This window comes from Chelatococcus albus (assembly GCF_030067675.1).
GTDB classification, from domain to species: Bacteria; Pseudomonadota; Alphaproteobacteria; order Rhizobiales; family Beijerinckiaceae; genus Chelatococcus_A; species Chelatococcus_A albus.
In genome coordinates this window covers 1-97,344 of record NZ_JASJEV010000012.1, presented here as the reverse complement: position 1 = coordinate 97,344, position 97,344 = coordinate 1, and the positions used below count along the sequence as shown (strand labels likewise).

The window sequence follows — 97,344 nt, the reverse complement described above, 5'->3', positions numbered from 1 at the left end:
ACTTCCCCCAGGCGCGCCTGGGGGAAGTGTCACCCATGTGTCCGGTACGTCCTGTCACCCATGTCTCGGACCGCTCAGGGAGAAACTGGTGCCGCGGAAGGGATTCGAACCCCCGACCCACGCATTACGAATGCGTTGCTCTACCAGCTGAGCTACCGCGGCACGCGGGCGCCCTCATAGCGGCAATGCGGGCGGCTGGCAAGAGATCACGAACGCCCGGCGGCGATTGTCCAGAGAGGCGATGCCGTTTCCTGCGACCGTTCCTCAGCCGAGGACGGTCAGGCGCTTCGGGCGTTCCTCGGCCAGCTCCTCCGCCTCCTGCGGCCCCGGGTCGTCCGGGGGCGCGGGCAGGGGGAAGATGACCGGGGTTGCGCTCCGCCGCGTCGCCGCCACGGTGTCCGGCGGACCGGGAGCAGGCGTCACCGGCTGCGGCACGGCCGCGGGCGGAGGTGGCGGCGCCGGCTGCTCCCGCGGGAGCGCGGGAATCGCCTGTGCGGGAGCTTCCGCAGTGGGAGCCGCGGGCTCGTCGGCATCGGCGAGCACGGCATCCGGCCCGCCGGCGCCACTCGGGGCCGCGATCCGCTCGACGGGCGTGCCCCAGACGAAGGCATCGATGCGCCCCGTCGTCGGCGACACCGGTGCCCAGCGGTCGCTGATGACACCGTCGGCGAGCCAGGCCGGATCGCGCGGGGCGCGCGAGGCCCGGGCAAGCCATTCGCGCACGGCCCCCGCGGCGGCGTGTTCGGCCTCCTCGATATCGGCCATGAGCAGGCACACGCGCACCGTCGGCCGCTCGTCGAGGAGCGGCGCCAGAGCCGCGCGCGCCCGCTTGAATTCGCGCGCCCCGAGGGCGGCTTCGGCCACCGCCAGCCGGCCTTCGGCATGCCCGGGCGCGAGGCGCATGAGCGTCTCGGCGCGGCCCAGCCTGTCGAGCGCCGAATCGCCGGGGCGCAAGTCGAGATAGGCAGCGGCAAGGTCGGGATGCGGCCCGCGCCGCCACGCCGCTTCCAGCACCTTGGCGGCCTTGCGCAGGTAGCCACCGCGGGCGAGCAGGCGGCCGGAGAGCGTCGCCGCCGGCACGAGGTCGGGCGCGAGCTTCGCGGCCTCCTTGGCCTGCGCAAGGGCCGCGGCTGGCTCACGGTCGACCCGCTCCAGCGCATCCGCCGTGAGAAGCACGGCGCGATGCCGGCGTGCGGTCGCCCTGTCGATAGTGCCGCGGCCGGCGCGCCGTTCGAGCGTCGCGAGTGCGCCGCGCCAGTCGCGCTCGGCGCACTGGAATTCCAGCACGGCCTCGTTCGCCCAGCCGACGCTCGGGGCGAGCTGTGCCGCCTTCGTCGCGTGGGCGCGCGCGGCAACGAGGTCGCCCTTGCGCCGCGCCTCGACGAAAAGCCCGCGCAGGCCGAGCACCCGCGTCTCGGGCTCGTCCAGCATCTCGCTGAAGGCGGCTTCCGCCCCTTCGCGGTCCCCCGCCATCTGGGCGGCTTGCGCCTTGAGGAGCAGGGTCAGCGGCTCGCGCCCCAGCCAGCGCTCGGCGTCGCCCGCATGGCGCCGCGCAGCCGCGGGATCGCCCGCTCCGACGGCGACCATGCCGCGCGACACGGCGGCGAAGCCCTTCGTGCGCCGCCGCGCGCGCGAGGCGAGCGTCACGAGGTCCGGCAGCCTGAAGACGAAACGCACCAGCGTCCACAGCAGGACGGCCAGCGCCGCGAAGGCGAAGACGGCGAGGATCACATAGGGCAGCGGCGGCTCGGCCCTGTAGCTGCCCCAGGTGATGACGATCTGCCCGGGCTGGTCGGCGAGCCAGGCGGCGCCGAGCGCGACGAGGGCGAGGACGGTGAGAAAGATAAGGACGCGGATCATGCTCTCTCTCCCGTCAGCGGCCGGCGGCGCCCAGAGCCTGCACCGCCTCGTTCTGCAAGGCCGCCGCCATCTCATCCACCGCGACGCGCGCCTCGAGCCGCCGCCCCCAGGCCTCCGAGGCGCGGCGGGCAGGCTCCGGCAGCATCCGCCAGGCGGTGAGAGCCGCCGCCGGGTCGCCCTTGGCGAGGGCCGATTCGATGCGCGCCACAAGCGCCGCGGGACCTTGCGCCCCCGGGCCCTGTCCCGAGCCATCGTCCACCGGGCGCACGCGGAAGGCGCGCGCGGCGCTCGCGACGAGGCGGTCCCACAGGCCGGCCCCGGCCGCCGGCGCCGGCTCGGCGGCGATCTGCGCCGCGAGCGGCGCGAAGTCGCGCGCCAGCCCCGCTGTCGTGGCGACGCCGGTGGCCGCTGTCGCCTTGAGTGACGCGAGCCTTGCCGGGTCGACCCCGAGGGCGGCAAGGCCGGCGAGCGGCGCGTCGAAGGGCTCCCCGCGTCGCGCCGCCTCGGCGAGGCGGCCGGCGACAAGCGCCCGCGCCGCCGCCTGCACGCGCCCGTCGCCGCGCTCGCGGGCAAGGACTGAAAGCCGCCGTTCGATCTCGTCGAGCCTGCCGTCTGTCGCCTTCCCCCTCTCGGCGAGCGCCGCCTCGACCTGCGCGAGGCGGGCGGCAGCGGCCGCCTGGCTCTCGCCCGACATCCCCGGCAGGGTGCCCGTGGCCTGAGCCTGCAGCGCCTCCTGCAGCTTGCGCTCGACCTCGCCCATGCGCTCGTTGAGGCGGTCGGCCATCGCCTTCGCGTCGGCGGCGACGGCGCCGAGGCGCTTGTCCAGGGCTTCGGTCTGGCCGCGGGAGGACAAGATGGCGACGCTGCGCTCGAGCACGGCGAGACGCGCGGCGGTCGTATCGGTGGGTGCGATCAGGGGCTGCAGCAGGAGGACCGCGACCGCTCCCGCGAGGCCGCCGAGGCCACCGGCGAGCGCCAGGGCGCGAACGCCGTAGCCGCTGAGCGCCGCCGTCCTCACAGCGGTGTCGCGAGAGGGCGCAGCCTCGCCGCCCGCCTCCCCGGCCTCCGGCGTTTCCCCGCCCTCCTCGACCGCGCGCCGCGCCTCCTCGCCGTCCGGCTGGCCGGCCGGCATGGCGGAAGGTGTTTCGGCAGCCTCCGAGGGCAGCGCCGGCTGCGGCCCGGCCCCTTGTGCCGCCGCGGCTGCGGCCGGACCCGGCTCGACCGAGACGGCGGAAGCCTCGAGGTCGATCGTCGGCGGCTCGCGCCGCGGCTTCGACCGCCCCGGTCCCTGCGCCTCGTCCCTGCCCGTCTCGTCGCTCATCCGCCGGCTTCTCCGCCATGTGCGTCCGGGACCGGCATCGCGCTGCGCCCCCGGACCAGTCTCTGCCCCTGTCCTTACCATCCTCCGGGCTGCGGTGGCGAGCCTGGAGCACCCGAGGTCCGAGCAGCGAGGCCGTCGAGCGCGGCGAGGAGGCAGTCCTCATCCGGGACGGCCGCGACGACGATGTGTTGCGCCCCGGCCCTGGCGAGGGGCTCCGCGACGTCCTGCGACAGGCAGACGTGGTCGCAAGCGAGAAATGGTTCCTCGAGGCGGGCCGCGCGGGCGAGCGCAAGACCGATCGCCGCACTGCGCCGCGAATAATGGAGCACGGCCTCGACGCGGCCCCCGGCGAGCGCGTGCCGCCCCGCCGCCGGCAAGGCCGGTGCCGCCTCCGCGGCATAGGCGATCCACGGCACGGGCGCAAAGCCGGCAGCGGTGAGCAGCGGCAGCGTGTCCTCCTTGTGATCACGTCCGAGAGCCATGAGCAGGCGCGAACCGGGGCGCAGCAATCCCGCCGCGAGGCGGGCGAGCGACAGCCGGTCTCCCTCGGCGCAATGCACCGGCGCGAAGCCGGCGTCCTGCGCCGCCTTCCCGGTGCGCCGGCCGACGGCGAGGACAGGCAGGCAGCGGTGAGCCTGCGGCAGGGCGTCGACGGCCACGAGCGCATTGGCACTCGTCAGCACGAGGGCATCGAACGGCCCGGACGGCGGTTCCGCTTCCGTGCGTCGCACCGCGAGAACCGGCGCACACACGGCCTCGTGTCCGCGCGCGGCAAGGCGCGCCGCCGTGCGCTCGGCGTCGGCGAGCGGGCGCAGCACGAGCACGCGCATGACCGTTCAGTGCCCGAGGAGCGCGGGCCGCGCCCGGGCGACGACCTCGCGGCCGGCGTCCTCGCCGAGCTCCGCCGCCTCGGTGGCGGCCCCCCGGCGCTCCACTGCCACCGCGTCACTGCCGTCGGGCGCCAGAACGAGCCCGCGGAAATGGACCTCGCCCGCCTCGACACGGGCATGGCCGGCGATGGGCGTGCGGCAGGAACCGTCGAGCACGCGCAGGAAGGCGCGCTCGGCGGCGAGCGCCACGCCCGTTTCCGGGTGGGTGATGCGCAGGAGCGCCTCGCGCGTCCGCACGTCCTGCTCGCGCGTGATGATGGCGATGGCGCCCTGGCCGATGGCGGGCAGGAAGGCGCCGGTATCGAGGATTGCGGCCGCCTTGTGGGCGAGCCCGAGGCGCTTGAGGCCGGCGAGCGCGAGCAGCGTCGCGTCGACCTCGCCGCTCTCGACCTTGGCGATACGCGTGCCGACGTTGCCGCGCAGCAGCGTGACCTTCAGGTCCGGCCGCTGGCGCAGCACCTGCGCCTGGCGGCGGAGCGAAGCCGTGCCGACGACTGCTCCCGACGGCAGCTCGCCGAGGCTCTTCGCCTTGATCGAGATGAGCGCATCGCGCACGTCCTCGCGCGGCAGGTAGCCGGCGATGACCAGTCCCTCCGGCAGGACGGTGGGCATGTCCTTGGCCGAATGCACGGCGAGATCGATGCGCCCGTCGAGCAGCGAGGCGTCGAGCTCCTTAGTGAAGAGCCCCTTGCCGCCCGCCTCGGCGAGCGCCCGGTCCTGGATCGTGTCGCCCGTCGTCTTGATGAGGCTCAGCGCGATGTGATCGAGCGCGACGCCAAGCGCGGCGGCGAGGCTTGCCTGCACCTCCCGCGCCTGCGCCAGCGCGAGCGGGCTGCCGCGCGTGCCGAGAACGAGGCTGTCGGGAAGGCTGATGCTCACGATGATCGCTCCGAATGGTCCTTCGCGCGGTCTTGCGCGGGGTCTTTCGCGCACGGCGGGCATTTGCGCCGCGCTCGGCGCGGACTATAGGGTGACGGGGCACGAATCCGAAGTGCGGCGTAACGACTGGTGACCATGCGCGTCCTTGGCCTCGAGACCACCTGCGACGAGACGGCGGCGGCCGTCGTCGAACTCGGCCCCGACGGCGGCGGGCGCATCCTGTCGAACGAGGTCTTCAGCCAGATTGCCGAGCATGCGGCCTACGGCGGCGTCGTGCCCGAGATCGCCGCCCGCGCCCATGTCGAAGTCCTCGACCGGCTGGTGGCGCGCGCGCTCGCCGACGCCAAGGTCGAGATGGCGGAGATCGACGGCATCGCCGCCGCCGCCGGTCCCGGCCTCATCGGCGGCGTCATCGTCGGCCTGACGACGGCGAAGGCGCTGGCGCTCGTCGCCGGCAAGCCGCTCATCGCCGTCAACCATCTCGAAGCGCATGCGCTGACCGCGCGCCTCACCGACGGGCTCGCCTTTCCCTACCTTCTGCTGCTCGCCTCCGGCGGCCACACCCAGCTCGTCGCCGTGCGCGGCGTCGGCGACTACGTCCGCCTCGGCACGACGATCGACGATGCCATCGGAGAGGCCTTCGACAAGACGGCCAAGATGCTCGGCCTGCCCTATCCCGGCGGCCCGGAGGTGGAGCGGCAGGCGGCGCACGGCAACCCCGACCGTTTCGCCCTGCCCCGCCCCATGATCGGACGGCCGAAACCGGACTTTTCCCTCTCCGGCCTCAAGACCGCGGTACGGCTCGAGGCCGAGCGCATCGCGCCCCTCTCGGCGACCGACGTCGCCGACCTCTGCGCCTCCTTCCAGGCGGCGATCGTCGACGTCGTCGTCGACCGCACGCGTGCGGCCCTGCGCAGCTTCCGCGACCGCGCCGGCCACCCGACGGCGCTCGTCGTCGCCGGCGGTGTCGCCGCCAACCAGGCGATCCGCCGCGGCCTGCAGCGCCTCGCCACCGAATCCGGCCTCAAGCTCGTGACGCCGCCGGCCGCCCTGTGCACCGACAATGGCGCCATGATCGCCTGGGCCGGGCTCGAGCGCCTGCGCCTCGGCCTCACCGACGATCTCACCGCCCCGGCCCGCGCGCGCTGGCCGCTCGACACGACGGCCGAGCCCGTCAATGGCCGGGCCTGAACCGATGGCGCGCGATCCCGTTGCCGTCGTCGGAGCCGGCGCCTGGGGCACCGCGCTCGCCAACGCCGCCGCCCTCGCCGGACGCAAGGTCGTGCTCTGGACGCGCGACCCCGAGCACGCGCGCCTCCTCTCCGAAACGCGGACGAATGCCCGCTTCCTGCCGGGCGTGCCGCTCGCGCCGGGCATGACGGTCACCGCCGCGCTCGGCGACCTCGCCGCGGCGCGCCTTGTGCTCCTCGTGGTCCCGGCCCAGGCGGTGCGCGAGGTCGCCGCCGCGCTCACGCCGGTGATCGCGCCCGGCACACCGGTCGTCGTCTGCGCCAAGGGAATCGAGAGGGGAAGCGGCCGCTTCATGACGGAGGTCGTGGCCGAGGTGATGCCGGCAGCGCTGCCCGCGGTCCTCTCCGGCCCGAGCTTCGCCGGCGACGTGGCGCGCGGCCTGCCGACGGCGGTGGTGCTGGCAGCCGCCGACGAGGCGCTTGCTGCCGAGCTCGCCGCCGCCCTGTCGAGCCCCACGTTCCGCATCTATCACGGCGGCGATCCGCGCGGCGTCGAGATCGGAGGCGCCGCCAAGAACGTGCTCGCCATCGCCTGCGGCATCGTCATGGGCCGGCGCCTCGGCGAGAGCGCCCGCGCCGCACTCGTCGCCCGCGGCTTTGCGGAACTGACGCGCTTCGCCCGCGCCTGGGGCGGGCGGCCCGAGACGCTGATGGGCCTGTCGGGCCTCGGTGACCTGGTGCTCACCTGCGGCTCGCCCAAGTCGCGCAACTTCGCCTTCGGCGACGCCCTCGGCCGCGGCGTGCCGGCGGCTGAGGCCGCGGGCGGCAGGCTGGCCGAGGGCGCCCTCACGGCTGCAGCGCTCGTCGCCATGGCCCGCGCCAGGGGCGTCGAGATGCCCGTGGCGGAGGCCGTCGATGCCGTGCTTTCGGGAGCGCTGACGGTGGGGGAGGCAATCGATTCCCTGCTCCACCGGCCGATCAGGGCCGAGGCGTGAGCGGGCCGAGACGTGTCGACGGTGGGCCACGGGGCGGCCGGCAGAGGAAAGAACGACGATGGCATACTGGCTGGTGAAATCCGAACCCTTCAAATGGTCCTGGGACGACCAGGTGAAGGCGGGGGCGAAGGGTACGCACTGGGATGGCGTGCGCAACCATCTCGCCAAGCTGAACCTGATGGCGATGCGGCTCGGCGAGCGCGCCTTCTTCTACCACTCCAACGAGGGCAAGGAGATCGTCGGCGTCGTCGAGGTGATCCGTGAGGCTTATCCCGATCCCGCCGCTGCTCCGGGCGAGCCCTGGGTGGTGGTGGATTTCAAGGCCGTCGAGCCTCTGCCACGGCCGGTGTCGCTCGCCGAAGTGAAGGCCGATCCGCGCCTGTCCAAGATGGCGCTTGTCACGTCAATGCGGCTCTCGGTGCAACCGGTGACCGAGGCGGAGTGGGATGTCGTCTGCGCCCTCGGCGGCCTCGGCGGCCTCGCCGGGAAACCCTGAGCACTCCCGCCCCTCGGGAGCGGCGGGCCGCGGCCTGCGGCCCCGGGAGCATCATCCGGGCCCGGGATGGCTCCTGCATCGATGGTCGCGCGACCAAAGTGCGAGGCGCGAGCGCCTTGTCGGCTGTCGCCACGGTTCGCATAATGCCCAAAAATGCGGGGGCAAGCCCACCCGCTTCCGGTTTTGCCGTGCCCGCCGATGGCCCGGCCGCGACGGAGGGGACAATCCGTTCACGGTCGCTTGCCAGGCAGGATGCGCGGATCGAAAGCCGAATCATCGGGAGGACGGCATGGAGGAGAAGGTTTACGAGGTGCCTGCCGACTGGGCGAAGCGCGCCTATGTGGACGACACCAAGTACCGCGCCATGTACGAGGCGTCGGTGCGCGACCCGGAGGCCTTCTGGGGCGAGCACGGCAAGCGCATCCACTGGTTCCATCCCTACCACAGGGTGAAGAACACCAGCTTCGCGCAGGGCAAGGTCTCGATCCGCTGGTTCGAGGACGGCACCACCAACGTCGCCTACAACTGCATCGACCGGCACCTGCCTGCCCGCGCCAAGCAGACGGCGATCATCTGGGAGGGGGACGACCCCGCCGAGTCGCGCCACGTCACCTACCAGGAGCTGCACGACGAGGTCTGCCGCTTTGCCAACGTGTTGCGCAACCGCGGCGTCGGCAAGGGAGATACCGTCACCATCTACATGCCGATGATCCCCGAGACGGCCTTCGCCATGCTCGCCTGCGCGCGGCTCGGCGCCATCCATTCGGTGGTCTTCGGCGGCTTCTCACCCGATTCGCTCGCGAGCCGCATCGCCGACTGCCGCTCGAAAGTGGTGATCACGGCCGACGAAGGCCTGCGCGGCGGCCGCAAGGTGCCGCTCAAGGCCAATACGGATGCAGCGCTCGAGCGCCTCGGCAACACGGTCGAGCATGTGGTCGTCGTGCGCCGCACCGGCGGAGCGGTCAACATGGAACCGGGCCGCGACGTCTGGTACCACGAGGCTGCCAAGATGGTGACGAGCGAATGCCCGGCGGTGGAGATGAACGCGGAGGATCCGCTGTTCATCCTCTACACCTCGGGCTCGACGGGCCAGCCCAAGGGCGTGCTGCACACGACCGGCGGCTACCTCGTCTATGCCGCCATGACGCATCAGTACGTCTTTGATTACCACGACGGCGACATCTACTGGTGCACGGCCGACGTCGGCTGGGTAACGGGCCACAGCTACATCGTCTACGGCCCGCTCGCCAACGGCGCCACGACGCTGATGTTCGAGGGCATCCCCACCTATCCCTCGATCTCGCGCTTCTGGGATGTCGTCGACAAGCACAAGGTCAACGTCTTCTATACGGCGCCGACCGCCATCCGCTCGCTGATGCAGGCGGGCGAGGAGCCGGTGACGAGAACATCCCGCGCCTCGCTGCGGCTCCTCGGCACGGTGGGCGAGCCCATCAATCCAGAAGCCTGGGAGTGGTACCACCGCGTCGTCGGCGAGGGACGCTGTCCCATCGTCGACACCTGGTGGCAGACCGAGACGGGCGGCATCCTCATCACGCCGCTGCCCGGCGCCACGCGGCTGAAGCCCGGCTCCGCCACGCGGCCCTTCTTCGGCGTCAAGCCCGAGATCGTGGATGCCGAGGGCAAGGTGCTCGAGGGTCCGGCCGAGGGCAATCTCGTCATCGCCGATTCCTGGCCCGGCCAGATGCGCACGGTCTACGGCGACCACAAGCGCTTCATGGATACCTACTTCTCCACCTATCCCGACAAGTACTTCACGGGCGACGGCTGCCGCAGGGACGCGGACGGCTATTACTGGATCACCGGCCGCGTCGACGATGTCATCAACGTCTCCGGCCACCGCATGGGCACGGCGGAGGTGGAGAGCGCCCTCGTCGCCCATCCCAAGGTCTCCGAAGCGGCCGTCGTCGGCTATCCGCACGACATCAAGGGCCAGGGCATCTACGCCTATGTCACGCTGATGGCCGGCGAGCAGCCGAGCGAGGACCTGCGCAAGGAGCTCGTCGCCTGGGTGCGCAAGGAGATCGGCCCCATCGCCTCACCCGATCTCATCCAGTTCGCGCCCGGTCTGCCGAAGACGCGCTCGGGCAAGATCATGCGCCGCATCCTGCGCAAGATCGCCGAGGACGAATTCGGCAATCTGGGCGACACCTCGACGCTGGCGGACCCCGCCGTCGTGGACGACCTGATCCACAACCGCCAGAACAAGCGCGCCCAAGCCTGAGCTGCCAAAGACGCCAACCGACGGGGCGCTTCGGCGCCCCGTTTCGTTTTCGACCGCATTCCCTTGTCCGGCCACCCGGTCGGCCTCCCCCCGGCAGCGCGAATCGCGGCGTGACGCAGCGAGAGAAGCACCGCGGGCAGCCAGCTCCCGAGCGCCTTCCTTCTGGACGCCACGCCCCTGTGTTGGCCGCGTCCGGACGGCCGCCCTTCCACCGCCACTGCTGACATACGGGGCCTCGACATTCCGAAACCCGGCCTCGGCACGCCCGCCGGGCGGCGCCGCACCGGCGCGTCGGAGCGGCTTGGCGAGCCGAATGGCCGGCGCGCGCGTCAAGCCGGCCGCCCCCTCCGTGATCCCCCTTCATGCTCCAACCATCGCCTGCCCTAGGCGTACGCAGCCCTGGGGAGCGCGCGAGGCCCCGCTTGACGGCCCGCAGGCCGTTAGGCTTTCGTTAAGCATGATCGCCGGGGCGTCCTGATTCTTTTCCGGCGGTCCATGGCGGGACCGAAGCGCCGGAGCCCAAGCCGTTCTGGGATTTGTTTTTTTAAAGTCCTGGCCGCGGGGCTGAATTGGTCGGTCTGACAGTCAGTCTGGATAAAAGATCTCGCCGTTCGGACAGTCTGTACAAATGATTGTATTGTTCATACAGACAGTCTGATCAAATCACAGCCAGCGCATGAGCCCTCGCCCCTACCGCCTCGGCAAGCGCAAGCCCGCCATCGACGAGACGCGGGCCCGCATCCTCGCCGCCGGCGCGGCCCTGCTGCTGTCGCGCGAGGGTGCGAGCCGCTTCTCCATCGACGCCGTGGCGAAGCGCGCGGGCGTCGCGCGCATGACGGTCTACTACCAGTTCGGATCGAAGCTCGGCCTTGTCGAGGCGCTGTTCGACGACGTGGCGGCCCGGGGCAAGCTCGCCGATCTCGCCGCCGTTTTCGCCGACCCCGACCCGCGCGGCGCGCTCGATTCCTTCATCGCGGTCTTCGTGCGTTTCTGGATGACGGACCGCGCCCTGCTGCGCCGCCTGAGCGCCCTCGCCGGGCTCGATCCGGCCCTCGCTGCGGCCCTCAACGAGCGCATCGGCTGGCGACGCCAGGGCCTGCGCGTCCTCGTCCAGCGCCTCGCCCCGACCGCAACGGCCGAGCGCCGCGACGCCATGATCGACACGCTTGCCATGCTCACGGGCTTCGAAACGCTCGATGCGCTGGCCGAGGGGCGCACCACCGCGCAAGCCGCGCGCATCATCCAGCATCTCGCCCGCGCCGCGGTGGAGAAGCCGGCTGCGCCCTGAGCCGGCGCGAGGGCCCGCGGGCATCCGCAATCCGTTAAGGCGGTCGCTAGAATGCAGCCGATCGCGGCGGCGAGGCCTTCAGGGCTTCGCGGGCAGACTGGAGGCCGATTGCCGGAGGTCAGACATGCGTCCCGCCCCTTCGCACCGTTCCCCGCGCGTCAGCCGGCGGAGGATATGCGCCTCGCTCGCCTTCGCCCTTGCCTGCGCGGCGCCCCCGATGGCCGAGGCCCGCGAGATCGTTCGCTTCGACGGGTTCTCGCCAGGTACGATCGTCGTGCGCACGAGGGAGCGGCGGCTCTATTTCGTTGCCGAGCCGGGGTTCGCGATCCGCTATCCCGTGGCCGTCGGCAAGCCCGGCAAGCAATGGCGGGGCACCGTCCGCATCGACGGCAAATACGTAAATCCCGCCTGGTCGCCGCCCGCCGAGGTGAAACGCGACAACCCGCGTCTTCCCGCCGTCATCCCGGGCGGCACCCCTGCCAATCCCATGGGCGCGCGGGCGCTCACCCTCTCGGGCGACGAATATGCCATCCACGGCACCAACCGGCCGGACTCCATCGGCCGCTTCGCCTCCTACGGCTGCATCCGCATGTTCAATGCCGACATCGTCGACCTGTACGAGCGCGTCAGGGTCGGCACGCCCGTGGTCGTCGAGCCCTGAGCCCGGGGGCCGGCGGGCCCGTCAGCGGTAGAGATCCGCGCGCGTCGGCGGCAGGCCGGAAGCGCCCCTCGCCCGCTTCGAGGCAAGCGTCTGGTAGATGCCGATGGAGCCACGCTCGAAGCCAAGCGACACGCCGGCGAGATAGAGGAGCCACAGCCGCGTCTTCGCCTCGCCCACCTCGCGCGCGGCCGCCTCCCTGTTGGCATAGAGGCGCTCGCACCACAGGCGCGTCGTGCGGGCGTAATGCTCGCGCCAGGCCTCGACGTCGTGCACCTCGAAGCCGTGCCGCTCGAGGCTGGTCACCGAGCCGCCGATGTGGTCGAGCTCGCTTCCCGGGAAGATGTAGTCGACGATCGCCGCATATTCCGGCCGCTTCTTGCGGAAGGCCCGTGCGCTCTTCTTCGCGGGGCGCGTGATGGCGTGGTTGAGGAGGAGGCCGCGCGGCCGCAGGAGGTCCCTGAGCTTGGTGAAATAGGCGCCATGATTGTCGAGCCCGACGTGCTCGAACATGCCGATCGAGGCGATCTTGTCGAAGGGGCCGTCGATCTCGCGATAGTCCTTGAGCTCCACCCTGACGCGGTCGCCGAGGCCGAGCCGGTCGATCTTCTCCCTGGCGAAGGCGAGCTGCGCCTCGCTCAGCGTCACGCCGTAGGCCTCGACGCCGTAGTGACGCGCCGCATGGCAGACGAGACCGCCCCAGCCGCAGCCGATGTCGAGGAAGCGCTCGCCCGGCTTCAGGCGCAGCTTGCGGCAGATCATGTCGAGCTTGGCAGTCTGCGCCTCCCCGAGGGACGCCTCCCAGTGCGGGAAATAGGCGCAGGAATATTGCATCTCGGGGTCGAGGAAGAGGCCGTAGAAGGCGTTCGACAGGTCGTAATGGAACTGCACGAGCGCCTTGTTGTCCCGCCCCGCCTCGTCGCGCGCCGTCTGCGCGCCCTGATAGGCGTGGCTCGCCGCCGAGGACGCGGAGGAGCCGAACAGGAACGGCAGGAGCGACGCCACGACGAGCTTCTTGTCGAGGCGCCTGGCGAGCCCCTTCGTATTGGCCTGGCCCCGGCGCGCCGCGACGTCGATGAGCGTGCCGCCTTCGATGGCGAGCTCGCCCGCCGCCGTGAGCTCGACGAGCGTGGCGAGCCGCGGCGAGCGCACGAGGCGCGTGACCGCCTGCGGCGAGCGGATGACGAGAGCGAGGTCGCCGGTCGCTCCGGGCCCGAGCGGCACCGTCTCGCCGGTCCACAGCCGCACGGCGAGATCGGCCTGGAGATGGTCCGCGACATGCTCGAGAAGCCGCCGCGCCGCCGCAACACGCCTGTCCCCGGCCGCTTCCCGATTGTCCATGCCGCGTCTCCGCTGCCCGCACGATGCGGCGGACACCGTAGGCGAGCCGGGGCCGGGGCGCTAGCCGCGAGCGCGGCGGCGGCCTCCCGCCGTGACCGCGCCGCGAGGGGCCCTTGCCGGGTTCTCAGAAGCGATAGGTGAGGCCGCCGCCGATGAGCCAGGGGTCGATCTTGACCTTGCCGGTGACCAGGCCAACGCCGGGAATGGTCGCCTTCACGTCGGGTTCGAGGAAGATCTTCTTGACGTCGAGGTTCACGCCCCAGTGCCGGTCGAGCATGATGTCGACGCCGGCCTGCAGGGCGAAGCCGAAGCTGTTCTCCACGTCGAGGCTCGAGAACACGCCCTTCGCCTTCGTGTTGTAGAAGAAGGTGTAGTTCACGCCCGCGCCGACATAGGGCTTGATGCGCTCGTTGATGTCGAAGTGGTACTGCAGCGTCAGCGTCGGCGGCAGGAGCCAGGTGCGGCCGATCGGGCCGAGGCCGGCGATCGAGCCGGCAGCACGGATGTTGTGCGGCGTCGTGCCGAGGATGAGCTCCACCGCGATGTTCTTCGTGAAGAAATAGGTGATGTCGAGCTCGGGCACGACCGTGTTGTTGATCGACACCTTGTCGCCGGCGATGGCTGTGCCGTTCAGCTCCAGCGAGGAGGATTCCTGCGGCACGACGCCGAGCGCGCGCACACGGAGCATCCACGGGCTCCAGCTGTCGACCGCCGGCGGGGGCGCAACCGGCGCATGACGGGCGGGAAGGTCCGCGGCCGAGACGCCGGCGGCGGCGCCGGCAAGCACGGTCGCGGACAGGAGAAGAGCGGTGAGCAAGCGTGACATGATGGATAAGGCCCCCAGAAATCCTCGTCGCGCGGATGCCGACAGCGGCCCCGCAAAGCGCCGGCACTGTGGTGAGAGCCCCGGTTCCCGGTTTTGATCTCGCTCAAAGTCGGAGGGCGCTGCAGCATTGTCGCCGGACGGCGTTGCATTGAGGCAACAGGTCGCTCTGATCAGCCGCACCAGCCCCGGCGGGCACGGCCGTCATAACGGCGCACATGGCCCTGCGCGACAAGCGTCGCCGCCGCGTCGCGTCCGCCCTCGTCGGCGAGCGAAGCCACCACGCGCCCGAAGTACTTGTCCGGCCCGACCGCCGAGAATGTCACGCGGCGGCCGGCCGCGAAGGCGGCAAGCGCCTCGCGGGCCGCGAGCGCCCGGGTCCGCTCTTCGGCACAGGCCGCGTTCAGCTCCGGCGCGTCGACGCCGCGCAGACGCACATGCGTGACGATCTGGTGGCCGAGCCAGACATTGACGCGCGCCTCGACCGTATCCCCGTCGATGACGCGCAGCACCTCGCCCGCGTAGGCGCCGAGGTCGCCGACCGATGCGGGATCCGCCGCCATGTCCGCTGCGTCCCCCGCGCGCGGCGCGCCGACCCGCACCAGGCCGCCTGCCGCGAAACCGGCAACGAAGACGACAGCGAAGGGAAGCGCTCGGCGGACCATCATGCCGCAAGGTTAGCAGGAGGCCGCGAGATTGTGAATATGTTCCTTTATAGGATCATAAGCCGACCATGCCCCTGCGCGGCCCTCAGAAGTCGCTGGCGATGCCGTTCACTTCCCAATCGTCGTAGCGCACCGGCTCGGGGCCCTTGCGGCCGTCGATCTCCTTGGTGCGGGCAATGGCGGCGGCCCGCGCGTCGATGGCGGCGCGGCGCCGGGCCGCTTCGGCGAGCGCACGCTCCGCCGCGGGCGGCAGGATCTTGCCCGGCGCGGCGCCGGCGGGAGTGGGTGCGACGGCGGCCTGGTGCTGGAGGTTCTCTGCGGGCTTCGTCATCGTCACGGCGACCTTCGGCGAACGGATCAAATCAGGACGGCGCGGCTTTCGCCCTTGCGGCAGGGCGGCCACTTCCCCCACATATAGCGCGAAACGGCGCCGCCTCGGGAGGGGTGCCGTTGCGGAGGACAGGATGAACTACGTCAAGACCGGCTTGCTGCTGGCGGCGCTCACAGCGCTTTTCGGCGTCGTCGGTTTTCTCATCGGCGGCGCAGGGGGCATGCTGATCGCCCTCGTCATCGCCGCTGGCATGAACCTCTTTGCCTACTGGAATTCGGACAAGATCGCGCTCGCCTCGCAGGGCGCGCAGGAGGTGGACGAGGCCACTGCGCCCGAGCTGGTGCGGCTCGTGCGCCAGCTTGCCGCGCGGGCCGAGCTGCCGATGCCCCGCGTCTACCTCATCGACAATCCCCAGCCCAATGCCTTCGCCACCGGCCGCAATCCCGAGAACGCGGCGGTGGCGGCCACGACCGGCATCCTGCATCTCCTGACGCGCGAAGAGCTCGCCGGTGTCATGGCGCATGAGCTCGCGCACGTGAAGAACCGCGACACGCTGACCATGACGGTCGCTGCCTCGATCGCCGGCGCCATCTCTTCGCTCGCCTCCATGGCCCAGTGGGGCGCCATCTTCGGCGGCAACCGCGAGAACAATCACGGCGGCTTCGTCGGCTCCCTGCTCATCGCCATCCTCGCGCCGATCGCGGCGATGATCATCCAGATGGCCATCAGCCGCTCGCGCGAATACGAGGCCGACCGCATCGGCGCCGCCATCTGCGGCAATCCGCTTTGGCTCTCCTCGGCACTCGCCAAGATCGCCAACGGCGTCGCCCATATCCCGAACGAGGACGCGGAGCGCCACCCCGCGACGGCGCCGCTCTTCATCATCAATCCGCTCTCCGGGCGGGGCATGGACAACCTGTTCTCGACCCACCCGGCCACCGAGAACCGCATCGCGGCTCTCGAGCAGCTCGCCGCCGAGATGGGCATCACCGGCTACGGCGCCATGCATCCCGATCAGTCCGGCTTCTTCGGCATTGCCGCCCGCGGACCCTGGGGCAACGTCGGGCGCGGCCCGCGCGGACCGTGGGGCTGATCCTGAACACGCAGCCACCTCCCCGGCGCGCACGGCCAAAGGCAGCGCGCCGCCCGGCCGATCCGCCGGGCCTTGTCGCGCGCCGCATCGCCGTCGAGGCGCTGGCTGCCGTGCTGCAGCGCCACGCCCCCCTCGACGAGACGCTCGACCATCTGCTCGCCGCGGCCACCGACTTGCCGGAGCGCGACAGGGCCCTGGCACGCGCCGTTGCCACCGCAGCCTGCCGGCATCTCGGCACGATCCGCGCCACACTCGCAGCGCGCCTCGCCAAGGGGCTGCCGCGCAATGCCGGTGCACTGGAGGCGATCCTCGTCGCCGGGGCGGCGCAGATCCTCCTCCTCGACGTGCCGGACCATGCCGCCGTCGATCTTTCCGTGCAGCTCGCCAAGGCCGATGCCCGCGCCTTCCCCTATGCCAAGCTCGTGAACGCCGTGCTGCGGCGCGTCGCCGACGATCCGACCGCGAGGGCCATGCCCGGCACGCCGGCGTCCGCCGCAGATACGCCCCGCTGGCTTTACGAACGCTGGGCCGCGGCCTATGGCGCGACGGCCGCACAGGCGATCGCCGCCGCCCATGCGTGCGAGCCCGCCGTCGACGTGACGGTGAAGGCCGATGCCTCCGCCTGGGCCGAGCGGCTCGGCGGCCTCCTCCTGCCGACCGGCTCGATCCGCCTGCGCGAGCGCCGGCCCATCCCGGAGCTGCCGGGCTACGCCGAAGGCGCCTGGTGGGTGCAGGACGCAGCCGCGGCCCTGCCAGTCCGCCTTCTTTCGCCGCGACCGGGCGAGAGGATTGCCGATCTCTGCGCCGCGCCCGGCGGCAAGACGGCGCAGCTCGCCGCCGCCGCCGCCCGCGTTCTCGCCGTCGACCGATCGCCCGAACGCCTCGCCCGGCTCGAGGCCAACATGCGGCGCCTGGGCCTGACGGTGGAGACGCTCGCCGCCGACCTGCTGGCGCTCGACGGCGAGCCCTTCGACGCCGTGCTCCTCGATGCACCCTGCTCAGCCACGGGCACCATCCGCCGCCACCCCGACGTCGCCTGGACGAAGCGGGAGGCCGACATCACAGCCCTCGCCACGCTTCAGGCAAAGCTCCTCGACAAGGCCGCAAGCCTCGTCAGGCCGGGCGGGCGTCTCGTCTACTGCACCTGTTCCCTCGAGCCGGAGGAAGGCGAGCGTCAGATCGAGAGCTTCCTCATGCGCACGCCCGCCTTCGAGCGCCAGGCCGTCACCGCCGCGGAGATCGGCGGGCTCGCGGAGGCGATCACGCTGCACGGCGAGTTGCGCACGCTTCCGTGCCACCTGCCCCACGCCGAGCCGCGGCTCGCCGGCCTCGACGGTTTCTTTGCCGCGCGCCTGCGCCGGGTTTGGTAAACAACCGGCACCGAAACCTTAACCATCTCGCGCTACAGCTGTCGTGGGGACGAGCGACGCAACGGGCGTGGCCATGAGCTTCGGGAGGACGGACGCAGTCGTGGGCGGGTTGGGCAATCGCTGGCGGCTCTACGGGCTGGCGCTGGGCGAAGGCGCGCGGCGCCTGCGCCGCCACGCGCTGCGCGCCGGGCGCGCTCTCCTGCCCTTCGGCTTCCAGCAGCCCGAACGCCTGCTCATCGCCCCGCAGGACCTGCGCACCAGCGACCCGACGGTCGCCGGCGACATCTATGCCGGCTATTTCGCCTTCGGCGGCCGCGTGGTGTCGAGCAAGGGACGCTCGCCCTTCCAGGCCGAACCGCCGTCGCGCGCCTGGGCCGAGGCGCTCAACGGCTTCGTCTGGCTGCGCCACCTGCGGGCCGCGGATTCGGCGCTCGCCCGCGCCAACGCCCGCGCACTGGTCGACGATTTCCTCGCCCAGGGCGCCGATCGCAAGGGCATCGCCGCCGAGCCGCGCATCGTCGCCCGGCGGCTCATCTCCTTCCTGAGCCAATCGCCCCTCGTCCTCGACGGGGCAGACCACGGCTTCTACAAGCGCTTCCTGCGCGCGCTCGGACGCGGCGTGGCACAGCTGCAGCGGGCGCTCGCCGGCGGCGCACGCGGCGAGGAGCGCCTCGCCGCCGCCATTGCGCTCGCCTATGCGGGACTCTGCCTCGACGGCTTCGGCCGCACGCTGAAGCTCGCGACGCGCGTCCTCGCCGAAGAACTGGCGCGCCAGATCCTGCCCGACGGCGGCCACATCGGCCGCAATCCGCGCCTCGTCGTCGATCTCCTCACCGACCTCCTGCCGCTGCGCCAGGCCTATGCCGCGCGGGGCGTGGAGCCGCCGGCCGCCCTCCTCGGCGCCATCGACCGGATGATGCCCATGCTGCGCCTGTTCCGCCACGGCGACGGGTCGCTCGCGCTCTTCAACGGCATGGGCGTGACGGCACCCGACCTCGTGGCGACGCTCCTCATCTACGACGACGTCCGCGCCCGGGCGCTCGAACATGCGCCCCATTCCGGCTACGAGCGCCTGCAGGCGGGCGACACCCTCGTCATCGCCGATGTCGGCCCGCCACCGCCGTCGGTGTTTTCCAGCGAGGCGCACGCCGGCTGCCTGTCCTTCGAGCTGTCGGCCGGGACGAGCCGAATCGTCGTCAACTGCGGCGCGCCACGCGCCGGCAGCGCGGCCTCGACGCTTGCCGCCCGCTCCACCGCCGCTCATTCCACGGTGACGATCGCCGATTCGTCCTCCTGCCACTTCGCCGGTGCGGGCGATGCGGTGTCCTTCGACGCGAAGCTCGGCCGCTTCATCGGCGCGCCGATCCTCTCCGGGCCGCGCAAAGTCGATACGGCGCGCGAGGCGGCGGAGGGCGTCGAGACGCTGCGTGGCCGGCACGATGGTTACGAGCCGCGCTTCGGCATCCTGCATGAGCGCTCGTGGCGGCTGGAACCAGGCGGCGAGCGGCTCGACGGCGAGGACGGCTTCGTCGTCGTCGGCACCGTGCCACCGGGGATTGCCGCCTGCGTACGTTTTCACCTGCATCCGTCGGTGAAGGCGAGCCGGCTGCAGAACGGCCATTCCGTCATGCTGCTGCTGCCCGACGGTGAGGCCTGGAGCTTCGAATCCGACGACGTGGCACCGACGCTCGAGGAGAGCGTCTTCTTCGCCGCTCCCGACGGCACCCGACACACCGAGCAGATCGTGCTGACGGTCGACCCGGCGACAACGCACACGGTGCGCTGGCGCTTCCGCCGTCTCGGCCGGCACGACACCCGCCCCGGGCGCAACCGTGACGAGACGGCGGACGATCATCTCCTGTTCTGAATGCGTGCGCTGCCGGCGCCCCGGCGTTTGTGCAGCGCAGCAGTTTCGTGCTATCGCGCGGGCCTTCCCGGACGCGACCCGCTCTCCTGCGGACGGGCCGCGGCAGCCGCAAGCCAAACACAGGGTTCCGTCGCGATGCCGAGCGACCTGAAACGCGTCAACCGCGCCCTTCTTTCCGTCTCCGACAAGACCGGCCTCATCGACTTCGCGCGGGCGCTCGTCGAGCGCGGCGTCAGCCTCGTCTCCACCGGCGGCACGCGCAAGGCGCTCGCCGACGCGGGCCTTCCCGTCCTCGACGTCTCGGAGGTCACGGGCTTTCCCGAGATGATGGACGGGCGGGTGAAGACCCTGCATCCGAAGGTGCACGGCGGCCTGCTCGCCGTGCGCGCCAACCCCGAGCATCAGGCAGCGATGCTCGCGCACGGAATCGAGGCGATCGACCTCCTCGTCGTCAGCCTCTACCCCTTCGAGGCGACGGTGGCGAAGGGCGCATCCTACGACGACTGCATCGAGAACATCGACATCGGCGGCCCGGCCATGATCCGCGCCGCGGCCAAGAACCATGCCGACGTCGCCGTGGTGGTCGAGCCCTCGGACTATGCAGCGGTCCTCGCCGACCTTGCCGGCAACGACGGCGCCACCACGCTCACCCTGCGCAAGCGCCTGGCGCAGAAGGCCTATGCCCGCACGGCAGCCTACGACGCAGCCATCTCCAACTGGTTCGCCGCGACCCTGTGCGAGACCGCGCCCGCCTTCCGCGCCCTCGGCGGGGTGCTCGCCGAGCCCATGCGCTACGGCGAGAACCCGCACCAGGCGGCCGCCTTCTACCGCACGCCCGAGAACCGGTTCGGCGTCGCGACTGCCCGCCAGCTTCAGGGCAAGCAGCTCTCCTACAACAACATCAACGACACCGACGCCGCCTTCGAATGCGTGGCGGAGTTCGACCCGGCGCGCACGGCAGCCGTCGTCATCGTCAAGCACGCCAATCCTTGCGGCGTCGCCGAGGGCGAAACGCTCGTCGAAGCCTATGAGAAGGCGCTCGCCTGCGACCCCGTCTCGGCCTTCGGCGGCATCGTCGCCCTCAACCGCACGCTCGACGCCGAGGCGGCGAAGAAGATCGTCGAGATCTTCACCGAGGTGATCATCGCCCCAGCCGCCACCGACGATGCGGCGGCGATCGTGGCGGCCAAGAAGAACCTGCGCCTGCTCGTCACCGGCGGTCTGCCCGACCCCCGTGCCCCCGGCCTGATGCTGCGCACAGTCGCTGGCGGTTTCCTTGCCCAAGGTCGCGACAATGCCGTCGTCGACGACATGGAGCTCAAGGTCGTCACGAGGCGCGCGCCGAGCGCGCAGGAACTCGCAGACCTCACATTCGCCTTCCGGGTCGCCAAGCACGTGAAGTCGAACGCCATCGTCTATGCCAAGGGCGGGGCGACGGTCGGCATTGGTGCTGGCCAGATGAGCCGCGTCGATTCCTCGCGCATCGCCGCCTGGAAGGCAGCCGAGGCTGCCAAGGCCGCGGGCCTCGCTCACTCCCTCGCCAAGGGCTCGGTCGTCGCTTCCGACGCCTTCTTTCCCTTCGCCGACGGGTTGCTCGCCGCGGCCGAGGCCGGGGCAACGGCCGTAATTCAGCCGGGCGGCTCCATGCGTGACGACGAGGTCATCAAGGCCGCCGACGAGGCCGGCCTCGCCATGGTCTTCACCGGCCACCGCCACTTCCGGCACTGAACGGGAGAGGCCGCTCAGCGGGCGCGGAGCCGTCGGCGCGTGTGCGGGCTTCCGGGCAGGTCGCCGCCCCCTCTCGCCCTCCTGTGCAAGGACCCGGCTACGGCTGCCGCACCCCGGCGAGCACGGCGCCACCCAGGGCGAAGAAGCCGATGAGCACGGCCAGCCCCGCGCTTTGCGAGCCGCTCGCCTGCGTCGCGACCGCCACCAGCGTCGGGCCGAGGAAGGACGTGACCTTCCCCGAGAGCGCGAAGAGGCCGAAGAACTGGCCGACCTGATCCTCCGGCGCGAGCCGCACGAGGAGGCTGCGCGACGCCGCCTGCAGGGGCCCGGCGACGAGGCCGATGATGAGCCCGAGCGCGAGGTAGATCTTCTCGGGCAGGCTTGCATAGAGCCCGTCGCCCGGCAGGGCAGGTGACGCCTCCAGGACGAAGAACACGCGGCCTGGCGCGAGCGACAGGATGCCGAAGCAGCACAGGATCAGCACCGCGAGCGCCCCCATGACGACGCGCTTGCCGCCGATCAGGTCGTCGAGCCGCCCGCCGGCGAAGGCGCCGATCGTCCCCGTGACGGTGAGGAGGATGCCGAAGATCCCGATCTCGACCGTGCCCCAGCCGAAGACGCCCGCGGCATAGATGCCGCCGAAGGCGAAGAGCGCGACGAGCCCGTCCTGATAGACCATGTTGGCGATCAGGAAGCGCGCGATCATGCCGTGCCGGCGGGCATGGGCCACCGTGTCGGCGAGCTGGGCCACGCCCGCCCGCGCCGCGGCGGCGAGCGGCACGCGCGAGCGCGGCACGTCCGGCACGAGAAGGAACATCGGCAGGACGAAGACGAGGAACCACAGCGCGGTCAGCGGCCCGCTGAAGCGGTCTCCCTCGCGGGCGGCGGCATCGAGGCCGAAGGCGGGCGAGAGTCCGAGGAGCGTCTTCCCCGTCGCGGGGTCGGCGGCGAGGAAGGCGAGCGTCAGCGCGAGCGACACGAGCCCGCCGACATAGCCCATGGCCCAGCCGGCCCCGGAAAGGCGCCCGATGCGCTCCGGCGGCACGAGCCGCGGCATCATGGCGTTGTTGAAGACGGTGGCGAACTCCGCCCCGATCGTGCCCACGGCGAAGGCGACGAGCGCGAGCGGCACCGCGTGCGGCCTGCCCGGCGCCGCCCACCAGAGGGCGGCCGAACCGACGACGAGCAGGGCACCGAAAGCGGCGATCCAGGGCTTCTTCGGTCCCGCCACGTCCGCGATCGCACCGAGCACGGGGGAGGCGACGGCGATGGTGAGCCCCGCGAGCCCCGTGGCGTAGCCCCACAGCGCCTGTCCTTCGGCCGGGTTCGGAGTGAGCGCCGCGGCGAAGAAGGGCGCAAAGATGAAGGTGGTGACCAGGGTGAAGAAGGGTTGCGCCGCCCAGTCGAAGAAGATCCATGCCACCACTGCGCGCCGCGGCGGATAGGTCTTCGCGCAAGCGGGATCGTGCAAGGGGGGCTCCTCCGCCGTCAGCGCCTGAAGAGGACGTCGTCGAGCGGCAGGCGATCCTGCCAGCCGTGCCGCACGAGCTCGGGATCGCGGTGCTCCTCGACAGGGCGGCCGAGGCACAGATAGGCGATGAACGACCACGCCGCGGGAACGGCGAGCGCGGTCTTCACATGCGCCGGATCGAGGATCGACACCCAGCCGATGCCGAGCCCCCGCGCGCGAGCGGACAGCCAGAGCGTGTGGATCGCCATGACGACCGAATAGCGCAGGGTTTCAGGCATGGTGCGGCGCCCGAGGCCGTGTCCCGCCGCCGGCGCCTCGTCGCAGAAGACGGCGAGATGGACAGGCGCCTCGCGCAGGCCCTCGAGCTTGAGGCGCGCGTAGGCGGCCGCCCGCTCGCCGTGGTAGGTCGCGAGCGCCTCGGCGTTGCAACGCTCGAATTCGGCAACGATCGCTGCCCGCCGCCCGGCATCCTCCACCGCGACGAAGCGCCAGGGCTGGCTGTTGCCGACGGAGGGCGACAGGATCGCAAGGTCGAGCAGGGCGCGAACCTCGCCCTTGTCGACGGGATCGCCGCTGAAGCGGCGCACATCGCGCCGCCAGGCGACAAGCTCGGCGAGCAAAGCGCGGAAAGCCGCATCGAACTGCGGTGCCCCGCCCCCATCGTTCGCCTGGCCGCTCGCCGTCACGTCGCCTCAGCCCCTTGCGAGATCGCCGAGAAGGCTCGCCGCCACGGTCAGCTTCGACAGGGTGAGGCCGGAGGCGGCGATGCCGTCGACGGTGGCGCGAATGCGCGCCACCTCCGCACCACGGCGGGCCGCCCAGGCCCCGACCGCCTCGGCCCCCTGGCCGCCGCTCGCGACGATCTCGGCAGTGAGCTTGCGGTGCGCCTCCGAGAGGCCGTCGACGGCCCTGTCGAGCGCCAGCCGGTCGTAGTGGTCGGTCACCGGAATGTCGCGCCCGGCGGCCGCCAGTGCCCCCAGTCTGAACGCGTCCTCGACGGCGAAATGCGTCGCCGCCACGTCCGCGACCGAGCGCCCCGTCACCTGCGCCGCCAGCACGATGTCGGGCGCCTCGGCGAGCGCGGGCAGGTGCGCGAGCTTGCGGGCGAGCTCGCCCGGCACGCCTTCGCCGACCAGCGCCTCCTCGCGCAGGCGAAGGCCCTCGCGCGCATCCGCGGTGAGGACCGTGTCGAGCACCGCCTCCACAGCGGTGATGCCCTCTCCATAGCGCGTCACGACCTCGTCCAGGCTGTGCCGGGTGAAGTCGACCTCGCGGATGAACCAGACGAGCTGATGCAGGAGGAGGTCCTGAAGCTCCGCGTAGAGCCTGAGCTGCGACTGCCCCCTGATCCGCCCGTCGAGCGCGTCGATCGCCGCATTGATATCGACGAGGCCGAAGGAATCGCGCGCCACGGCATAGGCCGCCGCAATGGTCGGCGCGTCCGTACCCGTCTGGTCGACGAGGCGCGTGACGACCGTCGGACCGCCGCGGTTGACGATGGCGTTGGCGAGCTGGGTGGCGATGATCTCGCGCCGCAGGCGATGCGTCTCGACTGCGTCGGGAAAGCGCTCGCGCACGGGCACCGGCATGTAGCGCGCGAGCTCGCGCGCAAGATAGGGCTCGTCCGGCACCGGGCTGTCGATGAGCGCGTCGTGCAGGGCGAGCTTGGCGTAGGCGAGGAGCACCGCGAGTTCCGGCCGCGTCAGCCCCTCGCCGCGCCGCTCCCGCGCGGAGAGTTCGATGTCGTCGGGGAGGAACTCCACCGCCCGGTCGAGCCGCCCCTCGGCCTCGAGCGCCTGCATGAGGCGCCTGGCGAAGCCGATGCCGCCCGCCCCCTGCCGCTCGGCGAGCGAGAGGGCGAGGGTCTGCAGGTAGTTGTTGCGCAGCACGAGGCGGCCAACCTCGTCCGTCATCTCGGCCAGGAGGGCGTTGCGGTCATCCTCCGAGAGACGCCCGTCCCGCTCCGGCGTCGACAGCGCGATCTTGATGTTGACCTCGACGTCGGATGTGTTGACGCCCGCCGAGTTGTCGATGGCGTCGGTGTTGAGACGAACGCCATGCTTGGCCGCCTCTATGCGGCCCTTCTGCGTCGCGCCGAGATTGGCGCCCTCGCCCACCACCTTGGCGCGTACCTCGCCGCCGGTGATGCGGATGGCGTCGTTGGCGCGGTCGCCGACCTGGTCATCGCTCTCGTCGGAGGCGCGGATATACGTGCCGATGCCGCCGAACCACAGGAGGTCGACGGGCGCCTTGAGGATGGCGTTCATCACCTCCTGGGGCGTCGCCTCGGCCTTGTCGAGCCCGAGGAGCGCCCGCACCGGCGCAGACAGCGGAATGGACTTCGCCGTGCGCGAGAAGACGCCGCCGCCCTCCGAGATGAGGCTCTTGTCATAGTCCTGCCAGCTCGAGCGGGCCAAGTCGAAGAGCCGCTTGCGCTCGGCCCAGGATGTCGCCGGATCGGGATCGGGGTCGAGGAAGATGTCACGATGGTCGAACGCGGCGACGAGCTTCAACGCCCGCGACAGCAGCATGCCGTTCCCGAAGACGTCGCCCGACATGTCGCCGACTCCCGCCACGGTCACCGGCGTCGACTGGATGTCGATGTCGATCTCGCGGAAATGGCGCTTCACCGCCTCCCAGGCCCCCCGGGCGGTGATACCCATGCCCTTGTGATCGTAGCCCTTGCTGCCGCCGGAGGCGAAGGCGTCACCGAGCCAGTGGTGGTGCGCGGCGGAGATGGAATTCGCGATGTCGGAAAAGGTCGCGGTGCCCTTGTCGGCCGCCACCACGAGGTAGGGATCGTCGCCGTCGTGGCGCACGGTCGCCGCCGGCGGCACGACGCGGTCGCCCTCCAGATTGTCGGTCAGGTCGAGGAGCGTCGAGACGAAGATCTTGTAGCTCTCCGTGCCTTCGGCCAGCCATGCCTGCCGGTCGCTCGGGCTTGGCAGGTGCTTCGGCACGAAGCCGCCCTTGGCTCCCACGGGCACGATGACGGCGTTCTTCACCTGCTGCGCCTTGACGAGGCCGAGCACCTCGGTGCGGAAGTCCTGCGGCCGGTCGGACCAGCGCAGGCCGCCGCGCGCCACCTTGCCGAAGCGCAGGTGCACACCCTCGACGCGGGGCGAATAGACGAAGATTTCATAGAGGGGGCGCGGCTTCGGCAGCCCCTCCACGCGCGCGCAGTCGAACTTGAAGGCGATGGTCTCGCGCGCGAGCCCGCTCGGCCCCACCTGGAAGAAGTTGGTGCGCACTGCCGCTTCGATCAGATTGACGAAGCGGCGCAGGATGCGGTCGTCGTCGAGGCTCGTGACCGCCTTGAGCGCCTCCTCGATCTCGGCGCGCACGGCCCGCTGGCGCGCATCGCGTTCGCGCTGGGCGACACGCGGATCGAAGCGGGCATAGAACAGCTCCACGATCTTCACCGCGATCGCGGGATGGCGCGCGAGGGTGGCGGCGAGATAGTCCTGGGCGTAGGGTACGCGCACCTGCTGCAGGTAGCGGCCAAAGGCCCGCATCATGGCGACGTCGCGCCATCCGAGGCCGGCTTCAAGCACGAGCGCATTGAAGCCGTCCGATTCGGCAAGCCCCCGGAACAGCGCCATCAACGCCGCTTCGATCGCCGGGTCGAGTCGCGCCACGTCGATCTCGCCGCCGGTGGCGCGCTCCAGCGCCATGTCGTGCAGCCAGACGCGTGCCTCCTCCGGCGCGCCGTGAGGCACGACGCGGTAGGTTCTCTCGCTGACGACGCGGAAGCCCAGTCGCTCCAGAAGCGGCACGCGCTCGGACAGCGGCATGGGCGCGCCGCGGGCGAAGACCTTGAGGCTCGCGCGCGTCGCCGCCTCGCCCTCGCGCCGGTAGAGGTCGACCGCGCGCGGACGCTCGTCCGACAGGGTTTCGAGGATGGCGATGTCGCCGATCACGGCCTCGCCCGAAAAGGCCTCGCGATAGGCGGCGCTGAAGGCCTCGCCGTAGCGGGCGGCGAGCAGGCGCGCCCGCGCGCCGCCGACGCCGCTCTCCAGCGCACTTTTCAGCGCATCGCTCCACGTGCGCACGATGGCCGTGATGCCGGCCTCGAGCTCCTGCTGGTCGACGACCGGCGTGCGGCCGTCGTCGCGGCCGATGATGAAGTGGGTGCGGGCGAGCGTGCCTTCCGGATAGGAGGGATAGGCCGCCGAGACACGGCCCTGGTAGGCGCGCGCCAGGAATTCGCCGACGCGCTGGCGCACGTGGGTGTCGTAGCGGTCCTTCGGGATGTAGACGAGCACCGAGACGAAGCGGTCGAACTCGTCGGCCCGGGCGAGGGCGCGCACGCGCGGGCGCTCGGTGAGCTGCAGGATGTCGAGCGAGAAGCGGTAGAGCGTGTCGATGTCGACCTGGAACAGCTCGTCGCGGGGATAGCCTTCGAGCACGTACAGGAGCGCGCGCCCCGAGTAGCTCGCCGGGTCGAAGCCGGCCCGCCGCACGACCTGCGCCACCTTGTGGCGGAGGTAGGGAATGGTGCTGGTCGAGCCCGTGTAGGCATTGGCCGTGAACAGGCCGACGACGCGCAGCTCGCCCTCGAGACGCCCGTCAGGCGAGAAGAGCTTGACGCCGATGTAGTCGAGATGGGCGCGCCGGTGGACGCGCGACTTGACGTTGGCCTTGGTGATGATGAGCGCCACCGGCCGGTCGAGGAAGGCGCGGATCTCCGGCGTCATGACCACGAGCTCGCGGCCGCGGCGCAGCACGCGCACGGAAGGGTCGCGCAGGATGCCGAGGCCCGTGCCCTCCACAGGATCGGCGGCGGTGTCGCCGCCGGCGAAGCGGTACTCGCGCGCGCCGAGGATGGTGAAGTTGTCGGCCGCGATCCACTCGAGGAAGCGCACCGCTTCCGTCACCTCGTCGGCGGGAAGCGGCGGCGGATTGATCTTGTAGGCCTCGGCGGCCTCGGCGAGGCGCGCGCGCATGGCCGCCCAGTCGCGCACGGCACGCTCGACGTCGACATAGACCTTGTCGAGGCCTTCGGCGAGGCGGGCCCGCGCCGCCTCGTCGTCGATGCGGTCGAGATGGACGTGGATGAAGCTCTCCCGCCGGGCCCCGAGCGGGGCGCCGGCGAGCGCCTCGCCGACGAGGCGCTTGAAGGCACCCGCCTCATCGCGCTCGACGGCGAGGATGGGATGCGCCACGAGGCGCGGCTCGTAGCCCTGGTCGACGATCTCGGCGAGCGTTGAATCGAGGAGGAACGGCATGTTGTCGTTCACGACCTCGACGACCGTGATCTCCCGCTTGCCGCCGTCCGCCTCGATCTCGTGATCGAGGAGGCGAATGTCGTGGCGCCCGCCCGGACGCACGTCGGACAGGTGCCGGAAGGCCGAATCGGCGATCCGTGCGAGCGATTCGGCCGGATAGGGCGCGAGATCCTCGAGCGCCGTACGCCCGAGCAGCGCCTCCACGAAGCCCGAAGGAGCGCCGCCCGCGCTCTCTCCTGCCAACACCGTTTCGACCTCGCCGATCAGGGCCTCGCGTTCCGCGGCCGCTTCCAGCGCCATCGCCTTCCTCCAGGCTCGTTGTCCCGCGGCGGGCTCACGATCCGCCCCCACCGCAGCATGCACATAGCACACGTGTTAAGGAACATTCTGCGGAAGCCGAACCATCGAATCGATTGAAGTTTGCGCCGTGAGGAGGATCCCAGGATGACGAAACCGGCAAAACCCGACGTCGGCGAGAAACCGCCGCAGCAGGATACCGACGGGCGGGTGACCGCCCTCGGCCTTGCGCGCGACATGCTGTCAGAGGCGATGCAGGCCTGTTTCGCCAAATGCGAGGAGAAGCTCGGCTTTGTGCCCAACGTGCTTGCGGCCTACGCCCACGACAACGCCAAGCTCGAAGCCTTCGCTGCGCTCTACAACGACCTGATGCTGGCCCCCTCCGGCCTGTCGAAGCTCGAGCGCGAGATGATCGCGGTCGCCGTTTCGAGCGTGAACCGCTGCTACTACTGCCTGACGGCGCACGACGCGGCGGTGCGCCAGCTTTCGGGCGATCCGCTGCTCGGCGAACTGATGGTCATGAACTACCGCGCGGCCGACCTGTCGCCGCGCCACCGCGCCATGCTCGACTTCGCGGTCAAGCTGTCGGAATGCCCGTGGGAAGTGGAGGAGGCGGGTCCCGCCGCCCTGCGCGCGGCGGGCTTCGACGACAAGGCGATCTGGGACATCGCGGCGGTCGCGGCCTTCTTCAACATGTCGAACCGCCTGGCGAGCGCCGTCGACATGCGCCCGAACCGCGACTACCACGCCCAGAGCCGCTGAGCCGGTGGCCGCCAGGGCCGTCCAAAAGGAAAGGCCGGCGCGAGCGCCGGCCGGAGATACAGGGTACTCTTACACGGAACCGAGTGGCCCGGCTGCCCCAAAACCCCGGGGGGCTGGGGGGCTGACGTGTCCGGAGGCTCCAGGGAGCCGGGCCGTCGAGGCAACGGTGAGGTTATCGCCGGGCAGTGGGGCCGTCGCTTGACGCCACTGGGGCGAAAATGTGGTCTTCTTGACGAAGCCGTGAGGGGTGGTACGCGGGCGCCCAAGCTCGCCGCCGCGCCGCGTCCTTGTGCCTTGCACCCGGCTCCGCCGGAGCCCATCATGACAAGGAAACGACACGACGAGCGAAGGGCCGGTTCGCGGTCCCGATCGCCCGCCGAACCTGTGACGACGGGAGGCGCGATGAGCGAGAACGAACTCTCGGAGACGCAACGGTTGCGGGGCACGGGTGGCGCCAGCGTCGTGCCCCTGAAGAGAGCGAAGCCGCACGGCGTGCCGGCGGGAGCATCGGCGCCGATCCAACTGGTGTCTTCCCACGTATCCTTCGACCATCGTGAACTGCGCGCAATCTTTGATCTCTACGGGCGCATGGTGGCGAAGGGGGAGTGGCGCGACTACGCCATCGACTTCCTGCGGGACAAGGCGGTCTTCTCGGTGTTCCGCCGCACGTCGGAAATGCCGCTCTACCGCATCGAGAAGGATCCGAAGCTCGCCCGCCGGCAGGGCCTCTATTCGGTGGTCGCCACTTCCGGCCTCGTCTTGAAGCGCGGCCACGAACTCCCCCGGGTGCTGCGCGTGCTGGACCGGTCGCTCCGCCTCGTCTCGGCCTGACGGGGCTCCCGAAGGCGAACGAGGGCCCGCGCCCGGCCGGGCGCGGGCGGCGGTTCAGGAAGCGGGCAATGCTTCACCCGGCGCCGTCGTGGCGCCCGCACCGAGAGCGCGCTGCATGAGCACGCTGTCGAGCCAGCGGCCATGCCTGCAGCCCACGGCTTCCAGGATGCCGACACGCCGGAAGCCGAGTGCTGCGTGCAGGCGGATGGAGCCTGTCGAGCCGCTGTCGCCGATCACCGCGATCATCTGGCGAAAACCCCGCAGTTCGCAGGCGCCAACGAGCGCCGTCAGCAGCGCACGGCCGACATCGCCGGCCTGTGCCTCCGGCGCGACATAGATCGAATCCTCGACAGTCGCCCGATAGGCTGGGCGCGGCCGATAGGGTCCAGCGTAGGCGTAGCCGACCACGCTGCCGAAGCTCTCGGCCACGAGATAGGGATAGTCGGCGGCGAGAAGGGCGGCGCGGCGCCTCGCCATTTCCGCCACGTCCAGCGGTTCGAGCTCGAAGGAAGCCGTGCCGTGCGTGACGGCATGGGCATAGATCGCGGTAATGGCGGGAAGTCTCCGTCCGCTGACGGCCGCACGATGAGCGTCAGAGGGTGCATGGAGCCGTCTTCCCCCAGCGAAGGCAAGCGGTGCGGCCGGCGACGACGCACCAAAGAAAAGGCCCCGGCAGAGCCGGGGCCGTCCGACGTTCCGTGAGCGCCGGAGCGCCGCCTATCACTCGTTCCGGTTGCCGAAGAGCGACAGCAGGAACTGGAACATGTTGATGAAGTCGAGATAGAGCGTCAGTGCGCCATAGACCGACACCTTCGCAGCCGTCTCGCCGTCATAGCCGCCGTAGATGTACATCTCCTTCAGGCGCTGCGTGTCCCACGCGGTCAGGCCGGCGAAGACGAGCACGCCGATGCACGAGATGGCGAAGGCGAGCGCGCTCGACGCCAGAAAGATGTTGACGAGCGAGGCGATGACCAGGCCGAAGAGGCCCATGACCAGGAACGACCCCATGCCCGACAGGCTCTTCCTGGTGGTGTAGCCCCACAGGCTGAGCGCACCGAAGGCCGCCGCCGTGATGAAGAACACCTGCAGGATCGATTCGCGCGTGAAAACGACGAAGATCGTCGACAGCGACAGGCCCATCACCGCCGCGAAGGCGAGGAAGAGGCCGCGCGCGCCCGAAGCGCTCATCCTCTCCGCCTTGAAGGAGAAGAGGAAGACGAAGGCGAGCGGCGCCAGCATCACGACCCACTTCAGCGGGCTGAGATAGATGGCCTGGCCGAAGGCGGTCAGCGCCGTCACCTTGCCGGTGGGGCTGGTGCCCGCGACGGCGAGCATGTAGGTGCCGAGCGCGGCGAGACCCGTGACCGCGAGCCCGAGCACCATGTTGTTGTAGACGCCGAGCATGAAGGCCCGCAGGCCCTGGTCGAGCTCTGCGGTCCCGGCCCGGGCGACGCCGCTGCCGAAGACAGAAGCGTTGCGGTTCAAGTCCGACATGGATTCCTCACGAAGCTGAAAGCATGTGCCGATTGCTCGGCATCGGTCGACAATATGGTCCGACAAGCGGTGCTGTACAAGAGGCGAGCGCCAAACGACACGCGAGCGGCAAGAACTTCCGCCGCCGCAAAGTTCATTGCGCGAACATTAAACATTGGAAAGGTTGCCTCACCCCCCCGAATCTCAGAGGTTCCTTAGGTAAAAAGCGGGTTTCTGCCCCAGAATACGCCAGGTACCGACAAGCCCCAAGGCGATCGTGACAAGCACCGCGAGGACGGCGGCGAGTATCGCGCCGGCCGGCTCGAAGAGGAAGTCGAGCCGCATGACGCGCGTTACGATGACGGCGGCAGCGACCGTGCCGGCGAGGAAGCCGAAGAGCGCGGTGGCGAGGCCCAGGGCGCCGTATTCGAGGGCGTAGGCGGTGAGCAGCCGGCCGCGCGTGGCCCCGAGCGTCTTCAGGATCACCGCGTCGTAGAGGCGGGCGCGATGGCCGGCGGCGAGCGCGCCGGCGAGCACCAGGAGGCTGGCGGCGAGCGCGATCGAACTGGCCGCCCGCAGGGCGACGGCAAGCTGGCCCACGATGTCGTTGACCGCGTCGAGGGCGTCCTTCACCCGCACGCTGGTCACGGTCGGGAAGGCGCGGGCGGTGGCCTTCAGGATCGCCGCCTCCTGCGCCGCGGCGCCGCCGTTCGGCAGGGTGAGCGTGGCAAGCTGCGTGTGCGGGGCGCCGGCGAAGGTCGCGGGCGAGAACACCATGACGAAATTGATGCCGAGCCTGCGCCATTCGACGACGCGCAGATTGGCGACGGTCGCCTCGAGGTTGCGGCCGAGCACGTTGACGACAATCTTGTCGCCCACGGAAAGCCCGAGATTCTGCGCAATCTCGCGGTCGAAGGAGACGAGCGGCGGCCCCTCGTAGTCCTTCGGCCACCACGCACCGGATGTGAGCGACGAGCCCTCGGGCGCCTCCGCCGCATGGGTGATGCCGCGATCCCCCTCCAGCACCCAGGCGACCTGCTCGGGCGCCTTGTAGTCTTCGACGCGGATGCCCTTCAGGCTCACGATCCGGCCGCGCATCATCGGCACCCGTTCGATCCGGGCCTCCGGCGCCTCGGCAGCCAGGAAGGCGGCGAATCGCTCGGCCTCGCCGTTCTGGATATCGAGGAAGAAGAAGCTCGGCGACTGCCCCGGCAGGGCGCGCGTCAGCTGGCTGCGCACGTTGGCGTCGACGAGCGCGAGCGCGACAAGCAGCGTGACCCCGAGGCCGAGCGACAGCACGAGCGAGGGGGTCAGCGCCCCGGGCCGGTGGATATTGGCGAGTGCGAGCCGGGGCGCCGCCCGGCGCGGGCGCGGCAGGCGCGCGGCGAGCGCCATGATCCCCTCGGCGACGAGCCTGAGCAGCACGAAGGCCCCGAGCGCCGCACCGATGAAGATCGCAGCGACATGGCGATCGAAGGCGAAGAAGACGGCCACGGCCATGAGCACCGCTAGCGCGAGGCCGAGCGCGGCGAGATAGCGCCGGCGCGGCAGGCGCCGCTCGGGGTCCACCTGGTCGCGGAACAGGGCCGACACCGGCACGTCGTGCGCCCGGCCGAGGGGCGCGAGCGCAAAGACGAGTGCGGTGAGGAGGCCGTAGAGCGCGGCGACCGCAAGCTCCCCCGGCGCAAGCGCCGGATCGAGCGGGATGGGAATGAGGGAGCGGGCGGCGCCCGCCAGCACGAAGGGCATCGCCGCCCCGAGCGCGAGGCCGATGCCGACGCCCACGACGGCGATGAGAAGCACCTGGGCGAGGTAAATGGCGACGACGCGCCCGCCCGGCGCCCCGAGGCTCTTCAGGGTCGCGATAGAATCGCGCTTGCGCTCGACGAAGCCGCGCACGGCATTGGCCACGCCGACGCCCCCCACCATCAGGGCAGTCAGCCCGACGAGCGTCAGGAACTGGGTGAAGCGCTCGATGTTGCGCGCGAACTGCGGAGCGGCGTTGACGCGCGAGCGGATGTCCCAGCCCGCGTCCGGCAGGGCGCGCTTCGTCTCCTCGGCGAAGTGGGCGAGCGCCGCATCGTCCGCCTGCGGCAGCGTGAGGCGATAGGTGAAACGCACGAGGCTGCCCGGCTGCACGAGACCGGAGGCTGCGAGCGCCTCCTGCGCCACGAGCAGGCGCGGGCCGAAGCCGACTCCGGCGGCGATCTTGTCCGGCTCGTTCCGCAGGCTCGCGCGGATCTCGATTTCCGCCCGGCCGAGCCTCACCCGGTCGCCGAGCTTCAGATCGAGCCGGGCAAGCAGCACCGGGTCGGCGACAGCGCCGAAGACCCCGTCCCCGCCCCCGAGCAGGGCCGCAAGCGGACGCTGCGGCTCGCTCTCCAGCGTGCCGACCGTTGGATAGGCCGCATCGACGGCCTTGAGCTCGACGAGGGCCGAGCCCTTCTCGCCCGCCACCACCATGGCGCGCAGCGTGGCGATGGCGGACAGCCGTCCCCTCGTCGCGAGATAGGCGCGCTCCGTCTCGCTCGCCTCGCGCTGCACCAGGCTCACCGCCACGTCTCCGCCGAGGATGCGCCGCCCTTCGTGCGCCAGGCCCTCGGTCAGGCTGCGCGACACGGAGCCGACGCCGGCGATCGCCATGACGCCGAGCGCGATGCAGGCGAGAAAGATACCGAAGCCGCGCAGGCCCCCGCGCAGCTCGCGCAGGGCAAGCCGCAGCACAAGGCGGGCGACGGTGCCGGGGGCGCGCTGTCGGTCGAATCCGCCGTGCATCGCGCCGTCCTCAGGCCGCCGCCGGGGCCGGCGTGGCCTCGATATGGCCGGAGCGCAGGCGCACGACCCGGTCACAGCGCGCCGCGAGCGAGGCATCGTGGGTGACAAGGACGAGCGTCGCTCCCCGGTCACGCTTCAGGGCGAAGAGCAGGTCGATGATGCTCTGACCCGTGCTCTCGTCGAGATTGCCGGTCGGCTCGTCGGCAACGAGGATTTCGGGGTTGGCGACGATGGCACGGGCGATCGCCACGCGCTGCTGCTCGCCGCCCGAGAGCTGGGCGGGATAGTGCTGCAACCGCTCGCCGAGCCCGACGAGGTCGAGTTCGGCGCGTGCCCGCAGATGCGCGTCGCGCTCGCCGGCCAGTTCCAGCGGCAGCGCCACATTCTCGAGCGCCGTCATGGTCGGCACGAGATGAAAGGACTGGAAGACGATGCCGATGTTGCGGCCGCGGAAGCGGGCAAGGTCGTCCTCGTCGAGGCCCGAAAGGTCCCGGCCGGCAACGGTCACGCTGCCGAAATCGGGGCGTTCGAGCCCGGCCATGGTCATGAGGAGTGTCGACTTGCCCGAGCCGGAGGGGCCCACGAGGCCGATGGCCTCGCCCCGTGCCACCGCGAGCGTGATCCCCTTGAGAATGTGCACGCGCGCTGCGCCGTGACCGAGGCTCAGGTGGACATCGGCGAGGCGGATCGCCATATCGCTCGGGGTTTCAGCTCCGCACCGCGCCTCGATGTCCATCGTTCCGCCTCGTCTCCAGGATCGCGAGAATGCGCCTGCGCCGCATGGGCGCCCGGTTATCCAGAAGGCCGCCAGGCGCGATGCCCCCTCATATGGGAGGCTCGCCATCCTGATCCAATCACGTCTCGTCGCGCTGGCACTCGTGCTCGCCGTGATGGTGTGGCCCCTGCCGGGCTCCGCCACCGACGGGCCGGTACGGATCGTGGCCCTCGGCGACAGCCTGACGGCCGGTTTCAACCTGCCGCAGGACGCGGCCTTCCCCGCCGTGCTCGAAAGGGCACTGAGGGACAGGGGCCATGCGGTCGAGATCTTGAACGCCGGCGTCTCGGGCGACACGAGCACCGCCGGCCTCGCGCGCGTCGACTGGTCCGTGCCCGAGGGCACGCGGGCGGTCATCCTCGAGCTCGGGGCCAATGACATGCTGCGCGGCGTCGACCCGGCGCGGACCGAGGAGGCGCTCGACGCCATCGTCGCCCGGCTCAGGGAGCGCGACATTGCCGTGCTTGTCGCCGGCATGCGCGCAGCCCCCAATCTCGGGACGGAATACCAGACCCGCTTCGACGCCATATTCCCGACGATTGCGCAGAAACATGGCCTCGTGTTCTATCCCTTCTTCCTCGACGGGGTGGCGGGCGATCCCAGCCTCAACCTCGCCGACGGAATGCACCCTACCGCCGAGGGCGTGAAGCGTATCGTCGAGCGCATGCTGCCGACGGTCGAGCGCTTCCTCGCCTCCCTCAAGACCAACGGCTGACGGCTTTCGCCGCAAGCCCTTCGCCGATCGAGCGCGCGGCGCGCCGCCGTGCGTGCCAAGGAGTGTCGCCATGCAATATCGCAAGCTCGGCCGCACCGGCCTCGATGTCAGCCTGATCTGCCTCGGCACCATGACATGGGGGCAGCAGAACACCGAGGCCGAGGGCCACGCACAGATGGACTACGCCCTCGACCACGGCGTCAATTTCTTCGACACGGCCGAACTCTATTCGATCCCGCCGATGGCCGAGACGACGGGCTCGACCGAGCGGATCATCGGCAACTGGTTCAAGGCGCGCAAGAACCGCGACAAGGTCATCCTCGCCACCAAGGTCGTCGGCCGCACCGACATGCACTGGTTCCGCGACAACGGCTCGGGCGCCGAGCTCAACCGCGCCAACATCGAGGAGGCGGTGAACAAGAGCCTGAAGCGCCTGCAGACGGACTACATCGACCTCTACCAGCTCCACTGGCCCGACCGCGCCATGCCCTGGGGCTCGAATCCCACGGTCTTCAAGTGGGAGAAGGGCCCGGAAAACCCGATCGAAGAGATCCTCGCCGTGCTGCAGGACCTCGTGCAGGCCGGCAAGATCCGTCACGTCGGCCTGTCGAACGAGAGTGCCTGGGGCACCATGACCTTCCTGCATCACGCCGAGACCAGGGGCCTGCCGCGCGTGCAGTCGGTGCAGAACGCCTACAATCTGCTCAACCGCACCTATGAGGTGGCGCTCGCCGAGATCACCATGCGCGAGGAGGTCGGCCTCCTTGCCTACTCGCCGCTGGCGCAGGGCTATCTCACCGGCAAATATCTCAATGGCGCCCGGCCGGCCGGCGCCCGCACCACCCTCTTCAATCGCGGCCAGCGTTACGAGAAGCCGGGAGCCGACACGGCCATCGAGAAATACGTGGCACTCGCCCGGGAGCTCGGGCTCGATCCCGCCGCGCTCGCCATCGCCTTCGTCAACTCGCGGCCCTTCGTCACGTCCAACATCATCGGCGCGACCTCCCTGGAGCAGCTGAAGACCGACATCGGCGCCGTCGACGTCGCCATCACGCCGGAGATCGAGGAGCGCATCAACGCCATCCATCAGCTCCACTCGAACCCCTGCCCCTGAGCGCGGCAGCCGCCGCGCCCACGGGCCGCCTCCGCCTTCCTTGAAAAGGCGGATGCGACCAACCATTTGAAAACAGGCCACTTTCACTGAGCGGACCGTTGTTCCCGTCGCACCGCGGCACCGCGCGGCGAAGGTGGCTCGCGTCGACGGGGCGGCCGCGACCGGCCGCAACGGCAGCATCTGGCCCGGCGGCGTCATCCTGCCGTCACGGCTCGCTGCTGGACAGGGCGGGCCGGCGGGGTGAACCTATGAATGCGGGGTGATTCGCGCCATTGCGGGACACCCCGATCATCGGCTCGCGTCGCCGCCCGAGGCCGGCGCGGGCCGGCCACGCGGCCCTTGAACATGCGGGAGACCCTCCATGCCCCGCCTCTTCACCGGCCTCGAGGTGCCTGCCGAGGTGGCCATGTCGCTGTCGATGTATCGCGGCGGCTTACCGGGCGCCCGCTGGATCGACCCCGAGAACTACCACATCACGCTGCGCTTCATCGGCGACATCGACGAGAAGACCGCGCACGACATCTACGTCTCCCTGGGCGAGGTGCATCGCCACCCGGTCACGGTGACCATCGACGAACTGGCGAGCTTCGGCGGCGGGCGGCCGCGGGCCGTCTTCGCGCGCGCCGTGCCGTCGACGGAGCTCATCGAGCTGCAGGCCGACCACGAGCGCAAGGTCCGTCGTGCCGGCCTGCCGCCGGAGACGCGCAAGTATACGCCGCACGTCACGCTGGCCCGCCTGCGCGATGCCTCGCCCATCGACGTCGCGGACTATCTGGCGACGCGCGGCGCCTTCCCGGCCATCCGCTTCACGGCGACGCGCTTCGTGCTCTTCTCGTCGCGCGCTTCGGTCGGTGGCGGGCCCTATGTGGTCGAGGCCGCCTATCCGCTGGGCTGACGGCCCGGGCGACGGGGGCAAGCCCCAGAGGAAGCATCAGCGAGCACCGCCGCAGCCGACAGGAACGAGGAGAAGACCACCATGGTGAGGCTCACGGACGAAGAGCGGCGGTCGGCGCTCGCGGGGCTCGCCGGCTGGACGGCCGTCGAGGGGCGCGACGCCATCGCCAAACGATATGTCTTCCGGAATTTCAACGAAGCCTTCGGCTTCATGGCGCGCGTCGCGCTCGTCGCCGAGAAGATGGACCACCATCCCGAGTGGGCGAATGTCTACAAGACGGTGGACGTGACCCTCACCACCCATGATGCTGGCGGGTTGACCCGGCGCGACGTGGAGCTCGCCCGGGCGATGGATCGCATCGCCGGGCAGTAGCGGGAGACAGGCGGGCCGCGCGCCGCTCCGACGGGACGGCGGCGCGCGGCAGGCGCGACGATCCCTATTTCGGCGAGAGGCGGATGGCGCCGTCGAGCCGGATGGCGGTTCCGTTGAGCATGTCGTTCTCGACGATGGACTTCACCAGCGCCGCATATTCCTCCGCCCGGCCGAGGCGGGAAGGGAACGGTACGCTCGCTTCGAGCGCCTGCCGATACTCGTCCGGCACCGACGCGAACATCGGCGTCTCGAAGATGCCGGGCATGATCGTCATGACGCGGATGCCGAAGGAGGAGAGGTCGCGCGCCACCGGCAGCGTCAGGCCAAGGATGCCGCCCTTCGACGCCGCGTAGGCCGCCTGGCCGATCTGCCCGTCGGTCGCCGCCACCGAGGCGGTGCAGACGATGACGCCGCGCCCGCCGTCCGCGGTCACCGGTTCGAGGCCGGCCATGGCCGCGGCGGCCTTGGCGATCATGGTGAAGGTGCCGGTGAGATTGACCGCCAGCGTCCTGGCGAAGGTCGCAGTGTCGTGCGGCACGAGTTCACCCGTGTCGCGTTTCTTTGACACCGTGCGCTTGCCGGGCGCGATGCCGGCACAGTTGACGAGGATGCGCGCCACGCCCTGCGCCTCGCGCGCCTTGGCAAGCGCCGCGTCGACGGAGGCCTCGTCGGTCACGTCGGTCTTGACAAAGAGACCGCCGATGTCGCGGGCCACCGCCTCGCCCCGCTCGGCGTTCATGTCGAGGAGCGCCACCTTGACACCGTGGCTCGCCAGGAGGCGCGCCGTCGCCTCCCCGAGCCCCGAGGCACCACCGGTGACGAGTGCCGCGAGCGAACCGTCGAGCTTCATGGGTTTCCTCCGCTATGATGGGTCGATGCGGTGTATCGCACGCGACCGGCGGCGCAAACTGTCCTTTGGTGCGAAAATCGGCCTGCTCTTGTGCAGGCCCGCCCCGCCGACCATCTTGCGGCCTCGGGGTGCGGACGGAGGTCGCCGCGCGTCCAGGAGGAGAGGATGATCGACCTGCTGGCACGTCCCTTGACGCGAGAGGAAATGGCGGCGATCCGCCGCGCCGTCCGCGACGAAGACAGCGTGACGCGCCACTTCTGGGCGGCACTGAGGCGCATCGCGCGCAATCTGCCCTTCGCCGAGGACCTTGTCGCCGCCTTCTACTGCGTCAAGGATCCGGCGACACCGCGCAAGGTGAAGCTCGTGCTCCTCGGCGCGCTCGGCTATTTCATCCTGCCGACGGACGCGGTGGCCGACTTCCTGCCGCTGCTGGGTTTCACTGACGACGTCGCCGTCCTCGGCGTCGCCATGGCGGCGGTCGCGGGCGCCGTCACCGACGAGCACCGCAGGAAGGCGCGCGCGGCGCTGGCGAAGCTTCAGGATCCCGCCTGACGGGCGGGGGCCGCCGCCTGCCCCGGCGGTCGGCCCGCCCTTAGCCGGGAGCGTTCGCGTTCAGGGCTTTACGATCACCTTTCCCCTGGCCTCGCGCCGCGCGATGACGTCGAGCGCCTCCGCCGTCCGTTCCAGCGGATAGACGGCATGGACGTGGGCGGAAAGCTTGCCCTCCGCCGCCCAGGCGACGAGCCGCGCCATATTCGCCCGATGGTGGGCGGGCTCGCGCTCGCGGAACGCGCCCCAGAAGACGCCGAGGACATCGCAGCCCTTGAGCAGCACGAGGTTGAGCGGAAGCTTCGGGATGTTGCCGCCGGCGAAGCCCACGACGAGGAAGCGCCCTTCCCAGGCCATGGCGCGCAGGGCGGCCTCGGTCAATGCACCGCCTACGGGATCGTAGATCACGTCGACGCCGCGCCCGCCGGTGAGGCGCCTGAGCCCGTCCTTGAGATCGGTCGCGCCATAGTCGAGTGTGTCGTCGGCGCCATGCGCGAGGGCGAGTTCGAGCTTGTCGGCCGACGAAGCGCAGGCGATGACGCGGGCGCCCATCAGGCGGCCCAGCTCGACGGCCGACAGGCCCGCGCCGCCGGCCGCGCCGAGCACGGCGAGCGTTTCGCCCGGTGCGAGCCGCGCGCGGTCCTGCAGCGCGTGGAGCGACGTGCCGTAGGTGACGGTGAGCCCCGCCGCGCGCTCGTCGGAGAGCGCCTCGGGCAGGCGGATCAGGTCCTGCACCTTGACGACGACACGCTCGCGGCCGGCGCCCCAGCCGACATAGGCCATGACGCGCTCGCCCACGGCCCAGTCGGTGACATCCGGTCCGAGCACCGCCACCGTGCCGGCGAGTTCGCCTCCGGGGGAGAAGGGCAGCTCCGGCCGGTATTGGTAGCGTCCCTGGATGATCAGCGTGTCGAAGAAGTTGAGCGCCGCGGCGCTCACGGCCACGACCACCTCCCCCGGGCCCGGTACGGGCTCGGGCAGATCCTCGACCACCAGGCTTTCGGGCGGCCCGAAGGCCTTGCACAGAATGGCTTTCATGGGCTTCCTTCCGCGAACTGCGAGGGCGGCTCCGGACGAGCGCGGGCCGGAGGTTCGCACAATGTGGCGGCTGGCGACATTGATCCTATCGTCGATCGAAATTTCGCCCCCTTCCTGCCCTTCCTAGTGCCGCGGGTCCCGGCGGCCGGTCCCCCGCCGCCGGCGGAACCCTGTCGGCACATGCCCGGTCCGCCTGGGGTGTTCCGCGCGTCCGGCTTTTCCCGCAGCCTCGGAGCAGTAAGATTGCGTCCATGATTCGACGGACCTCAGCTCGGCCCGCCCAGGGGCTTCCCACGCTTCCAGTCCTCGCCGCGGCGATGCTCCTCGGCATTGCGCCGGCAGCCGCGCAGCAGGTGAGGCCTGCGCAGCCTGCGAAGCCCGCGGCGAATGGTGCCGCCAAGCCGCAGGCAGGCGGCGCTGGGACCGCAGCCAAGCCGGCGGCGGCCAAGCCGAACGCCACAGGCAAGACGACCGCGGCGAGCGCGGCAGCCTCTGCCCCGGCGGCCGGCGGCAATCAGGCGCTGCTGCTCGCGACCTACGGCGACTGGGGCGCCTACGCCTCGCAGCAGGGCAAGTCGAAGGTCTGCTACGCCCTCACCCAGCCGAAGGACCGGCAGCCCAAGAACCTCAATCGCGATCCGGCCTATCTCTTCGTCTCGACACGGCCGGCCGAGAACGTGCGCAACGAGGTGAGCTTCGTGCTCGGATTCGCCGCTAAGGAGGGCGTCGATGCCGAGGTGCTCATCGGCGAGGCCAAGCACGCCGTGGTCACCAAGGGCTCGAACGGCTGGGTGAAGAACCCCGCCGAGGAGGCCCAGGTGCTCGCCGCCATGAGCAAGGGCGCCAAGCTGCAGCTCAAATCGACCTCGAAGCGCGGCAACAGCCTCACCGACGTCTATTCGCTGTCGGGCCTGAGCCAGGCGCTCGAGCGCGTGAAGAAGGAATGCCCCTGACCCGCGGTGACGCGGGCGCGGCCGATCCGAATGGCAAGGTCCTCGTGGCTCCTCGCCCTGAAGCCCGGGCGCGGGTCGCGGGCGACCGGTGAGGAACAGGGCCCCGGCGCCGACAGGATCCCCTGCGCTCGCCCTGATGTCCCGCCTTGTGCGCCCCGCAGCGCGGTGCGACGCTTTGCCGGCTGCGCCCGTGGCGGGCGCATGGCCTGCGCGGTGATGATGTGCTATAGGCCGCTCCTCTTCTGACGCGCATGGAATGGGATGGGAGATGCCGGCGGTTTCGCTCGACATCGCGAAGCACAATGCCAACGCGGTTCCGGTCGCGGTGAGCGACGCCGCGCGCAGCGACGGGGCGGCCCTCGCCGCCGCGGCGCAGGCCACGCCGGCCGCCTCCCCCGCAAAACCCTCGCTCGTCGGCCTGACGCGGGAGGAGATCCGCGCCGCGCTCGCCGCCGTCGGCGTGCCGGAGCATGAGCTGAAGATGCGCCTCGGCCAGCTCTGGCACTGGATCTACCTGCGTGGTGCCCGGGACTTCTCGGAGATGACGACGATCGGCAAGGGCCTTCGCGGCGCCCTCGCCGAGGCCTACACGCTCGCGCGGCCCGAGGTCGTGGCCGAGCAGGTCTCGCGCGACGGCACGCGCAAATGGCTCCTGCGCATGCCCTCCACCGGCCCCCTCGACAAGGGCGCCGAGATCGAGTGCGTCTACATCCCCGAGGTCGACCGCGCCACGCTGTGCATTTCGAGCCAGGTGGGCTGCACGCTGACCTGTTCCTTCTGCCACACCGGCACGCAGAAGCTCGTGCGCAACCTGACGGCCGCGGAGATCGTGGCGCAGCTCATGGTGGCGCGCGACCGGCTCGGCGACTGGCCGGGCCAGTCCCCGCCGGAAGGCGCCTTCGTGCCGACGGACGGCGGCCGCTTCGTCACCAACATCGTCCTCATGGGCATGGGCGAGCCGCTCTACAACTTCGACAACGTCAAGGCGGCGATGGACGTCGTCTGCGACGGCGAGGGCCTGTCCCTCGGCCGCCGGCGCATCACCCTGTCGACCTCGGGCGTCGTCCCGATGATCGCCCGCGCCGGGGCGGAGATCGGCTGCATGCTGGCGATCTCGCTGCATGCCGTGCGCGACGACCTGCGCAACGTGCTCGTGCCGCTCAACAAGAAATATCCGATCGCCGAGCTGCTCGAGGCCTGCCGCACCTATCCCGGCGCCTCCAACGCCCGCCGTATCACCTTCGAATATGTGATGCTGAAGGGGGTGAACGACACGGACGAGGACGCGCGCGCCCTCGTGCGGCTGCTCAGGGGCATCCCCGCCAAGATCAACCTGATCCCCTTCAATCCCTGGCCCGGCACGCAGTACGAATGCTCGGACTGGGACCGCATCGAGCGCTTCTCCGAGATCGTCTTCAGGGCCGGCTACGCGAGCCCGGTGCGCACGCCGCGCGGCCGTGACATCCTCGCCGCCTGCGGCCAGCTGAAGAGCGAGACGGAGAAGCTGCGCGCCCGCACCCGCATGATGCTCGAGAGCGGCATCGGGGCGGAAGGCGTCTACGCCGCCGCCGGCGAGTGAACCGTCCGGTGCGCTTCCTCGCGCGTCTCATCCTCGTGCCCTTCGGCCTGGGGCTCGCCGTCGCCGCCGGCCTTCTCTTCCTCATCATCGGCGGCATGAGCGAGCCGGCCGTGGCCGAGCTCGTTGCGGGCGTGAGCCTCGCCGGCCTCTTCGCCTTCCTCGACGAGGTCGCGGCCGGACGCGCCGATGCGGCGGCGGCCCTCCTTCTCGGTCTGTGGAGCCTGACGATCGGCGTGGTCGTGCTGCCGCCGCTCGTCGTCGCCGTCATCGGTGAAATCGCCGGCTGGCGCTCCTATGTCTGGTACGGCGGGGCGACTGGCGTCCTGACCGCCGCCGTGCCATGGGTGGCGCGAGGCGGCGCGGGCGCCGCCTCCGCGGGCGAGCTGCGCATCACGCTCGTGCTTTTCCTCACAGGCGTGGTTGCCGGTTTCGTCTATTGGCTCGTCGCCGGCCGCAATGCCGGGGCCGACCGTAAGGAAGCGGTCACCCCGTCCGCCTAGCGGGTCGGTGCGGCCGTTGCGGTCGTCCCGTGGCGAGAATCGACTCGCGAGGCCAAGGTGGCGCGCCTGCCCTTCGGGCCGGAGAGCGCAGCGGTCCGCCGGGATTGTCGACACCGGGGTTGTCGACACAAGGAGTTGCAGAATGGCACTTACCACCCGCAGGTCCGTCCTCGCCGCGGCCGCCGCCGTCGCCGTGGCCGCGGGCTGGCTCGCCGTCAGCGTCGACGACGTGCCGCGCAGGGCGGACCAGGCACATGCGGCGTGGAGCACCGTCGAGGCGGAATTCCGCCAGCGAGCCGAGCTGGTGCCGTCGATCATCGCCGTGGTCGAGGCCCTCAATCCCGCTCAGGCCGATCTCGTCGCCGAGCTCGCCCGCATGCACGCCGTGATCCGCGACCTGAAGGCCGATCCCGCCGCCACGACCGACCCGGCGCGCCTGGCCGCCTTCAAGAAGACCCAGGACGCGCTCTCCATGGCGCTCGGCCGCGTCATGGATCTTATCAACCTCTATCCTGACCGCCGCCGCGAGCCCCAGATCCGCGGCGTGCTCGAGAAGCTCGAGACGAGCGAGAACCGCATCGTCGTGGCACGCAGCGACTATGCCGCCGCGGCACGCCGCTACAACTCCGAGCTGACGGCGATGCCCGACCGCTTGATCGCCGCCGTCGCCCATCCCGACGCCCGGCCCATGATCGAGGGGTTCGACAAGGTGGCCGCCAACTGAAGGCTCCCGCTCAGCGGGCCTGCGTCGCGAGGATCTTGAGCGCGAAGGTGCCGAAGAGACCGGCGAAAGCATAGTCCATGCCGCGCAGGAGGCGTGGACGCGTCTTGAGGCCCGCGAGCACCCGGTCGGCGGCGAGGATCATGGCGATGCCGAGCGGAATCGAGAAGGCGACGAAATAGAGGCCGAGGAACAGGAGCTTGGCCGCGGCGTGCGGATCGCTCGTCGCGACGAACTGCGGCAGGAACGTCACGAAGAACAGAACGACCTTCGGGTTCGTCAGGTTGATGCCGACGCCGACCAGAAAGGTCCCGCCGAAGGAGACCTCCTCGCGCTTTCCCTGCCGCAGGTTGAGGGCCGAGCCGTGGCGCACCGCGTCCACCGCCAGCCAGAGCAGATAGAGCGCGCCCACCACCTTGAGCACGGTGAAGGCGGTGGCGGAGGCCGCGAGCAGGGCGGAGAGGCCGAGCGCGGCGAGCAGCGTGTGGATGCAGCAGCCCGCCATGGCGCCGAGCATGGCGGCGATACCGGCCTTGCGGCCGCCCGCGACGGTCTTGGCAAGGAACAGGCTCATGTCCGGCCCCGGTGTCGCGAACAGCACGAGGCAGGCGAGTGAATAGGTCAGCAAGACGGACAGATCGGGCAGGAAGGTCATCGCGGGGCACTGAAAAGGGGACGGAAGCGCCGCACCATGACTCGAACGCGCGCCGGGCGCCACCGCCTTCGGCGGTTCCGCGGCGCCGATCCTGTCCACCTCGCGTCGGCGCTCCGGACCGAATGCTGCTTCGCAGGGCCGTGCATCGGCCTTAGCATCCCCGCCATGCGCGCTGCGCGCCTTTCCGGAGGATGTCCATGGCCTCACGTCCGCCCCGCCTCCTCACCGCCATCCTCGCCGCGGGCCTCGCCCTTGCGCCCCTCGCAGTCCGCGCGCAGGGGGCCCCGCCCGGCATGCCCGCGGGAGGGCAAGCGATCCTCTCCGACACCGCCCGCCTGCTGCCTGTCGTCGCCAGGAACGGCATGGTGGTGTCGCAGGAGGCCGAGGCGACGCGTGTCGGCGTGGACATCCTGAGGCGCGGCGGCAATGCGGTCGATGCAGCGGTCGCGGTGGGCTTCGCCCTCGCCGTGACGCTGCCCCGCGCCGGCAATCTCGGCGGGGGCGGCTTCATGCTGGTGCATCGTGCCGGCAAGGACGGGCGGCCGGGCGAAACGATCGCCATCGACTACCGTGAGACCGCCCCCGCCGAGGCAACGCGGGACATGTTCCTCGACGCCAGCGGCGAGCCGGACCCGAAAAAGTCGCGCGATTCGGGGCTTGCCGTCGGCGTGCCCGGCACGGTGCGCGGCCTCGCGCTCGCTCTCGAGAAATACGGCTCCGGCAAGTTCACCCTCGCCGATCTCGTGGCGCCGGCCGAAAGGCTCGCCCGCGAAGGCATCGCGGTGGAGGAGGACCTCGCCGATTCGCTGCCGCACGCGACTGGGCGCCTCGGCCGCGATCCGGCCACCGCCGCGATCTTCCTCAAGGAGGGCCGCCCCTTTGCCCGGGGCGAGCGCCTCGTCCAGAGCGATCTCGCCGGAACCCTCGCCGCCATCGCAGCGAGGGGGCCAGACGCCTTCTACACCGGCCCTATCGCGGAGAAGATCGCGGCCTCCGTCAAGGCGGCCGGCGGCGTCATGACCGCGGCTGATCTTGCCGCCTACAGGCCGGTGCTGCGCCGCCCGGTCACGGGCAGATACCGAGGCTATGAGGTCGTTTCCATGCCGCCGCCAAGCTCGGGCGGCGTCCATCTCGTCGAAATCCTCAACATCCTCGAAGGCTTCGACATGAAGGCCCTCGGCGCGGGCTCCGCCGACGCGATGCACCTGCTCGCCGAGGCGATGAAGCCCGCCTATGCCGACCGCGCGGCCTGGCTCGGCGATCCCGAGCGCGTCAAGGTGCCCGCGAAGGGCCTGACCGCCAAGGCCTATGCCGAGACCCTGCGCGCCGCCATCGACATGAGGCGCGCCCGGCCGGCCGAGGAGATCAGGGCCGGCGATCCGCTGCCCTACGAGAGCGGCCAGACGACGCATTTCTCCGTCGTCGACGCCGAGGGCAATGCCGTCGCCAACACCTATACGCTCAACTTCTCCTACGGCGCCGCTTTCGTCGCCGCCGGCACGGGCGTGCTCCTCAACAACGAGATGGACGACTTCGCGGCAAAGACCGGAGCGCTCAACGCCCACGGCCTCGTCGGCGGCGAGACGAATTCCGTGGCGCCAGGCGCCCGCCCCCTGTCGTCGATGACGCCGACCTTCCTCTTCCGCGACGGCAGGCTTGCGCTCGTCACCGGCAGCCCGGGCGGCAGCCGCATCATTTCCACGGTGCTGCAGGTCATCGTCAACGTCGTCGACTTCGACATGAACCTCGCCGAGGCCGTGACCGCCCCGCGCCTGCACCACCAATGGCGCCCCGACACGCTCCTCGTGGAGACGGGCTTCTCGCCCGATGCGCTGCGGCTCCTGCGCGAGCGCGGCCACAAGGTGGTGGTCGGCTCGACCTCCGGCTCGGCGAGCTCGATCCTCGTCACACCGGAGGGGCTGATGGGCGCGGCCGACCCTCGCCAGCGCGGCACGCTCGCCGCCGGCCACTGACCGGGCGCGCGGGCGAGCCGTTTCTTGCGGCTCGCCCGGGACGTCGTCCTCGTCTAATCTCCGGCACCGTACAGATCTCGCCTCATTCCGCGTGCAGGGACGGGGCATCGTCCGCTCACAGCCAAGGGGGCCCTCATGCTGTTCTTCGCCCGCGCCCGCGCGGTCTTGCTCGCCGCCGGTCTCGGTCTTCTCGTCTCGGCCTGCGGGATCAACAACGTTCCCACCTACGAGGAAAAGGCGAAGGCTGCGTGGAGCGAAGTGCAGAATCAGTATCAGCGGCGCTCCGACCTCATTCCCAATCTCGTCGAGACGGTGAAGGGCTACGCCGCCCAGGAGCGCGAGGTTCTGACCCAGGTGACCGAGGCCCGCGCCAGGGCGAGCCAGGTGAAGGTCGACGCCTCCACCGTCACCGATCCGACCAGGTTCAAGGAATTCCAGGACGCACAGAACAGCCTGACCGGCGCCCTCGGGCGGCTGCTCGTCACGGTCGAGCGCTATCCCGACCTGAAGTCGAACCAGAACTTCCTCGCCCTGCAGTCGCAGCTCGAGGGCACCGAGAACCGCATTGCCGTGGCGCGGCGCGACTACATCGAGGCCGTGCGCATCTTCAACACGGAGCTGCGGACCATTCCGGGCCGCTGGATCGCGGCGGTCCTCTATCCCTCTGCGAGGCCCATGGAGACCTTCACGGCCCCACCCGATTCGCAGCGTCCGCCCCAGGTCAAGTTCTGAGCCCCGGGGAGAGCCTGATGCCCATGCGGATCGCAGGGCCGGTCATCCCCCGATCCGCTGCCTTCGAGCGGTTATTCGCGGCCCTCCGCCTGTTCGCCGCCTTCGCCTTCCTCGCCGCTGCCGCGGTTCCGGCCCTCCCGGCCGATCCGGCCTTTCCGCCGCTCACCGGCCGCGTCGTCGATGCCGCCAGCCTTCTCGCCGATGAGGCGCGCGCACGGATCGCGGCCAAGCTCGAGGCACACGAAGGCAAGACCAGCGACCAGATCGTCGTCGCCACCGTTCCGGGCCTCGGCGACCTCTCCGTCGAGGAGTATGCCAACCGCCTCTTCCGCCGCTGGGCGCTCGGCGCCAAGGACAAGAACAATGGCGTCCTGCTCCTCGTTGCGCCGCGAGAGCGGAAAGTGCGCATCGAGGTCGGCTACGGCCTCGAAGGCGCCCTCACGGACGCCCTGTCCAAGGTCATCATCACGACGGCGATCGCCCCGCGCTTCAAGCAGGGCGACTTTGCCGGCGGCATCGAAGCCGGCGTTGACGCCATCGCCGCCATCCTCACCGGCGACGCCGAGGAATGGCAGCGCCGGGCCACCGTGCGCACCGAGGAGTCGGGCGGCCTCGCCGATATCCTTGTTCTCGCGGCCCTGATCTTCGTCCTCGCCATCATTGTCGTGGTCATGCTGCGCACGACCTGGTCCGGGCGGCGCGCCGTGCGCTACCACCGCACCCGCGGCGGGCACTGGATCGCCCTGCCCGGGCCGACGGACCGGGGCGGATCATCGGGTGGCTGGTTGGGCGGAGGCTGGTCCGCCGGATCGTCGGGCGGGGGAGGCTTTTCCGGCGGCGGAGGTTCCTCCGGCGGGGGCGGCGCTTCGGGGGACTGGTGACATGCTCGATTCGGCCGACAGGGAGCGTATAGCCAGGGCGATCGCCGAGGCGGAGGCGCGAACCGCGGGCGAGATCGTCTGCGTCGTGGCGCGGGCGGCGGGCGACTATCGCACCGTGCCGCTCGTCTTCGCCCTGCTCGTCGGCCTCGCCCTGCCGCTGCCGCTCCTCTTTCTCACGGGCTTCAGCGCCCAGCGCATCCAGCTCGTCGCGCTCCTCGCCGCAGGCCTTTGCGCCCTCCTCTTCTCGCTCCCGGCGCTGCGCCTGCGCCTCGTGCCCCGCGCCGTCAGGCGGCGGCGCGCGCACGATGCCGCCTGCCGCGAGTTCCTCGCCCGCGGCCTGACGCGCACGCGCGACCGAACCGGCGTGCTCATCTTCGTCGCCGCGGCGGAACGCTATGCCGAGGTGATCGCCGACGAAGGCATCGCGTGCCGTGTGGAGGCTCGCGTCTGGCGCGAGGCGATCGAGGTCCTGGTCACAGCCCTCGCGGACGGACGCCCGGCCGACGGCCTCGTTGCCGCCGTCGGCATCGTCGGGCGTGTGCTCGCCGAACATGCGCCGCCGCGCACCGACGATGTCGACGAGATGCCGAGCCGGGTGTTTCTGATCTGATGCGGGCCGGCCTACAGGCCGGGCCCCTTGGCCGCCCCGAGGATCGGACCGACGGCCCCGCCGCCGTTCGACTGCAGGATGATGACGTAGCCTTCGGCCCAGGCCGGTCGCGCCATCGCGATGGGCATCTCGAAGGCCAGGGGCTCGCCCTTCCATTCGGCCATGCGGACAATGCGTCGCACGACATTCGTGTAGGTCACCCTGAGGTCCTTGTTCTCGCCCTCGTGGATGCTGACGGCGCGTTTCTTGACCACCGGCAGGAGCCAGAGGGTGCCGGACTTCTGCACCCCGTCCGGCGCCGCCCCGACCTCGACCTTGAGTGCGGTCGGCGTCTCGTCGAGCGTGATGGACACCGACAGGGCGCCGAGGCGCCCGCGCGTCGCAACCGCCGATTCCTCGATCGCATTGCGATCCGACCCGACGACGTGCGCCAGGCCGTTGACGACGATCTGCGGCGTATAGATCTGCCCATCGCCGCGGGCGGCGGCATAAGCGCGCTGGCGCGCGCTGAAGGCTGCCTCGGCGAGGGTGTCCTTCCAGCCGAGATAGTCCCAATAGGTGACGGGCAGGGTCAGCGCGACGACGGCGGGATCCTGCGCCAATTCGGCGAGCAGCGCATCGGCGGGCGGGGAGGCCGAGCAGCCCTGGCTGGTGAACAGCTCCACGACCGCCCGCGGCGTCTCGGCCGCGGCAACCGCGGTCGGCGCGACCAGCGCCAAGGCGAGAGTGAGAAAGGCGGCACGACGGGACATGGCGACGAGTGGCAGCGATCGAACCCGACCGACGGGGCGCGACTCAATCGCAAAGCCAGGTCAATCGGAAGTCACGTTGGCTTGAGCGGTGCATGATGCGCTGCCGGCAGCGGGCGGCACGCGCCAGCGCCGGTGCATCCACAGCCATTGTTCGGGATGCTCCCGCACCCAGCCCTCGACAACCGCGGTCATGGCACGCATGGCGCCTTCCACGTCGATCTCGCCATTCGCATCGCGCGGCAGCGCGATGGGCGGGGTGAGCTCCAGCCTGAAGCGCAGATTGGGCAGGCGCACGACCCGCACGCCGTGCACCGGGCAGTCGAAGCGGCGCGCGAACTTGGCGAGGATCGGGTTCGTCTTCGCCGGGCGGCCGAAGAAGGGCACGGTGACGCCCCGGGTGAAATGCTGGTCGATGAGCATGCCGAGATGGCCGCCCTTCTCCAGCACGCTCTGCATGGCGAAGGCGGCCCCCTGGCGCGCCGCCTCGAGCCCGCCCATGGTGCCGCTGCGCACCTCGTGCACGGCGCGCGCCACCGCGCGCGTGTTCGGCGCGCGGAAGACGGCCGTCGCATCGAGCCCGTAGCGCGCCGCGCAGATCGCCGGCAGCTCCCAGTTGGCGAGGTGGGAGGAGAAGATGATGCCGGGCTTGCCGTCGTCCTTCAGCGCGATGAAATGCTCGATCCCCTCGACCTCGACGCGCGCATCGGGCTGCGGGTTGAAATAGTCGTAGTCGAAAAGCGTGCCGAGATGGGCATATTCGGCGCCCGTGCGGCCGAGGTTTTCCCAGGCCCCGAGGGCAATCGCCCTCCGCTCCGCCTCGCTCTTTTCCGGGAAGGCCGCGCGCAGATTGTCGAGGGCGACGCGATGGACCGGCAGGAGCGGGCCGATGAAGCGTGCGAGCGCGCCGCCGAGATTGCTGGCGCGCTCCGGGCCGAGCGCCCGAAGGAGCGCGAAGACGCCCCGCACCACCCCCACCATCGCGATTTCCGCGACGCCGGATGCAACGCGCATCACGCCGTTGCGCAACGATGCGAAGCCTTTTGACGCCAAACGTTCCGCTCCCCGACGGGCGCGGTCCGTCCGCTCCGTCCCTTCCGAGTTCGTCGATCCGCTAAATCGGCAAAGTGCCGGTGAAGGTCAAGACCGGCGCGCTCAGAAGCGGACGACGACTTTGCCGAAGACCTTGCGGCCTTCGAGTCGCTCGAGCCCCTTCTCGAAGTCAACGAGCGGAAAGACCGAGTCGATCACCGGCGTCATGCCCGCCGCCATCTTGTCGAGCGACTGCGCGATGTTGCGCATGGAGCAGCCGAAGGAGCCGAAGATGCGGTACTGCTGCTGGAAAAGCTGCATCAGGTTCATGGTCGTCGACACGCCGGAGGTCGAGCCGCAGGTGACGAGCCGTCCGCCGCGCTTGAGGCACAGGAGGCTGCCGTTCCAGGTGTCGGCACCCACGTGTTCGAAGACCACGTCCACGCCCTTGCGCTTCGTCAGCTTGCGCACCTCACCCTCGAAGCGCTCGGTGCGGTAGTTGATGACGTGGTCGGCGCCCAGCGCCTTGGCCTTCGCCGCCTTCTCGTCGTCGCCCACCGTGGTGTAGACGGTGCAGCCCATGGCCTTGGCCATCTTGATCGCCGCAGTGCCGATGCCCGAACCGCCCGCGTGCACCAGGATCGATTCCCCGGGTTCCAGACGGGCGTTGTCGAACAGCATGTGCTGCACGGTGCCGAAGCCGATGGGCGCGCAGGCCGCGTCCTCGCAGGACACGCCCGCCGGCACCGGAATGACGAGCCGCTCCGGCCGGTTGATGAGCTCGCGCGCGAAACCGTCAACGTGGAAGCCCAGAATGCCGGCGACGTTCTCGCACAGATTGTCGCGCCCCTCGCGGCAGGCCCGGCAATGGCCGCAGGTCTCGGCGCCGTACATGGTGACGGGATCGCCGGCCTTGAAGCGCGTGACGCCAGGCCCCACGGCGACCACCTCGCCCGAGGCCTCGACACCCGCCACCTGCGGCATCTTGCGCTTGGCGAAGGCCATGCCGCGGAAGCCCCAGACGTCGAGGTAATTGAGGGCGATCGCTCTGACGCGGATCTGCACCTCGCCCTCGGCGGGCGGCGGCGGCGCCTCGATGTCCGTCAGGCGCAGGTCACGGTCGCCGAAGAGTTGCAGGGCTCGCATGGATCCTCGTCCCAGATGTCTGTGCGGTGCCGGTTGGCGAACGGCCGGCCCTTCGCCGAACCGGCCTCCGCTTCGGCGGCAGAAGCTTGAAAGGTCAGCGATGCACGCCGATCTGCGCCGTCAGGCCGCCGTCGATCGGCAGCACGGCGCCGGTCACGTAGGCCGCCGGCGGGCTCATGAGGAAGGCGACAAGGCCCGCGACCTCCGCCGGATCGGCGAAGCGCCCGGCCGGTATCTGCTTCTCCATCGCCGCACGATAGGCGGCATAGGGCGCCATCATGTCCGTGGCGATGAAGCCCGGCGCCACGTAGTTCACCGTGATGCCGCGCTTGCCGGTCTCGACCGCGAGCGTGCGGATATAGCTGAGCAGCGCCCCCTTGGAGGCGGCGTAGGCCGCGTTGCCGGGGTTGCCCTGCAGCGCCGCCACCGAGCCGATGACGACAATGCGACCCTCGCGCGCCCGCAGCATGTTGCGCATGAGGCTCTTGGCGAGACGCGTCAGCGACCAGAAGTTCACCTGCATGGCGGCTTCGGCCTTGTCCTGCGCCATCATGGCGGCGAGCGCGTCGTAGGGCTGCCCGGCGTTGTGCACGAGGCCGAAGTAGCTCTCAGCCTCGCGCCCGTCGCAGAAGGCGTCGAGTGCCACCTTGTCAGCGAGATCGAGCGACAGGGCGCGCACTGCCCGGCCGGCATGCGCGGCCTTCAGTTCGTCGACGAGCGCCCCGGCCGCCGCGGCCGAGGAGCGGTAGGTGAAGTCCACGTCGAAGCCGGCGGCGAGCAGGCTCCGGACGATCTCGGCGCCGACGCCCTTCGCCCCGCCGGTGACCAGGATGCGTTTCGCCTCGCTCATCAGACGGGCTCCGCCGTGAAGACGAGACAGGTGTTCTGCCCGCCGAAGCCGAAGGAATTGGACAGCACGCGACCGACCCGCGCATCCCGCGCCTTGTTGGGCACGACGTCGAGCGTGATGGCGGGATCCGGCACGTTGTAGTTGATCGTCGGCGGGATGCGCCCCTCGGCGATGGTGAGCAGCGAGAACACCGCCTCCACCGCACCCGCCGCCGTCAGCGTGTGGCCGATCATGGACTTGTTGGAGGAGATCGGCACGGAGGCCATGCGTTCGCCCATCACGGCCGCGCAGGAGAGCGATTCCATCTTGTCGTTCTCGGGCGTGCTCGTGCCGTGGGCGTTGATGTAGTCGATATCGTCCGGCGTGAGGCCGGCATCGGCGATGGCCTCGCGGATGGCGGCGATCGCGGGCGCTCCGTCCGGGCTCGAGCGCGTGCGATGGAAGCCGTCGCCCTTCTCGCCGCAGCCGAGGACGAAGCCGAGGATCGTGGCACCGCGCGCCAGCGCGTGCTCATAGTCCTCGAGCACGAGGGCGGCCGCGCCCTCGCCCATGACGAAGCCGTCGCGATTCTTGGAGAAGGGCTTCGCCGCTCCCTCCGGCGGGTCATTCTGGGTGGAGAGCGCCGAGAGAAGCGAGAAGCGGATGAGCGACTCGGGATTGACCGAACCGTCCGTGCCGATGGCGAGCGCCGCCCTCATCTCCCCGCGACGGATCGCCTCGACGCCGAGCTGGATCGCCGTGGCCCCGGAGGAGCAGGCGGTCGACAGCGAGATCGGCGAGCCCTTGGTGCCGAAGCGCTCGGCGATGTGGTCAGCCACGGTGCCGAAGAGGAAGAGCTCGTGCCACGCCTTGAAGCGGCCGGAGCCAGCCCCTCTCAGGAGTTCGGCGTAGGTCACATCGCCGTCCGTGCCGGCTGCGGCGGCCAGCGCCTCGCGCTGCGGCCATTCCATCTCCACCGGGGGCACGGCGATGAAGAGGGCGCCGGGAAAATCGCCCGCCGAGCCGATCGCCGCCTGGCCGACGGCCTCCTCCGCCGCCAGCGTCGCCATGCGTTCCGAGAGCGTCGGCGCGCAGAAGGGCTCGGCCGGCACGAAGTCCACGGTGCCGGCGATGGTCGTGCGCAGGCCGTCGGTGGCGAAGCGCTCGATGCGATGGATGCCCGAGCGGCCCGCGGTGATCGCCGCCCAGTTGTCGGCCTTGCCCTGGCCGAGAGAGGTGACGACGCCCATCCCCGTCACGGCGACGAGGGGGCGCCCAAGCTTGTCACGGTGCGGTGCCATGGTCCTCACCCCCTTCACGCCTTGCCGAGGAACGCGAGCCCCTCGCCGCGGACGTGGCCGACGCTGGTCACGACCGCCTCCGCGACCACGCTCCGCCCGAGCGCCGCGGCCGCGAGCGCGAGCCCCGCCGGGAACTGGGCCTCCAGCATATTGCCGAAGAGCTCGTTGGTGGCGTACACCGCGGCGTCCGGAGCGAGCGCCGCGAGCGCCGAACGCTCCTCTTCGGTGAGCCCGGCGACGCCGGACGCACCCGAGAAGACCGCCCCCGCTTCGTCGGAGAAACCGTCCGCGATGCTGCGCCAGAGCGCCGTGAGCGAGCGCTCCGTCGCGCCCGGGCCGCGGCGCACCTGGTCGGCGGCGACGCCGCGCAGCACGGCGATGGGCCTGGCGCCGCGCTTCTCGGCGTGGTCGCGCGCCTCGAAGACGAGGAAGGCGGCGCCGGAGCCGGGAATGAAGCCGCCTCCCGCCGCGGGCCGGTCCCACACGGGGACGAAGCCGTTCTTCCACAGGAAGCCACCCATCTCGTAGATGAGCAGCACGTCCGGCCGCTCGGCGTTGTAGGCGCCGCCGACGAGGAAGATGTCGCCCTGGTCCGCGGCGATGCGCTCAGCGGCGATGCGCACGGCGTCGACCCCGGCCTGCTCCTCGCCCATGAAGGTGCGCGAGGCGCCGGTGACGCCGTGGACGATGGAGATGTTGCCGGCGAGCAGGTTGGAGAGCTGGGCGAGGAAGAGCGTCGGCCTCAGGTCGCTCATCAGCCGCTCGTTGAGGAAGGCGCCCGGTGCCGGGCTCTTCGGCAGGCCGGAGAGGATCTGCCCGTCCACCGCATAGTCGCGCTCGCCGCCGCCGGCGGCGACGATGAGGTGCATGCGGCCGAGGAGTTCCCTGTCCTCCTTCACCCCGGCGTCGGCGAGCGCCAGCCCCGCCGCATAGACGCCGAGCCGCTGCCAGGGCTCCATCTGCCGCTGGTCGGCCTTCTTCGGGATCTGCCGGTCCCATTCCAGCGGCACGACCGGATGCACCGCGTAGGGGGCAAAGCTCTCGCTGTCCACCTTCGCCCGGGCCTCCCCGGCAAGCGCGGCGAGATGCGGCTCGATCCCCTCGCCCAGGTTGGACACGAGGCCGATGCCGGTGATCCAGACTTCACGCGTCGTCATCGTCAGGCAGCCTCCAGCATCAGGCCGAGGCTCTCGGCCTGTTCGCGCATGCGAGCCGACAGGCCGTCGGGGAAGGGCAGCATGCGGAACATGAGCTCCGCGTCGCAGATCGCCTTGCCGTCGCTGCGGATCTTCGCCTTGGTCACGGCATAGCCGGAGCCCTGGTGCACGAGTTCCGCCGTGATGGCGAGCGGCGCGCCCGGGCCCACGAAGGAGCGGAACTTCGCCTTCTCGACGCCGGCGAGAAAGGGCATGTGCGAAAAGCGGCACAGGCCGAGGATGAGATAGCCGGACGCCTGCGCCATGGTCTCGGTCAGGAGCACGCCGGGCATCAGCGGGTGACCCGGGAAGTGCCCCTCGAATACGGGGCTCTCCCCGGGGACGGTCGACTGGGCTTCGAGCCGCGCTGCGGCCTCGTCGAAGGCCGCCACACGATCGATCATCTGGAAATATTCGAGACGCATAGGCAGGGTCTGGAAATAGGTGGCGGGCCGCCCCCGGCGGTTCGGCCCGACGGATGGCTCTCCCATGCGTCGCGGCGATGCCGGGAGACCGCCCGCGCCATCATCGCATCATTCGGCGGCCGGCAGGATCGCCGGGCCCTCAGGCCACCTTCGCGGAGACGAGCTCGTCGATCCGCGCGCAGAGGTTCTTCAGCACGAAATACTGCTCGGCCGGGACCTTGCCCTCGTTCACCTCCTGCGTCCACTGCTCCAGCGGCAGCTTGATGCCGAAGGCCTTGTCGATGGCGAAGGCAATGTCGAGGAAGGCGAGCGAATCCACGCCGAGGTCATCGATGGCGTGGCTCTCGGGCGTGATCTGGTCGCGCGGGATGTCGCACGTTTCCGAGATGATGTTGGCGACGGTCTCGAAGGTGGACGCCATCGCGTCAGTCTCCTGTCCTGGGTTGATCGCAGCACGACGACGGCCCCTGCATGGATGGGCGCCCCGTCATCCACCGCGCCGGGTCCGTGAAAGGAGCTTCCTATACATGAGCGCCCGCGGTTGTCCAACCGCGGGCGCCCTTCGATCGCATGCCGCCCGGGCCCGGCGCCCGGGTCGCAACGGGCCCGTCAGGCCGCGAGCTGGCGCAGCACGTACTGCAGGATACCGCGGTTCTTGAAGTACTCGAGCTCGTCGAGCGTATCGATGCGGCAGACGAGCGGCACCTGCTTCACCGAGCCGTCGGCGAAGGTGATCTCCGCGGTGAGCTTCTGGCGCGGCTTCAGCTCCCCGGCGATGCCGCGGATCGTCACCGTCTCATCGCCCTTGAGCCCGAGCGTCTGCCAGGAGGTGCCCTCCTCGAAGACGAGCGGCACGACGCCCATGCCGACGAGATTGGAGCGGTGGATGCGCTCGAAGCTCTGGGCGATGACGGCGCGCACGCCGAGGAGGTTCGTGCCCTTGGCCGCCCAGTCGCGCGACGAGCCGGTGCCGTACTCCCTGCCGGCGAAGACGACGAGGGGCACGCCCTCGGCCTTGTACTTCATCGCCGCGTCGTAGATCGGCATGCGCTCGCCGTCCGGCCAGTGCAGGGTGAAGCCACCCTCGACGACGTTCCCCGCCTCGTCCTTCACCATCTGGTTCTTGATGCGGATGTTGGCGAAGGTGCCCCGCATCATGACCTCGTGGTTGCCGCGGCGCGTGCCGTACTGGTTGAAGTCCGCCACGGCGACGCCGTTGTCGATCAGATACTTGCCGGCCGGGCTCGCGGCCTTGATCGATCCCGCCGGGGAGATGTGGTCGGTCGTGATCGAATCGAGGAAGAGGCCGAGGACGCGCGCGCGCACGATATCGGTGAGCGGCGTCGCCTGCTTGCCCATGTCGACGAAATAGGGCGGATTCGCCACATAGGTCGACTTGGCGTCCCAGGCGTAGGTCTGGCCCGTGGGGGCGTCGATCTTGCGCCAGTTCTCGTCGCCCTTGAACACGTCGGCGTATTTCGTCCGGAACATCTCGTTGGAGATGTAGGTGTCGATGAAGGACTGAATCTCCTTCGGCGACGGCCAGATGTCCTTGAGATAGACCGGCTTGCCGTCCTTGTCCGTGCCGATGGGCTCGGTGGTCAGATCCACCTGCATCGAGCCCGCGAGCGCATAGGCGACGACGAGCGGCGGCGAGGCGAGGTAGTTCGCCTTCACGTCCGGATTGACGCGGCCCTCGAAGTTGCGGTTGCCCGAAAGCACCGCCGCGGCCACGAGGTCGGCCTCGTTGACCGTCTTCGAGATCGGCGCCTCGAGCGGCCCGGAGTTGCCGATGCAGGTCGTGCAGCCGAAGCCGACGAGGTTGAAGCCCATGGCATCGAGATCGGCCTGCAGGCCGGACTTGGTGAGATATTCCGCCACCACCTGCGAACCGGGCGCGAGCGAGGTCTTCACCCACGGCTTGGGCTTGAGGCCCTTCTCCCGCGCCTTGCGGGCCAGGAGGCCGGCGCCGATGAGCACGCTGGGGTTGGAGGTGTTGGTGCAGGAGGTGATCGCGGCGATGACGACGGCGCCGTGGCCTATCTCGAACGTATCGCCGCGCGTATTGGAGGACGGCGCCTTCTTGGCGGCCTCGCCAGGCTTCTTGAACTCGCCCTCGAGGGCGGCGAGGAAGCCGGCCTTGGCGTCGGCGAGTGTCACCCGGTCCTGCGGGCGCTTCGGCCCGGCGAGGGAGGGCACCACGTCGCCGAGGTCGAGCTCGAGCGTGTCGGTGAACACCGGATCGGGCGTGCCCGCCTCGCGGAACATGCCCTGTGCCTTGGCATAGGCCTCGACGAGGGCGATGCGCTGCGGATCGCGCCCGGTCTTGTCGAGGTAGCGCAGCGTCTCGGCGTCGACGGGGAAGAAGCCGCAGGTCGCGCCGTATTCCGGCGCCATGTTGGCGATCGTCGCCTTGTCCTCGAGCGTCATGCGGCCGAGGCCTTCACCGAAGAACTCGACGAACTTGCCCACCACACCCTTCTTGCGCAGCATCTGCGTCACGGTCAGCACCAGGTCGGTGGCGGTGACGCCTTCCTTGAGCCGGCCTGTGAGCTTGAAGCCGACGACCTCGGGGATGAGCATGGAGAGCGGCTGGCCGAGCATGGCGGCCTCCGCCTCGATGCCGCCCACGCCCCAGCCGAGCACGCCGAGGCCGTTGACCATGGTCGTGTGCGAATCAGTACCGACGAGCGTGTCGGGATAGGCGGTCGCCCCGCCGTTCTCGTCCCTCGTCCACACCGTCTGGGCGAGATATTCCAGGTTCACCTGGTGGCAGATGCCCGTCCCGGGCGGCACGACGCGGAAATTGTCGAAGGCCGTCTGGCCCCATTTCAGGAAGCGGTAGCGCTCCTGGTTCTGCTCGTACTCGCGCTTCACGTTCTGGGCGAGCGAGGAGGCCGAGCCGAAGAAGTCGACGACCACCGAATGGTCGATGACGAGGTCGACGGGCACGAGCGGATTGATGCGCGTCGGGTCGCCGCCGAGCTGCTTCATGGCGTCGCGCATGGCGGCGAGATCGACCACCGCCGGCACGCCGGTGAAGTCCTGCATGAGCACGCGCGCCGGGCGGAAGGCGATCTCGCGCTCGGCCTTGCCCTTGTTCACGAGCCAGTCCTTCACCGCGACGATATCGTCCTTGGTGACGGAGCGGCCGTCCTCGAAGCGCAGCAGGTTCTCGAGCAGCACCTTCATCGAGAAGGGCAGGCCCGCGATGCCGGAAAGGCCGTTCTTCTCGGCCTCGACGAGGGAGTAGTAGGTGTAGGATTTGCCGTTGACGGTGAGCGTCTTGCGGCTCTTGAAGCTGTCGATGGTCGACACGTGCGGATTCCCTCACATCAGAAAGATCGAACTTGCGTTCGTTCGGCCGATGCGCGAAGCGCGCGCGCCGCTCCGGGGGCGCCCGGGGGATCCGCGCGAAAAAGGCGCGCGGCGCAGCCGCCGCTCATATAGATAATTTCGGCGCGGCCCGCTAGACGAACGATACTCGTTCTAAAGAGCAGCGGCACCGGCGCGGGCATTCATCGGGGGGCAGGGACGACATCGTGCGGATCGTGGCCGACAATCTCGCCTGCCGGCGTTCCGAGCGGCTGATCTTCGCCAACCTGTCCTTCACCCTCGCCGACGGGCAGGCGCTGGTCGTCACCGGCCGCAACGGCGCCGGCAAGTCGAGCCTGCTCGCCATCCTGGCGGCGCGCCTGCGCCCGGAAGCGGGCAACGTGCGGGTCGAGGGGGCCGGGGAAGCGCCGCTCACCGAGCTCGTCAATTTCGTCGGCCACCGCGATGGCCTGAAGAGCGCCCTGACGGCCGAGGAGAACCTCGCCTTCGCCCGCGCCATCCTCGGCCGCGCCGCCCTCACGCCGAAGGAGGCGCTGGCGCGGGTCGGCCTCGAACACGCCGCCCGCCTGCCGGTCGCCTATCTCTCGGCCGGCCAGCGGCGACGTGTCGGACTCGCCCGCCTCTTCGTCTCGGCCAGGCCCGTCTGGCTCCTCGACGAACCGACGTCGGCCCTCGACGCCGCCTCGCAGGAGGCGCTCGGCGTCGCGATGCGCGACCATCTCGCCGCCGGCGGCCTCATCATCGCCGCGACGCATGCGCCCCTCGGCCTCGACGGCGCAGCGACGCTGCGCATCGAGCGTCCCGTACTGGCGGCCGATGCCGGAGAAGCGGCATGACCCGGGCGCTCGCCGCGCTCCTGGTGCGCGACCTGAAGCTCGCGGGCCGCATTGGCGGTTCGGGGGCGCTCGGTCTCGGCTTCTTCGTCATGCTGGTGACGGTCGTGCCCTTCGCGCTGGGGCCAGACCTGAACCTGCTGGCGCGCATCGGCCCGGCGATTCTCTGGCTCGCCGCGGTGCTCGCCACCCTCATTGGCCTCGACCGCCTGTTCCAGGCCGACGAGGAGGACGGCTCGCTCGATCTCCTCATGCATGCCGAGGCGCCGCTCGAGCTGATCGTCGTGGTGAAGGGCTTTGCCCACTGGCTGACCACGGGCCTGCCGCTCGCGCTCTGCGCGCCCTTCCTCGGGCTGCTGATCGCCTTGACGCCCGAAGCCATGCTCGCCGTATCGGCGACGCTCCTCGTCGGCACGCCGGCGCTCACCTTCATCGGCGGGGTGGGCGCGGCGCTGACCGCCACCATGCGCCGCGGCGGCCTGCTTCTCTCCGTCCTCGTGCTGCCGCTCATGGTCCCGACGCTCATCTTCGGCGTGTCGGCGGCGAATGCGGCGACGGGCGGCACCATCCCCTTCCTCACCCCCTTCCTGATCCTGATCGCGCTCTCTCTTCTCGCGATCGTGATCGGCACGGTGGCTGCTGCTGCGGCACTGCGACACGGAAGCTAGCCCACGCCACATTGCCGCCACGGAAATCGCTCGTTAGATCAGGCCGCATGTGGAGCCTTGCCAACCCGACCCGTTTCATGGCGCTTGCCGGCAGAATTCTGCCCTGGCTCGCGGCGGCGTCGGCCGTGCTCTTGGCGGCGGGGCTCTATCTCGCCTTCTTCGTCGCGCCCGCCGACTATCAGCAGGGCGAGACGGTGCGCATCATGTTCATCCATGTGCCGACGGCCTGGCTCGGGCTCTTCTTCTACACGCTCATGAGCCTGTCCGCGGTCGGCACGCTGGTCTGGCGCCACCCCCTCGCCGACGTCTCGCAGAAGGCGGCCGCGCCCATCGGGGCGGCCTTCACCTTCGTCTGTCTCGTGACCGGCGCGCTCTGGGGCAAGCCCATGTGGGGCACCTGGTGGGTGTGGGACGCGCGGCTGACCTCGATGCTGGTGCTGCTCCTCATGTATCTCGGCGTCATGGCCATGTGGCGCACGGTGGAGGATCCGGGCCGGGCGGCGCGCGCGGTGTCGATCCTCACCCTCGTCGGCTTCGTCAACGTGCCGATCGTCAAGTTCTCGGTAGACTGGTGGAACACGCTGCATCAGCCGGCCTCGGTCTTCCGCCTCGGCGGACCGACGATCCATGCCTCGATGCTGTGGCCGCTCCTCGTCATGGCCCTTGCCTTCACGCTTCTCTCCGCGGCGCTGCATCTCGCCGGCATGCGCACCGAAATCCTGCGCCGGCGCGTGCGCACCCTCTCGATCCTCGAGGCCGAGCGTCTCGACCGGGAGGCCGCCTGATGGGTACAGCACATCAAGGTTTCATCGTGGCGTCCTACGCGATCACGGCGCTCGTCATCGCCGCGCTGATCCTGCGCGCCCTCATCGACCAGCGCCTGCAGGCGAGGGCGCTCGCCCGTCTCGAGGCGCGCGGCGTGACCCGCCGGTCGCAGGCACGCCCTGCCGGACGCCCGGCGCCCGAAGCCGGCTGAGGTCAGCCCATGTCGTCGCACCCCGATCCCGCCCCGGAACCCGTTTCCCCGGCCCCGGCCGGCGTGCGGGAGGCCCGCCGGACGCGCGGCCGTCTCCTTGTCCTCCTCCCACTCGCCGTCTTCGCCGCGCTCGCCGGGCTCTTCCTCGTGCGGCTCCTCGGAGGCGGCGACGCCTCGCGGGTGCCTTCGGCGCTTATCGGCCGTCCGGTCCCGGACTTCACGCTGCCCGCACTCGACGGCCTGACCAGGGACGGCAGGCCCGTGCCTGGTCTCGCGACGGCGGATCTCAAGGGCGGCGTGACCATTGTCAACGTCTGGGCGTCCTGGTGCGCACCCTGTCGGCAGGAGCATCCGCAATTGATGCAGCTCGCCGGCCAGCCCGGCGTCCGCCTCGTCGGCATCAACTACAAGGACAATCCCGAAAACGCCCGGCGCTTCCTTGGCCAGCTCGGCAATCCCTTCGCGGCGGTGGGCGTCGACCAGAGCGGCCGCGCCGCCATCGACTGGGGCGTCTACGGCATTCCGGAGACTTTCGTCGTCGGCGCCGACGGCACCGTTCGCCACAAGCAGATCGGCCCGCTGACACCCGGGAACATGGCGGCCTTCGTCACGGCGGTCAGCACAGCCGCGCAGGCGAAACCGGCGCAGGCCCGGGCATCCGGGGGGTGACGCGGATCATGACGGCGGAGGCGGCGACGCGCGGGGCGAGCGAGGCAGATCTCCTGCACGAGGCCGACGTCGCGGCCGAGCGGCTCGGCTGCGCGGTGCGCATGGGTGTCGCCCTCGTCCTTCTCATCGCGCTGAAGTACCTCGTCCACCACCGGCCCGGCGAGCTGCCGGACGTGGACGAGCAGATCTTCTATGCCACCATCATGCTCGACGTGCTCCTCGGCACGGGCCTCGTGGTCTTCCTGCTGCTGCGGTCGGGCTGGTGGCGACGGTGGATGGCCTATGCCACGGTCACGGTCGACGCGGCGGTGATCGCGGTGAGCCTGCATCTCGATTTCAAGGTGAGCGGCCTGCCGGGCGATGTCGCCTTCGCCTTCCCGCTGATGACGGCCATTCCGCTGATCCTTGTCGTGCACATGCTGCGGCTGCGGCCCGGCGTGCAGGCCTATGCCACGATCCTCGTGCTGGGTAGCGTGGCTTTCATCGCGGCGCACGCCGGCCATGTCGACCTGTCCGAGCGCACGCGGATCGCGGGCGAGCTCACGCCCCTGTTCGGCTTTCCGCCGAACGTCATGCGTTTCCTCATGCTCCTGCTCGCCGGCGCCACGCTGGTGCTCGCGGCCGCCCGCGGGCGAAGGCTCCTGCACAGGGCGGTCGAGGAGACGACGCGCCGGCTCAATCTCGGCCGCTACCTGCCGGCCGAGCTCGCGTCCGTCATGGCCGCCGGCCGCATGGACGAGCTCAAGACCGGCCGTCGCGCCACGGTGGCGCTCCTCTTCGTCGATATCCGCGATTCGACGACGATGGAGGAGAATCTCGATCCGGCCAAGCTCGCTGCCCTCATGAGCGAGTTCCGCAGCCGCGTCAGCCGGGCGGCGGCAGCTCACCGCGGGGTGGTCGACAAGTTCATCGGCGACGGCGCCTTTCTCGTTTTCGGCGTCCCGGAAGCGGCGGCCGACGACGCCGCGCGCGCCATCGGCTGCGGCAAGGCCATCATCGCGTCGCTCGCGAGCTGGAACGACATGCGCCGCCGGGCCGGCGAGGAGCCCATTCGCGTCGGCATCGGCATCCACGCCGGCGAGGCCTTCGTCGGCGCTGTCGGCGACGACGCCCGGCTCGAATTCACGGTGCTGGGCGATGCCGTCAACGTCGCCTGCCGGCTCGAACAGGCGACGAAGGAACATGCCGTGCCGCTCATCGTATCGCGCGACGCCCTGGTGGTGGCGGGAGAAGATCCCGCGGCCTGGGACTGCCTCGGCAGCCAGCGTCTGCGCGGCCGGCCGCTCCCCGTCGAGATCTACGCGCCGGCCTCGTCGCCGGAGCTCGTGACCTCGTCCGTGGCCACGGCGTAGCGCATCAGGAGTGGCGTCTGCGCCAAGGCGAAGGCGAAGGTCAGCGGCATGATGCCGAAGACCTTGAAGCTCACCCAGAAATCGGTCGTTTGCGTGCGCCAGACGATCTCGTTGAGGAGCGCGAGCGCGAAGAAGAACAGGCCCCAGCGCAGGGTGAGCTTTCTCCATCCGGTCTCGGTGAGCTGGAAGACGCTGTCGAGCACCAGCGACAGCAGCGACCGGCCGAAGACGAGCCCGCCGAGAAGCACGGAGCCGAAGAGCGCGTTGACGATGGTCGGCTTCAGCTTGATGAAGTGGTCGTCCTGCAGGGCGATGGTCAGCGTGCCGAAGACGAGGACGACCGCGCCCGAGACGAGCGGCATGATCGCCAGCTTGCGCACGAGCCGGTAGTGCAGGGCGAGCGCGACGAAGGTCGCGACCATGAACACGGCGGTGGCCGTGAAGATGCCCGCCCGGCCGTCGACCAGCAGGCCGGCCGGCATGACGAGGCGCATCAGGGGCTCGAACAGGGCGGGCCTGGCATTGGCCACGAAGAACAGGCCGAGCGGGCCGAGCTCCAGCGCGAGCTTCGCAGCGGGCGACAAGTGCCTGTCCTCGGGGTCATGCTGGTCCTTGGGGTGACGGTCCTTCGTGCTCACTGGTCCAGCCCCGCGATGGCGTGCGCGAAATCCCGGGCGGCAAAGGGCTCCAGGTCGTCGACCGCCTCGCCGATGCCGATGAAGTGCACGGGCAGGCCGAACTTGGCGGCGATGGCGACGAGGATGCCGCCGCGCGCCGTGCCGTCGAGCTTGGTCATGACGAGGCCGGTGACGCCGGCTGTCTTGCCGAAGATCTCCACCTGGCTGACGGCGTTCTGCCCGGTGGTGGCGTCGAGAACGAGGAGCACGGCGTGCGGCGCGCTCTCGTCGAGCTTCTTCATGACGCGCACGACCTTCTCGAGCTCGGCCATGAGGCCGGCCTTGTTCTGCAGGCGCCCGGCCGTGTCGACGAGGAGCACGTCGGCGCCCGTGGCCTGCGCCTGCTGCAGGGCGTCGAAGGCGAGCCCTGCCGCATCCGCCCCCTGCTCGCGTGCGACGACCTGCGATTTCGTGCGCGCACCCCAGACCTTGAGCTGCTCGATGGCGGCGGCACGGAAGGTGTCGCCGGCGGCAAGCATCACCGACTTGCCTTCGGCGCGGAACTTGGCGGCGAGCTTGCCGATGGTCGTCGTCTTGCCCGAGCCGTTGACGCCCACCATCAGGATGACGAAAGGCTTGCGCGCGCCGTCCACGACGAGCGGCCGCGCCACCGGGGCAAGCACGTTCTCCACCTCCGCGGCGAGCACACGCTTCACCTCCTCCGGGTCGATCGCCTTGTCGTAGCGCCCCTTGCCGACCGCCTCGGTGATGCGGGCGGCGGTGTCGAGGCCGAGGTCCGCCTGGATGAGGATGTCCTCGAGCTCCTCCAGGGTCGTGGCGTCGAGCTTGCGCTTGGTGAAGAGCTCGGTGATCCCCGTGCCGATGGAGGACGAGGTGCGGAAGAGCCCTGCCTTGAGACGCTGCCACCAATTGAGCCGTCGCGCGGCCTGGACGGGCGCCGCAGGCGCGGCCTCCACAGCCGCTTCGGAGGGGGCCTGAGCCGGCACGGGCTCTGCCGCCGCCTCCTCGGGCCTGCGGCCGAAGAGACGTGCCAGAACGCCTCGCTTCTCCTTCTCGCTCTCGCTCATCACCGCTCCGTCGCCCGCATCCGCGCGGCCCGTCGTCCGATCCTTCGCCGCTCTTGCCTCGCGCGACGGCTCTCGATAGCCCGAAGCGCATGAGCGAGGAAGAGATGCCGGAAGACATAGTGCGTCGCGTGCTCTATCGCGACGGCCTCATGATCGTCATCGACAAGCCCGCCGGCCTGCCCGTGCATCGTGGCCCGAAAGGCGGCGAGACGCTGACCGACCATCTCGACGCCCTGCGCTTCGGCCTGCCGCGGGCGCCCGAACTCGCCCACCGCCTCGACCGCGAGACCTCGGGCTGCCTCGTCCTCGGCCGCCACCGCAAGGCGCTCGACCGGCTTGGCCGCCTGTTCGAGGGCAACGCCATCGAGAAGATCTACTGGGCCGTGGTTGAGGGCGGGCCTGCGGACGAACAGGGCGCGATCGACCTCGCACTCGCCCCGCGCGACCCCGACCGCGGCTGGTGGATGAAGGCTGATCCCGCCGGCCGGCCGGCCCTCACCCGCTGGCAGGTCCTCGGCCGCGCCCCCGGCTTCACCTGGCTCGCGCTCGAACCCGTCACCGGCCGCACGCACCAGTTGCGCGTGCATTGCGCGGCGATGGGCTTTCCCATCATCGGCGACGCCGTCTACGGCACCGCGCCCCGCTTCGGCGGGCCGGACCTGCATCTGCATGCCCGCAGCATCGCCGTGCCGCTCTATCCGAGGCGCGAGCCGATCCGCATCGTGGCCCCGGTGCCGGCGCACATGCGCGAAAGGCTCGCCCTGTGCGGCTGGGGTGAAACGTCGACGCCCGTCGCGTGACGGGCGGCCCCCGGTCAAGGTCGCCCGGGCTTCAGGCGGCAAGAAGATGCCGCCCGTCCTGACCCGCGATGGTCACCTCGACGATCTCCGCCGGCTGGACCGGGTGCGGGAAACGCACCAGCGCGAAGCCCTCGGTGCGGGCGAGGCCCGTATACTCGGTCAGCACCCGCCGCCGCTGCCCCACCTCGCCGGCGAGATGGCGGCGAAGGGCCGCCTCGCCCGCGGCGCGCAGGCGCTGCGCCCTCTCCTTCACCACCTCCCGCGGCACCTGCGGCATGCGCGCCGCCGGCGTCCCCGGTCGCGGCGAGAAGGGGAAGGCGTGCAGATGCACGATGCCGCAGTCCTCGACGAGGGCAAGCGAACGGGCGAACATCTCCTCCGTCTCGGTGGGGAAGCCCGCGATGATATCGGCGCCGAAGACCACGTCCGGGCGCAGCCGCCGCACCCGCTCGCAGAAGCGCACCGCATCCTCGCGCGAGTGCCGGCGCTTCATGCGCTTCAGGATCATGTCGTCGCCGGCCTGCAGCGACAGGTGCAGATGCGGCATCAGCCGGCTGTCCGAGGCGAGCGCCTCCAGGAGTTCCTCGTCCGCCTCGACGGAATCGATGGAGGAGAGGCGCAGCCGCTCGAGCCCCGGCGCGTGCTTCAGGATCTGCCCAACGAGCCGGCCGAGCCGCGGCGTGCCGGGCAGGTCGGCGCCGTAGCCCGTGATGTCGACGCCGGTGACCACGACCTCGCGATAGCCGTTGTCGACGAGCCGCACGACCTGGTCGACGACCGCCCCCATGGGCACCGAGCGCGACGGTCCGCGGCCGTAGGGGATGATGCAGAAGGTGCAGCGGTGGTCGCAGCCGTTCTGCACCTGCACGAAGGCGCGCGCCCGCCCCTCGAAGCCGTCGACGAGATGCGGCGCCGTCTCGCGCACCGCCATGATGTCGGAGACGAGCGTCCTTGCGCCGCCCTCCGTGCCGGAGAAGGCGAGCTCGCCCCAGGTCTGCGGCTTCATCTTCTCGGCATTGCCGAGAACCTTGGCCACCTCCGGCATGGCGGCGAAGCTCTGCGGCTCGACCTGCGCCGCGCAGCCCGTGACCACGATCCGCGCCTCGGGGCGCTCGCGGTGGAGGCGGCGGATCGCCTGCCGGGCCTGGCGCGACGCCTCCGCCGTGACGGCGCAGGTGTTGACGATGACGAGCCCGTCCCCGCCGCGGCCGTGGCCGGCAGCCTCGGCGTGGCGCTTCATGGCCTCCGCCTCGTAGGCGTTGAGCCGGCAGCCGAAGGTGAGAACCTCGACGCCCATCACGCCGCGCCCGCGAAAAGCTCCGGTGCGAAGCGGCCTTCCCATTCGAGCTCGACGGGGCCGGTCATCAGCACGTGCCCGTCGCTCTCCCGCCAATCGATGAGAAGGTCGCCTCCGGGCAGGGTCACCCGCACCCGGCGGCCGGTGCGCCCCTTGCGCGCCGCCGCCACCGCCGCCGCGCAGGCGGCCGAGCCGCAGGCGCGCGTGAGGCCGGCGCCGCGCTCCCACACCTTGAGGACGAGGTGCTCCTCGCTCCTGACCTCGGCAAGCGAGATGTTCGCCCGCTCGGGGAAGATGGGATGGTTTTCGAGCAGCGGGCCGATGCGCGCGAGATCATATGCGGAGGCGTCCTCCACCCAGAAGATCGCGTGCGGATTGCCCATGTTGACGACCGAGGGCGAATGCAGGATCGGCGCGTCGATCGGCCCGATCTGCAGCTCGATCATGCGCGTATCCCGGAACTCCTCGGCGAGCGGGATCTCGTCCCACTTCAGCCGCGGCGGCCCCATGTCGACGGTGAAGGTCGTCGCATCCACGCGCCGGCAGGGCAGGAGCCCGGCCCGCGTCTCGAGGGCGAGGCTGTCGCGCGTCCCGTCCTTCAGGAGCGCCCAGGCGACGCAGCGCGTGCCGTTGCCGCAGGCCGCGGATTCCGACCCGTCGGTGTTGTAGATACGCATGAAGGCGTCGGTGCCGGGCGTCTTCGGCGCATGCAGCACCATGAGCTGGTCGAAATGCGAGCGCGCATCGCCGGCGATGGCGCGCGCCTCCGCCGGCGTGACCACGTGGCCCGTCTCCCTGAGGTCGAGCACCACGATCTCGTTACCGAGACCGTTCATCTTGAGAAAGGGCCGGTTGGACAGCGCATTCATGGCACGAAGCGGGTTCGAATGTCCGGCACGGCCCGCCGCAGCCGGCCGCGATGAGGCCGTATATGGGGCAAATCCGCATGAAGCGCGAGTCCGGCGGCGTCGCATCGTCGTCAAGGCGTCATCGGACGCGGATTGAAGAGGTAAAGGCTTCGCCCTTGGGGAAACCACATGCCTCGTCTCCTGCCCGCCGCCGTCTTCGCGGTGGCCCTCGCCAGTCTGCCCGCCCTCGCGGACCAGAGGATCACCATCACGCCGCTGAAGGCGCCCTCGCCGCCGCTCGGCGAGGCAACCTTCCCGAACGGCAGGACGCTCCCGCTCAACATGGGCTACGGCTCGGCCGCCTTCCGCGCGGCCGGCGACCCGGAGGGCGTGATCTGGACGGTCACGGACCGCGGCCCCAACATCGACTGCGGCGAGGCGAAGGAGACCGTCGGCCTGACGGAGAAGGAGCTCTGCGGCGGCGACAGGAACGCCAAGATCTTCCCCCAACCGGCCTTCGTGCCGACCATCCACAAGCTGCAGATCGCGACCGACGGCGCCGTGACGGTGCTCGCGACGCTGCCGCTCAGGGACCGCTCCGGCAGGCCGGTCACCGGCCTGCCCAATCCGCTGAAGGCCGCCAATACCGAGGGTGCGTTCGACACGGGCGGCAAGGCGCTGCCCTTCGATCCCTCCGGTCTCGACAGCGAGGCGCTGGTGCGGCTCGCCGACGGCAGCTTCTGGATTGGCGAGGAATACGGCTCCTCGATCCTCGAAGTGGCACCCGACGGCACGATCCGGCGGCGCCTCGTGCCCAGGGGCATCGACAAGGATCTTTCCGGGGCGGAATACGACGTCGTGCCCGCCCTGCCGGCGATCGTCGCCAAGCGTCAGCTGAACCGCGGCATCGAGAACCTCGCCCTCTCCCCCGACGAGGCCTTTCTCTACGTCCTGATGCAGAGCCCGCTCGCCAACCCCGACGCGGCCGCCTACAGAGCCTCGGCCAATGTGCGCCTGTGGAAGATCGAGCGCGCCTCCGGCACGGTGGTCAGCGAATATGTCTACCGCCTGGACGATCCGGCCACCTTTCGCGCCGACAACGCCGGCAAGGCCCAGAAGCAGAACGACGTTCGCCTGAGCGAGATGGTGGCGGTCGGCCCCGACCGGCTCCTCGTGCTGGAGCGCATCAACAAGACGACGAAGCTCTATCTCGTTGACCTGAGCAGCGGCACGCCCGTTCCCGCCTCCTACGACGAAACGGCGACGATGCCCTCGCTCGAACAGCTCTCCGTCGCCGACCTCGGCAAGGCCGGGATCAGGCCGCTCGCCAAGTCGCTCATCCTCGATTCTGACGACTTCACCGGCTTCCCGGCCAAGGTCGAGGGTCTCGCCCGCCTCTCCGAGCGCGAGCTCATCATGGTGAGCGACAGCGATTTCGGCGTCACGGGCGCGGGAACCGCCATGCTGCGCGTCACCTTTGCCGAGCCGGTGCTGAAGTAGGCACGGCCGAGCGCTGCGCGGGAACCGCCCGGTCGGGACGAGCGGGGCGATTCCCCGCGTCCCGGATCGGCTCTAGTCTCGGACGACCGAGAGCGCCTGATTCGGGGCGCGCAGCTGTTCGGGAGCAAGGAGCATGGCGAGCGTGCGCGGGCGTCGATCGGCGATGAGGGCCCGGCCGTCCGGAGCGCGGCTCCTGCTCGCCGCGGGCCTGATCGCAGCCCTGCCCTGGGCCGGCCTCGCCGCTTCGGCACAAACCGCGCCGGCATCCCCGCCCGCCGACATGAAGCCCGTACCCGTCGAGAGCGCGCCGCTCGCGCCCCCGCCCGGCACGCCGGCGCCTCCGGCCGCCCCGGTGGCAGGCCCGGCGCCCACCGCCGAGACGAAGCCCGTCGAGGCCAAGCCGGCGGAACCGAAACCCTCGGGCGACGCGGCCGGCACGCCCGCCGCACCGCCGGCCGTCGTCTCTCCCCCGGCCGGACCGGCTCCGCCCGCTGCCACGGCCCCCGGGCAGCCCGGCCCCGGCCAGGCGTCCGCCCTGCCGACCCTCGTGCCCGCGCCGGCGGACCCGGCCAATGTCGACGAGGTGATGCTCGCCGCCAAACCTGCCGCCGTGCTCGCCGGCCAGGCGAGCTGGGACGATGGCTTCAAGCAGCTGTTCGAGACCTTCCGCAAGATCGGTGCGGAACTCGACAAGGCCGGCATCAAGGCTGCCGGGCGCCCTGTCACCGTCTTCGTGGAGACCGACGACATGGGCTTCCGCTTCGAGGCGATGGTCCCGATCGAGCGGGCGCCCGAAGGCAGAAGCGAGCTGACCCCGGAGATCCGTTTCGGCAGCACGCCGGCGGGCAAGGCCCTGCGCTTCGTGCACAAGGCGCCCTACGACGAGATCGATTCCACCTACGAGGCGATCACCGCCTATCTCGATGCCAAGGGCATCACGGTGAAGGACGCCTTCATCGAGGAATATGTCACCGAGGTGAAGGAGACCTCCGACGCCTCGCTGGAGATCTATGTCTACGTGCAGCCGAAATAGGCGGCGCGTCCGCAAGCGCCCTTCGTGAAGGGGTGGCGAGGACTGCCGCAGATGGTGCGCGGCGGCTGGGCCTGCGCGGACCCGGAGCCCCTAGGCCTCCGGTACGTGCCAGACTTCGCCGGGCCTGAGCGTGCGGAAGCGTTCGGCGGGAAACTCCCGCGCGGCGAGCGCCGCGGCGAGGCTTTCGCGTGGCCGCTCCACCCCCTCGGCGGTGAGCTTGAAAGTGCCCCAGTGGTGCCCCACGGCGTAACTTGCGCCGCAGGCGAGGCAGGCGGCCACTGCCTCCTCCGGGTTCATGTGGAAGTCCTTCATGAACCATCGCGGCTCATAGGCGCCGATGGGCAGGAGCGCCAGGCGGAAGCCGCCGAAGCGCCGGCGGGCCTCACGAAAGTTGCGGCCGTCGCCGAAGCCCGTGTCGCCGACGAGATAGGTGCGCCCGCCCGGCCCCTCCAGCACGAAGGAGGCCCACAGCGCCTTGCGCCGGTCGGCGATGCCGCGGGCCGACCAGTGCAGCGTCGGCACGAGATGCACCGCCACCGCCTCCGACAGGATCACCTGCGCACCCCAGTCGTAGGCCTCCGCCCGGATGGCCGGATTGTGGGCGCGCATGATCACGTCGTTGCCGAGGGGCGTGACGACGCGCGGGGCGTCGCGCGCCGCGAGCCGCGAAAGGAAGGCGACGTCGAGATGGTCGTAGTGGTTATGGGTGACGAGCACCACGTCGATCCGCGGCAGGTCGTCGAAGGCGATGCCCGGATCGTTGACGCGCTTCGGCCCGGCGAAGGGCACGGGGCTTGCGCGTTCCGCGAAGACGGGATCGAGGAGGATGTTGAGGCCCGCCGTCTGGATGAGGAAGCTCGCGTGTCCGATGGCCGCGACGCGCAGCGTCCGGCCATCCACCCGCGGCGGCGGCCGGTCGCGGAAGGGGCTCGGGTAGCGATCCGGCCAGGGCTCGTGCCTGTCCACGTAGAAGGCGCGGAAAAGGTCGAGCAGCGACTTCTCGGCCGAGCCCTCGGGGTTGAAGAAGCGCAGGCCGTCGAAATGATCGCTCGGCGGTCCCTGATAATAGGGGTTGCGCTCGCGCGCCCGGGCGAACCAGGCGCCGAAGAGGCCGGTGCCTGCGGTAAGGAAGGCAGCGGGCACGCCGGCGAGCTTCAGAAGTGCGCGTCTGTTCATGGACGGATGAGGTAGGATGCCGCGGGCGCCGGTCAATGGGCGTGTCGCGCATGAGAGGACGGAAAGCCATGGACGTCGCCGTCAAGCGCGTCTACGAGCCGGCGAGCGGGGAGGTCGGCACGCGCATCCTCGTCGATCGCCTGTGGCCGCGCGGCATCGCGCGGGAGAAGGCAAGCTGGAGCCACTGGCTGCGCGACCTCGCCCCCTCCGACGCCCTGCGCCGGTTGTACGGTCACGATCCGGCGAAATGGGAGGAGTTCCGCGCCCGCTACGCCGCCGAGCTCGATGCCGTGCCGCAGGCCATGGCAGAGCTCGCGGCCCTCGCGCGGCAGGGGCGCGTGACGCTGCTCTATTCCTCGCGCGAGCGCGAGCTGAACAATGCGGTCGCCCTGCGCGAGCTCCTGCTCGCCCGGGCCGCCTGACGGCGGAGGTCGGGCTTTTCCTTGACTCGCGCGGCATCCGCGACCATAACGGCGCCGACTTTCGCCCGAACGGTTCTGTTCGCGAGCCGCCGACCGGCCCATATGAGGCCGGAGGTCCACGTCCGACAGCGCGTTGCGCCCTCGGGCGCGTTCCCTCTTGGGCTCGGAGCATGGCCAACGCGGCGAAACGGGTGAGGCGATGAGCGACACGACGTTGAAGATCGAGGACGCGGTCAACGAGACCTGCCCGTGGTCGGGAAAGCCGATCGCGGTGGACTCGCTCTCGCGCTATCGCGGCACCGTCGTCGGCTTCTGCAATCCCGGCTGCCGCGACAAGTTCGAGACGGCGGCCGTCCATTTCGAGAGGGCGCTCGCCGAAAAGGCCGTGGCGCACCCCGCCGTCACCGATGCGGAGGCCCGCTGACGATGTTCGAAAGCCTCTCCGAAAAGCTCTCCGGCATCCTCGATGCGCTGACCCGCCGCGGTGCGCTCACCGAGGAGGACGTCAACGCCGCCCTGCGCGAGGTGCGCCGCGCCCTGCTGGAAGCCGACGTCGCCCTCGACGTCGTGCGCTCCTTCATCGACAAGGTGCGCGCCCGCGCCGTCGGCGCCGAGGTCATCAAGTCGGTGACGCCGGGGCAGATGGTCGTCAAGATCGTGCACGACCAGCTCGTCGAGATGCTGGGCGCGGAGGCCGCGCCCATCAGCCTCGACGCGGTGCCGCCGGTCGCCATCCTCATGGTCGGCCTGCAGGGCTCGGGCAAGACGACGACCACCGCCAAGATCGCCAAGCGCCTCACCGACCGGATGAAGCGCAAGGTGCTCATGGCCTCGCTCGACACGCGCCGGCCGGCGGCGATGGAGCAGCTCGCCGTACTCGGCCGCCAGGTGCACGTCGATACCCTGCCGATCGTCCCTGGCCAGTCCGCCGTCCAGATCGCCCGGCGCGCCATGGAGGCCGCCCGCCTCGGCGGCTACGACGTGGTGATGCTCGACACGGCCGGCCGCGTCACCGTGGACGAGGCGCTGATGCTTGAGGCGGCCGAAGTGAAGGCCGCGACCGAGCCGCACGAGGTGCTGCTCGTGGCCGACAGCCTCACCGGCCAGGACGCGGTGAACACGGCGAAGGCCTTCGACGCCCGCGTCGGTCTCACCGGCATCGTGCTCACCCGCATGGACGGTGACGGCCGCGGCGGCGCGGCGCTCTCCATGCGCGCCGTCACCGGCAAGCCGATCAAGCTCGCCGGCACGGGCGAGAAGGTCGACGCGCTGGAGGATTTCCATCCCGCCCGCGTCGCCAACCGCATCCTCGGCATGGGCGACATCGTCTCCCTCGTCGAGAAGGCGGCCGAGACCATCGACGCCGAGAAGGCCAGGCGCATCGCCGAGAAGATGCGCAAGGGTGCCTTCGACCTCGAGGACATGCGCGAGCAGCTCCGGCAGATGGAGAGTATCGGCGGCATGAAGGGCGTGCTCGGCATGCTGCCGGGCATCGGCAAGATGAAGGCCCAGCTCGAGGCCGCCAATCTCGACGACAAGGTCATCCGCCGCCAGCGCGCCATCATCGACTCGATGACCCCGCAGGAGCGGCGCAATCCCGACATCCTCAAGGCGAGTCGCAAGAAGCGCATCGCCGCCGGCTCCGGCACCAGGGTCGAGGACGTCAACAGGCTCCTCAAGATGCACCGCCAGATGGCGGACGTCATGAAGATGATGGGCAAGGGCGGGCGCGGCGGCCTCGGCGGCGCGCTCGGCCGCATGTTCGGCATCGGCGGCGGCCCGATGGGCGGCATGCCGGCAATCGACCCCTCCAAGGTCACGCCCGAGATGCTCGAACAACTGAAGAAGCAGATGCCGGGCGGCCTGCCCGAGAGTTTCCCCGGCGGAGCGGGCGGCGGCCTGCCGCCCATGCCGCCGGGCGGCCTCGGCGGAGCACCGAAGCTGCCAGGCCTTGGTGGAGGTTCCGGCCTGCCCGGGCTCGGACCCAAGCTCCCCGGCCTCGGCGGCTTTCCGGGGCTCGGCAAGAAGAAATGAGTTTTCCGTTCGTCATCCCGGAAGCCGCGCGAGCAGGCCCCCGGGATCCAGCATCGAAACGATCGTCGAGGCTGCCGCACCGCATCGTTTCCGGACCCCGGGTCCTGCCCGCGCTCGGCCCCCGGGGTGACGCCATCGGCGCAGATCGACTGTAGAAGACTGGGAAAAGGAAGAAGCGAATGTCCCTGAAGATCCGTCTCACCCGCGGCGGCGCCAAGAAGCGCCCCTACTACCGCATCGTCGTCGCCGACTCGCGCGCCCCGCGCGACGGCCGCTTCATCGAGAAGATCGGCGCCTACGATCCGATGAAGGCCAAGGATGCGGCCGACCGCGTCGTGCTCGACGTCGAGAAGGCGAAGGCCTGGCTCGCCAAGGGTGCCCAGCCGACGGACCGCGTGCTGCGCTTCTTCGATGCCGCCGGCCTCCTGAAGCGCGCCCCGCGCAACAATCCGACGAAGGGCGAGCCGGGCAAGAAGGCCCAGGAGCGCGCCGCCGAGAAGGCCGCCGCTGCCGCCGAGGCTTCCGCTTCGGCCGAGTGAGGCTCGGGGCTGCCTTCTCCGGCCGGAGAGGGCGCCCGCCCGCTGGTGGAGGCCGCGGCCTCGCGGCCTTTCGCATCCATCCGCCCGCTCCGCCGCGGCGGGCGCAGCCCGACGACGATGTCCGGCCCATCAACATCGGCCCATGAGCAACGACAAGATGAGCAGCGACAAGCGCATCCTCGTCGGGGAGTTCGGCCGGGCGCACGGCGTGCGCGGCGAGGTGCGGCTGAAGTCCTACACCGCCGATCCGTTCGCCATCGCCTCCTATGGCCCCCTCGCGGGAGAGGACGGCGCGACCTACGTCATCGAGAGCCTGCGCGCCCAGGGCGACATGCTCGTGGCGCGCGTCGCCGGCGTGAGCGACCGCGCGGCGGCGGAGGCGCTGACGCGCATCCGCCTCTACGTGGCGCGCGACAAGCTCGCCGCCGAGGCGCTCGAAGAGGACGAGTTCCTGCAGGCCGACCTCGTCGGCCTCAGTGTCGAGACGACGGACGGGCGCGTCATCGGACGCGTGGTCGACCTGCCGAACTACGGCGCCGGCGACCTCGTCGAGATCGCGCTCACCGGCCGGCGCGACACCGTGCTCCTGCCCTTCAGCAAGGCCTTCGTCCCGACCGTCGACGTGGCCGGCGGGCGCATCGTGGTCGACGCGCCGGAGGACGTCTTCGAGCCAGCCCGCGCCCGCGATCCCGGGCAGCCGTCGTGACCGGGCCCTGGCGCGCCACCGTTCTCACGCTCTATCCCGAGATGTTCCCGGGCCCGCTCGGCGTGAGCCTGTCGGGCGACGCGCTCGCGCGCGCCGTCTGGGCGCTCGAGATGCGCAATATCCGCGACCACGGCGAGGGTCGCCACAAGCGCGTCGACGACACGCCGGCGGGCGGCGGCGCCGGCATGGTGCTGCGCGCCGACATCCTTGCCGCCGCCCTCGACGCCGCTGCGCCCGCCGACGACCCGCGCCCGCGGCTCCTCATGAGCCCGCGCGGCGCGCCGCTGACGCAGGCGCGCGTGCGGGCGCTCGCCGCCGGGCCCGGCGTCGTCCTGCTGTGCGGGCGCTTCGAGGGTGTGGATCAGCGCGTCATCGACGCCCGCGGCCTCGAGGAAGTGTCGATCGGCGACTACGTGCTCTCAGGCGGCGAGATCCCGGCCATGGTGCTCATCGACGCCTGCGTGCGGCTCCTGCCCGGTGTCATGGGCAAGGAGGAATCCGGCGCCGAGGAGAGCTTCGAGGGCGGGCTCCTCGAATACCCGCACTACACGCGCCCGCGCGAATGGGAGGGGCGCGCCATTCCCGAGGTGCTGCTCTCCGGCAATCACGCGGCCATCGCCCGCTGGCGGCGCGCCGAGGCCGAGCGGCTGACGCGCGAGCGCCGGCCTGATCTCCTGCCGGCGAGGAAGCCGCGGGAAGAGTGACGCCGGATCGCGCCCGGCCGCGCCGCCCGGCCTTGTCGACAAGAGGCGCGCACTCGTGTATAGGCGCGCATGCCTCGCGGGCGCTCATGCCCCCCGGGGTATCCAACTGACAACAGCGCGCCGAAACGCTCGCGTCCTCCGGGACGTGCCGGCAGGAGAAGACCGATGAACATCATCGAGCAGATCGAGAAAGAGCAGATCGCCAAGCTCACCGAGGGCAAGTCGGTGCCCGACTTCCAGCCCGGCGACACGCTCCAGGTCAACGTCAAGGTGAAGGAAGGCGAGCGTACGCGCGTGCAGGCCTATGAAGGCGTCTGCATCGCCCGCGACGGCGGCGGCCTGCACGAGAGCTTCACCGTCCGCAAGATTTCCTACGGCGAGGGCGTCGAGCGCGTGTTCCCGCTCTACTCGCCGATGATCGACTCCATCAAGGTCGTGCGCCGCGGCAAGGTGCGCCGCGCCAAGCTCTATTACCTGCGTGACCGCCGCGGCAAGTCGGCCCGCATCGCCGAGCGCGCGGAGCGCCAGGGCGGCAAGAACGGCAACGGCGACAAGGCCGAGTAATCCCGGGGTAATCTCGGCAGGCGATATCCGCCTCCCTGCGGGCTCTCCGCTCCGGCGGATCGAGCCTGCGATCGAGCGACAGGGCGCGGTCCTAGGGCCGCGCCTTTTTTGTCGACCGTCTCCGGCTGCTCCGCGCCTGCGCGCAGCCGGAGGGGAAGCCTTTCATTCTCGCCTTGTCGGACCATTGCCATGCACGACTTCTTCGCCGCAAACCGCCGCAGCTGGGACGAGCGCGCCGCGATCCACGCGCGCGACACGACCGGCGCCTACATGGTCGACGCCTTCCTCGCCGGTGCCGACACCCTCTACCCCATCGAAGCCGCCGAGATCGGCGACGTGGCGGGCAAGCGCCTCCTGCACCTGCAGTGCCACATCGGCCTCGACACGCTGTCGCTCGCCCGCCGCGGCGCCATCGTCACGGGCGTCGATTTCTCGCCGGAGGCCATCGCCGCCGCCCGCGGCTTCGCGAAACGCACGGGCCTCGCCGCCGATTTCGTCGAGGCCAACGTCTATGATGCCGCGCGGCGCACGCCCGGCCCCTTCGACATGGTCTACACCACCTGGGGCACCATCATCTGGCTGCCGGACATCCGCGCCTGGGCGCGGACCATCGCTGCCGTGCTCGTGCCGGGCGGTTCATTCTACTTCCTCGACACCCATCCTCAGGCGCTCTGCCTCGAGGAGAGTGACGGGCGCCTCGTCGCCACCTATCCTTGGCGCACGCCCGACGGCGGCCCCATCCCCTTCGAGGCCGAAACGACCTATACGGGCGATCCGACGCCGCTCGTGAACCGCAAGACCTTCGAGTGGATGCACCCCGTCGGCGACATCCTGTCGGCCCTCGTCGACGCCGGCCTGGTGATCGAGGCGGTGCGCGAGCACGAACGGCTCCCGTATGGGCTCTTCCCCCTCATGGTGGAGGCGGGCGAACGCCTCTACCGCCTGCCGGACGGCATGCCCGCCATGCCGCTCGCCCTGTCGATCCGGGCGCGCAAGGCCTGAACCGAGCTGCTCGGCGGGTCAGACGATCCGCTGCAGCCTCTCCGCCAGCCGGTCCACGTCCTCGGCGGCATGGTAGAGCCCGAAGCCGAGGCGCAGGCGGTCGCCGCGCACGTCGGTGACGATGCCCGCCGCATGCAGGCGCCGGTACCAGCCTTCCGCGTCGGGCAGCGCGAAGGTCAGGAAATTGCCGCGTGCGGCCTCGCTCATCGGCACGACGAGACGTTCGGGCGTGAACGGCCCGCCCGGCAGTCCCGACACGGCCGCCATAAAGCGCTCCTGCAGCGCCACTGCGTGGGCGTGGATGATCGCCCCATCGAGCCCTTCGACCGCGAGAAGGCGCAGCACGGCACGCAGGCGGTAGAGCCCGGAGGGATCGAAGGTCGCCCCCATGAAGCGCCAGCCGTCCGAAGGATAGGGCACACCGGCCTGCGCCGCGCTCAGGGTGCCGAAGCTCGCGAACCAGCCGGTGTTGCGTGGCCGCGAGGCGAAGCCCGGCGGGCAGTGCATGAAACAGGCCCCTTCCCCCGCCATCGCATATTTGTAGCCGCCGGCGATGTAGAAGGCCCGGTCGGCCACGGCGGCGAGATCCGTCGGCCGGGCGAGGAAGCCGTGGTAGCCGTCGATGACCACGAGCCGCCCCGGCCCCGACAGCCCGTCGACCAACCTGAAAAGGTCGGTGAGCGCGAAGCCCGAGCTGAACAGCACCTGGCTGACGAAGGCGAGGTCGAAGGGCCCGGCCGTGCCGGCCGCATGGATGAGCCGCTCGGCGAGCGTCGCGAAGGGCTCGGCCGGAACGGCGACGAGCTCGACGAGCCCGTCCTCGGCGAGCCGCGCCGTCTGCCGGCGGAAGGAGTGAAACTCGCCGTCCGTGGCGAGCACCCGGACAGGCCGATCGGCCGGACAGGCGGAGAGGAGGCGCAGCAGAAGTTCGTGCGTGTTCTGCGCCGGCACGAGCGTGCAGGCATCCGGCAGGTTGAGGTGCCGGGCGATGCCGGCCGCCACCTCTCCCCATACGGGCCCGAGCACCTCGTCCCACTTGTCGTCGGCAAGCCGCGCCGCCACGTCCCAGGCGGCGAGCTGGGCCTCGCGGGTCACGTCCGGCCAGAAGTGATGGCTGTGGGCGGCGAAATGCAGCCGTTCGCCGTCCTGCCCGCGGAAATGCGAGAAGGCGTGGCGAAGATCGAGGGGCATCGGGACAGGGCGTCCTGAGGAAGGCATCGACGGCTCCCGCTCGGCGATTGCTGCGACAATGTTTCAAGCTTAAAGTATCAGTCGGACACAGAGCGACAACCGTGAATCGCCCGGGCACGCGCAGGCCGGGCGAGGCGAGGTTCCGATGACGCGAGACAGACAGCGCCCGCAAAGCCGGGTGGGCGACGACATGCACCTCGACCTCGCCGGGCGCATGACCTATGGCGACTACCTGCAGCTCGACACGCTGCTTGCGGCCCAGAAACCGCTGACGCAGGAGCACGACGAGCTGCTCTTCGTCATCATCCACCACGTGCAGGAGCTGTGGCTGAAACTGGTCGCGCACGAGATCGAGGCGGCGATGGCCTCGATCCGCGCCGACGAGCTCGCGCCCGCCTTCAAGTCGCTCGCTCGCGTCACGCGCATCCAGGAGCAACTCATCTCCGCCTGGGACGTGCTGTCCACCATGACGCCGGCCGACTATCTGCGCTTCCGCAGCGACCTCGGGCAGTCGTCGGGCTTCCAGTCCTTCCAATACCGGCTGGTGGAGTTCCGCCTCGGCGCCAAGGACGCGAAGATGCTGCTGCCGCACCGGCACAAGCCCGAGATCCACGCCCGGCTGGCCCAGGCGCTTGCCGAGCCGAGCCTCTACGACGAGGCGCTGCGGCTCCTCGCGCGGCGCGGCTATCCCGTGCCGGCGGAGGCGATCGACCGCGACTTCTCCCTGCCGCACGCCTTCGACGAGCGCATCCGCGACATCTGGCTGTCGATCTACCGCGAGCCCGGCGAGCACTTCGACCTCTACGAGCTCGCCGAGGAACTCGTGGACGTCGAGGACTGGTTCCAGCAATGGCGCTTCCGCCACATGAAGACGGTGGAGCGCATCATCGGCCACAAGCGCGGCACCGGCGGCTCGTCCGGCGTCGGTTTCCTCAAGACGGCGCTGGACCGCTCCTTCTTCCCCGAACTGTGGGATCTGCGCACGCTCCTGTGAGCCGGCGGCCCAGATTCGCGTCCTTCAGACCGCCGACACGGTGATGTCGTCGATGCGCTCGAAGACCCGCGTCGGCATCCGGGCCACGAGCGCCGGCAGGGCCGTATAGCCCCAGGCGACAGCACCTGTCGCCATCCCGACGACCTTGCCCGCCTCGATGTCGCGGATCTCGTCGCCGATGACGATCGCTTCCCCGGGAGCGACACCGGCCTTGCGCAGAACCTTCCGGAGCTTGTCTGGCTTGCCGAAGACGGAAGCGCCGCATTCGTAGTGGCGGATGAGTGCCGCATTCCTGGGCCCCAGCACGCGGCGCACGTTGGTCTCGGCATTGGAGGTGACGACGGCGAGCGTCACCCCTTGGGCCGCGAGCCGCGCCAGCATGTCGTCGACGCCGTCGAAGAGCGGGATCTGATCGATGTCGCGCGCCATCAACACCCGCATGTGGCGGGTGATCAGCGGCACCTTCCAGAGAGGCACGCCGTGCCGCCGCATCAGTTGCCGGCCGCTGAGGCCGCGCAAGGTCTCCAGGTTGTCCCTGTCGAGACGCTTGAACCGATAGCGGTCGGCGACGTCGTCCATCACGAACAGGAACCAGGCGAAGGAATCGGCGAGAGTCCCGTCGAAATCGAAGACGATGGCCTTGTATCTCATGATGAACGACCGAAGGTGCCAATTGGGATCGAATACGATGGCCGCGACAGCCTTCGCCGGGCAATGACACCGGCATCGGAGCCTCTCGGGCTGAAGACACGGCGATGAAATGTGAATTGCGAGATAGCCGGCCTCGAACCGTCGCACAATAGCGCAGAGAACGCGCGAGAGTCTTGCACCGCAAGGCGCATCCGGGCAACGCCACGCTTCGTTGTCGGTTCAATTTGGATCTGCTAAAAAGCGCGCGATGACGACCTTGTGCTCCCGGCCGAAGCCGCGCATCGGCGCTGCGGCCCGCGTTCATGGAACGCGGCCGGGGATGACGACGCACGAGTTCGCGGCCCTGCACGATCATGCACGTCTGCCGTGGCGCTTCTTCGGCCGTTTCACGGCCTCGGTCGCAGCGGGCCTTGCGGCCTGACACCGGCACGACCGGCATTGCCTTTGCGCCCAGGCGGCTTCCAGCCGGCGCAGGCGCATGACCGCATTTTCTGATCGAGACGATCCGACCGAGGCCCGGCACGCATGAAAGCCCGCACGCTCTACGACAAGATCTGGGACGACCACGTCGTCGACACGCAACCCGACGGTACCTGCCTCCTCTACATCGACCGCCACCTCGTGCACGAGGTCACGAGTCCGCAGGCCTTCGAGGGCCTGCGCGTCGCCGGGCGCCGCGTGCGCGCGCCCGAGAAGACGCTCGCCGTCGTCGACCACAACGTGCCCACCACCGACCGCTCCAAGGGCATCGACGATCCCGAATCCGCGACGCAGGTGGCGACCCTCGCCGAGAATGCGCGCGAGTTCGGCGTCGAATACTACAACGAGCTCGACAGCCGCCAGGGCATCGTCCACGTCGTCGGCCCCGAGCAGGGCTTCACCCTGCCGGGCACGACCATCGTCTGCGGCGACAGCCACACCTCCACCCACGGCGCCTTCGGGGCGCTCGCCCACGGCATCGGCACGAGCGAGGTCGAGCACGTGCTCGCCACGCAGACGCTGATCCAGAAGAAGGCGAAGAACATGCGCGTCACCGTTGACGGCGCGCTGCCGGAGGGGGTCACCGCGAAGGACATCGTGCTCGCCATCATCGGCGAGATCGGCACGGCCGGCGGCACCGGCCACGTCATCGAATATGCGGGCGAGGCGATCCGCGCGCTGTCGATGGAAGGCCGCATGACGGTGTGCAACATGTCGATCGAGGGCGGAGCCCGCGCCGGCATGGTCGCCCCCGACGAGAAGACCTATGCCTATCTCAAGGACCGGCCGAAGGCGCCGAAGGGTGCCGCCTGGGACGAGGCGGTGCGCTTCTGGGACACGCTGCGCACCGACGAGGGGGCCTTCTTCGATTCGGAGATCAGGCTCGACGCCGCCAACCTGCCGCCCATCGTCACCTGGGGCACGAGCCCCGAGGACGTGATCTCCGTCACCGGTGCGGTGCCGAACCCGGACGACATCGCCGACGAGGTCAAGCGCCAGTCGAAGTGGCGCGCCCTCGAATACATGGGCCTGAAGCCCGGCACGAAGATCACCGACATCACGATCGACCGTGTCTTCATCGGCTCCTGCACCAACGGCCGCATCGAGGATCTGCGGGTGGTGGCGAAGATCGTCGCCGGCAAGTCGGTGAACGCCAACGTGAACGCCATGATCGTGCCGGGCTCCGGCCTGGTGAAGCTGCAGGCGGAGGCCGAGGGGCTCGACAAGATCTTCAGGGCGGCGGGCTTCGACTGGCGCGAGCCGGGCTGCTCCATGTGCCTCGCCATGAACGCCGACAGGCTCGCCCCCCACGAGCGCTGCGCCTCGACCTCGAATCGCAATTTCGAGGGCCGCCAGGGTTTCAAGGGGCGCACGCATCTCGTCTCGCCGGCCATGGCGGCGGCGGCGGCTATCGCCGGCCGCTTCGTGGACGTGCGCAGCTTCGGCTGAGCCAGAGGCGGCGAGGCAACGGCCGGACTCACGTGAAACGGGTCCGGCCTGCCGTGCGCGGCGGGACATGGTGCGGGAGGTCGCGGGCCGTGGCACGCGAGGACGAACGGGCGAAGGAGGCGCTGCAGCGTGTCGAGCGCGACAGCGAGACCTTGGCTTCGTCGTCCATCGCCCGGGCGGCCGAACGGGCCCGCAACCATTTCGCCGCGGAGGACGCGGTCGGCGCAGCCGAGGGAGGCGGAACGGACAGGATCGAGCTGTGGGGCCGGCGCATCGGCCGCGCGCTCGGCTTGCTCATCGTCCTGTACCTTCTCGTCTCGCTCTTCGGCCAGTTCGGCCACTGACGGAGACTGCGGCGTGAGCGACTGGCGCAGCCTGATGGCCCCGAGCATCGAGGATTTCGAGAGGCTCGCGGAAGAAGCCTATGCGAACCTGCCGGAGGACTTCCGCCGGCTGTGTGCAGGGGTCGTCATCAGGATCGAGGACTTTCCCGACGAGGAGACCCTCGACGAGATGGACTGCGAGACGCCCTTCGACCTGCTCGGCCTGTTCCGCGGCCACGGCCTCGCCCAGCAGGGTGCCACGCTCTTCACCGGCCAGATGCCCAACATGGTCTTCCTCTACCGCCGGCCCATCCTCGACTACTGGGCCGAGCACGAGGAGACCCTGGGGGCCATCGTCACGCATGTGCTCATCCACGAGATCGGCCACCACTTCGGCCTCTCGGACGAGGACATGGAAGCTCTCGAAGCTGCGGCGGGCTGATCCCGCCACAGCCTGGTTGAAACCGTGCCTGTGGGATGCGCCCGCTCCCGGGGCCTTTGCGACGGATGGGTCCTATGGACAAGTTCACCGTGCTCACCGGCGTCGCCGCGCCGCTCGAGATCGTCAATGTCGACACCGACATGATCATCCCCAAGAACTATCTGAAGACGATCAAGCGCACCGGCCTCGGCAAGGGCCTCTTTGCCGAGATGCGTTACCGCGAGGACGGATCGGAGAACCCCGACTTCGTCCTGAACAAGCCGGCCTATCGCAAGGCCCAGATTCTCGTCGCGGGCGACAATTTCGGCTGCGGCTCCTCGCGCGAGCACGCCCCCTGGGCCTTGCTCGACTTCGGCATCCGCTGCGTGATCTCCACGAGCTTCGCCGACATCTTCTACAACAACTGCTTCAAGAACGGCATTCTGCCCATCAAGGTCTCGCCCGAAGACCTCGACAAGCTGATGGACGACGCCCGCCGCGGTGCCAATGCGACGCTCACCGTCGACCTCGAGCGCCAGGAGATCCGCGGCCCCGACGGTGGCTGCATCACCTTCGACGTCGACCCGTTCCGCAAGCACTGCCTGCTGAACGGCCTCGACGACATCGGCCTGACGATGGAGAAGGCCCCGGCCATCGACGCCTACGAGGAGAAGGCGAAGGCGGCCCATCCCTGGCTGTGAGCGCCGCAGCCGCCCGTCCGGCCGCCCCGGGGCTCGCCGTCGGACAGCCCCGGCGCATCGTCTCCGCCGGTTGTGCCCGCCTGTGAGCATGAGATGGCCATGTCGCCCGAGACTTTCGCCCTGTTCGTGCCGGCCTGCTTCGCCCTCAACATGGCCTTCGGGCCGAACAACCTGCTCTCGCTCACCAACGGCGCGCGCGTCGGCGTCGGCTGGGCGACGGTCGCCGCCCTCGGCCGCCTTCTCGCCTTCGCCGGCATGATCGTGATCACCGCGCTCGGCCTTGGCGCGCTGCTCGCCACCTCCGAGACGGTCTTCATCGCCGTGAAGTGGGTCGGCGCCGCCTATCTCGTCTGGCTCGGCGTCAGGCTCTTCCGCGCCGGCGCGCCGGCCCTCGGCGAGGCGCGGGGCGAGGCGGGACGCGCGCCAGTTGCCCGCCTGATGGTGCAGGAGTTCTGGGTCGCGGCCGGCAATCCGAAGGCGATCCTCGTCTTCACTGCCTTCTTCCCGCAGTTCCTCGATCCGAGCGCCTATGCGGCGAGCTTCCTCGTCATGGGCACGACCTTCCTGCTTCTCGAGGTCGTCGCCATCGCGATCTACGCCTTCTTCGGCGCCCGGCTCGCCTCGCTCGCCCGCGGTGGCAAGGCACTGACCTGGTTCAACCGCGCCTCGGGCAGCCTCATGATCGGCTTCGGCGTCATGCTCGCCTTGGCGAGACGGCCGGCCTCCTGATCCGCCCGCCCCATCGAGCGGACGCTGCCTGCGCGCGGGGCGCGCCGGCGCCCGGCCGCCCCCCTCCCGCAAGGATCCCTTCATGGCCAAGGCCATCCACACAATGATCCGCGTGCTCGACGAGGCACGCTCCGTCGCCTTCTACGAAACGGCCTTCGGCCTCGCCGTTTCCGACCGTTTCGTCTTCGATGGCTTCACCCTCGTCTATCTGTGCAATGCAGAGAACGACTTCGAGGTGGAGCTCACTGTCAACCACGGCCGCACCGAGCCCTATGCCCGCGGCGAGGGCTATGGCCATCTCGCCTTCGCCGTCGACGATCTCGACGCCGAGCGAGCCCGCCTCGCCGCCGCCGGCCTCGCGCCCGAGCCGATCAAGGAGTTCTTTCGCGACGGCACCCTGATGGCGCGCTTCTTCTTCCTCACCGACCCGGACGGCTACCGCATCGAGATGCTGCAGCGCCACGGCCGCTATCGCTGAACGCCGGGCGGCGGGTCCGGAAGTGCCGCCATGCGCGGTGCTCCCTTGCCGGGCCCCGGTACGCTTCTTAAAGGCTTTACCCGCTCTCCTTCCACGGTCCCGCAAAGGGGGTATTCATGGCGTCCTACAATCTCCTTCTCCTTCCGGGCGACGGCATCGGCCCCGAAGTGATGGCCGAAGTCGAGAAGCTCGTCGGCTGGTACGGCAGGCGCGGCATCGCCCGCTTCGAGACGGAGAAGGACCTCGTGGGCGGCTCGGCCTACGACGCCCACGGCAAGGCGATCTCGGACGCCGCCATGGCCCGCGCCCAGGCCGCGGACGCCGTGCTCTTCGGCGCCGTCGGCGGGCCGAAATGGGACAAGGTGCCCTACGAGCACCGCCCCGAGGCGGGCCTCCTGCGCCTGCGCAAGGAGCTCGGCCTCTTCGCCAACCTCCGCCCGGCCATCTGCTACCCGGCGCTGGCCGACGCCTCTTCCCTCAAGCGCGAACTTGTCGAGGGCCTCGACATCATCATCGTGCGCGAGCTCACCGGCGGTGTCTATTTCGGCGAGCCGAAGGAGATCGTCACGCTGGAGAACGGCGAGAAACGCGCCGTCGACACGCAGCTCTACACGACGCACGAGATCGAGCGCATCGCCCGCGTCGCCTTCGAGCTCGCCAGGAAGCGCCGCAACAAGGTCTCCTCGGCGGAGAAGCGCAACGTCATGAAGACGGGCGTCTTGTGGAACGAGGTGGTGACGCGCGTGCACGGGGCCGAATACGCCGACGTCGAGCTCGAGCACGTGCTCGCCGACAATTGCGGCATGCAGCTCGTGCGCAACCCCAAGCAGTATGACGTGATCGTCACCGACAATCTCTTCGGCGACATTCTCTCAGACGTCGCGGCCATGCTCACCGGTTCGCTCGGCATGCTGCCCTCGGCCTCGCTCGGCGCCGAGGATCCGGCGACGGGCAAGCGCAAGGCGCTCTACGAACCCGTGCACGGCTCCGCTCCCGACATCGCGGGCAAGGGCCTCGCCAACCCCATCGCCATGATCGGCTCCTTCGCCATGGCGCTGCGCTATTCCTTCGGCCTCGTTGCGGAAGCCGACATGCTGGAGAAGGCCATCGCCAACGTGCTCGCCTCGGGCCTGCGCACCAAGGATATCGCCGCGGCGGGCACGAACGCCGTCGGTACGCGCGAGATCGGCGACGCCGTGGTGGCCGAACTCGACCGGCTCGCCGCCTGACCCGCAGGGCCCGCCCGACGGCGGAGATTCACGGGCAAACCCGGCCGGCGCCCTGAGCACCGGCCGGGTTTTGCTCTTCACGGCCCCGACGCCGCCGTTCAGCGCATGAGGAAGTCAGGCGCGCGGTAGTCGACCGGCCCGAAGGGATTGCGGCCGCCGCCGATGCGCGGCGGCAGCGACGCCTCGCCGAAACGCTCGGCCACGTTGGAATAGACCGGCGAGGCGAAGGTCTGGCCCATATGCACGTAATTCGAGAGCGATCCCGCCGGCACCACCTTGCCGGGATCGAGGTAGCTGCGCGGCGTCACCGTGATCTGGCGCGGCTGGCGCGGCTGTGCCGCCGCCTCGGAGGCAGCGAGACCGGTGACGACGAGGGCGGAGGCAATGAGGGCAGCGGCGCGGCGCATGGCAATATCCTCGCATTGGAGACCGGCACGTTAGCCACGTCCGGTTAACGTATTGCCGCACCGCCATGTGCCAAGGGCCGGTGCCGAGATCGTGAGCGGCGCCAGCCGTCGATTGCCGTCCCCCGCCCGATCGGCGTACCTTCCCCAACGGCAGGCAAATGCAGGGCGCGATGCCTTCCCTCGGGAGACTTGCGTGCGCCTCGGCCGCCCGACAGGTGCCGGGGGCGGGTCGGGCCGACGGAATAAACACGCCTCGCGGACCGTTTGACCCTTGCCGATGCAAACCGGCAAGCAGGGCGCGGCAACCGGTGGGACGCCGCGACACGAGCTTGGGAGGAGTTCCATGGCCGACAACAGCCAACCGTCCGCCGTACCGACGCAGGCCAGCGATCCCGCGGCTCCGGCCCCGGCGACGCCCATCCCCCGCCGCCGTTTCCTGCAGGGCGCCAGTCTCGGCGCGCTCGGCGTCGCGGTCGCCGGCGGCCCGACACTCGCCCAAGGCACCCCGCCGGCGCCGCCCGCGCCCACTCCGGCGCCCGCCGCCCCGAAGGGTCCGCAGGCCCTTGACTACCCCGGCAAGGACAAGGGTCTCATCGTCCTCGGCGAACGTCCCCTCGTCGCCGAGACGCCCGAGCACCTGCTCGACGACGACACGACGCCCATCGGCAAGTTCTTCATCCGCAACAACGGGCAGGTACCCGAACCCGCAAAAGACCCGGACGCCTGGATGATCGTCATCGACGGCGAGGTGGAGAAGAAGCTGGAGCTGACGCTCGGCGAGCTGAAGCAGCGCTTCAAGGCCAGGACCTATCGCATGGTGCTGGAATGCGGCGGCAACGGCCGCTCCTTCTTCCAGCCGCAGGCGCGCGGCAACCAGTGGACGAATGGCGGAGCGGGCTGCGCCGAGTGGACCGGCGTGCCTCTTGCCGACGTGCTGAAGGCGGCCGGCCTCAAACCCTCCGCCGTGTTCACGGCCAATTTCGGCGCCGACCCCCATCTCTCGGGCGATCCGACCAAGCAAGCCCTGTCGCGCGGCGTGCCCATCAGGAAGGCGCTCGAGCCGCACAATCTCATCGCCTGGGCCATGAACGGCGAGCCGCTGCCCACCATCCACGGCGGCCCGGTGCGCCTCGTCATCCCCGGCTGGCCGGGCTCGGTGTCGCAGAAATGGCTGACCCGCATCTGGATCCGCGACCGCGTCCACGACGGACAGGGCATGGGCGGCACCTCCTATGCGGTCGCCATCAATCCCATGATCCCCGGCGGCAAGGCGGACGAGAAGAACTTCCGCACGCTCGAGTCGATGCCCGTACGCTCGATCATCACGAGCCCGGCCAACGGCGCGAAACTCCCGGCCGGCACACGGAGCGTGAAGCTGCGAGGCGCCGCCTGGGCCGGCGACCTCGCGGTCAAGCGCGTGGACGTCTCGACCGATTTCGGTGCCACCTGGCGACCGGTGAAGATGGCGAAGCCGAAGAACCGCTACGACTGGGTGCGCTGGACCGGCGAGGTCAGCCTGCCCTCGGACGGCTATTACGAGCTCTGGGTACGGGCGACCGATTCGCGCGGGGTGATGCAGCCCCATGTCGCCGGCAACTGGAATCCCCAGGGCTACGGCGCGAACCCGCTGCACCGCGTCGCGATCCTCGTCGGCTGAGAATGGGCGCCGTGGCGAAAACCCTCCCCCGTCTCGCGGGCGCGGCCTTCGTTGCGCTCGCGGCCGTCCCCTTCCCCCTTGCCGCGCCGGTCGCGGCGCAGACCGCCTCCTTCACGCCGAAGGACGAGACACCGGACATGTTCCCAAACCATGCCGGACGCGACGAAACGGTGGGGCTCTGCTCCGCCTGCCACAATTTCAGGCTCGTGGCAGCCCAGGGACAGACGCGCGAGCAATGGGAGGATACCCTGAACGTCATGACGCTGCGGCACAACATGCCCGCACTCGAGGGCGAGGAGCGCCGGCGCGTGCTCGACTATCTGGAGACGGCCTTCCCGCCCCGGGCAACAGGCCGAACGGGTGGCTGGAAGAACCCCTTCGCTCCGCAATGACGGCGGGGCCGCGGCCTCAGCCCGCGCGCCGCCCCTCGGTGCCGCCCGCGGAACCGGCGCCACAGACCTGTCCGCGGCGCCGAGCCGCCGCGGCGAAGAGGGCGCGCAGGCCGGGTTCCTCGCCGGGAGCCAGGAGTTCGAGCCCGTTGAGAATGCAGGCGAGCCGGCGATGGTCGATGGGCCGGGCACCGGTACCGCAGGCCCAGCCCGACAGGCGCAGGCCTGCCTCCGACCGGTCGAGGCGGAGGGCGACGCAGGCGCGGCTCACGCCGCCCGAAAGGAAGACGGCCTCCGCCATCTCCACGGGGCCGAACTTGGTGTCGACGGCCGCCGGCACCGTCGCCCGCCCGACGGCAAGGCCGGCTTCCGCCGCGTTGCGCACGAGGTCGACGAAGAATGTGCCGGGCGGCGGCGCCTCGCCGCCGGGGCGATAGGCCGAGAGCCGCACGTGCGGCGCATCGACCGAAAAGTCGCCGAAGAGGAGCACGTCATCGCGTCCGCCGGCACCGTGCCGCCGCGCCTCGTAGCGGTGGGCGGTAGCGCCGAGATCAGGGGCCGTCACGCCGAAGACGGCAATGGGCCTCGCCACCTCGACCCAGATCGGCCGGGCCTCCGCCAGGGCCTCGATGGCCGGTGTCGGTTTGACGGCAAAGGCCTCGGCGGGGCCCGGTCCGGACCTCGCTGCGGGCGCCCCGGTGTCCGGCCCGGGCGGGGGCGGACGTTCGCCGAGCGCCAGCGTGACCGCGAGGGCGCCGGTGGCGGCGACGAGCACGCACCAGCCGATGAGCTGCAGAACGGACATGGCGCGTATGCGCCGCGCGAGGCGGGTCACGAGCCCGCGCTCCCGCGGCCGCATCGGCACGGATCGATCGGCGGTAGAAACCTGCAGCCGACGGCCGTTGTCCGGCCGTCCGAAGGCCATCGCCATGATGCGCCCCATCCCTCCTGTCGGCGAAGCTGTTCCGTCTGAAGAGCGGAGATTTTGCACGGTGGCCTTAAGGCTCCGGTTACCGACGGGCGCAAATCGTCGGAAAGAGTCAACGGCAGGTTACCCCGCCGCCCGAGACCGTTAAGGAGACAGCCCGTGGACGCCCTCACCTGCCGCTTCGCCACGGCGGCGGACGCAACAGCCGTGGCCGGGCTCATCGACGCCCTCGACCGCTATTACCTGGGCGAGGCGCGCGCACCAGGCTACGCCCGCACGCTCGCCATGGTGGAAACGGTCTTCGCGACGCGCGAGGGCACGCACTTTCTCCTGGCGAGCCTCGGCGACCGGCCGGTCGGCGTCGCCTGTCTCGCCGTGCTGCGGCCCGGCCACCGGTTGCAGGGCGTGGTCTTCGTCAAGGACCTCTTCGTGCTCGAGGCGCTGCGCGGGCGTGGCATCGGCGCCGCCATGCTGCGCGCCATCGCCGCCTTCGCCCGCGACAGCGGCATCGGCCGCATCGACCTGACGACGGACATGGCCAATGCTGGCGCCCGGCGCCTCTACGAGCGCCTTGGCGCAACCCGCATGGAGAAGGTCTTCTACCGCTTCAGCCTTGCGGGAGACGCGCTCTCAACCGAGCACGCCGAGCACGATGTCGAAGCGGCCGGCTAGCGCCCCCGCCTCGATGCCGTTCGCCGGCTCGAGCGGCACGGTCACAGCCTCACGCTGCCGCGGGTCGCGGATGCCCCGGTAGACGAAATCGGCCGCGTTCTGCGGCTCGCCGGCGACATACATCTGCGTGACCAGGGGAGGCCGCCCCGGCGCCGTCACGGCGAAATGGATGTGCGGCGTCCGTCCTGCATAGGGAACCGGCCGGATGGTGCGGAAGCGGTAGGTGCCGTCGCCGGCCGTCGTGCTGCGTCCATAGCCCTGGAAGGCCGTGTCGCGCGGCCGGCTGCCCACGCTCCCCGGATGCAGGTAGCGGCCATGCGCATCGCACTGCCAGATCTCGACTTCCGCACCGGCGATGGGCCGGCCGTCGAGACCGAGGACGCGGCCCATGACGTGGGCCACCACGCCCTCGGCGCGGGCGTCGGAGCCCCGCAGCACGACGAGATCGTTGTCGATGTCGGCGGGCAGGGTCGTGGGATAGAAGGGGCCGGCGGTCTGCGCCGGCGTCGCCACGAGGCCGCCCTGCCCGGCTTGGGCGAAGAGACGGGTCGGCAGCAGCAGGGCGCCTGTTGCCGTGAGCCCGCCGGCGAGGAAGCGGCGCCGCCCGATCTGCGGCGTGATCACCAGGGTCATGGCGCTTTCCTCCTCCACGACGCCGCCAGCATGGCGCGCCGTTGCGGCGGCGCCAGCGGTCGGGCGATCACGTCGTCGCGATGGGGCGGAGCGGCAGGCAGCCATGATCGGCTTGACAGGGCACCGCCTCTTGGTGTTGCTCTGCGGCGCCGTCCGCGCAAGGATGTGTCGCCGGCGGCCGGTGGGGTTCCTGTCGCGTTCCCCGCAAGGCATGATCAGGCGCGATCCAACACGGTTCCGCAGTCAGGACGATTCGTCAGCCATGACCGGTGTCCGCCTCATCGAGACGACCTTCATCGCCGCGGCGCTCCGCGGCGCGACGGCGCCCGTCACGACGACGAAAACGAAAACCGGCACGACGGCCGCGAAAACGGCCGGCTAACGTTCGCTCGTCCCCCGGTCCTCTCCCCACGGGGCGAGAGGCAGCACCCGAGGCGAAGGTGCGAAGGGCTCCCCGGGGAGAGACGAACAGGAGAAACATCCATGGGTTACAAGGTCGCCGTCGTCGGTGCCACGGGCAACGTGGGCCGCGAGATGCTCGACATCCTGGCCGAACGCGCCTTTCCCGCCGACGAGGTGGTGGCGCTTGCCTCGCGCCGCAGCCTCGGCCAGGAGGTTTCCTTCGGCGACCGGACGCTGAAGGTGAAGGATCTCGAGACCTTCGACTTCTCCGACGTCGATATCTGCCTCATGTCCGCCGGCGGCGAGGTGTCGAAGCAGTGGTCGCCGCGGATCGGCGCCCAGGGCGCGGTTGTCATCGATAATTCCTCGGCCTTCCGCTATGACCCGGACGTGCCGCTGATCGTGCCGGAGGTGAACGCCGACGCGGTGAAGGGCTTCACCAAGAAGAACATCATCGCCAATCCGAACTGCTCGACCGCCCAGCTCGTCGTGGCGCTGAAGCCCCTGCACGACGCGGCAGCCATCAAGCGCGTCGTCGTCGCCACCTACCAGTCCGTCTCCGGCGCCGGCAAGGAGGCCATGGACGAGCTCTTCGACCAGACCCGCGCCGTCTTCACCGCCGGCGAGGTGAAGGAGAAGAAGTTTCCGAAGCGCATCGCCTTCAACCTGATCCCCCACATCGACGTGTTCATGGAGGACGGGTTCACGAAGGAAGAGTGGAAGATGACGGTCGAGACCAAGAAGATCCTCGACCCGAAGATCAAGCTCACGGCGACTTGCGTGCGCGTGCCGGTGTTCATCTCGCATTCGGAGGCGGTGAACATCGAGTTCGAGAAGCCGATCACGGCCGACGAGGCGCGCGAGATCCTGCGCTCGGCGCCGGGCTGCATCGTCATCGACAAGCGCGAGGCCGGCGGCTACATCACGCCGCACGAGGCCGCCGGCGAGGACGCGACCTATATCAGCCGCATCCGCGAGGACGCGACCGTCGAGAACGGCCTCGCCATGTGGATCGTCTCCGACAACCTGCGCAAGGGCGCGGCGCTCAACGCGGTGCAGATCGCGGAGTGCCTCGTCAACCGCAAGCTCATCTCCGCCAAGAAGCAGGCGGCCTGACGGCCCGCTCAATCGATGCCGCCGGCCCGGGGTTTCTCCCCGGGTTGTCGGCGCGCCTGCCGCTCCCCGTTCCGCCCGCCGGCCCGGGCGAAGGCCATCACGTGCAGCGGATGGTCGAGACGCGCTCCGGCATGTCCTCGACCACCGGCTCGAAGGCGCCGGTCGCCGGGTTGCGCACGAGGAGCCGGCCGGTCGCGACCCCGAAATAGGCCCCGTGCAGCGAAAGCCGCCCCTTCTCGACGAGGGTGCGCACGCAGGGGAATGTCATCAGATTGGAAAGACTGTTCTCGACGGCGGCGAGTTCGAGCCGAGTCATGTAGTCGGTTACGTCGCCCGTTCCGCGCGGGCCGACCCGCGCCGCGGCAGGAGCGACGAGCGTCATCCATTTGCCGATGAAATCGCCCGGCGACAGGGGAGCAGCCTCGTCGGCGAAGGCGCGGATGCCGCCACAGCGCGCGTGGCCGAGCACGACGATATGCTTCACCTTCAGCGCCTGCACGGCATATTCGAGCGCCGCGCTGGTGCCGTGGTGATGCGTGTCGATCTCGTAGGGCGGCACGAGATTGGCGACATTGCGCACGACGAAGAGCTCACCCGGGCTCGCGTCGAAGATCACCTCCGGCGACACGCGCGAGTCACAGCAGCCGATGACCATGATCTCCGGGCTCTGGCCTGTCTCGGCGAGCTTCTCGTAGCGGGCGCGCTCGCTCGCGAAGCGCTCTCCGAGAAAGTTGCGATATCCCTCGGTCAGCCGCTGCGGAAACATGGTCACCCTCACGCGCGATCGTCGTATCCCGTCGCGGGATAGCATATCGACGGTTTTTGTCCAGAGCGGCGAAGTCGACGCCCCTGTGGTGACCGCACCTCTATGAGAGGTTGCCGCAATATTACATTTTTATACCGTCAATTAGAAGCCGATCACCGGTTCATTGTGCCGCCGCGATCGCCGCGAGCGTGGAGAGATCGACATTGCCGCCGCAAACGAGCACGCCGATACGCTCGCCCCCTTCCGGGCGATAGGCGCCGCTGAGGAGTGCGGCGAGCGCGGTGGCGCCGCCGGGTTCGGTAGCGATCCGCCAGTCGCGCCAGAGAAGACGCTGCGCCGCGGTGATCGCCGCATCGGGGACGAGGACCACGTGGTCGACCGCCTCACGGCAGATGCCGTAGACGAGCGCGCCGACGTTGCGGGCGCCGAGCGAATCGGCCGCGACCGATTCGACCGGCACGTCGACCGGCCCGCCGGCGGCGAGCGCAGCATGGAGGGCGCGGGATCCCTCCGGCTCCACGCCGACGACCTTGACCGGGCTGCCGTGCCACCAGGAGGCGATGCCGGCGATGAGCCCGCCGCCGCCCACCGCGACGAGGACGGTGTCGAGGCCGGGCGCCTGGCGCTCCCATTCGCAGCCGACCGTGCCCTGCCCGGTGATGGTCGCCTCGGCGGCGAAGGGATGGACGCGCAGCGCCCCCGTCTCGGCCACATGGAGGTCGCAGGCCTCCTGCGCGTCGGCATAGCGCGCGCCGCCGACGACGATGTCGGCGCCGAAGCTGCGGATCGCTGCGATCTTTGCGGGGCTCGCGATCTCCGGCACGAAGATGCGCGCCTTCACCCCGAGCGTCTTCGCCACGTAGGCGACTGCGGCGCCGTGGTTGCCGCCGGAGGCCGCGGCAACGCCCGCCGCCGGCGTCGCCTCTGACAGGAGCGTGTTGAAGGCGCCGCGCGGCTTGAAGGAGCCAGCGTGCTGGAAGAGCTCGAGCTTGAGGTTCACCGGATTGTCGATGTCGAAGGCGTGCCTGGCGGCGCTCGCAGGCAGATCGAAGACTGGCGTGCGGCGAATATGCGCGGCAATGCGCTCGTCAGCGGCGCGCACGGCGTCGCGGGACACGGGATTTGTCATGGATGGCTCGCGGGAGGCTGTCGGAAGGCTCGATTCCGCGAAAGGATAGCCTCTGCTTCGTTCCCCGGCCAAGGCCTCAGGCCCAGATGGCCAGCGGCAGGCCCTCCTCGTCGCAGCCGGGCGGATCAGGGAAGGGCCGGGCCGCGCCCGTCCGGATGCGGCGCGCGATCAGCGCGTTCGCCAGCGCGTCGAGATAGTCGTCCGGGCCCGCGCCGCGCGGCGGCGGCGCCTCGATGAGCGGGGCCGGCAGGCCCGCGGCCGCGAGGATGGCACGGCGCTCGGCAAGACCGGGCCCGTGCGGGCTGCCCTTCACCTTCTTGGGCAGGTCAAGCGCGCGGCCGCCGTTCAGCCGCCAGAAGGCGACTTCCGGGTGCACTTCATACACCCGCTCGACGAGCTCCCGCCGGGCGCGCAGCAGGCCATCGATCTCCCGGATGCGCGGGAAGAGGTGGAAGCACTGTTTCGACACCTTGCGCGGCGGGATGGAGGTGGCGAGCGCCGCGGCACAGGCCGCCCCGTAGTCGCCGGCATAGACCGCTGCCCGCGACGGTACCGAGAAGACCGACGACTGGCGCCCCCCGAGGAGCGGGCGCACGGCGTTCTCCGGCCCGCGCCCGCCGTGCCCGGTGCGCGCCGGCAAGCCGATGGGCATGTCGACGGCAACGACCGCGGGCGCCCGCGCCGCGTCGATGACCGCGGCGAAGGCCGTGGCAACGCTCACCACCGCCGGCGGCGCCTCTCCGCCACCCTCCGTCGGCAGGAAAACGGCGATCCAGCCGGCCGGACAACCGTCGACGCCCGCGACCCAGCTCATCGGCGCCTCCTCGTCCTGCGCGCGCCCTGCCCATTGCTCCGTCCGAGCGCCGATGAAGGCCGCCTCCGTCTTTCGCATGGATGGCTGCTAGCCGTCGAGCCGCTATGCTGCAGCGCGACAAGACACGCCGGAGCGCCTCATGTCCACCATCCGTCCCCGCCGCAGCGTCCTCTACATGCCGGGCTCGAACGCCCGCGCGCTGGAGAAGGCTCGCAGCCTGCCGGCCGATGCCGTCATCCTCGATCTCGAGGACGCCGTCGCGCCGGACATGAAGGAGACCGCCCGCCATCAGGTGGCGGCAGCGGTGAAGGCGGGCGGCTACGGCCATCGCGAGGTCGTCATCCGCATCAACGGCCTCGACACGCCCTGGGGCGAGACGGACCTCGCCGCCGCCGCGGATGCAGGCCCCGACGCCATTCTCGTGCCGAAGGTCTCCGACACCGCCGCGCTGCGCGCCGTCAGCGAGCGGCTGGCGACGCGGGGCACGAGCGAGCGCACGCGCGTCTGGGCCATGATCGAGACGCCGCTCGCCATCCTCGACATTGCAGCGATCGCCGCGGCGGCGCGCGACCCGCGAACCCGGCTCGCCTGTTTCGTCATGGGCACGAACGATCTCGCCAAGGAAACGCGCGCCCGCCTCGTGCCGGGCCGCGCCGCGATGCTGCCCTGGCTCACGCTTGCGCTCGCCGCGGCCCGCGCCCACGGCCTCGACATCATCGACGGCGTCTACAACGACCTCGCCGACGAGGCGGGCTTCCGGGCGGAATGCGAACAGGGCCGGGATCTCGGCTTCGACGGCAAGACCCTGATCCATCCGAACCAGATCCCCGTGGCCAATGCCGTCTTCGCCCCCGACGACGCGGAGGTGGAACGCGCCCGCCGCATCATCGACGCCTTCAACCTGCCGGAGAACGCAGCCAAGGGCGCCATTGCACTCGACGGGCGCATGGTCGAGCGGCTGCACGCAGACATGGCGCGACGGGTCGTCGCCCTCGCCGAGGCGATCGGCGCGCGCGGGGCGTGACGGCCGAGCCCGGGTGCCCCGCACCCGGCGCGTCAGTTCGCACGCTTCCTGATGTCGAGATCGTAGAGGGCGACGGACGTCTCGTAGCCCTGCGGGTCGAGCACGGTCCACTGCTTCAGCACGTTCGCCTTGGCGTCGAACATCAGCGTGATCCGCGAAGTGCCGCCGAGGGTGCTCGAATCTTCCAGCACGACGCGCACCACACCATCGGGGTTGTTGACGACGTTGAGGACCTTCGTGTCGGTCGCGAGGTCGATGCGGTCCTTGAGCAGGAACTTCAGCGGCGTCTGGCCGATGGAATAGACGTCGTTGGTGTTGAGCTTCTTGTCGCGCACGGCCACAGAACGCCCGTCAGCGACGATCTCGAGCGTGCTCGGCGGGTTGTACTGGAAGCGCAGCCGCCCCGGCCGCTGCACGTAGAGCGTGCCTTCGGCACGCCGCCCGTCGGCGCTGAACTGGATGAAACGGCCTGTCATGCTGTCGTAGCCGTTGAGGAAGGCGTTGACGCGCTCAAGCGCCGCCTGGGGCGTGGCGGGCAGGGCAGGAGGCACCAGGGCCCCGGGGGCGCTGGGCCTTGCCTGCGCCGCGTTCTGTGCCGCTGCCGCGGCAGCGGGCGCGCTCGTCGGAACGGGCGCAGGAGCGGCGGGCGCTGATGCGATCCCGAGATCCGCCGGCCGCCGCGGCGGCAGGGGATGGCCGGCGCTGCGCGGCGGCTGCGGAGCCGCGGCGCCGGGCGGCGCCGGGGCCTCGGGGGCCGCATCCTGCGGCTCGGCCTGCAGCGTCGGCTGCTTCCTGCCCAGAAGATTGTCGATGAAGCCCGTCAGAGGATCGCGCGCGCCCTCGGCCCACGCGCCGGCAACGGGCGCGGTGCACAGGGCGAGAGCCGACAGGACACGGATGAGGCGGGCTTGCGTGGACTGGATCATCGAATGGTCGGCCGGTCGGCGGCCGCCTCGTTGCGGCACGCCTGCCGCCCGGACATGTGTCGTGGCGTCATGGCGGCGTCTTTCCCTGCCTCACTTAGGGGCATGATGTGGCGAAAGCGCGACCGTCATCGCGGCCCGCTTTTCCTGCCCCCTCATTCCTCGTCGTCGCCGTTGTGGCTGCTGGTTTCGAGGAGGATGTCGCGTTTG

Annotated in this window: 96 protein-coding genes, 1 tRNA gene and 1 pseudogene; 56 read left to right on the top strand and 42 right to left on the bottom strand. The window is 70.4% G+C overall.

All coding sequences use genetic code 11. The features are described 5' to 3' along the window. Nucleotides 1–86: 86 nt before the first annotated feature. The 5 genes from QNA08_RS16300 to hemC form a co-directional block, all read right to left on the bottom strand. Nucleotides 87–162 (bottom strand) — tRNA-Thr (locus QNA08_RS16300). 102 nt (nt 163–264) lie between these two features. After that, nucleotides 265–1,860: a heme biosynthesis protein HemY gene (locus QNA08_RS16295; RefSeq protein ID WP_283741781.1), complete on the bottom strand. Its 1,596-nt coding sequence runs from the start codon at nt 1,858–1,860 to the stop codon at nt 265–267. Nucleotides 1,861–1,873: 13 nt separating this feature from the next. Next, nucleotides 1,874–3,181 (bottom strand): COG4223 family protein, encoded by a 1,308-nt coding sequence (locus QNA08_RS16290; RefSeq protein WP_283741780.1) that lies wholly within the window; start codon nt 3,179–3,181, stop codon nt 1,874–1,876. 74 nt (nt 3,182–3,255) lie between these two features. Further along, nucleotides 3,256–4,011: a uroporphyrinogen-III synthase gene (locus tag QNA08_RS16285; RefSeq protein ID WP_283741779.1), complete on the bottom strand. Its 756-nt coding sequence runs from the start codon at nt 4,009–4,011 to the stop codon at nt 3,256–3,258. Nucleotides 4,012–4,017: 6 nt separating this feature from the next. After that, a complete protein-coding gene (gene hemC, locus QNA08_RS16280; protein ID WP_283741778.1) occupies nt 4,018–4,950 on the bottom strand; it encodes a hydroxymethylbilane synthase in 933 nt (310 codons plus the stop codon). Nucleotides 4,951–5,085: 135 nt separating this feature from the next. Here hemC and tsaD point away from each other — a divergent pair, with 135 nt between their 5' ends. From tsaD to QNA08_RS16250, 6 genes are all read left to right on the top strand, one after another. Then, a complete protein-coding gene (gene tsaD / locus QNA08_RS16275) occupies nt 5,086–6,141 on the top strand; it encodes a tRNA (adenosine(37)-N6)-threonylcarbamoyltransferase complex transferase subunit TsaD (RefSeq protein WP_283741777.1) in 1,056 nt (351 codons plus the stop codon). 4 nt (nt 6,142–6,145) lie between these two features. Continuing rightward, nucleotides 6,146–7,135: an NAD(P)H-dependent glycerol-3-phosphate dehydrogenase gene (locus QNA08_RS16270; protein ID WP_283741789.1), complete on the top strand. Its 990-nt coding sequence runs from the start codon at nt 6,146–6,148 to the stop codon at nt 7,133–7,135. Nucleotides 7,136–7,193: 58 nt separating this feature from the next. After that, nucleotides 7,194–7,631, top strand: coding sequence for an EVE domain-containing protein (locus QNA08_RS16265; RefSeq protein WP_283741776.1), 438 nt, complete (start codon nt 7,194–7,196; stop codon nt 7,629–7,631). Nucleotides 7,632–7,920: 289 nt separating this feature from the next. Beyond that, a complete protein-coding gene (gene acs, locus QNA08_RS16260) occupies nt 7,921–9,873 on the top strand; it encodes an acetate--CoA ligase (RefSeq protein WP_283741775.1) in 1,953 nt (650 codons plus the stop codon). A gap of 676 nt (nt 9,874–10,549) precedes the next feature. Then, on the top strand, nt 10,550–11,161 hold the full coding sequence (locus QNA08_RS16255; protein WP_283741774.1) for a TetR/AcrR family transcriptional regulator: 612 nt from the start codon (nt 10,550–10,552) through the stop codon (nt 11,159–11,161). A gap of 217 nt (nt 11,162–11,378) precedes the next feature. Further along, a complete protein-coding gene (locus QNA08_RS16250; RefSeq protein ID WP_283741773.1) occupies nt 11,379–11,822 on the top strand; it encodes a L,D-transpeptidase in 444 nt (147 codons plus the stop codon). Between the two features lie 21 nt (nt 11,823–11,843). Here QNA08_RS16250 and QNA08_RS16245 read toward each other — a convergent pair whose 3' ends face one another. From QNA08_RS16245 to QNA08_RS16230, 4 genes are all read right to left on the bottom strand, one after another. Continuing rightward, nucleotides 11,844–13,160 carry an SAM-dependent methyltransferase gene (locus QNA08_RS16245; RefSeq protein WP_283741772.1) on the bottom strand — a complete coding sequence of 439 codons (1,317 nt, stop codon included), beginning with the start codon at nt 13,158–13,160 and terminating at the stop codon, nt 11,844–11,846. A gap of 124 nt (nt 13,161–13,284) precedes the next feature. Next, nucleotides 13,285–13,986 (bottom strand): OmpW/AlkL family protein, encoded by a 702-nt coding sequence (locus QNA08_RS16240; protein WP_283741771.1) that lies wholly within the window; start codon nt 13,984–13,986, stop codon nt 13,285–13,287. Nucleotides 13,987–14,156: 170 nt separating this feature from the next. Beyond that, on the bottom strand, nt 14,157–14,546 hold the full coding sequence (locus tag QNA08_RS16235; protein WP_283741770.1) for a thermonuclease family protein: 390 nt from the start codon (nt 14,544–14,546) through the stop codon (nt 14,157–14,159). A 187-nt stretch (nt 14,547–14,733) separates the two neighbouring features. Beyond that, complete coding sequence (locus QNA08_RS16230; RefSeq protein ID WP_283741769.1) at nt 14,734–14,979, bottom strand: DUF1674 domain-containing protein; 246 nt, start codon at nt 14,977–14,979, stop codon at nt 14,734–14,736. Nucleotides 14,980–15,112: 133 nt separating this feature from the next. Here QNA08_RS16230 and htpX point away from each other — a divergent pair, with 133 nt between their 5' ends. From htpX to purH, 4 genes are all read left to right on the top strand, one after another. Next, nucleotides 15,113–16,072: a zinc metalloprotease HtpX gene (htpX, locus tag QNA08_RS16225; protein ID WP_283741768.1), complete on the top strand. Its 960-nt coding sequence runs from the start codon at nt 15,113–15,115 to the stop codon at nt 16,070–16,072. Then, nucleotides 16,072–17,442, top strand: coding sequence for an RsmB/NOP family class I SAM-dependent RNA methyltransferase (locus tag QNA08_RS16220; RefSeq protein ID WP_283741788.1), 1,371 nt, complete (start codon nt 16,072–16,074; stop codon nt 17,440–17,442). The genes htpX and QNA08_RS16220 overlap by 1 nt, the downstream gene beginning before the upstream one ends. A 73-nt stretch (nt 17,443–17,515) precedes the next feature. Continuing rightward, nucleotides 17,516–19,309, top strand: coding sequence for a heparinase II/III family protein (locus QNA08_RS16215; RefSeq protein WP_283741767.1), 1,794 nt, complete (start codon nt 17,516–17,518; stop codon nt 19,307–19,309). Between the two features lie 135 nt (nt 19,310–19,444). Continuing rightward, the gene (gene purH / locus QNA08_RS16210) at nt 19,445–21,037 is read left to right on the top strand and encodes a bifunctional phosphoribosylaminoimidazolecarboxamide formyltransferase/IMP cyclohydrolase (RefSeq protein WP_283741766.1); all 1,593 of its coding nucleotides are present in this window, start codon (nt 19,445–19,447) and stop codon (nt 21,035–21,037) included. 97 nt (nt 21,038–21,134) lie between these two features. Here the strand turns inward: purH and QNA08_RS16205 are convergent, their stop codons facing one another. The 3 genes from QNA08_RS16205 to QNA08_RS16195 are packed head-to-tail and all read right to left on the bottom strand — an operon-like array spanning nt 21,135 to nt 28,036. Further along, complete coding sequence (locus QNA08_RS16205) at nt 21,135–22,508, bottom strand: MFS transporter (RefSeq protein ID WP_283741765.1); 1,374 nt, start codon at nt 22,506–22,508, stop codon at nt 21,135–21,137. A gap of 17 nt (nt 22,509–22,525) precedes the next feature. Further along, nucleotides 22,526–23,194, bottom strand: a complete 669-nt coding sequence (gene bluB / locus QNA08_RS16200; RefSeq protein ID WP_283741764.1) for a 5,6-dimethylbenzimidazole synthase — start codon at nt 23,192–23,194, stop codon at nt 22,526–22,528. 6 nt (nt 23,195–23,200) lie between these two features. Beyond that, nucleotides 23,201–28,036, bottom strand: coding sequence for an NAD-glutamate dehydrogenase (locus tag QNA08_RS16195; RefSeq protein ID WP_283741763.1), 4,836 nt, complete (start codon nt 28,034–28,036; stop codon nt 23,201–23,203). Between the two features lie 144 nt (nt 28,037–28,180). Between QNA08_RS16195 and QNA08_RS16190 the strand changes: the two genes are divergently transcribed. Together QNA08_RS16190 and QNA08_RS16185 are read left to right on the top strand one after the other, a co-directional pair. Beyond that, on the top strand, nt 28,181–28,795 hold the full coding sequence (locus QNA08_RS16190) for a peroxidase-related enzyme (protein ID WP_283741762.1): 615 nt from the start codon (nt 28,181–28,183) through the stop codon (nt 28,793–28,795). 402 nt (nt 28,796–29,197) lie between these two features. Further along, nucleotides 29,198–29,626 (top strand): DUF2794 domain-containing protein, encoded by a 429-nt coding sequence (locus QNA08_RS16185; RefSeq protein ID WP_283741761.1) that lies wholly within the window; start codon nt 29,198–29,200, stop codon nt 29,624–29,626. A gap of 54 nt (nt 29,627–29,680) precedes the next feature. Here the strand turns inward: QNA08_RS16185 and QNA08_RS16180 are convergent, their stop codons facing one another. The 4 genes from QNA08_RS16180 to QNA08_RS16165 form a co-directional block, all read right to left on the bottom strand. Next, a complete protein-coding gene (locus QNA08_RS16180; protein ID WP_340322303.1) occupies nt 29,681–30,103 on the bottom strand; it encodes a GNAT family N-acetyltransferase in 423 nt (140 codons plus the stop codon). Between the two features lie 243 nt (nt 30,104–30,346). Beyond that, entirely contained in the window at nt 30,347–31,120 is a 774-nt protein-coding gene (locus tag QNA08_RS16175) for a Bax inhibitor-1/YccA family protein (RefSeq protein WP_283741760.1), read from the bottom strand. A 183-nt stretch (nt 31,121–31,303) separates the two neighbouring features. Then, on the bottom strand, nt 31,304–33,874 hold the full coding sequence (locus QNA08_RS16170; RefSeq protein ID WP_283741759.1) for an ABC transporter permease: 2,571 nt from the start codon (nt 33,872–33,874) through the stop codon (nt 31,304–31,306). Between the two features lie 10 nt (nt 33,875–33,884). After that, nucleotides 33,885–34,568: an ABC transporter ATP-binding protein gene (locus QNA08_RS16165; protein WP_422679935.1), complete on the bottom strand. Its 684-nt coding sequence runs from the start codon at nt 34,566–34,568 to the stop codon at nt 33,885–33,887. 34 nt (nt 34,569–34,602) lie between these two features. Here QNA08_RS16165 and QNA08_RS16160 point away from each other — a divergent pair, with 34 nt between their 5' ends. From QNA08_RS16160 to QNA08_RS16145, 4 genes and pseudogenes are all read left to right on the top strand, one after another. Then, nucleotides 34,603–35,364, top strand: a complete 762-nt coding sequence (locus QNA08_RS16160) for an arylesterase (RefSeq protein WP_422679934.1) — start codon at nt 34,603–34,605, stop codon at nt 35,362–35,364. A gap of 70 nt (nt 35,365–35,434) precedes the next feature. Then, entirely contained in the window at nt 35,435–36,478 is a 1,044-nt protein-coding gene (locus QNA08_RS16155) for an aldo/keto reductase (protein WP_283741757.1), read from the top strand. A 361-nt stretch (nt 36,479–36,839) separates the two neighbouring features. Beyond that, complete coding sequence (thpR, locus tag QNA08_RS16150) at nt 36,840–37,373, top strand: RNA 2',3'-cyclic phosphodiesterase (protein WP_283741756.1); 534 nt, start codon at nt 36,840–36,842, stop codon at nt 37,371–37,373. A gap of 72 nt (nt 37,374–37,445) precedes the next feature. Then, nucleotides 37,446–37,745: pseudogene (locus QNA08_RS16145) on the top strand (4a-hydroxytetrahydrobiopterin dehydratase); the annotation flags it as partial. Between the two features lie 64 nt (nt 37,746–37,809). On the opposite strand, the gene QNA08_RS16140 reads toward QNA08_RS16145, so the two are convergent. Then, nucleotides 37,810–38,595 carry an SDR family NAD(P)-dependent oxidoreductase gene (locus tag QNA08_RS16140; protein WP_283741755.1) on the bottom strand — a complete coding sequence of 262 codons (786 nt, stop codon included), beginning with the start codon at nt 38,593–38,595 and terminating at the stop codon, nt 37,810–37,812. 165 nt (nt 38,596–38,760) lie between these two features. Here QNA08_RS16140 and QNA08_RS16135 point away from each other — a divergent pair, with 165 nt between their 5' ends. Beyond that, complete coding sequence (locus QNA08_RS16135) at nt 38,761–39,147, top strand: YkvA family protein (RefSeq protein ID WP_283741754.1); 387 nt, start codon at nt 38,761–38,763, stop codon at nt 39,145–39,147. Between the two features lie 60 nt (nt 39,148–39,207). On the opposite strand, the gene QNA08_RS16130 is transcribed toward QNA08_RS16135, so the two are convergent. Beyond that, nucleotides 39,208–40,182, bottom strand: a complete 975-nt coding sequence (locus QNA08_RS16130) for an NADPH:quinone oxidoreductase family protein (protein ID WP_283741753.1) — start codon at nt 40,180–40,182, stop codon at nt 39,208–39,210. 251 nt (nt 40,183–40,433) lie between these two features. Here QNA08_RS16130 and QNA08_RS16125 point away from each other — a divergent pair, with 251 nt between their 5' ends. The 4 genes from QNA08_RS16125 (at nt 40,434) to QNA08_RS16110 (ending at nt 43,938) form a co-directional block, all read left to right on the top strand. Continuing rightward, on the top strand, nt 40,434–41,135 hold the full coding sequence (locus QNA08_RS16125; protein ID WP_283741752.1) for an invasion associated locus B family protein: 702 nt from the start codon (nt 40,434–40,436) through the stop codon (nt 41,133–41,135). A gap of 268 nt (nt 41,136–41,403) precedes the next feature. Further along, nucleotides 41,404–42,714: a dual-specificity RNA methyltransferase RlmN gene (gene rlmN, locus QNA08_RS16120; RefSeq protein WP_283741751.1), complete on the top strand. Its 1,311-nt coding sequence runs from the start codon at nt 41,404–41,406 to the stop codon at nt 42,712–42,714. 8 nt (nt 42,715–42,722) lie between these two features. Beyond that, nucleotides 42,723–43,214 carry a hypothetical protein gene (locus QNA08_RS16115; protein WP_283741750.1) on the top strand — a complete coding sequence of 164 codons (492 nt, stop codon included), beginning with the start codon at nt 42,723–42,725 and terminating at the stop codon, nt 43,212–43,214. Between the two features lie 142 nt (nt 43,215–43,356). Beyond that, nucleotides 43,357–43,938, top strand: coding sequence for a LemA family protein (locus QNA08_RS16110; protein ID WP_283741749.1), 582 nt, complete (start codon nt 43,357–43,359; stop codon nt 43,936–43,938). A 10-nt stretch (nt 43,939–43,948) separates the two neighbouring features. Here the strand turns inward: QNA08_RS16110 and QNA08_RS16105 are convergent, their stop codons facing one another. Then, on the bottom strand, nt 43,949–44,590 hold the full coding sequence (locus QNA08_RS16105) for a LysE family translocator (RefSeq protein WP_283741748.1): 642 nt from the start codon (nt 44,588–44,590) through the stop codon (nt 43,949–43,951). 191 nt (nt 44,591–44,781) lie between these two features. Here QNA08_RS16105 and ggt point away from each other — a divergent pair, with 191 nt between their 5' ends. The 4 genes from ggt to QNA08_RS16085 all read left to right on the top strand — a co-directional run bounded on the left by ggt (nt 44,782) and on the right by QNA08_RS16085 (nt 48,786). Beyond that, entirely contained in the window at nt 44,782–46,563 is a 1,782-nt protein-coding gene (ggt, locus tag QNA08_RS16100) for a gamma-glutamyltransferase (protein ID WP_422679933.1), read from the top strand. A gap of 135 nt (nt 46,564–46,698) precedes the next feature. Beyond that, nucleotides 46,699–47,295, top strand: a complete 597-nt coding sequence (locus tag QNA08_RS16095) for a LemA family protein (RefSeq protein WP_283741746.1) — start codon at nt 46,699–46,701, stop codon at nt 47,293–47,295. Nucleotides 47,296–47,312: 17 nt separating this feature from the next. Continuing rightward, nucleotides 47,313–48,176 (top strand): TPM domain-containing protein, encoded by an 864-nt coding sequence (locus QNA08_RS16090; protein WP_283741745.1) that lies wholly within the window; start codon nt 47,313–47,315, stop codon nt 48,174–48,176. Nucleotide 48,177: 1 nt separating this feature from the next. Beyond that, complete coding sequence (locus QNA08_RS16085) at nt 48,178–48,786, top strand: TPM domain-containing protein (protein WP_283741744.1); 609 nt, start codon at nt 48,178–48,180, stop codon at nt 48,784–48,786. 11 nt (nt 48,787–48,797) lie between these two features. Here the strand turns inward: QNA08_RS16085 and QNA08_RS16080 are convergent, their stop codons facing one another. The 9 genes from QNA08_RS16080 to acnA form a co-directional block, all read right to left on the bottom strand. Next, entirely contained in the window at nt 48,798–49,538 is a 741-nt protein-coding gene (locus tag QNA08_RS16080) for a DUF1223 domain-containing protein (RefSeq protein ID WP_283741743.1), read from the bottom strand. Between the two features lie 60 nt (nt 49,539–49,598). Continuing rightward, nucleotides 49,599–50,549: a lipid A biosynthesis lauroyl acyltransferase gene (locus QNA08_RS16075; RefSeq protein ID WP_283741742.1), complete on the bottom strand. Its 951-nt coding sequence runs from the start codon at nt 50,547–50,549 to the stop codon at nt 49,599–49,601. Nucleotides 50,550–50,690: 141 nt separating this feature from the next. Then, nucleotides 50,691–51,713, bottom strand: a complete 1,023-nt coding sequence (locus QNA08_RS16070) for a zinc-binding dehydrogenase (protein ID WP_283741741.1) — start codon at nt 51,711–51,713, stop codon at nt 50,691–50,693. 94 nt (nt 51,714–51,807) lie between these two features. After that, nucleotides 51,808–52,563 (bottom strand): SDR family oxidoreductase, encoded by a 756-nt coding sequence (locus QNA08_RS16065; protein ID WP_283741740.1) that lies wholly within the window; start codon nt 52,561–52,563, stop codon nt 51,808–51,810. Continuing rightward, nucleotides 52,563–53,843: a beta-ketoacyl-ACP synthase gene (locus tag QNA08_RS16060; RefSeq protein WP_283741739.1), complete on the bottom strand. Its 1,281-nt coding sequence runs from the start codon at nt 53,841–53,843 to the stop codon at nt 52,563–52,565. Before QNA08_RS16060 ends, QNA08_RS16065 begins: the two co-directional genes overlap by 1 nt. 14 nt (nt 53,844–53,857) lie before the next feature. Then, nucleotides 53,858–55,000 carry a beta-ketoacyl-ACP synthase gene (locus QNA08_RS16055; RefSeq protein WP_283741738.1) on the bottom strand — a complete coding sequence of 381 codons (1,143 nt, stop codon included), beginning with the start codon at nt 54,998–55,000 and terminating at the stop codon, nt 53,858–53,860. 2 nt (nt 55,001–55,002) lie between these two features. Further along, complete coding sequence (locus tag QNA08_RS16050; RefSeq protein WP_283741785.1) at nt 55,003–55,464, bottom strand: 3-hydroxyacyl-ACP dehydratase FabZ family protein; 462 nt, start codon at nt 55,462–55,464, stop codon at nt 55,003–55,005. A gap of 139 nt (nt 55,465–55,603) precedes the next feature. Beyond that, on the bottom strand, nt 55,604–55,885 hold the full coding sequence (locus tag QNA08_RS16045; RefSeq protein WP_283741737.1) for an acyl carrier protein: 282 nt from the start codon (nt 55,883–55,885) through the stop codon (nt 55,604–55,606). A gap of 188 nt (nt 55,886–56,073) precedes the next feature. Beyond that, nucleotides 56,074–58,782: an aconitate hydratase AcnA gene (acnA, locus tag QNA08_RS16040; protein WP_283741736.1), complete on the bottom strand. Its 2,709-nt coding sequence runs from the start codon at nt 58,780–58,782 to the stop codon at nt 56,074–56,076. 224 nt (nt 58,783–59,006) lie between these two features. Here acnA and ccmA point away from each other — a divergent pair, with 224 nt between their 5' ends. Genes ccmA through QNA08_RS16010 form a run of 6 tightly spaced genes read left to right on the top strand, consistent with a single transcriptional unit; the run spans nt 59,007 to nt 63,298 of the window. Beyond that, nucleotides 59,007–59,636, top strand: coding sequence for a heme ABC exporter ATP-binding protein CcmA (gene ccmA / locus QNA08_RS16035; protein WP_283741735.1), 630 nt, complete (start codon nt 59,007–59,009; stop codon nt 59,634–59,636). Next, complete coding sequence (gene ccmB / locus QNA08_RS16030) at nt 59,633–60,301, top strand: heme exporter protein CcmB (RefSeq protein WP_283741734.1); 669 nt, start codon at nt 59,633–59,635, stop codon at nt 60,299–60,301. The genes ccmA and ccmB overlap by 4 nt, the downstream gene beginning before the upstream one ends. Nucleotides 60,302–60,348: 47 nt before the next feature. Continuing rightward, nucleotides 60,349–61,086 carry a heme ABC transporter permease gene (locus QNA08_RS16025; RefSeq protein WP_283741733.1) on the top strand — a complete coding sequence of 246 codons (738 nt, stop codon included), beginning with the start codon at nt 60,349–60,351 and terminating at the stop codon, nt 61,084–61,086. Then, complete coding sequence (ccmD, locus tag QNA08_RS16020) at nt 61,086–61,277, top strand: heme exporter protein CcmD (RefSeq protein ID WP_283741732.1); 192 nt, start codon at nt 61,086–61,088, stop codon at nt 61,275–61,277. The genes QNA08_RS16025 and ccmD overlap by 1 nt, the downstream gene beginning before the upstream one ends. A 9-nt stretch (nt 61,278–61,286) precedes the next feature. Further along, nucleotides 61,287–61,946 (top strand): DsbE family thiol:disulfide interchange protein, encoded by a 660-nt coding sequence (locus QNA08_RS16015; protein ID WP_283741731.1) that lies wholly within the window; start codon nt 61,287–61,289, stop codon nt 61,944–61,946. A gap of 8 nt (nt 61,947–61,954) precedes the next feature. Further along, nucleotides 61,955–63,298, top strand: coding sequence for an adenylate/guanylate cyclase domain-containing protein (locus QNA08_RS16010; protein WP_283741730.1), 1,344 nt, complete (start codon nt 61,955–61,957; stop codon nt 63,296–63,298). On the opposite strand, the gene QNA08_RS16005 is transcribed toward QNA08_RS16010, so the two are convergent. Together QNA08_RS16005 and ftsY are read right to left on the bottom strand one after the other, a co-directional pair. Continuing rightward, the gene (locus QNA08_RS16005) at nt 63,244–63,882 is read right to left on the bottom strand and encodes a septation protein A (RefSeq protein ID WP_283741729.1); all 639 of its coding nucleotides are present in this window, start codon (nt 63,880–63,882) and stop codon (nt 63,244–63,246) included. The two genes, QNA08_RS16010 and QNA08_RS16005, sit on opposite strands and share 55 nt — an antisense overlap. Before the next feature lie 50 nt (nt 63,883–63,932). Then, nucleotides 63,933–65,003 carry a signal recognition particle-docking protein FtsY gene (gene ftsY, locus QNA08_RS16000; RefSeq protein ID WP_283741728.1) on the bottom strand — a complete coding sequence of 357 codons (1,071 nt, stop codon included), beginning with the start codon at nt 65,001–65,003 and terminating at the stop codon, nt 63,933–63,935. An 89-nt stretch (nt 65,004–65,092) separates the two neighbouring features. On the opposite strand from ftsY, the gene QNA08_RS15995 reads away from it, so the two are divergent. Further along, entirely contained in the window at nt 65,093–65,803 is a 711-nt protein-coding gene (locus tag QNA08_RS15995; RefSeq protein ID WP_283741727.1) for an RluA family pseudouridine synthase, read from the top strand. 31 nt (nt 65,804–65,834) lie between these two features. Here QNA08_RS15995 and mtaB read toward each other — a convergent pair whose 3' ends face one another. Both mtaB and dapF read right to left on the bottom strand, forming a co-directional pair. Continuing rightward, complete coding sequence (mtaB, locus tag QNA08_RS15990; RefSeq protein ID WP_283741726.1) at nt 65,835–67,100, bottom strand: tRNA (N(6)-L-threonylcarbamoyladenosine(37)-C(2))-methylthiotransferase MtaB; 1,266 nt, start codon at nt 67,098–67,100, stop codon at nt 65,835–65,837. Further along, nucleotides 67,100–67,969: a diaminopimelate epimerase gene (gene dapF, locus QNA08_RS15985; protein WP_283741725.1), complete on the bottom strand. Its 870-nt coding sequence runs from the start codon at nt 67,967–67,969 to the stop codon at nt 67,100–67,102. The genes mtaB and dapF overlap by 1 nt, the downstream gene beginning before the upstream one ends. Nucleotides 67,970–68,137: 168 nt before the next feature. Here dapF and QNA08_RS15980 point away from each other — a divergent pair, with 168 nt between their 5' ends. Both QNA08_RS15980 and QNA08_RS15975 read left to right on the top strand, forming a co-directional pair. Beyond that, a complete protein-coding gene (locus QNA08_RS15980) occupies nt 68,138–69,448 on the top strand; it encodes an esterase-like activity of phytase family protein (RefSeq protein WP_283741724.1) in 1,311 nt (436 codons plus the stop codon). Nucleotides 69,449–69,581: 133 nt separating this feature from the next. After that, the gene (locus QNA08_RS15975) at nt 69,582–70,481 is read left to right on the top strand and encodes a GyrI-like domain-containing protein (RefSeq protein WP_283741723.1); all 900 of its coding nucleotides are present in this window, start codon (nt 69,582–69,584) and stop codon (nt 70,479–70,481) included. Nucleotides 70,482–70,571: 90 nt separating this feature from the next. On the opposite strand, the gene QNA08_RS15970 is transcribed toward QNA08_RS15975, so the two are convergent. Then, the gene (locus QNA08_RS15970; RefSeq protein ID WP_283741722.1) at nt 70,572–71,657 is read right to left on the bottom strand and encodes an MBL fold metallo-hydrolase; all 1,086 of its coding nucleotides are present in this window, start codon (nt 71,655–71,657) and stop codon (nt 70,572–70,574) included. 68 nt (nt 71,658–71,725) lie between these two features. On the opposite strand from QNA08_RS15970, the gene QNA08_RS15965 reads away from it, so the two are divergent. From QNA08_RS15965 to QNA08_RS15930, 8 genes are all read left to right on the top strand, one after another. Further along, on the top strand, nt 71,726–72,079 hold the full coding sequence (locus tag QNA08_RS15965; protein WP_283741721.1) for a DUF488 domain-containing protein: 354 nt from the start codon (nt 71,726–71,728) through the stop codon (nt 72,077–72,079). A 199-nt stretch (nt 72,080–72,278) separates the two neighbouring features. Beyond that, nucleotides 72,279–72,503, top strand: coding sequence for an eL24 family ribosomal protein (locus QNA08_RS15960; RefSeq protein ID WP_283741720.1), 225 nt, complete (start codon nt 72,279–72,281; stop codon nt 72,501–72,503). Nucleotides 72,504–72,505: 2 nt separating this feature from the next. Beyond that, nucleotides 72,506–74,113, top strand: a complete 1,608-nt coding sequence (gene ffh, locus QNA08_RS15955; protein ID WP_283741719.1) for a signal recognition particle protein — start codon at nt 72,506–72,508, stop codon at nt 74,111–74,113. Between the two features lie 179 nt (nt 74,114–74,292). Next, a complete protein-coding gene (rpsP, locus tag QNA08_RS15950; RefSeq protein ID WP_283741718.1) occupies nt 74,293–74,652 on the top strand; it encodes a 30S ribosomal protein S16 in 360 nt (119 codons plus the stop codon). Nucleotides 74,653–74,794: 142 nt separating this feature from the next. Next, nucleotides 74,795–75,358, top strand: coding sequence for a ribosome maturation factor RimM (rimM, locus tag QNA08_RS15945; RefSeq protein WP_283741717.1), 564 nt, complete (start codon nt 74,795–74,797; stop codon nt 75,356–75,358). Then, nucleotides 75,355–76,062, top strand: a complete 708-nt coding sequence (trmD, locus tag QNA08_RS15940) for a tRNA (guanosine(37)-N1)-methyltransferase TrmD (RefSeq protein WP_283741716.1) — start codon at nt 75,355–75,357, stop codon at nt 76,060–76,062. The genes rimM and trmD overlap by 4 nt, the downstream gene beginning before the upstream one ends. Before the next feature lie 165 nt (nt 76,063–76,227). Beyond that, nucleotides 76,228–76,626: a 50S ribosomal protein L19 gene (rplS, locus tag QNA08_RS15935; RefSeq protein WP_283741715.1), complete on the top strand. Its 399-nt coding sequence runs from the start codon at nt 76,228–76,230 to the stop codon at nt 76,624–76,626. Between the two features lie 189 nt (nt 76,627–76,815). Next, nucleotides 76,816–77,628 (top strand): class I SAM-dependent methyltransferase, encoded by an 813-nt coding sequence (locus QNA08_RS15930; RefSeq protein WP_283741714.1) that lies wholly within the window; start codon nt 76,816–76,818, stop codon nt 77,626–77,628. An 18-nt stretch (nt 77,629–77,646) separates the two neighbouring features. On the opposite strand, the gene QNA08_RS15925 is transcribed toward QNA08_RS15930, so the two are convergent. After that, nucleotides 77,647–78,819: a kynureninase/PvdN C-terminal domain-containing protein gene (locus QNA08_RS15925; protein WP_283741713.1), complete on the bottom strand. Its 1,173-nt coding sequence runs from the start codon at nt 78,817–78,819 to the stop codon at nt 77,647–77,649. A gap of 145 nt (nt 78,820–78,964) precedes the next feature. Here QNA08_RS15925 and kynA point away from each other — a divergent pair, with 145 nt between their 5' ends. Further along, nucleotides 78,965–79,813, top strand: a complete 849-nt coding sequence (kynA, locus tag QNA08_RS15920) for a tryptophan 2,3-dioxygenase (protein ID WP_283741712.1) — start codon at nt 78,965–78,967, stop codon at nt 79,811–79,813. A gap of 24 nt (nt 79,814–79,837) precedes the next feature. Here kynA and QNA08_RS15915 read toward each other — a convergent pair whose 3' ends face one another. After that, entirely contained in the window at nt 79,838–80,464 is a 627-nt protein-coding gene (locus QNA08_RS15915) for an HAD hydrolase-like protein (protein ID WP_283741711.1), read from the bottom strand. 525 nt (nt 80,465–80,989) lie between these two features. Between QNA08_RS15915 and leuC the strand changes: the two genes are divergently transcribed. From leuC to leuB, 7 genes are all read left to right on the top strand, one after another. Further along, nucleotides 80,990–82,393, top strand: coding sequence for a 3-isopropylmalate dehydratase large subunit (leuC, locus tag QNA08_RS15910; protein ID WP_283741710.1), 1,404 nt, complete (start codon nt 80,990–80,992; stop codon nt 82,391–82,393). Between the two features lie 89 nt (nt 82,394–82,482). Continuing rightward, nucleotides 82,483–82,737, top strand: a complete 255-nt coding sequence (locus QNA08_RS15905) for a hypothetical protein (RefSeq protein ID WP_283741709.1) — start codon at nt 82,483–82,485, stop codon at nt 82,735–82,737. Nucleotides 82,738–82,771: 34 nt separating this feature from the next. Next, nucleotides 82,772–83,158 (top strand): metallopeptidase family protein, encoded by a 387-nt coding sequence (locus tag QNA08_RS15900; protein WP_283741784.1) that lies wholly within the window; start codon nt 82,772–82,774, stop codon nt 83,156–83,158. 74 nt (nt 83,159–83,232) lie between these two features. Beyond that, on the top strand, nt 83,233–83,838 hold the full coding sequence (leuD, locus tag QNA08_RS15895; protein ID WP_283741708.1) for a 3-isopropylmalate dehydratase small subunit: 606 nt from the start codon (nt 83,233–83,235) through the stop codon (nt 83,836–83,838). A gap of 99 nt (nt 83,839–83,937) precedes the next feature. Further along, nucleotides 83,938–84,567: a LysE family translocator gene (locus QNA08_RS15890; RefSeq protein ID WP_283741707.1), complete on the top strand. Its 630-nt coding sequence runs from the start codon at nt 83,938–83,940 to the stop codon at nt 84,565–84,567. A gap of 82 nt (nt 84,568–84,649) precedes the next feature. Further along, nucleotides 84,650–85,045 carry a VOC family protein gene (locus tag QNA08_RS15885; protein ID WP_283741706.1) on the top strand — a complete coding sequence of 132 codons (396 nt, stop codon included), beginning with the start codon at nt 84,650–84,652 and terminating at the stop codon, nt 85,043–85,045. Between the two features lie 116 nt (nt 85,046–85,161). Further along, the gene (gene leuB, locus QNA08_RS15880) at nt 85,162–86,274 is read left to right on the top strand and encodes a 3-isopropylmalate dehydrogenase (RefSeq protein WP_283741705.1); all 1,113 of its coding nucleotides are present in this window, start codon (nt 85,162–85,164) and stop codon (nt 86,272–86,274) included. A gap of 98 nt (nt 86,275–86,372) precedes the next feature. Here the strand turns inward: leuB and QNA08_RS15875 are convergent, their stop codons facing one another. Beyond that, the gene (locus tag QNA08_RS15875) at nt 86,373–86,681 is read right to left on the bottom strand and encodes a hypothetical protein (RefSeq protein WP_283741704.1); all 309 of its coding nucleotides are present in this window, start codon (nt 86,679–86,681) and stop codon (nt 86,373–86,375) included. 343 nt (nt 86,682–87,024) lie between these two features. Between QNA08_RS15875 and QNA08_RS15870 the strand changes: the two genes are divergently transcribed. Both QNA08_RS15870 and QNA08_RS15865 read left to right on the top strand, forming a co-directional pair. Continuing rightward, nucleotides 87,025–88,338, top strand: coding sequence for a sulfite oxidase (locus tag QNA08_RS15870; RefSeq protein ID WP_283741703.1), 1,314 nt, complete (start codon nt 87,025–87,027; stop codon nt 88,336–88,338). A gap of 11 nt (nt 88,339–88,349) precedes the next feature. Then, nucleotides 88,350–88,730 (top strand): hypothetical protein, encoded by a 381-nt coding sequence (locus QNA08_RS15865; RefSeq protein ID WP_283741702.1) that lies wholly within the window; start codon nt 88,350–88,352, stop codon nt 88,728–88,730. 16 nt (nt 88,731–88,746) lie between these two features. Here QNA08_RS15865 and QNA08_RS15860 read toward each other — a convergent pair whose 3' ends face one another. After that, nucleotides 88,747–89,658 carry a hypothetical protein gene (locus tag QNA08_RS15860; RefSeq protein ID WP_283741701.1) on the bottom strand — a complete coding sequence of 304 codons (912 nt, stop codon included), beginning with the start codon at nt 89,656–89,658 and terminating at the stop codon, nt 88,747–88,749. Between the two features lie 156 nt (nt 89,659–89,814). On the opposite strand from QNA08_RS15860, the gene QNA08_RS15855 reads away from it, so the two are divergent. Next, complete coding sequence (locus QNA08_RS15855) at nt 89,815–90,327, top strand: GNAT family N-acetyltransferase (protein ID WP_283741700.1); 513 nt, start codon at nt 89,815–89,817, stop codon at nt 90,325–90,327. On the opposite strand, the gene QNA08_RS15850 is transcribed toward QNA08_RS15855, so the two are convergent. Continuing rightward, nucleotides 90,286–90,960, bottom strand: coding sequence for a dioxygenase family protein (locus tag QNA08_RS15850; protein WP_283741699.1), 675 nt, complete (start codon nt 90,958–90,960; stop codon nt 90,286–90,288). The genes QNA08_RS15855 and QNA08_RS15850 overlap by 42 nt on opposite strands. Nucleotides 90,961–91,063: 103 nt before the next feature. Between QNA08_RS15850 and QNA08_RS15845 the strand changes: the two genes are divergently transcribed. Together QNA08_RS15845 and QNA08_RS15840 are read left to right on the top strand one after the other, a co-directional pair. Next, a complete protein-coding gene (locus QNA08_RS15845; protein ID WP_283741698.1) occupies nt 91,064–91,342 on the top strand; it encodes a hypothetical protein in 279 nt (92 codons plus the stop codon). A gap of 101 nt (nt 91,343–91,443) precedes the next feature. Continuing rightward, nucleotides 91,444–92,478, top strand: a complete 1,035-nt coding sequence (locus QNA08_RS15840; RefSeq protein ID WP_283741697.1) for an aspartate-semialdehyde dehydrogenase — start codon at nt 91,444–91,446, stop codon at nt 92,476–92,478. A 97-nt stretch (nt 92,479–92,575) separates the two neighbouring features. Here QNA08_RS15840 and QNA08_RS15835 read toward each other — a convergent pair whose 3' ends face one another. The 3 genes from QNA08_RS15835 to QNA08_RS15825 form a co-directional block, all read right to left on the bottom strand. After that, the gene (locus tag QNA08_RS15835; RefSeq protein ID WP_283741783.1) at nt 92,576–93,244 is read right to left on the bottom strand and encodes a carbonic anhydrase; all 669 of its coding nucleotides are present in this window, start codon (nt 93,242–93,244) and stop codon (nt 92,576–92,578) included. Between the two features lie 160 nt (nt 93,245–93,404). After that, nucleotides 93,405–94,373 carry a threonine/serine dehydratase gene (locus QNA08_RS15830; RefSeq protein WP_283741696.1) on the bottom strand — a complete coding sequence of 323 codons (969 nt, stop codon included), beginning with the start codon at nt 94,371–94,373 and terminating at the stop codon, nt 93,405–93,407. A gap of 76 nt (nt 94,374–94,449) precedes the next feature. Then, nucleotides 94,450–95,265, bottom strand: a complete 816-nt coding sequence (locus QNA08_RS15825; RefSeq protein ID WP_340322287.1) for a DUF429 domain-containing protein — start codon at nt 95,263–95,265, stop codon at nt 94,450–94,452. A gap of 61 nt (nt 95,266–95,326) precedes the next feature. On the opposite strand from QNA08_RS15825, the gene QNA08_RS15820 reads away from it, so the two are divergent. Continuing rightward, nucleotides 95,327–96,211, top strand: coding sequence for an HpcH/HpaI aldolase/citrate lyase family protein (locus QNA08_RS15820; protein WP_283741695.1), 885 nt, complete (start codon nt 95,327–95,329; stop codon nt 96,209–96,211). 32 nt (nt 96,212–96,243) lie between these two features. On the opposite strand, the gene QNA08_RS15815 is transcribed toward QNA08_RS15820, so the two are convergent. Continuing rightward, nucleotides 96,244–97,137, bottom strand: a complete 894-nt coding sequence (locus tag QNA08_RS15815; RefSeq protein ID WP_283741694.1) for a LolA family protein — start codon at nt 97,135–97,137, stop codon at nt 96,244–96,246. Nucleotides 97,138–97,344 lie beyond the last annotated feature (207 nt).

Bases quoted from the DNA above. Each gene is read 5' to 3' on its own strand.
- QNA08_RS15815 (WP_283741694.1), bottom strand. From the start codon at position 97,137: ATGATCCAGTCCACGCAAGCCCGCCTCATCCGTGTCCTGTCGGCTCTC.
- tsaD (WP_283741777.1), top strand. From the start codon at position 5,086: ATGCGCGTCCTTGGCCTCGAGACCACCTGCGACGAGACGGCGGCGGCC.
- QNA08_RS16010 (WP_283741730.1), top strand. From the start codon at position 61,955: ATGACGGCGGAGGCGGCGACGCGCGGGGCGAGCGAGGCAGATCTCCTG.
- QNA08_RS16140 (WP_283741755.1), bottom strand. From the start codon at position 38,595: ATGAAGCTCGACGGTTCGCTCGCGGCACTCGTCACCGGTGGTGCCTCG.
- QNA08_RS15840 (WP_283741697.1), top strand. From the start codon at position 91,444: ATGGGTTACAAGGTCGCCGTCGTCGGTGCCACGGGCAACGTGGGCCGC.
- QNA08_RS15885 (WP_283741706.1), top strand. From the start codon at position 84,650: ATGGCCAAGGCCATCCACACAATGATCCGCGTGCTCGACGAGGCACGC.
- QNA08_RS15850 (WP_283741699.1), bottom strand. From the start codon at position 90,960: ATGACCCTGGTGATCACGCCGCAGATCGGGCGGCGCCGCTTCCTCGCC.
- kynA (WP_283741712.1), top strand. From the start codon at position 78,965: ATGACGCGAGACAGACAGCGCCCGCAAAGCCGGGTGGGCGACGACATG.
- QNA08_RS15970 (WP_283741722.1), bottom strand. From the start codon at position 71,657: ATGAACAGACGCGCACTTCTGAAGCTCGCCGGCGTGCCCGCTGCCTTC.
- QNA08_RS16290 (WP_283741780.1), bottom strand. From the start codon at position 3,181: ATGAGCGACGAGACGGGCAGGGACGAGGCGCAGGGACCGGGGCGGTCG.
- QNA08_RS15960 (WP_283741720.1), top strand. From the start codon at position 72,279: ATGAGCGACACGACGTTGAAGATCGAGGACGCGGTCAACGAGACCTGC.
- QNA08_RS16075 (WP_283741742.1), bottom strand. From the start codon at position 50,549: ATGCGCGTTGCATCCGGCGTCGCGGAAATCGCGATGGTGGGGGTGGTG.
- QNA08_RS16070 (WP_283741741.1), bottom strand. From the start codon at position 51,713: ATGCGAGCCCTGCAACTCTTCGGCGACCGTGACCTGCGCCTGACGGAC.
- QNA08_RS16295 (WP_283741781.1), bottom strand. From the start codon at position 1,860: ATGATCCGCGTCCTTATCTTTCTCACCGTCCTCGCCCTCGTCGCGCTC.
- QNA08_RS16025 (WP_283741733.1), top strand. From the start codon at position 60,349: ATGTGGAGCCTTGCCAACCCGACCCGTTTCATGGCGCTTGCCGGCAGA.
- htpX (WP_283741768.1), top strand. From the start codon at position 15,113: ATGAACTACGTCAAGACCGGCTTGCTGCTGGCGGCGCTCACAGCGCTT.
- QNA08_RS15900 (WP_283741784.1), top strand. From the start codon at position 82,772: ATGGCCCCGAGCATCGAGGATTTCGAGAGGCTCGCGGAAGAAGCCTAT.
- QNA08_RS16050 (WP_283741785.1), bottom strand. From the start codon at position 55,464: ATGCGTCTCGAATATTTCCAGATGATCGATCGTGTGGCGGCCTTCGAC.
- QNA08_RS15965 (WP_283741721.1), top strand. From the start codon at position 71,726: ATGGACGTCGCCGTCAAGCGCGTCTACGAGCCGGCGAGCGGGGAGGTC.
- QNA08_RS16180 (WP_340322303.1), bottom strand. From the start codon at position 30,103: ATGGCGAGGCGCCGCGCCGCCCTTCTCGCCGCCGACTATCCCTATCTC.
- rimM (WP_283741717.1), top strand. From the start codon at position 74,795: ATGAGCAACGACAAGATGAGCAGCGACAAGCGCATCCTCGTCGGGGAG.
- leuB (WP_283741705.1), top strand. From the start codon at position 85,162: ATGGCGTCCTACAATCTCCTTCTCCTTCCGGGCGACGGCATCGGCCCC.
- QNA08_RS16285 (WP_283741779.1), bottom strand. From the start codon at position 4,011: ATGCGCGTGCTCGTGCTGCGCCCGCTCGCCGACGCCGAGCGCACGGCG.
- QNA08_RS15980 (WP_283741724.1), top strand. From the start codon at position 68,138: ATGCCTCGTCTCCTGCCCGCCGCCGTCTTCGCGGTGGCCCTCGCCAGT.
- QNA08_RS16130 (WP_283741753.1), bottom strand. From the start codon at position 40,182: ATGAAAGCCATTCTGTGCAAGGCCTTCGGGCCGCCCGAAAGCCTGGTG.
- acs (WP_283741775.1), top strand. From the start codon at position 7,921: ATGGAGGAGAAGGTTTACGAGGTGCCTGCCGACTGGGCGAAGCGCGCC.
- QNA08_RS15845 (WP_283741698.1), top strand. From the start codon at position 91,064: ATGATCGGCTTGACAGGGCACCGCCTCTTGGTGTTGCTCTGCGGCGCC.
- QNA08_RS16085 (WP_283741744.1), top strand. From the start codon at position 48,178: ATGCTCGATTCGGCCGACAGGGAGCGTATAGCCAGGGCGATCGCCGAG.
- QNA08_RS16185 (WP_283741761.1), top strand. From the start codon at position 29,198: ATGAGCGAGAACGAACTCTCGGAGACGCAACGGTTGCGGGGCACGGGT.
- purH (WP_283741766.1), top strand. From the start codon at position 19,445: ATGCCGAGCGACCTGAAACGCGTCAACCGCGCCCTTCTTTCCGTCTCC.
- ccmB (WP_283741734.1), top strand. From the start codon at position 59,633: ATGACCCGGGCGCTCGCCGCGCTCCTGGTGCGCGACCTGAAGCTCGCG.
- QNA08_RS16160 (WP_422679934.1), top strand. From the start codon at position 34,603: ATGTCCATCGTTCCGCCTCGTCTCCAGGATCGCGAGAATGCGCCTGCG.
- QNA08_RS15915 (WP_283741711.1), bottom strand. From the start codon at position 80,464: ATGAGATACAAGGCCATCGTCTTCGATTTCGACGGGACTCTCGCCGAT.
- thpR (WP_283741756.1), top strand. From the start codon at position 36,840: ATGCCCCGCCTCTTCACCGGCCTCGAGGTGCCTGCCGAGGTGGCCATG.
- ffh (WP_283741719.1), top strand. From the start codon at position 72,506: ATGTTCGAAAGCCTCTCCGAAAAGCTCTCCGGCATCCTCGATGCGCTG.
- QNA08_RS15860 (WP_283741701.1), bottom strand. From the start codon at position 89,658: ATGGCGATGGCCTTCGGACGGCCGGACAACGGCCGTCGGCTGCAGGTT.
- QNA08_RS16190 (WP_283741762.1), top strand. From the start codon at position 28,181: ATGACGAAACCGGCAAAACCCGACGTCGGCGAGAAACCGCCGCAGCAG.
- QNA08_RS16270 (WP_283741789.1), top strand. From the start codon at position 6,146: ATGGCGCGCGATCCCGTTGCCGTCGTCGGAGCCGGCGCCTGGGGCACC.
- QNA08_RS16265 (WP_283741776.1), top strand. From the start codon at position 7,194: ATGGCATACTGGCTGGTGAAATCCGAACCCTTCAAATGGTCCTGGGAC.
- leuD (WP_283741708.1), top strand. From the start codon at position 83,233: ATGGACAAGTTCACCGTGCTCACCGGCGTCGCCGCGCCGCTCGAGATC.
- QNA08_RS15925 (WP_283741713.1), bottom strand. From the start codon at position 78,819: ATGCCCCTCGATCTTCGCCACGCCTTCTCGCATTTCCGCGGGCAGGAC.
- QNA08_RS16195 (WP_283741763.1), bottom strand. From the start codon at position 28,036: ATGGCGCTGGAAGCGGCCGCGGAACGCGAGGCCCTGATCGGCGAGGTC.
- QNA08_RS16110 (WP_283741749.1), top strand. From the start codon at position 43,357: ATGGCACTTACCACCCGCAGGTCCGTCCTCGCCGCGGCCGCCGCCGTC.
- QNA08_RS16165 (WP_422679935.1), bottom strand. From the start codon at position 34,568: ATGGCGATCCGCCTCGCCGATGTCCACCTGAGCCTCGGTCACGGCGCA.
- leuC (WP_283741710.1), top strand. From the start codon at position 80,990: ATGAAAGCCCGCACGCTCTACGACAAGATCTGGGACGACCACGTCGTC.
- QNA08_RS16095 (WP_283741746.1), top strand. From the start codon at position 46,699: ATGCTGTTCTTCGCCCGCGCCCGCGCGGTCTTGCTCGCCGCCGGTCTC.
- QNA08_RS15930 (WP_283741714.1), top strand. From the start codon at position 76,816: ATGCACGACTTCTTCGCCGCAAACCGCCGCAGCTGGGACGAGCGCGCC.
- QNA08_RS15870 (WP_283741703.1), top strand. From the start codon at position 87,025: ATGGCCGACAACAGCCAACCGTCCGCCGTACCGACGCAGGCCAGCGAT.
- QNA08_RS15820 (WP_283741695.1), top strand. From the start codon at position 95,327: ATGTCCACCATCCGTCCCCGCCGCAGCGTCCTCTACATGCCGGGCTCG.
- QNA08_RS16065 (WP_283741740.1), bottom strand. From the start codon at position 52,563: ATGAGCGAGGCGAAACGCATCCTGGTCACCGGCGGGGCGAAGGGCGTC.
- QNA08_RS16135 (WP_283741754.1), top strand. From the start codon at position 38,761: ATGATCGACCTGCTGGCACGTCCCTTGACGCGAGAGGAAATGGCGGCG.
- QNA08_RS16125 (WP_283741752.1), top strand. From the start codon at position 40,434: ATGATTCGACGGACCTCAGCTCGGCCCGCCCAGGGGCTTCCCACGCTT.
- QNA08_RS16250 (WP_283741773.1), top strand. From the start codon at position 11,379: ATGGCCGAGGCCCGCGAGATCGTTCGCTTCGACGGGTTCTCGCCAGGT.
- QNA08_RS16045 (WP_283741737.1), bottom strand. From the start codon at position 55,885: ATGGCGTCCACCTTCGAGACCGTCGCCAACATCATCTCGGAAACGTGC.
- QNA08_RS15975 (WP_283741723.1), top strand. From the start codon at position 69,582: ATGGCGAGCGTGCGCGGGCGTCGATCGGCGATGAGGGCCCGGCCGTCC.
- QNA08_RS16090 (WP_283741745.1), top strand. From the start codon at position 47,313: ATGCCCATGCGGATCGCAGGGCCGGTCATCCCCCGATCCGCTGCCTTC.
- QNA08_RS16215 (WP_283741767.1), top strand. From the start codon at position 17,516: ATGAGCTTCGGGAGGACGGACGCAGTCGTGGGCGGGTTGGGCAATCGC.
- QNA08_RS16245 (WP_283741772.1), bottom strand. From the start codon at position 13,160: ATGGACAATCGGGAAGCGGCCGGGGACAGGCGTGTTGCGGCGGCGCGG.
- rlmN (WP_283741751.1), top strand. From the start codon at position 41,404: ATGCCGGCGGTTTCGCTCGACATCGCGAAGCACAATGCCAACGCGGTT.
- ggt (WP_422679933.1), top strand. From the start codon at position 44,782: ATGTCCATGGCCTCACGTCCGCCCCGCCTCCTCACCGCCATCCTCGCC.
- ftsY (WP_283741728.1), bottom strand. From the start codon at position 65,003: ATGAGCGAGAGCGAGAAGGAGAAGCGAGGCGTTCTGGCACGTCTCTTC.
- dapF (WP_283741725.1), bottom strand. From the start codon at position 67,969: ATGAATGCGCTGTCCAACCGGCCCTTTCTCAAGATGAACGGTCTCGGT.
- QNA08_RS16015 (WP_283741731.1), top strand. From the start codon at position 61,287: ATGTCGTCGCACCCCGATCCCGCCCCGGAACCCGTTTCCCCGGCCCCG.
- rplS (WP_283741715.1), top strand. From the start codon at position 76,228: ATGAACATCATCGAGCAGATCGAGAAAGAGCAGATCGCCAAGCTCACC.
- QNA08_RS16055 (WP_283741738.1), bottom strand. From the start codon at position 55,000: ATGACGACGCGTGAAGTCTGGATCACCGGCATCGGCCTCGTGTCCAAC.
- QNA08_RS16235 (WP_283741770.1), bottom strand. From the start codon at position 14,546: ATGGCGGCGGATCCCGCATCGGTCGGCGACCTCGGCGCCTACGCGGGC.
- QNA08_RS16175 (WP_283741760.1), bottom strand. From the start codon at position 31,120: ATGTCGGACTTGAACCGCAACGCTTCTGTCTTCGGCAGCGGCGTCGCC.
- QNA08_RS16170 (WP_283741759.1), bottom strand. From the start codon at position 33,874: ATGCACGGCGGATTCGACCGACAGCGCGCCCCCGGCACCGTCGCCCGC.
- rpsP (WP_283741718.1), top strand. From the start codon at position 74,293: ATGTCCCTGAAGATCCGTCTCACCCGCGGCGGCGCCAAGAAGCGCCCC.
- QNA08_RS16230 (WP_283741769.1), bottom strand. From the start codon at position 14,979: ATGACGAAGCCCGCAGAGAACCTCCAGCACCAGGCCGCCGTCGCACCC.
- QNA08_RS16155 (WP_283741757.1), top strand. From the start codon at position 35,435: ATGCAATATCGCAAGCTCGGCCGCACCGGCCTCGATGTCAGCCTGATC.
- QNA08_RS15825 (WP_340322287.1), bottom strand. From the start codon at position 95,265: ATGCGAAAGACGGAGGCGGCCTTCATCGGCGCTCGGACGGAGCAATGG.
- QNA08_RS16080 (WP_283741743.1), bottom strand. From the start codon at position 49,538: ATGTCCCGTCGTGCCGCCTTTCTCACTCTCGCCTTGGCGCTGGTCGCG.
- QNA08_RS16060 (WP_283741739.1), bottom strand. From the start codon at position 53,843: ATGGCACCGCACCGTGACAAGCTTGGGCGCCCCCTCGTCGCCGTGACG.
- QNA08_RS15995 (WP_283741727.1), top strand. From the start codon at position 65,093: ATGAGCGAGGAAGAGATGCCGGAAGACATAGTGCGTCGCGTGCTCTAT.
- QNA08_RS16255 (WP_283741774.1), top strand. From the start codon at position 10,550: ATGAGCCCTCGCCCCTACCGCCTCGGCAAGCGCAAGCCCGCCATCGAC.
- ccmD (WP_283741732.1), top strand. From the start codon at position 61,086: ATGGGTACAGCACATCAAGGTTTCATCGTGGCGTCCTACGCGATCACG.
- QNA08_RS15875 (WP_283741704.1), bottom strand. From the start codon at position 86,681: ATGCGCCGCGCCGCTGCCCTCATTGCCTCCGCCCTCGTCGTCACCGGT.
- QNA08_RS16105 (WP_283741748.1), bottom strand. From the start codon at position 44,590: ATGACCTTCCTGCCCGATCTGTCCGTCTTGCTGACCTATTCACTCGCC.
- mtaB (WP_283741726.1), bottom strand. From the start codon at position 67,100: ATGGGCGTCGAGGTTCTCACCTTCGGCTGCCGGCTCAACGCCTACGAG.
- QNA08_RS15830 (WP_283741696.1), bottom strand. From the start codon at position 94,373: ATGACAAATCCCGTGTCCCGCGACGCCGTGCGCGCCGCTGACGAGCGC.
- QNA08_RS15835 (WP_283741783.1), bottom strand. From the start codon at position 93,244: ATGTTTCCGCAGCGGCTGACCGAGGGATATCGCAACTTTCTCGGAGAG.
- QNA08_RS15890 (WP_283741707.1), top strand. From the start codon at position 83,938: ATGTCGCCCGAGACTTTCGCCCTGTTCGTGCCGGCCTGCTTCGCCCTC.
- QNA08_RS16240 (WP_283741771.1), bottom strand. From the start codon at position 13,986: ATGTCACGCTTGCTCACCGCTCTTCTCCTGTCCGCGACCGTGCTTGCC.